General features: G+C 69.1%; 100 protein-coding genes, 3 tRNA genes, 1 rRNA gene, 1 pseudogene and 1 riboswitch (1 of these 106 running past the window's edge). Of the genes and pseudogenes, 65 read left to right on the top strand and 40 right to left on the bottom strand.

Features of this window, described 5'->3' with window-relative positions; translation table 11 throughout:
- The 11 genes from AP234_RS34160 to AP234_RS34495 form a co-directional block, all read left to right on the top strand.
- Positions 1 to 7 carry the 3' end of a GntR family transcriptional regulator gene (locus tag AP234_RS34160; protein ID WP_063842719.1) on the top strand. It extends 461 nt beyond the left edge of the window, so the window shows 7 of its 468 coding nt (coding positions 462-468); the start codon falls outside the window, past its left edge; the stop codon is at positions 5 to 7.
- Positions 8 to 116: 109 nt separating this feature from the next.
- Positions 117 to 1,148: a hypothetical protein gene (locus AP234_RS00670; protein ID WP_055477537.1), complete on the top strand. Its 1,032-nt coding sequence runs from the start codon at positions 117 to 119 to the stop codon at positions 1,146 to 1,148.
- Positions 1,145 to 1,723 carry an isochorismatase family cysteine hydrolase gene (locus AP234_RS00665; protein WP_055477536.1) on the top strand — a complete coding sequence of 193 codons (579 nt, stop codon included), beginning with the start codon at positions 1,145 to 1,147 and terminating at the stop codon, positions 1,721 to 1,723. Before AP234_RS00670 ends, AP234_RS00665 begins: the two co-directional genes overlap by 4 nt.
- Before the next feature lie 117 nt (positions 1,724 to 1,840).
- Positions 1,841 to 2,551, top strand: coding sequence for an HNH endonuclease (locus AP234_RS34500; protein ID WP_160330348.1), 711 nt, complete (start codon positions 1,841 to 1,843; stop codon positions 2,549 to 2,551).
- Positions 2,551 to 3,537 (top strand): helix-turn-helix domain-containing protein, encoded by a 987-nt coding sequence (locus AP234_RS00655; protein ID WP_055477534.1) that lies wholly within the window; start codon positions 2,551 to 2,553, stop codon positions 3,535 to 3,537. The genes AP234_RS34500 and AP234_RS00655 overlap by 1 nt, the downstream gene beginning before the upstream one ends.
- Complete coding sequence (locus AP234_RS00650; RefSeq protein ID WP_055477533.1) at positions 3,534 to 4,889, top strand: DnaB-like helicase C-terminal domain-containing protein; 1,356 nt, start codon at positions 3,534 to 3,536, stop codon at positions 4,887 to 4,889. Before AP234_RS00655 ends, AP234_RS00650 begins: the two co-directional genes overlap by 4 nt.
- A gap of 43 nt (positions 4,890 to 4,932) precedes the next feature.
- Positions 4,933 to 5,571 (top strand): GIY-YIG nuclease family protein, encoded by a 639-nt coding sequence (locus tag AP234_RS00645; RefSeq protein WP_055477532.1) that lies wholly within the window; start codon positions 4,933 to 4,935, stop codon positions 5,569 to 5,571.
- Positions 5,568 to 5,963 (top strand): hypothetical protein, encoded by a 396-nt coding sequence (locus AP234_RS00640; protein ID WP_055477531.1) that lies wholly within the window; start codon positions 5,568 to 5,570, stop codon positions 5,961 to 5,963. The genes AP234_RS00645 and AP234_RS00640 overlap by 4 nt, the downstream gene beginning before the upstream one ends.
- A 148-nt stretch (positions 5,964 to 6,111) precedes the next feature.
- The gene (locus AP234_RS00635; protein WP_152990153.1) at positions 6,112 to 6,846 is read left to right on the top strand and encodes a hypothetical protein; all 735 of its coding nucleotides are present in this window, start codon (positions 6,112 to 6,114) and stop codon (positions 6,844 to 6,846) included.
- Between the two features lie 191 nt (positions 6,847 to 7,037).
- Positions 7,038 to 8,156, top strand: coding sequence for a helix-turn-helix domain-containing protein (locus AP234_RS00630; RefSeq protein ID WP_083501657.1), 1,119 nt, complete (start codon positions 7,038 to 7,040; stop codon positions 8,154 to 8,156).
- Positions 8,153 to 8,683 carry a hypothetical protein gene (locus tag AP234_RS34495; protein WP_083501656.1) on the top strand — a complete coding sequence of 177 codons (531 nt, stop codon included), beginning with the start codon at positions 8,153 to 8,155 and terminating at the stop codon, positions 8,681 to 8,683. The genes AP234_RS00630 and AP234_RS34495 overlap by 4 nt, the downstream gene beginning before the upstream one ends.
- Positions 8,684 to 8,712: 29 nt before the next feature.
- Here the strand turns inward: AP234_RS34495 and AP234_RS00625 are convergent, their stop codons facing one another.
- A complete protein-coding gene (locus AP234_RS00625; RefSeq protein ID WP_083501655.1) occupies positions 8,713 to 10,041 on the bottom strand; it encodes a helix-turn-helix domain-containing protein in 1,329 nt (442 codons plus the stop codon).
- A gap of 152 nt (positions 10,042 to 10,193) precedes the next feature.
- On the opposite strand from AP234_RS00625, the gene AP234_RS00620 reads away from it, so the two are divergent.
- Both AP234_RS00620 and AP234_RS00615 read left to right on the top strand, forming a co-directional pair.
- Complete coding sequence (locus AP234_RS00620) at positions 10,194 to 10,673, top strand: glycine-rich domain-containing protein (protein WP_152990152.1); 480 nt, start codon at positions 10,194 to 10,196, stop codon at positions 10,671 to 10,673.
- 17 nt (positions 10,674 to 10,690) lie between these two features.
- Positions 10,691 to 11,575 carry a phosphotransferase family protein gene (locus AP234_RS00615; RefSeq protein WP_055477528.1) on the top strand — a complete coding sequence of 295 codons (885 nt, stop codon included), beginning with the start codon at positions 10,691 to 10,693 and terminating at the stop codon, positions 11,573 to 11,575.
- A 97-nt stretch (positions 11,576 to 11,672) separates the two neighbouring features.
- Here the strand turns inward: AP234_RS00615 and AP234_RS00610 are convergent, their stop codons facing one another.
- From AP234_RS00610 to AP234_RS00600, 3 genes are all read right to left on the bottom strand, one after another.
- Positions 11,673 to 11,873 carry a hypothetical protein gene (locus tag AP234_RS00610; protein ID WP_055477527.1) on the bottom strand — a complete coding sequence of 67 codons (201 nt, stop codon included), beginning with the start codon at positions 11,871 to 11,873 and terminating at the stop codon, positions 11,673 to 11,675.
- 72 nt (positions 11,874 to 11,945) lie between these two features.
- Positions 11,946 to 12,233, bottom strand: coding sequence for a hypothetical protein (locus AP234_RS00605; protein ID WP_055477526.1), 288 nt, complete (start codon positions 12,231 to 12,233; stop codon positions 11,946 to 11,948).
- Positions 12,230 to 12,448, bottom strand: coding sequence for a hypothetical protein (locus AP234_RS00600; protein WP_055477525.1), 219 nt, complete (start codon positions 12,446 to 12,448; stop codon positions 12,230 to 12,232). The genes AP234_RS00605 and AP234_RS00600 overlap by 4 nt, the downstream gene beginning before the upstream one ends.
- A gap of 132 nt (positions 12,449 to 12,580) precedes the next feature.
- Between AP234_RS00600 and AP234_RS37740 the strand changes: the two genes are divergently transcribed.
- On the top strand, positions 12,581 to 13,057 hold the full coding sequence (locus AP234_RS37740) for a GntR family transcriptional regulator (protein WP_063842716.1): 477 nt from the start codon (positions 12,581 to 12,583) through the stop codon (positions 13,055 to 13,057).
- 250 nt (positions 13,058 to 13,307) lie between these two features.
- Here the strand turns inward: AP234_RS37740 and AP234_RS00590 are convergent, their stop codons facing one another.
- A complete protein-coding gene (locus tag AP234_RS00590; protein ID WP_152990151.1) occupies positions 13,308 to 13,949 on the bottom strand; it encodes a hypothetical protein in 642 nt (213 codons plus the stop codon).
- Positions 13,950 to 14,089: 140 nt separating this feature from the next.
- A complete protein-coding gene (locus AP234_RS00580) occupies positions 14,090 to 14,347 on the bottom strand; it encodes a hypothetical protein (RefSeq protein WP_235557892.1) in 258 nt (85 codons plus the stop codon).
- Between the two features lie 178 nt (positions 14,348 to 14,525).
- Between AP234_RS00580 and AP234_RS00575 the strand changes: the two genes are divergently transcribed.
- Together AP234_RS00575 and AP234_RS00570 are read left to right on the top strand one after the other, a co-directional pair.
- Entirely contained in the window at positions 14,526 to 15,257 is a 732-nt protein-coding gene (locus AP234_RS00575; protein ID WP_152990150.1) for a helix-turn-helix domain-containing protein, read from the top strand.
- A complete protein-coding gene (locus tag AP234_RS00570; protein ID WP_055477521.1) occupies positions 15,254 to 16,876 on the top strand; it encodes a tyrosine-type recombinase/integrase in 1,623 nt (540 codons plus the stop codon). Before AP234_RS00575 ends, AP234_RS00570 begins: the two co-directional genes overlap by 4 nt.
- 17 nt (positions 16,877 to 16,893) lie before the next feature.
- On the opposite strand, the gene AP234_RS00565 is transcribed toward AP234_RS00570, so the two are convergent.
- A tRNA-Arg gene (locus AP234_RS00565) sits at positions 16,894 to 16,967 on the bottom strand.
- 1,471 nt (positions 16,968 to 18,438) lie between these two features.
- Positions 18,439 to 19,116: a TetR/AcrR family transcriptional regulator gene (locus AP234_RS00560; protein ID WP_055477520.1), complete on the bottom strand. Its 678-nt coding sequence runs from the start codon at positions 19,114 to 19,116 to the stop codon at positions 18,439 to 18,441.
- A gap of 125 nt (positions 19,117 to 19,241) precedes the next feature.
- Between AP234_RS00560 and AP234_RS00555 the strand changes: the two genes are divergently transcribed.
- The 4 genes from AP234_RS00555 (at position 19,242) to AP234_RS00540 (ending at position 23,177) form a co-directional block, all read left to right on the top strand.
- The gene (locus AP234_RS00555) at positions 19,242 to 20,732 is read left to right on the top strand and encodes an MFS transporter (protein WP_055477519.1); all 1,491 of its coding nucleotides are present in this window, start codon (positions 19,242 to 19,244) and stop codon (positions 20,730 to 20,732) included.
- 125 nt (positions 20,733 to 20,857) lie between these two features.
- Positions 20,858 to 21,688 (top strand): phosphotransferase, encoded by an 831-nt coding sequence (locus tag AP234_RS00550; RefSeq protein ID WP_055477518.1) that lies wholly within the window; start codon positions 20,858 to 20,860, stop codon positions 21,686 to 21,688.
- Between the two features lie 44 nt (positions 21,689 to 21,732).
- Positions 21,733 to 22,731 carry a cobalamin biosynthesis protein gene (locus AP234_RS00545; RefSeq protein ID WP_431997932.1) on the top strand — a complete coding sequence of 333 codons (999 nt, stop codon included), beginning with the start codon at positions 21,733 to 21,735 and terminating at the stop codon, positions 22,729 to 22,731.
- Positions 22,732 to 22,802: 71 nt separating this feature from the next.
- Positions 22,803 to 23,177, top strand: coding sequence for a DCC1-like thiol-disulfide oxidoreductase family protein (locus AP234_RS00540; RefSeq protein ID WP_055477517.1), 375 nt, complete (start codon positions 22,803 to 22,805; stop codon positions 23,175 to 23,177).
- A 67-nt stretch (positions 23,178 to 23,244) separates the two neighbouring features.
- Here AP234_RS00540 and AP234_RS00535 read toward each other — a convergent pair whose 3' ends face one another.
- Together AP234_RS00535 and AP234_RS00530 are read right to left on the bottom strand one after the other, a co-directional pair.
- A complete protein-coding gene (locus tag AP234_RS00535) occupies positions 23,245 to 24,204 on the bottom strand; it encodes a quinone oxidoreductase family protein (protein ID WP_055477516.1) in 960 nt (319 codons plus the stop codon).
- A 64-nt stretch (positions 24,205 to 24,268) separates the two neighbouring features.
- The gene (locus tag AP234_RS00530) at positions 24,269 to 25,816 is read right to left on the bottom strand and encodes a flavin-containing monooxygenase (RefSeq protein WP_200926178.1); all 1,548 of its coding nucleotides are present in this window, start codon (positions 25,814 to 25,816) and stop codon (positions 24,269 to 24,271) included.
- Positions 25,817 to 26,098: 282 nt separating this feature from the next.
- Here AP234_RS00530 and AP234_RS00525 point away from each other — a divergent pair, with 282 nt between their 5' ends.
- A complete protein-coding gene (locus tag AP234_RS00525; RefSeq protein ID WP_152990149.1) occupies positions 26,099 to 26,548 on the top strand; it encodes an ATP-binding protein in 450 nt (149 codons plus the stop codon).
- Between the two features lie 11 nt (positions 26,549 to 26,559).
- Here AP234_RS00525 and AP234_RS00520 read toward each other — a convergent pair whose 3' ends face one another.
- The 4 genes from AP234_RS00520 to AP234_RS00505 form a co-directional block, all read right to left on the bottom strand.
- The gene (locus tag AP234_RS00520; RefSeq protein ID WP_055477514.1) at positions 26,560 to 27,540 is read right to left on the bottom strand and encodes an AraC family transcriptional regulator; all 981 of its coding nucleotides are present in this window, start codon (positions 27,538 to 27,540) and stop codon (positions 26,560 to 26,562) included.
- Between the two features lie 297 nt (positions 27,541 to 27,837).
- Positions 27,838 to 28,818 (bottom strand): AraC family transcriptional regulator, encoded by a 981-nt coding sequence (locus AP234_RS00515; RefSeq protein ID WP_055478162.1) that lies wholly within the window; start codon positions 28,816 to 28,818, stop codon positions 27,838 to 27,840.
- 64 nt (positions 28,819 to 28,882) lie between these two features.
- Positions 28,883 to 29,335, bottom strand: coding sequence for a putative zinc-binding protein (locus tag AP234_RS00510; protein ID WP_063842715.1), 453 nt, complete (start codon positions 29,333 to 29,335; stop codon positions 28,883 to 28,885).
- Positions 29,336 to 29,680: 345 nt separating this feature from the next.
- Positions 29,681 to 31,783, bottom strand: a complete 2,103-nt coding sequence (locus AP234_RS00505; protein WP_055477513.1) for a DUF222 domain-containing protein — start codon at positions 31,781 to 31,783, stop codon at positions 29,681 to 29,683.
- Positions 31,784 to 32,967: 1,184 nt separating this feature from the next.
- On the opposite strand from AP234_RS00505, the gene AP234_RS00500 reads away from it, so the two are divergent.
- The 3 genes from AP234_RS00500 to AP234_RS00490 all read left to right on the top strand — a co-directional run bounded on the left by AP234_RS00500 (position 32,968) and on the right by AP234_RS00490 (position 37,483).
- Positions 32,968 to 33,627 (top strand): hypothetical protein, encoded by a 660-nt coding sequence (locus tag AP234_RS00500; RefSeq protein ID WP_055477512.1) that lies wholly within the window; start codon positions 32,968 to 32,970, stop codon positions 33,625 to 33,627.
- A gap of 155 nt (positions 33,628 to 33,782) precedes the next feature.
- A complete protein-coding gene (locus AP234_RS00495; protein WP_235557890.1) occupies positions 33,783 to 35,819 on the top strand; it encodes a cellulose binding domain-containing protein in 2,037 nt (678 codons plus the stop codon).
- Positions 35,820 to 36,139: 320 nt separating this feature from the next.
- Positions 36,140 to 37,483 (top strand): KamA family radical SAM protein, encoded by a 1,344-nt coding sequence (locus AP234_RS00490; RefSeq protein ID WP_055477510.1) that lies wholly within the window; start codon positions 36,140 to 36,142, stop codon positions 37,481 to 37,483.
- On the opposite strand, the pseudogene AP234_RS39345 reads toward AP234_RS00490, so the two are convergent.
- Positions 37,419 to 37,874 (bottom strand): annotated as a pseudogene (locus tag AP234_RS39345) (RloB domain-containing protein); the annotation flags it as partial. The gene AP234_RS00490 and the pseudogene AP234_RS39345 overlap by 65 nt on opposite strands.
- Positions 37,875 to 38,156: 282 nt before the next feature.
- Here AP234_RS39345 and AP234_RS00485 point away from each other — a divergent pair.
- The 3 genes from AP234_RS00485 (at position 38,157) to AP234_RS00475 (ending at position 44,043) form a co-directional block, all read left to right on the top strand.
- Positions 38,157 to 38,423: a DUF6504 family protein gene (locus AP234_RS00485; protein WP_055477509.1), complete on the top strand. Its 267-nt coding sequence runs from the start codon at positions 38,157 to 38,159 to the stop codon at positions 38,421 to 38,423.
- Positions 38,424 to 38,463: 40 nt separating this feature from the next.
- Entirely contained in the window at positions 38,464 to 42,003 is a 3,540-nt protein-coding gene (locus tag AP234_RS00480) for a DNA polymerase III subunit alpha (protein WP_055477508.1), read from the top strand.
- A 1,053-nt stretch (positions 42,004 to 43,056) separates the two neighbouring features.
- Positions 43,057 to 44,043 (top strand): DMT family transporter, encoded by a 987-nt coding sequence (locus AP234_RS00475; protein WP_063842713.1) that lies wholly within the window; start codon positions 43,057 to 43,059, stop codon positions 44,041 to 44,043.
- A gap of 29 nt (positions 44,044 to 44,072) precedes the next feature.
- Here the strand turns inward: AP234_RS00475 and AP234_RS00470 are convergent, their stop codons facing one another.
- A complete protein-coding gene (locus tag AP234_RS00470; protein WP_055477507.1) occupies positions 44,073 to 45,143 on the bottom strand; it encodes a Vms1/Ankzf1 family peptidyl-tRNA hydrolase in 1,071 nt (356 codons plus the stop codon).
- A gap of 11 nt (positions 45,144 to 45,154) precedes the next feature.
- Entirely contained in the window at positions 45,155 to 45,574 is a 420-nt protein-coding gene (locus AP234_RS00465; RefSeq protein WP_055477506.1) for a DUF2795 domain-containing protein, read from the bottom strand.
- A 397-nt stretch (positions 45,575 to 45,971) separates the two neighbouring features.
- Between AP234_RS00465 and AP234_RS00460 the strand changes: the two genes are divergently transcribed.
- The 9 genes from AP234_RS00460 to AP234_RS00420 all read left to right on the top strand — a co-directional run bounded on the left by AP234_RS00460 (position 45,972) and on the right by AP234_RS00420 (position 58,383).
- Positions 45,972 to 46,973, top strand: a complete 1,002-nt coding sequence (locus tag AP234_RS00460; protein WP_200926175.1) for a sirohydrochlorin chelatase — start codon at positions 45,972 to 45,974, stop codon at positions 46,971 to 46,973.
- Positions 46,974 to 47,087: 114 nt separating this feature from the next.
- Entirely contained in the window at positions 47,088 to 48,176 is a 1,089-nt protein-coding gene (cobT, locus tag AP234_RS00455) for a nicotinate-nucleotide--dimethylbenzimidazole phosphoribosyltransferase (protein ID WP_055477505.1), read from the top strand.
- 154 nt (positions 48,177 to 48,330) lie between these two features.
- Complete coding sequence (gene cobA, locus AP234_RS00450; protein ID WP_055477504.1) at positions 48,331 to 49,563, top strand: uroporphyrinogen-III C-methyltransferase; 1,233 nt, start codon at positions 48,331 to 48,333, stop codon at positions 49,561 to 49,563.
- Positions 49,560 to 51,704, top strand: a complete 2,145-nt coding sequence (locus tag AP234_RS00445; protein WP_235557889.1) for a GTPase — start codon at positions 49,560 to 49,562, stop codon at positions 51,702 to 51,704. Before cobA ends, AP234_RS00445 begins: the two co-directional genes overlap by 4 nt.
- 142 nt (positions 51,705 to 51,846) lie before the next feature.
- Complete coding sequence (locus tag AP234_RS00440) at positions 51,847 to 53,478, top strand: GTPase family protein (protein ID WP_055477503.1); 1,632 nt, start codon at positions 51,847 to 51,849, stop codon at positions 53,476 to 53,478.
- Positions 53,479 to 53,602: 124 nt separating this feature from the next.
- Complete coding sequence (locus AP234_RS00435) at positions 53,603 to 54,268, top strand: single-stranded DNA-binding protein (RefSeq protein ID WP_055477502.1); 666 nt, start codon at positions 53,603 to 53,605, stop codon at positions 54,266 to 54,268.
- A gap of 361 nt (positions 54,269 to 54,629) precedes the next feature.
- Complete coding sequence (locus AP234_RS00430; protein ID WP_055477501.1) at positions 54,630 to 56,036, top strand: GGDEF domain-containing protein; 1,407 nt, start codon at positions 54,630 to 54,632, stop codon at positions 56,034 to 56,036.
- Between the two features lie 141 nt (positions 56,037 to 56,177).
- Entirely contained in the window at positions 56,178 to 57,842 is a 1,665-nt protein-coding gene (gene ettA / locus AP234_RS00425; RefSeq protein WP_055477500.1) for an energy-dependent translational throttle protein EttA, read from the top strand.
- A 79-nt stretch (positions 57,843 to 57,921) separates the two neighbouring features.
- The gene (locus AP234_RS00420; protein ID WP_063842711.1) at positions 57,922 to 58,383 is read left to right on the top strand and encodes an acyl-CoA thioesterase; all 462 of its coding nucleotides are present in this window, start codon (positions 57,922 to 57,924) and stop codon (positions 58,381 to 58,383) included.
- 3 nt (positions 58,384 to 58,386) lie between these two features.
- Here AP234_RS00420 and AP234_RS00415 read toward each other — a convergent pair whose 3' ends face one another.
- From AP234_RS00415 to AP234_RS00400, 4 genes are all read right to left on the bottom strand, one after another.
- Entirely contained in the window at positions 58,387 to 59,940 is a 1,554-nt protein-coding gene (locus AP234_RS00415) for a glycoside hydrolase family 13 protein (protein WP_055477499.1), read from the bottom strand.
- Positions 59,941 to 59,970: 30 nt separating this feature from the next.
- Positions 59,971 to 60,354 carry a globin gene (locus AP234_RS00410; protein ID WP_055477498.1) on the bottom strand — a complete coding sequence of 128 codons (384 nt, stop codon included), beginning with the start codon at positions 60,352 to 60,354 and terminating at the stop codon, positions 59,971 to 59,973.
- Between the two features lie 45 nt (positions 60,355 to 60,399).
- A complete protein-coding gene (locus AP234_RS00405; RefSeq protein ID WP_235557888.1) occupies positions 60,400 to 61,413 on the bottom strand; it encodes a mechanosensitive ion channel family protein in 1,014 nt (337 codons plus the stop codon).
- 482 nt (positions 61,414 to 61,895) lie between these two features.
- Entirely contained in the window at positions 61,896 to 62,156 is a 261-nt protein-coding gene (locus tag AP234_RS00400; protein WP_055477497.1) for a hypothetical protein, read from the bottom strand.
- Between the two features lie 327 nt (positions 62,157 to 62,483).
- Here AP234_RS00400 and AP234_RS00395 point away from each other — a divergent pair, with 327 nt between their 5' ends.
- The 4 genes from AP234_RS00395 to purU all read left to right on the top strand — a co-directional run bounded on the left by AP234_RS00395 (position 62,484) and on the right by purU (position 67,794).
- Positions 62,484 to 64,106: a helix-turn-helix transcriptional regulator gene (locus AP234_RS00395; protein ID WP_055477496.1), complete on the top strand. Its 1,623-nt coding sequence runs from the start codon at positions 62,484 to 62,486 to the stop codon at positions 64,104 to 64,106.
- Positions 64,103 to 64,609, top strand: a complete 507-nt coding sequence (locus AP234_RS00390; protein WP_055477495.1) for a GNAT family N-acetyltransferase — start codon at positions 64,103 to 64,105, stop codon at positions 64,607 to 64,609. The genes AP234_RS00395 and AP234_RS00390 overlap by 4 nt, the downstream gene beginning before the upstream one ends.
- 298 nt (positions 64,610 to 64,907) lie before the next feature.
- Positions 64,908 to 66,899, top strand: coding sequence for a tetratricopeptide repeat protein (locus AP234_RS00385; protein WP_235557887.1), 1,992 nt, complete (start codon positions 64,908 to 64,910; stop codon positions 66,897 to 66,899).
- A gap of 46 nt (positions 66,900 to 66,945) precedes the next feature.
- Entirely contained in the window at positions 66,946 to 67,794 is an 849-nt protein-coding gene (purU, locus tag AP234_RS00380; protein ID WP_055477494.1) for a formyltetrahydrofolate deformylase, read from the top strand.
- A 24-nt stretch (positions 67,795 to 67,818) separates the two neighbouring features.
- Here purU and AP234_RS00375 read toward each other — a convergent pair whose 3' ends face one another.
- Positions 67,819 to 69,894 carry a prolyl oligopeptidase family serine peptidase gene (locus AP234_RS00375; RefSeq protein ID WP_055477493.1) on the bottom strand — a complete coding sequence of 692 codons (2,076 nt, stop codon included), beginning with the start codon at positions 69,892 to 69,894 and terminating at the stop codon, positions 67,819 to 67,821.
- A 314-nt stretch (positions 69,895 to 70,208) separates the two neighbouring features.
- Here AP234_RS00375 and AP234_RS00370 point away from each other — a divergent pair, with 314 nt between their 5' ends.
- The 3 genes from AP234_RS00370 to AP234_RS00360 all read left to right on the top strand — a co-directional run bounded on the left by AP234_RS00370 (position 70,209) and on the right by AP234_RS00360 (position 72,006).
- Complete coding sequence (locus AP234_RS00370) at positions 70,209 to 70,718, top strand: HNH endonuclease (RefSeq protein WP_055477492.1); 510 nt, start codon at positions 70,209 to 70,211, stop codon at positions 70,716 to 70,718.
- 13 nt (positions 70,719 to 70,731) lie between these two features.
- On the top strand, positions 70,732 to 71,550 hold the full coding sequence (locus AP234_RS00365; RefSeq protein WP_055477491.1) for a GNAT family N-acetyltransferase: 819 nt from the start codon (positions 70,732 to 70,734) through the stop codon (positions 71,548 to 71,550).
- A 237-nt stretch (positions 71,551 to 71,787) separates the two neighbouring features.
- Complete coding sequence (locus AP234_RS00360) at positions 71,788 to 72,006, top strand: FmdB family zinc ribbon protein (protein ID WP_055478158.1); 219 nt, start codon at positions 71,788 to 71,790, stop codon at positions 72,004 to 72,006.
- Between the two features lie 47 nt (positions 72,007 to 72,053).
- Here AP234_RS00360 and AP234_RS00355 read toward each other — a convergent pair whose 3' ends face one another.
- The 5 genes from AP234_RS00355 to pepN form a co-directional block, all read right to left on the bottom strand.
- Positions 72,054 to 72,545 (bottom strand): helix-turn-helix transcriptional regulator, encoded by a 492-nt coding sequence (locus tag AP234_RS00355; RefSeq protein ID WP_055477490.1) that lies wholly within the window; start codon positions 72,543 to 72,545, stop codon positions 72,054 to 72,056.
- A gap of 308 nt (positions 72,546 to 72,853) precedes the next feature.
- Positions 72,854 to 74,692, bottom strand: coding sequence for a dihydroxy-acid dehydratase (gene ilvD, locus AP234_RS00350; protein WP_055477489.1), 1,839 nt, complete (start codon positions 74,690 to 74,692; stop codon positions 72,854 to 72,856).
- A 114-nt stretch (positions 74,693 to 74,806) separates the two neighbouring features.
- Positions 74,807 to 75,481 (bottom strand): nuclease-related domain-containing protein, encoded by a 675-nt coding sequence (locus AP234_RS00345; RefSeq protein WP_200926174.1) that lies wholly within the window; start codon positions 75,479 to 75,481, stop codon positions 74,807 to 74,809.
- A 479-nt stretch (positions 75,482 to 75,960) separates the two neighbouring features.
- On the bottom strand, positions 75,961 to 76,506 hold the full coding sequence (locus AP234_RS00340; protein WP_055477488.1) for a hypothetical protein: 546 nt from the start codon (positions 76,504 to 76,506) through the stop codon (positions 75,961 to 75,963).
- 198 nt (positions 76,507 to 76,704) lie between these two features.
- On the bottom strand, positions 76,705 to 79,269 hold the full coding sequence (gene pepN / locus AP234_RS00335) for an aminopeptidase N (protein ID WP_055477487.1): 2,565 nt from the start codon (positions 79,267 to 79,269) through the stop codon (positions 76,705 to 76,707).
- Positions 79,270 to 79,586: 317 nt separating this feature from the next.
- Between pepN and AP234_RS00330 the strand changes: the two genes are divergently transcribed.
- Positions 79,587 to 80,993 (top strand): aldehyde dehydrogenase family protein, encoded by a 1,407-nt coding sequence (locus AP234_RS00330; protein WP_055478156.1) that lies wholly within the window; start codon positions 79,587 to 79,589, stop codon positions 80,991 to 80,993.
- A 4-nt stretch (positions 80,994 to 80,997) separates the two neighbouring features.
- On the opposite strand, the gene def is transcribed toward AP234_RS00330, so the two are convergent.
- Positions 80,998 to 81,486 (bottom strand): peptide deformylase, encoded by a 489-nt coding sequence (gene def / locus AP234_RS00325; protein WP_055477486.1) that lies wholly within the window; start codon positions 81,484 to 81,486, stop codon positions 80,998 to 81,000.
- Positions 81,487 to 81,634: 148 nt separating this feature from the next.
- Between def and AP234_RS00320 the strand changes: the two genes are divergently transcribed.
- The gene (locus AP234_RS00320; RefSeq protein WP_055477485.1) at positions 81,635 to 82,102 is read left to right on the top strand and encodes a ribose-5-phosphate isomerase; all 468 of its coding nucleotides are present in this window, start codon (positions 81,635 to 81,637) and stop codon (positions 82,100 to 82,102) included.
- On the opposite strand, the gene AP234_RS00315 is transcribed toward AP234_RS00320, so the two are convergent.
- Both AP234_RS00315 and AP234_RS00310 read right to left on the bottom strand, forming a co-directional pair.
- Positions 82,066 to 82,257 (bottom strand): hypothetical protein, encoded by a 192-nt coding sequence (locus tag AP234_RS00315; RefSeq protein ID WP_152990148.1) that lies wholly within the window; start codon positions 82,255 to 82,257, stop codon positions 82,066 to 82,068. The genes AP234_RS00320 and AP234_RS00315 overlap by 37 nt on opposite strands.
- A gap of 180 nt (positions 82,258 to 82,437) precedes the next feature.
- Entirely contained in the window at positions 82,438 to 83,667 is a 1,230-nt protein-coding gene (locus AP234_RS00310; RefSeq protein ID WP_055477483.1) for a GNAT family N-acetyltransferase, read from the bottom strand.
- A 117-nt stretch (positions 83,668 to 83,784) separates the two neighbouring features.
- Between AP234_RS00310 and AP234_RS00305 the strand changes: the two genes are divergently transcribed.
- Complete coding sequence (locus AP234_RS00305; protein WP_055477482.1) at positions 83,785 to 84,897, top strand: PP2C family protein-serine/threonine phosphatase; 1,113 nt, start codon at positions 83,785 to 83,787, stop codon at positions 84,895 to 84,897.
- A 283-nt stretch (positions 84,898 to 85,180) separates the two neighbouring features.
- Complete coding sequence (locus AP234_RS00300) at positions 85,181 to 87,175, top strand: protein kinase/lanthionine synthetase C family protein (protein ID WP_055477481.1); 1,995 nt, start codon at positions 85,181 to 85,183, stop codon at positions 87,173 to 87,175.
- A 40-nt stretch (positions 87,176 to 87,215) separates the two neighbouring features.
- Here AP234_RS00300 and AP234_RS00295 read toward each other — a convergent pair whose 3' ends face one another.
- Complete coding sequence (locus AP234_RS00295) at positions 87,216 to 87,821, bottom strand: LuxR C-terminal-related transcriptional regulator (protein ID WP_055477480.1); 606 nt, start codon at positions 87,819 to 87,821, stop codon at positions 87,216 to 87,218.
- A gap of 202 nt (positions 87,822 to 88,023) precedes the next feature.
- Between AP234_RS00295 and AP234_RS00290 the strand changes: the two genes are divergently transcribed.
- Together AP234_RS00290 and AP234_RS00285 are read left to right on the top strand one after the other, a co-directional pair.
- Entirely contained in the window at positions 88,024 to 89,328 is a 1,305-nt protein-coding gene (locus AP234_RS00290; protein ID WP_055477479.1) for a M50 family metallopeptidase, read from the top strand.
- A gap of 72 nt (positions 89,329 to 89,400) precedes the next feature.
- On the top strand, positions 89,401 to 89,763 hold the full coding sequence (locus AP234_RS00285) for an MmcQ/YjbR family DNA-binding protein (protein WP_055477478.1): 363 nt from the start codon (positions 89,401 to 89,403) through the stop codon (positions 89,761 to 89,763).
- A gap of 38 nt (positions 89,764 to 89,801) precedes the next feature.
- On the opposite strand, the gene AP234_RS00280 is transcribed toward AP234_RS00285, so the two are convergent.
- The 3 genes from AP234_RS00280 to AP234_RS00270 form a co-directional block, all read right to left on the bottom strand.
- A complete protein-coding gene (locus AP234_RS00280; protein WP_063842709.1) occupies positions 89,802 to 90,734 on the bottom strand; it encodes a coiled-coil domain-containing protein in 933 nt (310 codons plus the stop codon).
- 13 nt (positions 90,735 to 90,747) lie between these two features.
- Positions 90,748 to 90,898: riboswitch (cyclic di-AMP (ydaO/yuaA leader) on the bottom strand.
- Between the two features lie 71 nt (positions 90,899 to 90,969).
- Complete coding sequence (gene galT / locus AP234_RS00275; RefSeq protein WP_055477476.1) at positions 90,970 to 92,064, bottom strand: galactose-1-phosphate uridylyltransferase; 1,095 nt, start codon at positions 92,062 to 92,064, stop codon at positions 90,970 to 90,972.
- 121 nt (positions 92,065 to 92,185) lie between these two features.
- On the bottom strand, positions 92,186 to 92,992 hold the full coding sequence (locus tag AP234_RS00270; protein ID WP_055477475.1) for a DeoR/GlpR family DNA-binding transcription regulator: 807 nt from the start codon (positions 92,990 to 92,992) through the stop codon (positions 92,186 to 92,188).
- 161 nt (positions 92,993 to 93,153) lie between these two features.
- Between AP234_RS00270 and AP234_RS39340 the strand changes: the two genes are divergently transcribed.
- A complete protein-coding gene (locus AP234_RS39340; protein WP_370027834.1) occupies positions 93,154 to 93,231 on the top strand; it encodes a 50S ribosomal protein bL37 in 78 nt (25 codons plus the stop codon).
- A 92-nt stretch (positions 93,232 to 93,323) separates the two neighbouring features.
- Here AP234_RS39340 and AP234_RS00265 read toward each other — a convergent pair whose 3' ends face one another.
- Together AP234_RS00265 and AP234_RS00260 are read right to left on the bottom strand one after the other, a co-directional pair.
- A complete protein-coding gene (locus AP234_RS00265; RefSeq protein ID WP_055477474.1) occupies positions 93,324 to 95,057 on the bottom strand; it encodes a SpoIIE family protein phosphatase in 1,734 nt (577 codons plus the stop codon).
- A 95-nt stretch (positions 95,058 to 95,152) separates the two neighbouring features.
- Entirely contained in the window at positions 95,153 to 96,523 is a 1,371-nt protein-coding gene (locus AP234_RS00260; protein WP_152990146.1) for a TrpB-like pyridoxal phosphate-dependent enzyme, read from the bottom strand.
- Positions 96,524 to 96,803: 280 nt separating this feature from the next.
- Here AP234_RS00260 and AP234_RS00255 point away from each other — a divergent pair, with 280 nt between their 5' ends.
- Positions 96,804 to 97,196 (top strand): VOC family protein, encoded by a 393-nt coding sequence (locus AP234_RS00255; RefSeq protein WP_055477473.1) that lies wholly within the window; start codon positions 96,804 to 96,806, stop codon positions 97,194 to 97,196.
- Between the two features lie 97 nt (positions 97,197 to 97,293).
- On the opposite strand, the gene AP234_RS00250 is transcribed toward AP234_RS00255, so the two are convergent.
- The gene (locus AP234_RS00250) at positions 97,294 to 98,016 is read right to left on the bottom strand and encodes a TetR/AcrR family transcriptional regulator (protein ID WP_160330347.1); all 723 of its coding nucleotides are present in this window, start codon (positions 98,014 to 98,016) and stop codon (positions 97,294 to 97,296) included.
- A 158-nt stretch (positions 98,017 to 98,174) separates the two neighbouring features.
- Here AP234_RS00250 and AP234_RS00245 point away from each other — a divergent pair, with 158 nt between their 5' ends.
- From AP234_RS00245 to AP234_RS00220, 6 genes are read left to right on the top strand one after another with little or no spacing between them, the layout of a single operon-like run.
- Positions 98,175 to 99,398, top strand: coding sequence for an ABC transporter substrate-binding protein (locus AP234_RS00245; protein ID WP_235557886.1), 1,224 nt, complete (start codon positions 98,175 to 98,177; stop codon positions 99,396 to 99,398).
- Positions 99,399 to 99,442: 44 nt separating this feature from the next.
- Positions 99,443 to 100,174 (top strand): ABC transporter ATP-binding protein, encoded by a 732-nt coding sequence (locus tag AP234_RS00240; RefSeq protein ID WP_055478154.1) that lies wholly within the window; start codon positions 99,443 to 99,445, stop codon positions 100,172 to 100,174.
- A 4-nt stretch (positions 100,175 to 100,178) separates the two neighbouring features.
- Positions 100,179 to 100,925, top strand: coding sequence for an ABC transporter ATP-binding protein (locus AP234_RS00235; protein WP_055477470.1), 747 nt, complete (start codon positions 100,179 to 100,181; stop codon positions 100,923 to 100,925).
- Positions 100,925 to 101,818, top strand: coding sequence for a branched-chain amino acid ABC transporter permease (locus AP234_RS00230; protein WP_055477469.1), 894 nt, complete (start codon positions 100,925 to 100,927; stop codon positions 101,816 to 101,818). The genes AP234_RS00235 and AP234_RS00230 overlap by 1 nt, the downstream gene beginning before the upstream one ends.
- Positions 101,819 to 101,820: 2 nt before the next feature.
- On the top strand, positions 101,821 to 102,888 hold the full coding sequence (locus AP234_RS00225; RefSeq protein WP_055477468.1) for a branched-chain amino acid ABC transporter permease: 1,068 nt from the start codon (positions 101,821 to 101,823) through the stop codon (positions 102,886 to 102,888).
- A complete protein-coding gene (locus AP234_RS00220; protein WP_235557885.1) occupies positions 102,885 to 103,919 on the top strand; it encodes an acetamidase/formamidase family protein in 1,035 nt (344 codons plus the stop codon). Before AP234_RS00225 ends, AP234_RS00220 begins: the two co-directional genes overlap by 4 nt.
- 127 nt (positions 103,920 to 104,046) lie before the next feature.
- Here the strand turns inward: AP234_RS00220 and AP234_RS00215 are convergent.
- Positions 104,047 to 104,120: transfer RNA gene (locus tag AP234_RS00215), tRNA-Pro, on the bottom strand.
- A gap of 90 nt (positions 104,121 to 104,210) precedes the next feature.
- Between AP234_RS00215 and AP234_RS00210 the strand changes: the two genes are divergently transcribed.
- Positions 104,211 to 104,281: transfer RNA gene (locus AP234_RS00210), tRNA-Gly, on the top strand.
- Between the two features lie 118 nt (positions 104,282 to 104,399).
- Here AP234_RS00210 and AP234_RS00205 read toward each other — a convergent pair.
- Entirely contained in the window at positions 104,400 to 104,903 is a 504-nt protein-coding gene (locus AP234_RS00205) for a hypothetical protein (RefSeq protein ID WP_063842708.1), read from the bottom strand.
- Positions 104,904 to 104,921: 18 nt separating this feature from the next.
- Positions 104,922 to 105,407 (bottom strand): ATP-binding protein, encoded by a 486-nt coding sequence (locus tag AP234_RS00200; RefSeq protein WP_055477466.1) that lies wholly within the window; start codon positions 105,405 to 105,407, stop codon positions 104,922 to 104,924.
- Between the two features lie 293 nt (positions 105,408 to 105,700).
- Here AP234_RS00200 and AP234_RS00195 point away from each other — a divergent pair, with 293 nt between their 5' ends.
- From AP234_RS00195 to AP234_RS37730, 7 genes are all read left to right on the top strand, one after another.
- Complete coding sequence (locus AP234_RS00195) at positions 105,701 to 106,567, top strand: helix-turn-helix domain-containing protein (RefSeq protein WP_235557884.1); 867 nt, start codon at positions 105,701 to 105,703, stop codon at positions 106,565 to 106,567.
- Positions 106,568 to 106,779: 212 nt separating this feature from the next.
- Positions 106,780 to 108,168 carry a trigger factor gene (tig, locus tag AP234_RS00190; RefSeq protein WP_055477464.1) on the top strand — a complete coding sequence of 463 codons (1,389 nt, stop codon included), beginning with the start codon at positions 106,780 to 106,782 and terminating at the stop codon, positions 108,166 to 108,168.
- A 369-nt stretch (positions 108,169 to 108,537) separates the two neighbouring features.
- Positions 108,538 to 109,182 carry a ClpP family protease gene (locus AP234_RS00185; protein WP_055477463.1) on the top strand — a complete coding sequence of 215 codons (645 nt, stop codon included), beginning with the start codon at positions 108,538 to 108,540 and terminating at the stop codon, positions 109,180 to 109,182.
- A gap of 14 nt (positions 109,183 to 109,196) precedes the next feature.
- Positions 109,197 to 109,844 carry an ATP-dependent Clp protease proteolytic subunit gene (locus tag AP234_RS00180; RefSeq protein ID WP_055477462.1) on the top strand — a complete coding sequence of 216 codons (648 nt, stop codon included), beginning with the start codon at positions 109,197 to 109,199 and terminating at the stop codon, positions 109,842 to 109,844.
- Between the two features lie 192 nt (positions 109,845 to 110,036).
- Complete coding sequence (gene clpX, locus AP234_RS00175; protein ID WP_055477461.1) at positions 110,037 to 111,320, top strand: ATP-dependent Clp protease ATP-binding subunit ClpX; 1,284 nt, start codon at positions 110,037 to 110,039, stop codon at positions 111,318 to 111,320.
- A 104-nt stretch (positions 111,321 to 111,424) separates the two neighbouring features.
- On the top strand, positions 111,425 to 114,007 hold the full coding sequence (locus tag AP234_RS00170; RefSeq protein WP_055478152.1) for a valine--tRNA ligase: 2,583 nt from the start codon (positions 111,425 to 111,427) through the stop codon (positions 114,005 to 114,007).
- 1,053 nt (positions 114,008 to 115,060) lie between these two features.
- A 16S ribosomal RNA gene (locus AP234_RS37730) occupies positions 115,061 to 115,343 on the top strand; the annotation flags it as partial.

Genomic DNA, 115,343 nt, shown 5'->3' with positions numbered 1-115,343 from the left:
AACATGACCCCACGAAAGCGAGGATGACGGTGCTTGAGCGAAGCCAAGTCGTTGACCTGCGCACCCGCTCCACGTACCAACCGGACTGCGCCAGCCTTGCCCGAAACCGGCTGGTCATGACCCGTAACAGCCTGGGCTACACCCACGGCGAGTTCGCCGCGCTCCTGACCCAGATCGTCGGCTGGCCAGTCTCTCCCGAAGCTGTCGAAGCATGGGAGACGACCGTGGTCCCCCCTGGCGACGTGCTCATCGCCGCGACCACGGTGACACCGGCACCGGCCGACCGACTCGGCGTGCGATCCCACAAGTTCATCGCCGCCTACATCGGAACCGATGCCGTGAAGCGACTTGCGGGCAACGCGGTAGGCGGCGCCTCACCGGGGCTCGATAGCCGCTCGCTACCAGTCGAGCACCCGACGGGGGCGTGCCAGCTCCACCTGTGGCCCTTCGGTGTCGCGGTCTTCCATCTCGTCGAAGACCTCGACCTGCCCGACATCGCGAACCTCGCGCTGTGGAGGTACCGCTCCTACGAGGCGAACCTGTCCTGGGCCACCGACTACCTGAGGTCGGCGACCGGCCTCGGCGATGTCGCTGCGTCCTACGTGCTCAGCCTCTACTGGCTGCACTCCCCGCCATGGTCAGGCCGCGTGCTCGACACCGCCGTACGACTCATGTGCGCCCCACGGATCCTTGTCGACCGCGACACCGACAGCGACGACTGCCTGCCACTCGCCCAGCAGGCCGAACGGTCCCTGCTCGCCGAAGGGTTCGACCACCAGGAACTCCGCGGGTTCGGTCTCAACGGCGTGTCCATCGGCTACGCCTCCTGGTCGGGTGTGGCCTACCACCCGATCGACCCGGCCCGGTCCCTCACCGAATACGAGCTGGTCACGTGCGAGCTCGCCGTCCAGTCGATGTGGGCCTACTGCGAGCACATCAACGGCCGAGTCGAACAAGGCGAGGACCCGTCGGTGGCCGACGGCTTCGGCTGGAACTTCCTGCGCGCGGCCCGTTCCCGACTAGCGAACCCCCGCCCGCAGGAGACAGGCCAGCACCGCTCGATGCGGGACACGATCCTCGAGACCAGCGGACTCATGGGCCATCTACAACAGGCAACCGAAACCCTTCGAGAGACAGGAACGAAATGAGCGAAGTCCCATCCCGGGACGGATCGGTACTCGTGGTCGTCGACGTCCAGAACGGATTCGTCCGCGAGGAGTCAGCCCACGTCGTGCCCGTGATCGCAGGACTCGTCTCCCGCTGGCAGACCGCCGGAGGGAACGTGCTGTTCACCCGGTACATCAACTATCCGGGATCGCCGTTCGAGCGGCTGGTTCGATGGTCGGAGTGCATGGAGTCCCCGCAGATCGACATCGTGGACGAACTCCAGCCGTACACCGAAAAGGCCATCGTGATCGACAAACGCGGCTACGGCCTGTTCGCAGACTCCGCCGGTGCGGCCCTCGTCGCTAAGCGCGGCTGGCGGGACATCTACGTGTGCGGCATCGCCACCGAAAGCTGCGTCCTAGCCACCGCCCTCGGCGCGTTCGAAGCCGATCTGACCCCATGGCTGATCGAGGACGCCTCAGCCAGCCACGCAGGCGAGCACGTCCACGACGCCGGCGTGCTGGTCACACGTCGGTTCATCGGCGAGAGGCAGATCATCAGGGTCGCCGATATCCCCGGCGGGCTGCTGACCGCTCCAGCGGAGTGCGCCATGTAGACACCCCGTTAACCGACGAACGGCGGCCCTCAGGACCGCCGTTGCCGCCGGAAAGGTGTGCGACCACCTGACCGGATGGCGTCTCACTTCACCCTCTGCACGAGACGAGGAGACCAGGTGAGCGTACCCAACGCTGCCCACGGTGACGAAACACCCCCCGCACTGGACCTACGACTTCCCGAGCAGCCTCGCCTCGACGGCTGGAACCTGATCATTCCGCTGAGCGAATTTAGGCGCACTGACACCTTGCGCCGCGCGATCGAGGCCATAACACCGTTCATCCCACCGCCGGTGTCGGAAGTCCCATATGAGTACGTGGACACGGGGAGGTATCGGATGTACGTCCGGGACCAAGCTCGTGAACAGACAATGATCACCGTCGCCACCATCGTCGCAGCTCTGCTCGTGGACGCGATGAAAGAGGTCCCGTTCGGTTGCGGGGTCCCCACACTGGACGCCGACGGATGGGTAGAACGCGCCGCGAGGAGGTACGGCGCCCCCAGCGACTTCCCCACGTGGAACCAACCCCAGGCACCCAAGAACCTCAACCCCGAGAAGATCCCCGCAGGGCACTTGAAGCTGCACCGCATCGCCGAACGCGACGGCGGATGGCGCTGCGCACACTGCGGCATCGGCCTGATCGACGTCTGCACCGACGACGACATCGAGTACGACCAGAAGGGCCACCGGTACGTCAAGCCCGGTAGCCACCGTGTCATGGCGACAGTAGACCACCAGGTTCCGCAGTCCCTTAACGGTTCGCACCAGGTGCGCAACCTCGTGTTGTCGTGCCAGCCCTGCAACTCCAGTCGAGGGGCGCGCGTCTGATGGCCATCGAGTCGAACCACAGCGCCATCCGCCGCATGCGAATGCGCGGCGACCACTTCACGCAGGTGTCCAACGACCTCGCCCGCGACCGGAGGCTTAGCCGCCGCGCCCGGGGTCTGTTCGTGGAACTCGCCTCTCATAAGGAGGGGTGGAAGACCAGCATCGCCAAGCTCGCCGAGAACGGCCCCGAGGGCATCCACGCCATCCGTGTCGCTATCTCCGAGTTGGAGAAGTACGGCTACCTCGTACGCGTCCAGGTCCGCGATCCGAAGACTAGGCAAGTCGTCGGCACCGAGTACTGGATCACTGACTGCCCGGAAGAGCATATCCCCAGCTCAGATCCACTGTCAGAAAAGTGTACGACGGCCCCCGAAAACGATCCTCCCAGCTCAGAGCCACTGTCAGAAAAGCTGTCATCAGCTCAGCCGACGACGGATGAGCTGATATCAGCTGAGCTGATGTCGGAGGATCGCACGCCCTATAAGAAGACCATTCCTCAGAACACCAAAGAGAAGAAGACCACCCCTTCCCCCCTGCCCCCCGTCGATACAACGCCTCCCGAGCCGCAGCTGCCACACCGCAACGGGGAGGCGGAGGACCTTCAAAACGACCATCAAGCAAAAGCCGACCGGCTCGTGCAGTCGCTGCCGTGGCCGCGCCAACCCGCCGTGACTCAGCGGAACCGCCTAACCAAGCTCGTCGCCGCATGCCTGGCACGCGGCTGGACCGTGGAGACCTTGCAGCCCGAACTCGTCACGAACCTGAGCGGAGCGCAGAGCGTCTACGCCGTCTGGACGGCACGCCTACGGGACCTGCCCGATCCACCCACGGAAGCGGCGACAGGTCCGCAGACGCTCCCGCCTCGCTGTGACGACCCCCGCCACGACCCGGCCATGCCCGCCGACCGGCACCTGTACGACGAGGAACGCCGGCCGTCGATCTGCCCTCGCTGCCACCCCCGAGCGCTGAGAGGAGTTCCTGCATGACGGTCGAGACAAGCGCGGCACCGTCCGAGGTTGAGATCGAGACCGAGGCTGCTGTCCTCGGCGCGGTCCTCGCAACCCCCTCGCAGGCGTACACGCTCATGGAGCGCCTGGCGGTGGAGGACTTCGCCCGGCCGATCCACCAGGTCGTCTACCGGCTGATCCTCGATGTGGCCGCCGAGGGGCACGAGCCGGGGTTCCTCGCGCTTTCGCAGGCCGCCCAGCGGCAGCACAACGTCATGGTGCTGCGGTACCTGCCCGAGCTCGTCACCCGCGGCCAGCTCGTCACTCGGGGCCAGTTCGACACCCAGGTCGCCGAGGTGTCGGGCTACGCCTACATCCGCCGCATGTCCCGCCTCGGCCTCCGCCTGGCGCACCTGTCCGCGGGGGCGGGCCTCGACGAGATTGAGGCGATGCGGGACCAAGCGCGGGCCCTGCTCGACCAGGCCGGAAGCCCGGACGTGGAGGACCCGGATGCGGTCACCTGGGACGAGCTGTACCGCCGCAGCATGGAAGCCGCGGAGAACCCCACAGCGGTGGCGGTGGTGCCGGTGCCATGGGTTGACCTCGCCGAGCTGCTACACGGCGGTCTACGCCCGGGAAACGTCATCGTGGTGGGTGCCCGCCCGGCCGTCGGGAAGAGCTTGGTCGGCACGGAGATGGCCCGCTATGCCGCGATCAAAGGCGTCAGAACGATGCTCGTCACGCTGGAGATGGACCACCACGAGGTGTCCGCCCGGCTGATCGCCGCCACAGCCAAGGTCGAGCTCCGCAAAACCCTCACCATGACCGAGCGGCGGGACGTCCTAACGGACGCCGACTGGGACCGTCTCGCCAAGGGCTACGCGCTCGCCGCCGAGGCCGGGCCGCTGCTGACGGTCGTCGACCCCAGCACAGCGTTCACCGTCGCGAGCCTGGAACGGCGCCTAGTCGCGATGCAGCGCAAGGGCACCCCGTACGGCTTCGTTGTGCTCGACTACCTCCAGCTGCTGAAGAGCCTGGGAGAGAAGGCGGAGAATCGGCAGGCCGAGGTCCAGAAGATGTCCCGCGACATCAAGCTGCTGGCGAAGCGGTTCGGCATCCCGATCGTCGTGCTGGCCCAGCTCAACCGCGGCCCCGAGCAGCGCGCCGACCACGTGCCGATGATGGCCGACCTCCGCGAATCCGGCGGCCTGGAGAACGACGCGAACGTGGTGATCCTGCTCCACCGCCCGGACGTCTATGACAAGGAGTCCCCGCGAGCAGGCGAGATCGACTTCATCGTTGCGAAGAACCGCAACGGCCCCACGGGGACCGTGACAGCCGTTTTCCAAGGCCACTACGCCATGATCAGCAACTTTGCCCCCGAAAGCTGACCACCCGCACAGGCCCGACAGTCCCCCAACCCAGGAGATCCTCGTGACCGAAACTGATCCCTACGGCGCGACCTTCCAGCACATCGAACTCATCGCCCGGAAGATCGACAAACTCATGCAGGCCCAGCTTGACGCCGAACGGCAGGTGCTCCACCGGATCAAATGCGACTACGCCGCCGGCAAGCTCAACTTCGAGGAGTTCCTCGACATCTACACCCGCTACCGCAGCTTGATGGTCACGCCAGGGTTGGACGGCAAAGAGGCCCACAGGCACCAGCGGCCAACGATCACCGCGCTCTGGAACGAGGCCATGCCAGTCCGCTACAACTCGATGTACCAGCAGAGCGCAGGACGCTTCAGCAAACGGTACGAGCAAAACGAGGACGGCTTCTGGTCCGGGCTTGCCGATCTCGAACCCCACGACCCGCGGCCACGAGACGGGCAAGCAGTCGTCTACGTCCTCTTCGACCGTCTGAACGAGCCCTGTTATGTCGGCAGCACGTCGAGATTCAAGACCCGCCTCGATGCGCACTACCACGGCAAGGGGCAGGCAGGGCAGGCGAGGAAGGACTTCGCTCGCTGGGTGGCCTACCCCTGCACTGACCGGGAGGCCGCCTACCAGCTCGAGGATCGCCTTCTGAAGCAGTACAAGCCATACCTCAACAAGAAGGCCAGCAGATGATCATTCCGGAACGTACGGACCAGTGCATCCCCACCGGACACGACCTCAAGGCGTGGTGCGACACCGAAGCCCGGCCTCCCCGGCCGATCGGCCTGACCTGCACCCGCTGCCAGTCCTGGTGGCCGATCGCAGTCAGCCACTACGTGGTGTTCAACCACGGAGGTAGCCCCCGCGACGACGTCGGCCACACCATCGACGGTCGGCATCTCGACCGGACACGCTGCGGCAAACGGCTGACTCCCGGAACGTGGACGGCCAAGCGCTGGCCGAACCTCGGCTGCACGGCCTGCATGCCCCGACCCGTCCAGCCCGCCGGCGCCGTGACGCTCGACGACGTGGCCGCCGCAACCGAGTCCGACGAGCAGATCGGGCTATGGCAGGACGTCCAGTAACAGCAGCTGTTCGTCGCTTTGTCGACCCCCGAATTTCATCTCTTCGAGGCGACGGGAACATGCCCCTTGTGACGACTATCCGGACTTGTCCATGCTTCGTACCGTGGCGTTCAGCGGCACCTTCCCGGACTCTTGGCGAGGGGACTCCATGGGGCTCAAGGCGCTGGTCACACGGTGGGTCGAGGAATGGGCAAGCGACGAGTTCGACGCCCGCGTAGACGCGCGGCTTCAGGCCTGGGCTGGCGCAGAGCTGAAGGAGCAGATCGGCGCGTACTTCGACGCCGCGTTCCGGGAACAGTTCGACGCCCTACCCAAGGCCGACCTGAAAGAACTCCTCGACGCGTACTTCGACGCGAGAGCAGACGACTTCATCGGAGAGAAGTTCGACGCCAGGTTCTTCACCTGGGCCGACTGGTGGGCGGACAAGAATCTACGACAGCGGCTCGACGACCACTTCGACACCCGACTGACTGGGCGGTTAGACACGCTGGTACAGGCGCGGGTCGCTAACCGAATCGATGATCGGATCGACCGGCGGATCGGACAGTGGATCGCCAACAGCCGAGTGCAGGCTCATGATGATGTGGAGCCAGCAACGGCCGAGCCAGCAGAGGACGATCCAGCGCAGGGGGCCGACAAGCCTGGCGGCTCGCATCCTTCGGCTTCGTCGGAGGATGCGGGGATGTTGGTCACAGCGGCAGACCTGGCCCGGATGCTGCGCAACGGGAAAGTCAGCGCGCGCCGAGTGCGGGAGTTGCTGCGTGGGCACGAGGTCGTGCCGGGGCATCCTTACCGCTACCACTTGGGAGATGCTGCGGCGCGGGTGTTGCTCCGTAGAACCCGGGGAGCGAGCCGCAAGCGTCGGAGGCGCCCAGAAGTGTGACGGGGACGGCTCAACTCGGTGGCGCGGTCGGGTATGCCCGCGGCGCTCCGAAGTCCACGGCTATCAGGATCAGGGTACGAGGGCGATGTCATTCGAACATGTCAGCGAGTGCCGGAGTGGCTGCGCTGAGTGCAACCTTCCATGATCCGATATCTATTGCGATTTTCGCAACCCCAACGTAGAATCTTCTCATGGCCGGGGAGAAGACCGCAGGGCGAGTGCGCCAACTGATCACAGACAGTGGCCTCACGCAAGCAGAGTTCGCCGGCAGGGCGGGCCTGGACGCATCCAAGATGTCAAAATCTCTGTCCGGTGTCCGGCGATTCACATCACTGGACCTCGCACGCATAGCTGATCTTTGCGGGGTCACCGTCGACTGGTTGCTGGGCGCGGACCCCATAACACCATCAATGGCTGCACGCACAGCCACGTCTCCACTGTCCTCCGCTGATGCCGCCATCAGGGAAGCAGAGCGTCTCGCCCAGATGCGTGCTGACCTCGCATTTCTCGGTTACCGACAGGAAATACCGAGCTTTGAGCTGACTGGCGGGACAGCGGTAGAGCAAGGCACGAACTTGGCGGTCAGCGCTACCGAGTACGCCCTCAGCAGGCAGATCGCACTCTGGAAGAGCCGAGACTTGGCCAAGGCCGTCGAAGACGCGTTCGGAGTGGACGTCCGAGTGCACAAACAGCCGGACGGCTTTGACGGAATGTCTTGGACCGATGACTGCTCGGCATTGATCGTAGTGGGAACATCCGAGATCCCAGCACGTCAGAGATTCACCATCGCGCACGAGCTAGGTCACCTCCTCGCCCGAGACGATCAGAAGCTCAACGTGGACGTGAACATCAATGACGTCGAGCACAAGAAGCAGGCATCAGAGAAGCGGGCGAATGCGTTCGCCGCAGAGCTGCTTCTACCCGCGCGGGTGCTGCAAGAGCAAACAAGGGGTGCAAGTTGGAACCGGGAGGCGTTCGCCAAGCTGGCTTGCCGGCTCTGGGTTTCCCCAAGCACCCTCGCCTGGAGGCTGTTCAACCTCAGGATCATAGATCGCAACCTTTGCGAGTCATTCCGTACAATGACGGCGTGGGATGCCGCGTTCCTGGCCGGAGAGGTGGAGTCGCTTGGCGAGTGGCTCCAACAGGCATCGCGGTCCCGGATTCCCACGCCGCTAGTCCGAACCACCTTCCAGGCGTACGCTGAGGGGAAATCCACACTCCGCCCGTTCGCGGACCTGATTGGCGTTGATACGGCCACGCTTCGGCAGGCGATCAACGACATGAGAGAGGACTCTCCCCTCGCGTCATGACCTGGTACTGGTTCCCCGACAACACGGTTCTGTGTAACTTCGCCGCAGTAGATGAGCTTCAGCTTTTACGCAGAATCTTGCGGGAGCGCGGCCGTTGGACTGAGGCAATCGCTTACGAGGTCAGCAGGTCTGCGCAGTTCTATCCAGACCTGCGAAGTGTCGCCTCAGACGGCTGGCTCGGGGAACCCATCGAGATTGACATCGATGACGCACAACAGGTCGAACGTGTGCGACGGGCGGTCTTCAACGGTAAACAGCAGGAGCCGCTGAAGCATCTTGGCGAAGCTCAAACTTGCCATGTGATCCGCAACTGGCCAGCGTATGCGGGCTCGTACTGGATCACAGATGATTACGATGCTCAGGAGTATGCCCGGAACATCGGGATCACGACGCGGGACACAGCGGAGCTGATCAGTGAAGGCGTGAACGATGGATGCTGTTCGCGGAGCGAGGGCTATAAGCTTCTCCAGCTCATGCAGCAGCGCGGCCGGAGTGTGCGAGTTCCCCGAAGCCAGGCGAACCTCTGACCTCCTTGGCCAGTTTCGCCTGCTTCTTCTTAGCCAGCGCTCCGCCCATGGACGTCGATCGCTGGCGGCAGGGCACGCACGTGCTCTGCCAGCTCCCGCACCGCGGCAGTATCCACGCCCGTCAACGCTGCAGCGAGTCGGTCCAGCCTGGCACGCGCCGTGGAACGGAGCCGCTCGGCAGGGACCCGGGCCAGCACGTCAAGCCCACGGCTGGCGGCGTCTCCTGCCTCGCGGGCGGCTTCTGCCTGGGCGAGCACCAGCGTGGCGGCAGCCCACCCCGGCGTCTCAGGGATGCTGTTGGCGGCGGACGCTTCCGCCCGCGTCGCGGCCTGGTCGTGCTGGCCGAGCGTCAGGTGCGCGTCTGCTTCGTGTAGCGCCAGCTCGGCGGCGTCGAAACCGAACCGGCCTGGTTCCCCTCCTGCCGCCGTGTTTAGGGCGTTCGTCGCGTCTCTCAGGACCTGGTCGGCTGCCGCGGCCTGGCCGAGTCGGGCCAGCGCGGGGAGCATCGCCCAGCCGAGCACTTGGGCGCGGGCGAGTGGTGTAGGGGCGTGGGCGAGGCCTGTTTCGGCGAGCTGCTGCGCGAGTACGGGCGCGCCCCGGTGGAGGGCAACCATGCTCTGCGCCCCGTATGCCCACGCGGTGAGCCGTGCGTCGCCGACGTGCTGCCCGAGCGTGGCTGCCACCGCGAGGTGAGCGCGGGCGCCGGTGTGGTCGGCCAGGTGATAGGCGAGGTTGCCCAGCAGCCCTGACAGCCAGCCCGCGGCGCGGCGGAGCTCCAGCGCAACGTCAGGCGGTGCTGGCGCTGCTAGTGCGCCGGCCAGTAGGCCCCGGGTGGCGTGGACCTCATCGAACAGGACGGTCGGCGGGTGCTTGGAGTAGTTCAGGGCGTAGTGCTCGACGGCGGCTTGGGCCAGCTCCGCTATGACAGGGTCTCCGTGCGGGGTGTCGAGCAGGGCCAGGCGCAGGGATTCCCGGACGGCGGGCAGACCGCTGGCTGTCGTCATGAGTTCTCCCTGCAGGGGCGCGGGCGGCCATATGAAACTGTGATCTTTCTGACGGTATCCGAGGAGTCCGTGACCGCAGGTGCAACGCTGGGAGAAATCTCGGCTGGCGGGGCTGAGCGGCTTACGGTCGAGGGCATGGCGGAGCGCTAGCAGAAGCCCGTCCGCTCTCAGTGCAGTGTCCAGTGCTTTGACCTGCTCGGCGGGGATGAGGATCTCGCCCTGCTCGGCCCGGCTGATCCTGGTGTGGTCGTAGAGAGCGCGTCTGCTCAGCTCCCGCTGGGACAGCCCGGCCCGTTGACGTAGGTGGCGGAGTGCCTGGCCGAACATGTGCGCGGCCTCGGTGTGCTCGTGCATCGGTACCAGCTCTCTCGGGGTGTTGCTGGTGTGTTGCGGCAACACCCGCCCTCTGGGCAGTGGTCCACGAAGAGGCGACCGTGGGTGAAGAGGCGGCTGCTCGCAGCGTAGACCCGCTGGCGGGTGCCGCCCAGTCCTCGAAAGGAGACGGCATGACGATCATGCCTGGCGTTGTCGTGGACGCCGCCCGCCCGGCCACGATCCCCGACCCGAGAACACTCGTCAGTGAGTCGCTGTTCGAGCGGCTCGTGCTGCGGATCGTCGGTGACCACGGCACCAGCGTGGAGGAGGCCGATCGCATCATGAGCCAGGCGTTGGCGTTCCTGTATGCCTGCGCGAAGAACTCGGGCCGGGGACTTGCGCCCTCGGCGGCCGTGGACATCGGCTGGCACACCTTCGTCCTCTACACGCGCGACTACGCCGCCTTCTGCGAAACTGTCGCCGGGCGGTTCATCCATCACCAGCCGGACGACGACCCGGCCCGTGCCGCGGGCGGCTGTACGGTCGCGGAGACCGTGAACGTGATGCGTGAGCTGGGGATGGCCGTCGATGACGAGCTGTGGCACACCGCAGCCGCGTGCGACACGACGAATTGCCACCAGTGCCACCAGGGCTGCGTGGACAGCAACTGACATCGAGGGGAGCACCGGTGCGGCGATGGCAGTGGGACGACCTCCCGCCTACGGCCCGGGCCGCGGTCGAGGACCGCTTCGGCACGGTCACGAGCGCGTGGTCGGCCGAGGCGGGGCTGACCGTCGGGGTCGCTGCACGCCTGCACGCTCAGGCTGGGAGCTTGTTCCTCAAGGCCGTCCCCGTGCGTTCCCCTGCCCTGCACCACTACGACCGCGAGCAGCAGGCAAACCTCCTGCTACCCGAGAAGGTGCCCGCTCCACGCATGCTGTGGAGCGGGCACGCCGCGGGCTGGCTGATGCTGCTCTTTGAGTACGTCGCCGGGCGCGAGGCCGATCTCACGCCCGGCTCGCCGGACATCCCCGCTGTGCTCGACGCTGTTGCCGGCCTCGGTGAGGCGCTCACCCCGTGCCCGTGGCAGGAGGCTCCCAGCATCGAGGGGAAGATCCTGGGGATGCGTGGGTACGCAGACAAGCTCCTGGCCGACCCCAGGGACGCCGGGATAGGCCTGTGCGCTTCCGCTCTCGACCTCCTGGACGTCGAGGCCCTGACCGGTGACACGCTGCTACACGCGGACCTGCACGCCGAGAACGTACTGATCACCCCCACCCGGGCGCGGATCATCGACTGGTCGCTGGCCTGCCGCGGTGCCGCCTGGGTAGACGCTGTGTGGCTGGTGCCACGCCTGATCGCGGCCGGTCACACCCCAAGGGAGGCCGAGCATCAGGTCGCCGCCCGGGTCCCGGCCTGGCACGCGGCACCCGCGACGACGGTGACGGGACTCGCCGGCCTGCGCACGCTGTTCTCCACGTACATGGCCATCAACGGGCCGGAGCATCTCCGGGCTCGGCGTACCACCGCGGCTGCGGCGGCGCGGGCGTGGGTGGAGTACCGCTGCCGGTGACGGGTGGTGGGCGGCCCCGCCCCTGCTTCCGCTGTGCTTTCGTCAGTCAGCCGGGACGGGACCGCCGTCTAACACCCGCCTGCGCAGGGGAACCGCATCAGGCGGGTAGCTCTATCGGGCGGTGCCGCAGGAACGGCAGGTCCACAACAATGCACGAGACCGGCCACCCTGCCCGGTGGCCGGTCCATGCCACGGCCTCGTGCCCCTCGAGCGGGGCGTGCGAGTGTGGGCCGTGCTCGGAAGTGCCGGCCGCGTCGAGTGCGACCAGCGGCTGGAGGAGCTCAACGCGGCCTGGCATACGAGGACGGTACAAGCACGGCGGCCCGCTGGTCTATCAGTTGTCTCAAAACAAGCACGTCTTGTTCTGTTTCTAGGCGGCGTCGCCGCGGAGCAGCGCCGACCAGAGTTCCTCCCCGTCGGGGTACAGCATCGGGGGCGAGAGGAACGCCTCCCGGCCGTCGACCTTCTTGATGATGAGCCGCCCACCAGCGGAGAGCAGGTAGTACACCACCCGGCGGGACTGGCAGGTCCACTGCAACTGGCGGGCCCGCTGGTAGGCGTTGGTTGCGGGTGTCCATTCGATCGCCTGGTGGTCCTTGTTCGGCGTGTCGGGGACGTGGATGCCGCACCCTTCATGACCGGCGGTGGGGCGGATCACGGCTGCTCCCGGAGTTGCTCTTGCTCTGCGAGGACCTCGGCCAGATCGGTGAGGGTGTCGGCGTCTACGGTGACCGAGCACCCGTTGTCCATCTGCGCCTGGGTGATGGTGCCCTTACGGGTGGCCCACCAGCGGCCTCGGTCGGACTGCCAGCACGTCCACGCTGGGAATGCGGCGTGGACGGTATCGAGTGAGGTGGTGGCGACGTCGTTCATATGAGGCACGGTATAGCTACATGGCGTAATCGCTCTAGACCTTGTTCTATAGCAACCAAAAGATGTGCTAGATCACGCAAGCACCTGTAGTGCAACATAGATGCAGGAGCTAGCCCACCTAGCGTCTCCGACGTGCTCAACCCGAGAGGACCCGTGCCCCTATACGTGCAGGTAGCCGAGCAGATCCAGCAGGACATCACCGCTGGGCAGCTGCAGCCTGGCCAGTTGGCGCCGAGTGAGGCGCAGATCGTCGCACGGTGGGGTGTCGCGCGGATCACCGCCCGCAAGGCCATCGCTGTGCTGCGGGAGCGTGGGCTCGTTCACACAGTCCGCGGCCGGGGTACGTTCGTCGGGCCGGAGGGCACCCCGCACAACCCGAAGAGCACCAAGGCGGCGTCGATCGCGGCGGAGCTCGCCGAGGAGATTCGCGCCGGCCGGTACGAGCGGGACGTGCCCCTCCCGAGCGAGACGATGCTCGCCCAGCGGTTCGACGTGGCGAAGGGCACTATCCGCGCCGCGGTCGCGATCCTGCGGGAGCAGGGGTGGGCGTACACCGTGCCGATGCGGGGCACGTACGCGACCGACCCGGCCAGGTGGCCGAAGGGCTAACACGCGGCTGTGCAGGTCTCAAGAACACGATAGGGCCGCCCCGGGAAGTCGGGGCGGCCCTTACGCTCAAACGGTTCTGATCGCCTGGCACCGGCGGGTTAACGGAAGCGGGCCAGGTAGGCACCTACCTGGCCCAGGCCCGCTGAGGCAACACAGGGCTCCGGCTTTCTTCGTCACGGGACCGGGGCCCTTCGCTTGTTGGGCAGTCTAATGTGGTCGGCCCTTCGCGTTCACTGGTAGCGCCGAAGGGTCAGCTGCGGATCCAGTATCCGCAGCCCTGGCTCGTGAAGCCCTCGCCCGCTCGGACGGTGACGGTCACCCCGCGAGGGGCGTTGTTGATGAAGTTGTTGGCGATGATGTCCCCGCCGCCAGTGCTGCGCTCCCAGTAGCAGTCGCTGATCCGGCCCGGTGTGGTCTTGTAGGTGCCGGGCTTCATGTCCTCGCCGACGGTGTACTCGCCGTCGCTGATCGCGTCCTTCGCCTTGCGTAGGAGCGGCAGGTACTTCGGACACAGGTGCTTGATCGCCGGGCCGTACGGGACGTCCGAGGTGTCGTCGGCGATCTCATCGATAGTCGGCTTTCCCTCGTTGCACAGCTCGTGGCCGGCGTTCACGGCCTCGATGTCGTCGTCGTAGGGGTTGTAGTCGAACTCGTCGTTCAGCGCGCGTAGGTAGGCGAGTTCCTCAGTGGTGAACACCGTGGGCGCCGCCGTGTCCTCGAGGGTCGGGGTTGGTATCGGCTCGGTGTACGCCCAAGTCGATGGCGGCGGGGTCGCGGGGCCGCTGTTCTTGGCTGCGAGGGCGGGCACGATGATTGCGGACACTGCGGCCATGCCGGCGAGGGCGATGATGGATCCGCGTTTGGTGGGGCGGGCGGGCTTCTGCTCGGTCATGGCGGGCTCCGCGTTCGAGGCTAGGACAGTGGGTTGACGGCCGAACCGAGCGCGTAGATTACCAACAGTGATCATCTGAAATCAGATGGTTACACAAGAAGGGCCGCCCCGTTGCGGGCGGCCCTTCGGTTTGGCGAGCGTCAGGAGGCAGCCGCAACGGGTGCCTGGAGCGTGGCGGGCTGGACGTCATAGCCCAAGGCGCGGAGCAGGTAGACCTTCGGCACCCTGTAGGCGTTGCCTACCGGGAGGACCTTGCAGGGGAACTTGCCGCTTTTGGCGAGTTCGTAGGACTTGGTGCGGCCCATGCCAAATGCCCTGCCGGCGTCAACGAGGGGCACGCTCACAGGGAGGGCGAACAACTCTTCCTCGCTCATGTGGAAGTCTTCGTGGCGCTTCACAGACCTGCCTCCTACATGCTGCGGCCAGAGGATTCCGCTTGCAGGGTGAATCCATTCGTGATTCTGTGTGCAAACAGAATGCCGGGATGTGTCGGGATTTTCAACCTGGGTGCGGAACGTGCCGGGATGTGCCGGGATTTTCTGGACTGGTGTTGATCGCGCGGCTACCCTCGGCCGGGTGGGCAACACAGAGAATGCACCCCTCCAGCACACGCACGTGTCTGGGGAGGGGTCCGAATACGCCGACGTTCCAGGTCGGCACATCACGCCGAACATGGTCGTGGCGTACAACATGGCCCGCTGGCGGCGGGCTGCGGGGCTGACCCAGGAGGAGCTGGCCGATCGGCTGAACCGCGGTCTTGGTGAGCAGGTGTGGTCGAACGCGTCCGTGAGCGCGGCTGAGCGGTCCTGGGACGGCCGGAGGGTCAGGCAGTTCGACGCTGACACGATCGCCAGCCTGGCGACCGCTCTGGGCCTTCCCGTGAGCGCTCTGTTCCTGCCGCCCGCCGATGATGGGGTCGAGCAGCGGTACCTCATGGACCTGCCGGACGTGACAGGGCAAACCCGCTGTGTGGGCATGCGGGACCTCCTCGAGCTTGCCACTCACGCGGGCGGGTTCGACTGGGAAGGCGACGACGCGGCCCTGCAGCAGGCCCGGACGGTGACCGACCGCTACCGGCAGGCGCTAGACGCGGCGCTGTCCGCCTATCGCATCGAAGGGGAGGTGACCTACGCGGAGGATGCGTGGGGAGCCCGAGGGGAGACCGACCCCCATGTCCTCGAGGAGAAACTGGCCCGCACCCGCGCGCATTACGAGGCGTTGCGGCAGTTGCTGGGGGACATCGCACGCGTGCAAGACGCCCTCTACGCCCAGCTCGGCGACACCGGCGAGGCGGAGGCCGGCCGGTGAACGCCAACGGGTACAAGCGGTGCAAGTGCCGCGACGAGCCGGGCCGGGAGCTCGGCGCGAAGTGCCCCAAGCTCCGCCGGTCGAACGGCTCATGGAACCCCAACCACGGCACCTGGTACGGCAAGGCCGAACTCCCCCCAGGCCCGGACGGTAAACGCCACTACCTGCGCTTGGGTGGCTTCCGCAGCGAAGCCGACCTCGAGGAGTTCTACGAGAAGGCCGGCCGTCTCCTCGACATTCCCGACGCCGGGCCGGACGGGCATGAGGCGCGCCTGCAGATCCTGGAAATGATCCGCGCCGCCCACCGCAAGAAGGCGCCACTCCCCGAGGCCGAGGAACTCCAGAGGAAGTTCAAGGCCGGCCAGCCGCTCCAGTCGATGACCTTCGGTGAGTACTGGGCAGAGTGGGTGGAGCGGCGCCGACGGCGGGGTGACATCCGCGAGTCGACGCTGGTGAACTACATCAGCCACCATGACGCGCATTTCGGTGAGGTGCTGGACGGGGAGCGGCTGGACCGGCTGTACGTGCCCACCGTCGAACGAGTGTTCACGCGGATCGATGAGAAGAACGCGGTGATCCTGCGTGACCGTGAGTCCCCAGATCCGCAGGTGCAGAAAGCAGCGCGGATGAAACGCCTGACGGGGCCGACGACGAAGCAACGCATCAGGGCGACGATCCGGACGGTGCTGTCGGACGCGCAGCGGGAGCACCTGGTGACGTTCAACGCTGCTGCTTTGGTGAAGCTGGACTCGCCGGGCAGAGCGAAGGGTGTGGTGTGGACGCGGGCGCGGGTGGAGGCATTCAACAAGGCGTTTAAACAGCGGATCGAGGAACTACGGGCCGAGAAGTCGACCATGTCGACGGTGAACGTGTGGATGTTGGCGGATCTGCGTCCGTCTCCGGTGATGGTGTGGACCCCGGCCCAGCTGGGAGTGTTCCTGGACCACGCCGTGGGTGACCGGCTGTACGCCCTCTACCACCTGATCGCGTTTGTGGGGCTGCGCCGTGGCGAGGCATGCGGGTTGCGTTGGGTCGATGCCGACCTTGACGAGGGCACGTTGACGGTTGCTAAGCAGTTGGTGGTCGTCGCCCGGAAGACGAAAGAAGGGGCGCCGAAGACCGACTCGGCTGATCCGACGGTTGTGCTCGATAAGGGCACGGTGGCGGTGCTGAAAGCCCATCGGACTCGTCAGCTTGAGGAGCGGCTGGAGTGGGGCCAGGCATGGCAGGACACGGGCCGGGTGTTCACCCGTGAGGACGGCTCGGAGCTGGACCCGACGTGGGTGAGCGGCCAGTTCGAGCGACTCGCCTACGCGGCGGGAGTGCCGCCGATCCGCTTGCATGACCTTCGGCACGGGGCCGCGACATTGGCGCTTGCTGCTGGGAACGAGATGAAGCTGGTGTCGGCGATGCTGCGGCACTCGTCCATTGGGATCACCGCTGACACGTATGCGTCGGTGCTGCCGGAGGTGGCGCGGGCGGCGGCGGAGGCGAGTGCGGCGCTGGTCCCCCGTGCGGTCGCGGTGGGGGAGGCGTCCGAAACTGGCGGTCTCCCTCCGGTCTCCCCGCTTCCTTCTCAGCCTCCGAAGAGGTCCCGGAAAGTGAGAAAGCCCCAGTAAGACCGGGGCTTTGTGAGCGCGCCCTGCAGGATTCGAACCTGCGACCGTCGGATTAGAAGTCCGGTGCTCTATCCAGCTGAGCTAAGGGCGCTCGTGCCTAATTCTGCATGATCCGGGGAGTGCGTACACAACCGGTTTCCCGGATACATGGCGGGCGGTCCCGGTCATCCGGCCCGCCCGCGCGTCCTGCAGCAGCAAGAGTACGTGGTTTCCTCCCGGGGGACCGCATCTCGGCGGTGCAGCCGGAGGAACCTCGGGCTGCGATTCGTCACCGGCCAACGGATGACATTGGCCGCGTTTTCGCAGGTCGTGACCTCTGGATCAAGCGCTACGCCAGCGGGCGCGATCTCCGCCCCTTGAGGTGCAGCGCATCAACGTGCCCGAGCTGGTACGGCCCAGAGCCCCCTGCGGCGAGCAGAAAGCCCCGGGACGGACGCCAGACTGCACAGACGTCCGGGGTGGACGCTTGGTGCTGTGCGTGGGCTTGTTCCGGTGTAGAGGCTTGGGCTGCACCTTCGCCCGAGCCTTCCCCGTCTTCGGTGGCGCGAGCGTGGGCGAAGGTGCAGCCGTGGGCGTGGGCGTGGCGGGCAGGCCGAGTGGTGTTGGTGAAGTCCACCAGTTCGGCGTGGAGTGCGCAGGCCGCTCTTCGGGTGAAGGTGAAAAGGTAGCCGACGGAGCTGTCTGAGCGGTCCCAGCTGCGCTGCAGCCAGACAGGAGCGCAGCGGCGAGCAGCATTGTCAGGACGGTTCGTGGAGTCATTCGAGGTGCTTTCTGTTCGGGGTGGCCGGGCCATATCCCAGCACCTTCAATCACAGTCCGCTATCACATTGCCACAATGTGCAACTATTGCTACTCGTGCATCGGTCGTGGCGCTTTGTGTAGGAATCACGCGTCATCGACACCTACGGCTTCGCGATCGCCATGCCAGGCAAAGCGCATGCCACCGTGCAGCGCCGCCTGCAATCGCGAGATGTCCTCAAGGCCCTTGCCGCGGCGCGGCATCCAGGAACCCAGTCCTGTGCCACTGGCCGCGGAACATACGCGGAATGCTCACAGGCTCGTTGTCCCAGGTGGGCGGTGATTACGGTCTCGCGAACAGCGAAAGGACCCCGAGGTGTCTCGGGGTCCTACTGTGAGGTGTAGGTCACGCCGCGAGCGCATCCAAGGGTTGGTGTGGGTGCTGGGCACGCTGGTGCTTGGACGGCTGGGCTTCGCGTACGGCTTCTCCCTCAAGGGAGCCGAACCGGCGAATGAGAACCTGGGCATGGTGTTGACCATGGCGCGCTCGGGCTCGAGGCGGAGCACCCGTCGTGAGTCTGCTCGCCGCCCTGGCGCTGAGCAACAAGGGCGCCACCTGTCGTGCTCGGCATGGTGCTCTTGGCCATCTTCGTGATGCGTCAGTATCAGAACGGCAGCAACCATGGGTGACAGGAAGACCCGCCGGTCTGCACGGCACCCCCAGAAAGGGCGCACGGCGTGCCCGGATGCTAGGAGACGGGGTAGGCGCGGACGGCGACTGGGCCCGATGGCCGGCGGACCGCCGTCAACGGGGGACCGGTTCGTCAGTCGGAGTGGCCGGGGCTGCCGCCACCGAGGCGGCCGATCACCTGGGCGAGTTGCTCGGCGTAGTGCTCGACCAGCTCAGGTGAGTTGCCGTCGGCGTCGAACAGGCCGCGGGCCAGCTGTGGGTAGACCACCAGGGCGTTCGCCGCGCTCATTCCGATGAGCAGCAACGCGGCCGGGTCGAACCGGTCGTCGAGCTCGCCCGCACGCTGGCGTTCGCGGATCAGCTCCACCTCGTGCCGGAGCCGGGCGTTGCGCTCCCGCGCCTCCTCGTCGTCCTCCCCGGCGTCGGCGAGACCTTCCCAGGCGAGGAGTCGCCCGCCGAGCCGGGGGTCGACGCTCACCCGTACGTAGTGCTTGATCATCTCGGCGAAGTCCATGTCATCGGGGACCGTTTGCGCCTCGTAGCGCCGCCACCGCCGGCCGAGCTCCCGGTACAGGCCCTCCTTGCCGTCGAAGTAGTACGCGATGAGCTGCTGGTTCACGCCGGCGCGCGCGGCGATCTCGGACACCCGGGCCCCGGCGAAGCCCTTCGCGGAGAACTCCTCGATGGCGGCGTCCAGGATGCGCGCCTTGGTGCGCTCGGGGTCGCGCTGCCGCTCGTGCGGGGCCGGTGCCCGCCGCGCCGACCGCCGTCCCTTCGTGGCCCCGTTCTCTGCCTGGCGATCTGTGGTCATAGTCAACATTCTGCCATCCGTCCGCCGGACTTAATCATATGTTTGGTTGACAACGTCATGCAGGCGAATGACACTGCTTATCAAGCATGTAGTTCGGTACCCCGATCGCTGAGGGAGACGACGAGATGACAGACGAGAAGACACGAGAACCGATGCGACCGGCCGGGCAGTACCGGGGGCGCTGGGCGGCGTTGGCCCTGCTGCTGACCGCGGTGTTCATGGACATGGTGGACAACCAGATCGTGAACATCGCGCTGCCGACCATCCAGCACGACCTGGGCGCCCAGCCCTCGGCGCTGCAGTGGACCGCCACCGGCTACACGCTGGCCTTCGCCCTCACTCTGATCACCGGCGGCCGGCTCGGCGACCGCTTCGGCCACCGCGCGCTGTTCGTGCTGGGTACGGCCGGCTTCGGCGTCGCCTCGCTCGCGGCCGGCACCGCGCCGGGCGTCGCGGTGCTGCTGGCCTCCCGCATCGGGCAGGGCGTGTTCGCCGGTCTGATGGTGCCGCAGGTGCTGGCGTTCATCCACACCGAGTTCTCCGAGGCCGAGCAGGGCAAAGCGATGGGGTTCTACGGCGTGACCTTCCCGCTCGGCGGCCTCGCCGGACCGCTGCTGGGCGGCCTGCTCACCGAGGCCGACCTGTTCGGCTGGCACTGGCGCACGATCTTCTTCATCAACGTGCCCATCGCCCTGGCCGCCGCCGTCGGCGCCGCGTTCGTCATGCCCGCGCCGCGCCGCGGGTTCGGTACCGGCCGCGGCGGCACGGACGTGTTGAGCGCGATGGTGCTGGCCGCTGCGCTGCTCGCCGTGCTCTACCCGCTGGTCCAGGGGCGTGAGCTGGGCTGGCCGGCCTGGACGTTCCTGCTGATGATCGCCGCGCTGCCCCTCATCGCGCTGTTCGCCGCGCGGCAGCGGGCGCGGGAACGGCGTGGCCGCGAGCCGCTGATCCGGCTCGGACTGTTCCGCAGCCGGGCCATGTCGGTCGGCAACCTCATCATGCTGATCTTCTACTGCGGGATGGGCGCGTTCTTCGTGCTGACGCTGCACCTGCAGAACGGGCTGGACTACTCGCCGATGAAGGCGGCCCTGACCATGCTGCCGGCGACCGTGGGGATCGTGGCGGGCAACGGCATCGGCATGCCGATGGCCCCGAGACTGGGCCGCAGGCTGCCCATGATCGGCCTGACGCTGCTGCTGGTCGGCACCGCCTCGATGATCGCCGTGGTGACGTGGTACGGAACCGGCCTCACCCCCTGGCAGCTGGCCGTTCCCGTCATCCTCTACGGCGCGGGCCTGGGCCTCGGCGCGTCATCACTGATGCTGATCACACTCACCGGGGCGGGCGCGGCCGACAGCGGTGCGGCCTCCGGCGTGGTCAACACCGTCGTGCAACTCGGCGTGGCGGCGGGACCGGCCACCATCGGCACCGCCTTCTTCAGCAGTCTCACCACCGATGGTGACTTCGCCGCAGCCATGCGGACGAGCCTGCTCATCGGCCTCGCCCTCTTCGCCGTGGCACTGCTGGCCTGCTTCCTGCTCCCTCGCCCGGCACCGCCGGCCCCGGCCGCCGCCGCCCGTGCGGGCATCCCGGAAGTCGGCACCGACAGCCGATGACCGGTCGATCTAATCGACTGTTCTGGCAAAACGGCACGAACACCCATCAAAAGCAGCGTGAGGACTTGCCAAAACCAGCGGGAGCCGCCATCTGGACGTGATTCGGCTCACTAAGCTGCGTGGCCATGTCCACGCGTACGGATCCTCAGGAGATTCCCCTGCACGGCGGCGACGTCACCGAGGGAGTCGTACGGGTGGGGGACACCGTCCGGCGGCCGATGCGGGCGTCGTCGCCGTCGGTGCACGCGCTGCTGAGGCACCTGGAGGCGGCCGGATTCGACGGCGCCCCGCGGGTGCTGGGCATCGACGACCTCGGCAGGGAGGTCCTCACGTTCGTCGAGGGCAAGGTGCCGATGCGCCCGCTGCCCGACTATGCCGCCACCGACGAGACCCTCGTCGAGCTCGCCCGGCTGCTGCGGCGCTTCCACGACGCGGCCGCGTCGTTCACCCCGCCGCCGGGCGCGCTCTGGGAGATCGGCTCGGCCCCCGACGACGCGCCGGAGCTGATCGGCCACTGCGACGTCACCCCGGACAACGTCGTGTTCCGCGAGCCGCGCGCCGCGCCGGGAACGTCCGTACGGCCCGTGCCGTACGCGCTGATCGACTTCGACCTGGCCCGGCCCACGACGCGGCTGTTCGACGTGCTCACCACGTTGCGGCACTGGGCGCCCATCGACGACCCGATCGACCGTGATCCGCTGCTGCGGACGGCGGACGTGGGGGCGCGGCTGCGACTGTTCAGCGACACGTACGGCCTGACCCGGCGCGACCGGCTGCGCCTGCTGGAGCTGGCCCGCGTCCGGTTCGACCGGTCGTACGGCCACATGCGGCAGAAGGCGCGGACGGTGGGCGGCGGCTGGGCCCGGATGTGGTCGAACGGCGCGGGCGAACGGATCAGGCGGGCGGCCGACTGGCTCGACGCCAACGAGGAGGCGCTGCGCGCCCACCTCGTCTGAAGCCCCCGGCCGGGCGTCGGCCGACGTAGGGGACAATTGCGGCCGTGATCAGAGAAGTCGTGATCAGAAGCAGGGCGACGGCGGCGGGCATCGCACTCGGCGCCATGATCGACCTGGTGGTGGGAGACCCCCGCCGCGGCCATCCCGTCGCCGTCTTCGGCGGCCGCGTCGCCGCCCTCGAAAAGCGGATATATCGCGACTCTCGTGCCTCCGGGGTCGCCTTCGCCACCGTATGCGTGGGCGCCGCCGCGGGCATCGGACTGGCCGCCGAGCGGCTGACCCGGTCGCGCCCCGCCGCCCGTACGGCCGTGACGGCAGCGGCGACCTGGGCCGTGCTCGGCGGCACGACCCTCGCCAGAGAGGGCGTCCACCTGTCCACCGCTCTGGAGGCGGGCGATCTGCGTGCCGCCCGCGAGCGGCTGCCGCACCTGTGCGGCCGCGACCCGTCGAGGCTGGACGCCGCGGAGATCGCCCGCGCGACGATCGAGTCGATCGCGGAGAACACCTCCGACGCGGTCGTCGCCCCGCTGCTGTGGGGCGCGGCCTTCGGCGTGCCCGGCCTGCTGACCTACCGGGCGATCAACACGCTCGATGCCATGGTCGGCCACCGGTCGCCGCGCTATGAGAGGTTCGGGTGGGCGTCGGCCCGGCTCGACGACGCGGCCAACTTCCTGCCGGCCCGGCTGACCGGCCTGCTGACCGTGGCGCTGGCCGGCGTCGCGGCCAGGGGCGGCACGGTGTCCGGCTCCCGGCGCCGGGCCGCCGCCGTGCTCCGCCGCGACGGCCACCGCCATCCGAGCCCCAACTCCGGCCGGTGCGAGGCCGCCTTCGCCGGCGCACTCGGCGTACGGCTCGGCGGCGTGAACGACTACGGCGGCAGGGTGGAGCACCGCCCAGAGCTCGGCGACGGCCCGCCGCCGGGTGTGGCGGACATCCGCCGCTCCGTGCGGCTCGCCCGCGCCGTGTCGGTCACGGCCGTCGCCCTGGCGGCGGGCACCCTGGGGGTGGCGAGCCTGCTCGCCCGTGGCCGCAGGCGACGATGAGCGCCGAGGGCGGGCTCGGGCGGGGTGAGAGAGACGCGGCCGGGCTCCGGCGGATTGATAGATTCGACATCGTGGGCAGTTCCAATCGGGTCCTGCTGCTGTTCGACGGGGAGTGCGGTTTCTGCCAGTTGTGCGTGAACACCGGGCGGAGGCTGCTGCCGTACATGCCCGCGGTGCGCGCCTGGCAGTTCGTCGACCTCGCGGCGTTCGGGCTCACCCGTGAGCAGGCCGCCGCGTCCGTACAGCTCATCGGCCCGGACGGGCTGCGCGCCCACGGCGCGCGTGCGGTCGCGCTGATCCTGGCCCTGCAGCCGCTGACGAGGTGGCGTGCGGCCGGCCGGCTCGTGCTCGCCCCGCCGCTGAGCTGGGCGGCCGAGGCGGGCTACCGGATGGTGTCCCGCTACCGCCGCCACCTCCCCGGTCGTCACACCCTCTCGCCGCACTGACGTCCCCGAAGATCGAGGCGTCCCCGAAGATCGAAGCGTCCCCGAAGATCAGGGCGTCCCTCGAAGATCAGGGGATGAGCAGCAGCTTGCCGGTGGTGCGCCTGGCCTCCAGGTCGTCGTGCGCACGGCGCGCCTCGGCGAGCGGGTAGCGCTGCGAGACGTGCACCTTGAGCGCTCCCGACGCCACCCAGCCCAGCACGTCGCCCGCCCGCCACAGCAACTCGTCACGGTCGGCGATGTAGTGGGTGAGCGAGGGCCGGGTCAGGAAGACCGAACCGGCGGTGTTCAGCCGCTGCGGGTCGAGCGGCGGCACCGCTCCGCTGGCCCCGCCGTACAACGCGAGCATGCCGCGCGGGCGCAGCGACGCGAGCGAGCCGTCGAAGGTGGCGGCGCCGACCCCGTCGTAGACCACGTCGACGCCCGCGCCGGTGATCTTCTTCACCTCGTCGGCGAAGTTCTCGTAGCCGATCACCTCGTCGGCGCCGGCCTGCCTGGCGAGCTTCTCCTTCTCGGAGGTGGAGACCGTACCGATCACCCGGGCGCCGCGCAGCTTGGCGATCTGCGTCAGCAGCAGCCCCATGCCGCCGGCCGCGGCGTGGACGAGCACGTGGTCGCCCTGCCGAATGGCATAGGTGGAGTGGGTCAGGTAGTGCGCGGTGAGGCCCTGGAGCAGTACGGCGGCCGCGAGGTCCGGCGACAGCCCTGCGGGCAGCACGATCGCCTTCTCGGCCGGGATCACGATCTTGGTGGCGTACGAGCCGAGCACCTGGGCCCAGCCGACGCGGTCGCCGACGACGACGTCGGTGACGCCCTCGCCCACCGCCGCGACCGTGCCGGCCCCCTCGGAGCCGGGGACGAACGGCACCGGCAGTGGATAGCGGCCCTCGCGATGGTAGACGTCGATGAAGTTCACCCCGCTCGCCGCCACGTCCACCAGCACCTCGCCCGGTCCGGGCACGGGGTCGGGGAGTTCGGCGGGCTCCAGCGCGGCGGATCCGCCGGGGGTGTTGACGACGATGGCACGCATGGTGCGACTCCTGTCTGCGGTATCTGCGGCGTTCTCTTCCTGCCAGTCCCCAAACCCACCGCCCTCACGCGTTGTTCCCCGCCTCCCCGGAGAGGCTCGCGGCAGGGGGACGTACGGCGTCACGCGGGGTGGGGCGGAGGCTGCGGCCCAGGTCGGTACGCATCGTGGTCGCGGCGTCGAGCACGTAGTTCTGCCGCACCCGCCAGGGCGCGCGCGGCCCCTGCCTGGGGAAGTCGCCGACGGAGCGCTTGATATAGCCCGAGGTCAGGTCCAGCAGCGGGCGCTCTTCGAGTTCGCGGTCGGGGTGCGGCACGACCGCGGCGTAATCGTGCCGGTCCATCCACCTGAGCACTTTGCAGACCAGACGCGAGGTCAGGTCGGCGCGCAGCGTCCAGGAGGCGTTGGTGTATCCGATGCAGATCGCGAGGTTCGGGATGCCCGTCAGCATCGCGCCACGCCACACGAACTGCTCGGGCAGCGCCACCTCGACCCCGTCGACGGTCGGCGCCACGCCGCCGAATGCCTGCAGGCGCAGTCCGGTCGCGGTCACGATGACATCGGCATCGAGCACGCGTCCGGATTTCAGGCGGATCCCCTCGGGGACGAAGCGATCGACGTGGTCGGTGACCACCTCGACGCGGCCCGACCGCACCGCCCGGAACAGATCCCCGTCGGGGACGGCGCACACACGCTGGTCCCAGACGTCGTACGGCGGCGTGAAGTGGTCGGCGACCAGACGCCGGTCGGCGAGGGCCCGCGCCGCCCGCCAGGTCAGGAGCCTGCGCGCCGCCCCGGGAAAGCGGCGGCACCACTGGTAGGAGATGGTGCTGAAGGCGATGTTCTTCGTACGGACGAGCCGATGGGCGAGCCGCTGAGGCAGCCTTCTGCGGCACCAGTCGGCGAACCCGTCCCGCCCGGGGAGCGAGGCGATCCAGGTGGGGGTGCGCTGCAGCATGGTGACGTGGGCGGCCCGCTCCGCCATGGCCGGGACGATCGTCACGGCGGTGGCGCCGGAGCCGATGACGATCACCCGCTTGCCGGTGTGATCGAGGTCGCGCGGCCAGAACTGCGGATGCGCGATGGTCCCGGCGAAGTCCTCGACGCCGGGGAATCCGGGGTCATATCCCCGGTCGTAGTCGTAGTAGCCGGTGCACGAGTAGAGGAAGCCGCAGGTGACCGTGTGCCGCGAGACCCCCTCGGCACCACGCCGCTCGACGGTCAGGGTCCACGTGGCGGTGGCGGTGTCGAAGTCGGCGCCGACCACTCTGCTGGAGAAACGGATCTTCCGCTCGATGTCGGACTCGGCCGCCGTCTCGCGGATGTAGGACAGGATCGTCTCACCGTCGGCCAGCGCCTTCGTCCCGTGCCACGGCTTGAACGGGTATCCGAGGGTGAACATGTCGGAGTCGGAACGGACACCCGGATATCGGAACAGGTCCCACGTGCCGCCGATCGACTCGCGGGCCTCGAGGATCGCGTACGTCTTCCCCGGGCACTCCGTCTGCAGACGGTACGCCGCACCGATCCCGGAGAGGCCCGCGCCCACGATGACCACGTCGAAGTGCCGGGCGTCGCCGTGCCGCGGCCTGGTTTCGTGACCCATGTCGTTCATGCCCCTGAGTTTCCGTCGCGAAGTCGTCCCATGCGACGCGAGCGTCTCACGGATGAGACCCGCCGACGCGGCGGGGTGAGCCGGGCCGGGGACGGGGGAGGGACCGTTTCCCGATGCGTTCGTTATCCGGATAGCGTCCCTCGTCTCGCGGATAGCGGGGTGTGACGCCGTCTCCTACGCTCCAATGCAGACAGGTCTTTCCGTACGCGTGAATCCCTGTACTCGGGAGGGTCACGGCAGGGAAACCGAGGGGGTCTCCCGCCGGTGACCGAGGAGCACAGCATGATGAACTGCCCGACCATTGACGGCTCGGCCGCCGTCATCACGGCACCGTCGTTCAAGAACATGTACACCTGTGAACTGCCGCACTTCCCCGAGGGAGTCGGCGCCGTACGCCGCCGCGCGCAGGGCGTGCTGACGGCCTGGGGGATGCCCGCCGCTGCCGCCCGGGAGGCGGTGCTGGTGATCTCCGACCTGGTCACCGACTCCGTCACGAACGGCCTGCCGCCGGCCGAGCTGCGGCTCTGCCTGCGCCGGGACGGCGTACGGACCGTGGTCCGCGTCGAGGTCGCCGAGACCGAGAGGGTGCCGGCGCCCGTGTGGCCGGGCGTCATCTCCCGGCGTGACGTGCTCGGCTGCGGCAGCGCCGTGATCAAGGCGCTGGCCGTTCGCTACGGCACCGACAGCCGTTCCGGAGTGATCACCCGCTGGGCGGAACTGCCGGCCTTCTGACCGCCGGAGGGTCAGTCGCGCAACGTCTGCGAGGGGGTCTCGCCGAAGCGCTGCCGGTAGGCGAGGGAGAACCGGCCGAGGTGGACGAATCCCCAGCGGAAGGCGATGTCGGTGACGGTCGTGGTGCCCGGGGCGCCCGCGGTCAGCTCGGCGCGCACGTGGTCCAGGCGCACGTCCCGCAGGTAGGCCATCGGCGTGGTCTCCAGGTGGCGGCGGAACCCCTCCTGCAGTGCCCGCACGCCCACGCCCACCGCCTCGGCGATGTCCTCCACCGTGAGCGGTTCGGCGGCGTGCCCTTCGATCAGCTCCATGGCCCGTTTCACGGCGGGCGGCGCGACCCGGGGCTGATCCCCGAGCAGGGCGGTGGTGTAGTTGTTGGGCTGGGCCAGCAGCAGCTGCGTCATCAGCAGCCCCTCCAGCTGGCTGACGGCCAGCGGCTGGCTCAGCATGGCGCCGTCCGACTCCGCCTCCTGCCGCAGCAGGCCGACGACCGACATCCAGGACCGGCAGGCGGCCCGGTTCAGGTCCATGCCCAGGGAGAAGTCGAGCGGCTCATGCACCTCACGGCCGATCATCCGGCTGAGGTGGGATTCGAGGGCGGCGCGGTCGAATCGCGTGATGAGCTGCGGAGTCCCGGCCGCCCACCGCAGGGTCAGCTGCTCGGTCGGTGACAGCACGGAGGCGACATCGGCGGTGGAGACGATCCGCTCCCGGCCGTGGGACACCTCCGCTGCCCCGGACAGCGGGATCATGACGAGAAAGCAGCTCTCCCACGGGCTCGGGGTGATCAACACCTCCGCTCCGTAATCGAGGGCGCACAGGCCGATCCGGTCGAGGTCCATCGCGTTCATGCGGGCGTCGAGCCTGGCCCCGCGCTCCGCCAAGCGCAGACCGAATGCGGGGAGGGTGCCCGTGACCAATGTGCGGGCGTCGTCGACCTCATACGTATGGAACCGCTCATAACCGGCGAGCGGGAGCGTTTGAGCGGCCACGTCCACCTCCTTAGGGATCGCGCGGCCCGGATGGCATTGCATCCCGGGGGCGGCGGCCGTTGGGTTCACTCCGGACGCGGTTTCAATTTCGCATGATAGGCGGAGCCGGTAAGCCGACGCCGACCCTGATGAACCTGCTGTTGTCCATGATGCCGCTGTGCCCCAGAGGTGTTCATCCGACTCCCAGCGCCGCACCGGATGAATTCCAAATCTTGGCCAAGAACGATCGCCCGTTCTTTTATGGGGCGGCATCGCGGTCTCCGGCGGAGATCCTTGCAGGAGCCTTCGGAGACGGGGTCAGCCGCGCAGCGTTTCCGAGGGGGTTTCGCCGAAGCGTTGGCGGTAGGCGAGGGAGAACCGGCCGAGGTGGACGAATCCCCAGCGGAAGGCGATGTCCGTGACCGTGGTGGCGCCCGGGGCGCCGATGGTCAGCTCGGCGCGCACGCGTTCCAGGCGTACGTCCCGCAGGTAGGCCAGCGGCGTGGTCTCCAGGTGGCGGCGGAATCCCTCCTGTAGTGCCCGCACGCCGATGCCCACGGCCTCGGCGATGTCCTCCACCGTGAGCGGTTCTGCGGCGTGTCCCTCGATCAGCTCCATGGCCCGTTTCACGGCGGACGGCGCGATCCTCGGCTGCTCTCCGAGCAGGGCGGAGGTGTAGTTGTTGGGCTGGGCCAGCAGCAGCTGCGTCATCAGCAGGCTCTCCAACTGCTTGAGGGCCAGCGGCCGGGTCAGTATGTCGCCACCGCTCTCCGCCTCCCGCCGCAGCAGGTCAACGATCGACAGCCAGGACTGGGACATGGGCTGGGCCAGATCCATGCCCAGTGAGAAGACGATGGGGCGGTGCGGATGCCGCCCCAGCATGTGACCCAGGTGGGTCTCCATGGCGGAACGATCTACCCGTGCGATGAGCTGCGGACTCCCGGCCGCGAACCGCATGGACAGATCCTCCGTCGGCGACAGCACGGAGGCGATCTCTGGCGTCGACACGATCTGCTCCCGGCTGAGGGACACCTCCACAACGCCGGCCAGCGAGACCGCGACGAGAAAACAGCTCCCCCACGCGCCAGGCGTTATCGACGCCTCCGTCCCGTAGTCGATGGAGAAAAGGCCGGTCCGGTCGAACGTCACCGCGTTCATCCGAGCGTCGAGACGAGCAGCGCGGTTCGTCAGGCGCAGGCAGTAGGGAGCGAACGCCTCCCCGATATGCGCGCGGGCCTCATCGAGGTCCTGCGTGTGGAACCGCTCATACGCGGCGAGCGGTAGCGATTGAGCGGTCATGTCCACCTCCATCAGGGGGCTCCGTCCGGGCGGCCCGCATCGAGCGGATGACCGAATTGCCTGTCTACCCAGACCTGGGCGCAACGCGCAGGGCAGCGGAATGTCCGCGTACGGCGTCGCGCTCGTCGTCGGCGTGGTCGGGCGCGGCCAGCCGGCGCGCCGCGTCGACGATCGATGCGAGCACGGTCTCGGCCTGCTCGGGGTCGTAGTCGAGGTGCTTGCGCTTGGCCACGCCGTACGTGTTCAGCAGGACGTGCTCGTCGGGAACCACGTCGTGGCGTTTCAACGTGGCGCGCACGCACATCAGGGGACAGCCGTCCAGGGCCAGGATCGGCCGCCCCGAGGTGGCCACCCGCACGAGGGAGGGCACGTCTCCGCCGACCCCGGCGATGCACGACATCTCCGCCAGTCCCATGCGGTCGAGGCGCAGCGCCAGATCGTTGGCCATCTGCGCGGCGCTGGAACAGCCTGAGCAGGAGTAGACGAGGGGGAGGCTCGCTCGGTTCGGCCGCGCCATGATGCGTCCTTTCCTCGGACGGCAGGTCGCCTCGATGCTGGCATTCCGCCGCCTCCCGGGCATCGGACCTTCGTCACCGATGACCAGGACGTACGACCTCTGCGGGAAAGCCTTCCACTGCGCCGACTGAAACCTCTGCCGTGGGCGAGATCGCCGAGTGAGCCGCCCGGTCGAGCATGCCCTGAAGATGCCGACCGCGGCACAGCGGCAGACCCCGACCCCGTGTCTCTCTGAAGTCCTCGCCCCTCAGGAGGCCCTGCCTCTTCAGGGGGTGCTTGCCCTTCTCTTTATCGGGGAGGGGGTCTTGGCGTTGGCGTTGGTGACGGTTCTCTCCGACTCAAGAGGTCATACGCCACGTGTGCCGGTGCGAGAGGGGCCGGTGTAGGTGAATTCCCAGCGGTCGGGGCCGATCTGGCGGAGTTCATATCGGTCGGGGTGCCGGTAGCGGTCGCGGTTGTGGTGCTGGCACATGGGGCCGAGTCTGGCCAGGTCGGTGTGGCCACCTTCGCTCCAGTTGTCGATGTGGTCGACTTGGCACATGCTCGCGGGGAGGGGGCAGCCTTTCACCATGCAGGTGTCGTAGCGGGCTTGGATGGCGCGGCGTTGGGCGGGGGTGGCCAGGCGGGTCTTGCGGCCCATGTCCAGGACCTGCCCCTCGGTGTTCATGACCAGGCGGACGAGGGTGGAGGTGCGGGCCAGGCGATGGATGTCGGTGATGGGCAGCAGTTGTCCGGTGGACAGCAGCAGCCCGGGCAGGGTGCGCAGCACCGACCGCCACCGCCGGTCCCCGATCCCGGAGTCGCCGTTCCCGGCGTCCGTACCCCCGAGGTCCACGCCCCCAAGGCCCTTGTCCTGGTGGTTCATGCCCCCGAGGTCCGTGCCTCCGAGGTCCGTGCCTCCGAGGTCCGTGCCTTCGAGGTCCGTGTCCCCGAGGTCCGTATCCCCGAAGTCCGTGCCTTCGAGGTCCGTGCCTCCGAGGTCCGTATCCCCGAAGTCCGTGCCTTCGAGGTCCGTGCCTCCGAAGTCCACGCGCCCACGGTTCCTGTCCCCGAGATCCCTACCCTCGTGGTCTGTGTGTCCGTGGTCGGTGGGCTGATCGGCTCGACCAGGGCGAGCGGTCCCGCCGGGATCGCCCTGACCTGGATCGTCCTGACCGGGATTGCTCCCGCTGGGATCACCTCTGCCGAGATTGCTTCTATCGGGGTCGCTCCTACGGGGTTCGTCCCCGCTGGGGCCGTCTCCACGGGCGGTGCTGGGAGTACTCGGGTCTGGCTCGATCTCCCGTGGTGGGCTCTGCCGGTTGTCTTCTCCCTGACCGGCGGCGGGGGCGGTGACGGGATCGGGGGTGCGGCTTTCGCTGGAGTTCTCGGGGCTCTGGCCGCGGGTGAGAACCTCGCCTGGATCGGCGCACCCTTGGCCGTCCCTGCGGCCAGACCGAGGAAAGGATCCCGGAGCGGATTCGGGAGTGGGGTCAGGACCGAGGTCCGCGTCGGCGTCCTCGCGGGGTCCCGGGCCGCTCCCCGTGCCGGTTTCACACTCCGGGCTGTCGTTCCGGACGGCGCCACCAGACGTGATGTCTTCGGGCACGGTGTCTTCGGGCGCGATCTTGTCGGGAGCGACATCGTCGGACGCGGTGTCTTCGGGCGTGGCATCGCCAGGTGCGGTGTTGTCGTCAGGGGCGGAGTCCCCCGGGGGAGCGGTGTGGTGGGTGGGGTCGTCGGGCAGGGACTCGGCGTTGACGATCACCAGTAGTTCGGCGGTGATCTGCTGTTCCAGCAGTGCGATTAGTGCGTCGGCGTTGCGGACCCGTAGCGGCCGGTCATCGCCCTGGGTCTTCGGTTTGGCGTAGGCGTCCAGCAGGGCCCGTAGCCGGGCGGCGGCCTCTCGCGGTAGGCGGAACTCTCCCTCCACACCACCCGTTTCGGTCTCTCGCAGCAGCAGGAACCGGGCGTCGTAGTCGACCTCGGCGTCCTTGATCTCTCCGTCGGGGTCCAGGACCGCCCGCAGATACCGTCCCGCTTTCGCGATCTCCTGCGGGCCGGCGGAATCGGCCAGCTCCAGCAGGATCGTCTCGGCCTTGGCCGCGTCCTCATCGCTGAGCCCGGTGGTGGCCGCGCAGATCGCCGCCACGATCCCCTCGGTCAGGTTCCCGGCGGCGTACCGTCGGCGGACTTCGGGCAGGCGCGCCAGCTCGATGCCCAGGGCCACGGTGCGGTTGGCGTTGCGGCGGCTCATCCCACACACCGACCGCAGCCAGGTCTTGGTCGAGGCATGCCCGTGTTCACGGGCGGCCCCGGCGGCATGTACCCGTGCGACGCGCTCCGCGATCGCCGCCTCCAGCCGATCCCGCGCGAACGCCAACTCCTCCACCTGCGCCAGACACACCTGCGGCGCATCTGGGACCGCCGTCACCGCCAACGCCAGCGCAGCCTCCCGGACCTGGCTCACCAGCGGCCACGACGCCCCCTCACCACCACCCCCGGCCTGGGCGCCCCCGTCCGCGGGGTGGGTGGCTCCATCACTCGCGTGATCACTCTCGCGGCCAGACGAAGCGTCACCCGCATCCGCATCGCCAGGTGTGTGATCACCGGCGTGCCCGGTCCCATGGTCAGCGGCGGGGCCGGACACATCATGACCGGCCGCAGGGGCGGCTGCGGGAACATTCACGCTGCCGCTGCCCACGTCGCCTTCACGACGGTCACCTGGGCGCACACCGCTCGAATCCACACCGCCCGGCAGCGCCGTGTTCGGGAGTGCGGCGTTCGCGGACGCACCGGGGACGGCGGCAAGCCAGTCGGGCCAGTCAGACCAGTCGGGCCAGTCAGCCCAGTCGGGCCGGTCAGCCCAGTCGGGCCGGTCAGACCAGTCGGGCCGGTCAGACCAGTCGGGCCGGTCAGACCAGTCGGGCCGGTCAGCCCAGTCGGGCCGGTCAGACCACGGCATGCGGCCCGCAGACCCGCCCCTGCCAGGGGCGGCAGCACGGACCTGCGCCTCGGCCTTCACGCCGGCCCACCACCGCGGACCCGGCAAGGGCTCGGAATGGGAAACCGGAAGAGCTGGATCGAGTCGATCCGCAGACTTCGTCTCCCGTGCTGCCGGACTCACCGATCCCCTCCCCTCCGACATCCACTTCCCCTTCGACATCCACCATTTCGAACGCCTGTCGCAATTCTTTCACCGGCAACTCGGCAAAGGCAATAGCCTCATCCAAGAAATTCAATGAAATTACGAGAAGTAAATACCTGGTCGTGCGCTATCTACTAAATGCCCCGCATGAGTTGCGTTCGCCCCAATTTTGGCAGCCCGTACCGGCGGGCACCGTCGCGCTAATTTAACTCAGTCACCAATGTCCAAATCGGGCAAACGGTGGAACCTCCCTGCCGTATGGGTGACCGATGTTCTCGGTAATCGACGTTGGAGGGTGCTCGGCTCGGCAGATGCGACCGCGATGGCGTCGCCACAGGTGGCGGTTGGCGAGCAGCACCGATGTTGGAACCCCGCGACATCGCATCTGGCAAGGACCGCCAGGCGCGCACAAATGTGAAGGTTCGGCGCAGATTGTTGATTAACAGGAAAGAGGGCCACTAACGTTCACCATCGTTGTCTGAAGGCCGACCGGAAGGGGAGCGACGATGAGGATGATCCGTGGTGGGCTGGCCCTGGTGGTGATAGGGGTCGCCCTGGTCGCGGGCGCCGTGCCGGCACAGGCCGCCGGAGCCGCTCCCCTGACCGAGGCGGAGGTCAAGAAGGCGCTCCTCACCAAGAAGGACCTGGGGAAGGGGTGGATTGTCCTCGAGGATGACTACAATGGCGCCCGTCTTTCGACCTATCGGGTGGACGTCGCCCGCTGCGCGGACGCGCTGGAGGCCCACGATGCGGTGTTCGGCGGCGCGCGGCCCGGTGTGTTGCTCTTCGGCGAGAAGGGCGGCGGGCTGCTCCAGGTCCTCACCGGGAACACGAAGGAGATCGGGCGGCTGAAGAACGCCGCCGCCAGGGTCGGCAAGGCGTGCGACGGAGTGGTCGGGTTCCGTGAGGGAAGCGCGTTCAAGAAGAAGAAGGTGACCACCCTCGGGGATTCGACATATGCCTTCGAGGTGACCTTCGACCATGCCTCGTATCCCGGGGCGGACACCTCGACCGTGGTCTCCGAGATCGTCGTCGTGCCCTACCGCAGCTCGGTCGTCGTCTTCCAGGGTCTCACCGGAAAGGGCCGCTCCACCTGGCCGAACACCATGAAGATCGCAAAGATGGCCGTTGCCAAGGTGAAGAAGCTCTACGCCAAGCGCAAGTAAGGATGATCATCGGGCCGAGCCGTACGGGATGAAAGTTTCATGGCCCGTTGACGGCCGGGGCACCCCGCCATCAAGATCTTGATGCCGCCTGGTCAGGAGGGGGCGCCGAACCAATGCCGCTATCCATGGCGAGGTGTGCCGTGCCCGAAAACCTATTGAGAGTCGCGTCAGCCGTCGTGCTGGTGGCGGCCACCCTGAGCGCTCCAACGGCGTACGCCGACGACGGCGACGGTGAGGTCACTCCCGTCGCGGTGACCGTCAACGCGCGCGCCGCGCTTTCCGCCGTCCCCGAGACCGGCATCGGCACCAACCACGCGATCTGGGACGGCCAGCTGGGCACCGACGACACCGCCGACCTGCTCAAGGACGCGGGAGTGAAGCTGCTGCGCTATCCCGGCGGCTCCTACTCCGACATCTACCACTGGGCCGACCACACCGCCCCCGGCGGCTACGTCGCGCCGAACACCGACTTCGACACCTTCATGGCGGGTGCGCGCCGCACCGGAGCGCAGGCCATGGTGACGGCCAACTACGGGACCGGCACGGCCGAGGAGGCCGCGGGCTGGGTCCGCTACGCGAACGTCACCAAGGGGTACGGGATCAAGTACTGGGAGATCGGCAACGAGAACTACGGCAACGGCCACTACGGCGCCGCCTGGGAGGCCGACGACCACGCCGACAAGAGCCCGGCCGAGTACGCACGCCACGTCGTCGCCTACGCGGACGCGATGAAGGCGGTCGACCCGACCATCAAGATCGGTGCGGTGCTGACCACGCCCGCCAACTGGCCCGACGGCCTGGTCGGCGGGGGAGACGAGGGCACCTGGAACAAGGTCGTCCTGTCGACCGCCGGGCCGAAGATCGACTTCGTGATCCTGCACTGGTATCCGGGCGCGCTGGACAAGACCGCCCACATCCCCGACATGATCCATCTCACCCGCCGGCAGATCGCCGAGTACGCCGGGGCCGGGTCGGACCGGATCGGCATCGCGATGACCGAGTTCAACACCGGCAGCAACAGCTCCGGCACGAACACCCAGCCGGGTGCGCTGGCCGCCGCCGACTCCTACGCGACCCTGATGGCCAACGGGGTGTTCACGGTCGACTGGTGGAACGTCCGCAACGGCATCGGTCCCGTCAAGGAGGTCGAGGGCCACACCGACTACGGCGACTTCGGCCTGCTGTCCAGCGGCTCGTGCACCTCTGACGGCAGCGTCTGCGAGCCGGCGCTGAACACGCCGTTCGCGCCCTACTACGCGCTGCAGATGGTGAGCAAGTTCGCCCGCCCCGGCGACCAGTTCATCCGGGCCGCCACCGACCAGGCCGAGGTCGCCGCGCACGCCGTACGCCGTCCCGACGGCTCCCTCGCCGTCATGCTGATCAACACGTCGTCCGGCACGTCCTACCCCGTCGAGATCGACTACTCCGGCTTCAGCCCAGCCGCCGGAGCGCCCACCGTGCTGAGCCACACCAACGGTGCCACCGCCATCACCAGCTCGACCACGGGGAGCGCGAGCAGCCAGACGCTGCCGCCGCTGTCGCTGACCACGATCGTCCTGCGTCCCGCCACCGCCCAGACGGGGCTGCCGGGAGCGCCGGGTCAGCCGACCGCCTCGAACGTGACGGACAAGGCCGCCACGATCTCCTGGCCGGCCGCCACCGCCGGCGCCCGTCCGATCGCCAAGTATGAGGTCCACCGCCAGAACGGCGCCATCAGCGAGCAGCTCGGTGAGACCTCCGGCAGGTCCCTGACCGTCGGCAACCTCAGGCCGGGCACGCGCTACACGGTCAACGTGATCGCGCGGGACGCCGGCGGCGCCGTCTCGTGGGCCTCCCCGCCGCTGACGTTCACGACCGGCACACCCGCCTCCAGCGCCTGCACGGTCCGGTTCACCGACCAGAACGACTGGGGCAACGGCTACGTCGGCGGCATCGACATCACCAACAACGGCGCGCCGATCGACGGCTGGACCCTCAACTTCAGCTGGCCCAGGCCGTGGCAGAGCCTGGGCAGCGGCTGGAGCGCCGTCTGGACGGAGAACGGCTCGGACGTCAAGGCCGTCAACGACTCCGGCAACGGAAAGCTCGACACCGGGGCGTCGACGACGATCGGCTTCGTCGGCAACTACAGCGGCCCGAACGTGCTTCCCACCGTCTTCACCCTCAACGGCACCGTCTGCAAGACGCTCTAGGTCTAGGTCTAGGTCTAGGTCTAGGTCTGGAGCTCTAGGTCCGGCCGTCGTCCGGCGGCCTACCTCCCCGGCCCGGGGCCCTCCCTTCGCGGAGCGGCTCCGGGCCGGTTCCATGCCGAGCCGAGGCGCCTCACCGGTGGGTCCGCCGTGTCGTGCTGATGCGGGTGTTCCGTCCGTACTGTCCTGACTGGAACGGTACAAAAACGCCCAAACATGACAAAACGCGTGACATCTGTTCAAATAGGAAGGGATTGCGAGGTGCCCTCCAGGTGCCGCGACCGTGAAAGTTCCCCACTTCTGATCGCTAGGAACGCCCTACGGTGACCTTGACCTACGAAGCCGCGCCCTCGGCTGTACCGTCCCTGTCCCCCAAATTCCGTGTATTCACCACGAGACACCTGGACGAGCTGCTGGCTCGTGCCGGCCTGACCCCCGATCAGCGGTTCGCCGCCCGGGCGGTCGCCACAGTGCTGCCCTTCCGTACGAACAACTACGTCGTCGACGAGTTGATCGACTGGCGGGCCGCCCCCGACGACCCGATCTACCGGCTGGTCTTCCCGCAGGAGGACATGCTCCCCGCCGAGGACGTCGCGCGCCTCGCGGACCTGCTGCGCCGCGAGGCGCCCGCCGGTGAGGTGACCGCCGCGGCCACGGCGGTGCGCAGGAAGCTCAATCCGCATCCGGCCGGACAGCTGCAGCTCAACGTGCCCGCCTTCGCAGGCGAGGAGCTGCTCGGTGTCCAGCACAAGTACGACGAGACCGCGCTGTTCTTCCCCAAGCAGGGGCAGACCTGCCACGCGTACTGCACCTACTGCTTCCGGTGGGCGCAGTTCGTCGGCGAGCCCGACCTGAAGATGGCAGCGGAAGAGGTCGGCCAGCTGAAGGAGTATCTGCTGTCGCACCCGCAGATCACCGGCGTCCTGTTCACCGGCGGCGACCCGATGATCATGAGAGCGCCGGTGCTGAGCAGGTACGTCGAGCCGCTGCTGGAGCTGGAGCAGCTCGAGGCCATCCGGATCGGCACCAAGTCCCTGGCCTACTGGCCGTACAAGTTCGTCACCGACCCCGACGCCGACGAGATGCTGCGCCTGTTCGAGAAGGTGGTGCGGTCGGGCAAGAACCTCGCCTTCATGGCGCACTTCACCCACCCCCGGGAGCTGGAGTCCCCGGTTGTGGCCGAGGCGGTGCGCCGGATTCACGACACCGGCGCGATCATCCGCACCCAGGCTCCGCTGATCCGCTCGATCAACGACGATCCGGTGCTGTGGGAGAGCATGTGGCGGCAGCAGACCCGCATGGGGATGGTCCCCTACTACATGTTCGTCGAGCGTGACACCGGCCCGCAGGACTACTTCGCGGTGCCGCTCGCCCGCGCCTACGAGATCTTCCGGGACGCCTACCGGAACGTCTCCGGCCTGGCCCGGACCGTACGCGGCCCCTCCATGTCGGCCACCCCGGGCAAGGTCTGCGTCGACGGCGTCGTGGAGCTGTTCGGCGAGAAGGCCTTCGCGCTGCACTTCATCCAGTGCCGGGACTCCGACCTGGTCAACCGGCCCTTCTATGCCAAGTACGACCCCGAGGCGATCTGGCTGGACGACCTCAGGCCCGCCTTCGCCGACCGGTTCCCCTTCGAGCATCTGCGGTCCGTGGAGGATCCGGCCTGACGAGCGGTCGGCCCGATCTCACGGCGGACGGCCGGGCCCGGCCGGAGAAACGACCGGCCGGGCCCGGCGCCGCCGTACGACGACCGGCTTCAGGCTCCTCTGCCACGTCCGGCCGCGCCGATCGCCTCGACGACGAGCCAGGCGTTGGCGGACGGATTACGCCCCTTGCGGTCCGGCCGATCATGATCCGGATCCGCCCGTCGCGCACGTTTCCCCGCCACCTTGTGCTCTCCGTACGGAAAATCCCCGGCAGATGCTTGTCATACCGAGGAAGGTGGCCGGTGATCTTACGCTGGACCTCGGCTCGATTCGTCGCCGACGCGTAGTCCTGGAAGTGGTAGAGCACCCATAGCTCGAAACAGGGTAACGAGACGATGACGTTCACCTTGTTACGACGGCTGTTGTGAGTGCCGTGTCCAGGGTCGTGTGCTCATCGACATCGACCAATCCGGCGCGACCAGCCTCTAATTCAATCACGCCCCCGTCTGCGAAGGAACTTTCCGTAACTCGCCCTGAGAGTGTCGGGAACCTGCCGAGGCGCCGATCCGGCCTCGAGGTGTGACGACTTGCGTTCGCGCTGCTGGGAACGTATGTTCGAGGTAGCGGCGAGTGAGTTCGCCGATCGATCCGCCCGCCTTCCCCCGGGTGGCCCGGAGCCACAGGGAGAAGGGTCTTGAGCAGGCTTTACGGCGATCCGATCGAGGTGTGGATCAGGGACGGGCAGCCCGTCCAGTTCGTCTGGCGTGATCGGCTCTACGCCATCCGCGAGGTGCAGGACCACTGGGTGGTCGCCCGCGAGTGGTGGAAGACCTCCGACAGCGACCCCGGCGAGCGGCGGTTCTGGCGGGTGGTGGCCGCCACCGGCCGGGAGAGCGGGACCTATGAGCTGCGTTTCGACACCGCCGGCGGTGATTGGCTCCTGTTGAGGGCATGGGACTGATGAGAACGTTCCGGTCTCGAGACGAGGTGGGAGGGCCCTGATGGCCCCCTTCATCCACCTGCACACGGCCTCTGCCTACTCTCTCAGGTACGGCACCGCGTTTCCGGACGCCCTCGCGGGGCGGGCGGCCGAGCATGGCATGGACATGCTCGCGCTGACCGACCGCGACGGCCTCTACGGCGCGATCAAGCACGTCCAGGCGTGTCACGACAGGGGCATCGCCCCGATCGTCGGTGTCGACCTCGTCCTCTGCGACGGCCATGCCGTACACGGCGTGGACAGCGGGGTGCACGGCGCGGAGCGGGGGAAACGCGCCGGATCGGCCGGGCACGGCGAGCCGCCCCGGGTCGTCGTGCTGGCCCGCTCCGATGGCTGGGCGGCGCTGTGCCGTCTGGTCACGGCCGCCCATCAGGTGGGGGAGCGCGGCGAGCCGTACGTCACGCCGGAGCTGGTGGCGGAGCACGCCGTGAGCACGGGCGGCGGGCCGCGGCTCACGGTGCTGCTCGGCCCCCGTTCCGACGTCGGCCGTGCGGTGGCGGAACGCCGCGACGACCGGGCACGCGCGCTGCTGGACGCCTGGCGCTCGGCCGTGCCCGACGTCGTGGTCGAGGTGACCGATCTGTACGGCTACCGCGACGCGAACACCGCGACCCGCATGCTCGGCCTGGCCCGCTCGATGGGCGTGCCCGCCGTGCTGACCAACGAGGTCCGCCACCTGCACGCGGCCGACCATCAGGTCGGCGACGTGCTCGACGCGGCACGCCGGCTCGTGCCGCTCCACCCGAGGCACGTCGAGCATCCCACCGCGCACGCCTACCTCAAGGACGGCCGCGAGATGGCACGGGTGGCCGTCCGGATCTGCGGCGGCGACCTCGACCTGGCCGAGCGGCTGCTGGCGCAGACGCGGCGGGTCGCCGAGCGGTGCGCGCTCGACCCCGTCGAGATCGTCCCGCTCCTCGACGCCGAGGACCCCCGGCTCCACCTGCCCGAGATCGGCGAGGACCCGGTGCCGCTGCTGCGCAGCCGCTGCGAGGACGGCCTGAACCGCCGGGGTCTGGACCGTACGGCGGACGCGCGGCACCGGCTCGCCGCCGAGTTGGCGATCATCGAGAAGAAGCGGCTGTCCGGATATTTCATCACTGTCGCCGACATCACGGAACTGATCCGTTCGATGGGCGTCCGCTGCGCCATCCGCGGCTCGGGGGCGGGCAGCCTGGTCAACTATCTGATCGGCATCGGCGACGTGAACCCGCTCGAACACGGCCTGCTGATGGAGCGTTTCCTGTCCGAGGGACGCCGCGGCCTGCCCGACATCGACATCGACGTGGAGTCCGCACGCCGTCTCGACTGCTATCGCGCGATCCTCGGCCGGTACGGCGAGGCCGGCGTGGCCTGCGTCTCGATGATGGAGACCTATCGGGCCCGCAGCGCCATCCGGGACGTCGGGGCCGCAATGGGCCTGCCCCCGCACGAGATCGACGTCATCGCCAAGGCGTTCCCGCACGTCCGGGCCAGGCAGATCCGCGCCGCGCTGTCCGATCTGCCCGAGCTGCGCGACAGCGGGCTGAACGACCGGTCGCTGCAGACCGTGTTCCGGCTGGCCGAGCGGCTCGACGGGCTGCCCAGGCACATCGCGCTGCACCCGTGCGGTGTGCTGATCGGCAACTCCTCGCTTCGCGATCACACCCCTGTGGAACGCAGCATGCTGGACTTCCCGATGTCGCAGTTCGACAAGGACGACGTCGAGGCGGCGGGTCTGCTCAAGCTCGACGTGCTCGGCGTGCGGATGCAGTCGGCGATGGCCTGCTCCCTCCGGGAGATCGAACGGGTCGACGGCCGGAAGATCGACCTGGACGCCGTCCCCCGCGACGACCGCGACACCTACGACCTGATCGGCGTCGGCCGCACGCTCGGCTGCTTCCAGATCGAGTCGCCCGGCCAGCGGGAGCTGGTCGCCAAGCTGGAGCCGCGCACGATGCACGACCTGATCGTCGACATCTCCCTCTTCCGGCCGGGGCCGGTCAACTCCGACATGGTCACGCCGTACCTGGAGGCCAGACACGGCTTCCGCGAGCCGGACTATCCGCACGAGAGGCTGCGGGAGCCGCTCAGGGAGACCCACGGCGTGGTCGTCTTCCACGAGCAGGTCCTGAGGGTCATCGACGTCATGACCGGATGCGGGCTGTCGGAGGCCGAGAAGGCCCGCCGCGCACTCGGGACGCCGGAGGGCCGGGAGGCCGTGCGTGCCTGGTTCGTCCCGCTCGCCCGGGAGAACGGCTTCGCCTCCGATGTGGTCGAGCGGGCGTGGCGGGTGCTCGACGCGTTCGGCGGGTTCGGTTTCTGCAAGGCGCACGCCGCGGCGTTCGCGCTGCCCACCTACCAGTCGGCCTGGCTGAAGCGGCATCACGCTGCCGCGTTCTTCGCCGGTGTGCTCACCCACGAGCCCGGCATGTACCCGGGCCGGGTGATCCTCGACGAGGCCCGCCAGTGCGGCGTCGACATCCTGCCCCTGGACGTCAACCACTCCGGCGGGACCTGGCAGGTCGAGCGGACCACCGGGACCGGGGCGCACGGGCACGCCGGGATCGGGCGGGGGTACGGCCTGCGGGTGCCGTTCTCCGCCGTGAAGGGGGTGAGCGACGCCGAGGTAGGGCGGATGGTCGCCGGGCGGCCGTACACCTCGCTGGCCGACTTCTGGGAGCGCGCCCGCCCGTCGCGGCCGGTCGCCGAGCGGATCGTGGCGGTCGGCGGCCTCGACGCGCTGCACGGCCTGCGGCCGGGCGAGCCGAGGTGGCGCCCGGGTGAGCTGACCCGGCGGGACCTGATCGCCCAGGTGGGCGCCCTCGACCGGGCCTCCGGCGCGGGAACGGCGGGGCAGCTGCCCATGGGGTTCGCCGAGCGGGTCGCGCCGGGGGAGCTGCCGGAGATGAGCGAGGCCGAGGCCGTCGAGGCGGAGCTCGAGATCCTCGGCATGGACGTGAGCCGCCACGTGATCACTTTCCACGACGAGCTGCTCGACGCGATCGGCGTGACCCGGTCCAGAGACCTGCTCCGGCTACGCAACGGCGCCGAGATCCTGGTCGCCGGGGCCAAGGTGGCCACCCAGACTCCCGCCGTACGGTCGGGCCAGCGGGTGATCTTCACTACGCTGGACGACTCCACCGGCCCGATCGACCTGACGTTCTTCGAGTCCGTGCAGGCGCACACGGCGGCGACCGTCTTCGGGTCGTGGCTGCTGGTCGCGCGGGGCGTGGTCAGGCGCACCGGGGGCAGGGCCGTCTCGCTGCGCGCCCTGCACTGCTGGAACCTGCTCGACCTCGACCGGCTCTGGCGCGATCACGGCATCGACGCGGTGCGCGCCGTGCTGAGCGAGACGCCCGCACCGCCGGATGCGGCGGGCGCGGGCGTCGGCGGGCGGCCCATCGAGTACGGCAACGGCTATCGGCTGTCGCCCTACTCCGACATCGGACCGGCCTCCGGCGTGCGGGAGGGGCGGTTCCTGCGCCATCCGGAGGAGCCCCAGCGGCGGCTCTGGCACGCCAGCTCGGGCAGCTCGGGCCCGGCCCCCTCCGCCCGGTGACCGTTCCGTACGGCCCGGCGATAGCTGGAGCGATGCGCCGGCGGGCGGGTCCGGCCGGGCCGGCCGGGATCGTCCAGGCCCTGCGCCGGATGGGCCTGGCGGGCCGTCCGGCTCTCCCCGGATCCGTCGATCTCGCCGTCCCGGCCCGTGCCGGTCTGACGCGTGCCCCCGCCGTCACGGCTCTCGTGGTCGTCGTGGTCCTCGTGCAGGGAAGTGATCTCGCGGACCGTGGCGGCGCACAGGACGGCGGCGACCACGACCGCGGCCAGCGCGGGCAGGCCGATGCCGGTCAGGTCTCTCCCCGGGTGCGTGGGCCGGGCGAACACCAGGCCGAGCGCTCCCAGCCAGCTCAGCCACCAGCAGCCGACCAGTAGCAGCCATCGCGGTCGCTGCGCGCCGCGTCCCCACGCGGCCCGGAGACCGTTGTTCCGTACGGCGTCGCGCCAGGCCAGGTCGGCGAGGATCGGCGGCATCACGAGGTTGACCCCGGGCAGCAGCCACACGGCGGCCAGCGCCGGCGCGGGAATGCCGGGCCGCACGCGCCGCAACCAGGACAGGTACGCGGATCCGGCCAGTGCCGTGGCCGCCGCGACGGCGATTATCAGGACTGCGAAGAAGCTCACGGCTCCGATCAGCCGACCCGCCTCCGGCGCGTCCGGATCACCGCCGAACGCCGCGAGCTGGGCGGCCAGCCGTCGCCCTCGCGTCTCCTCGAAGACGGCCAGCGCGGCCATGGAAACGGCCTGGGCCGCCAGGCCCGCGTACACACCGGCCGCCGCCCGGCTGAGGCGCGCCGACCTGTGGACCCCCGACGAAGTGGACCGCATGTGAATCTCCCCCCGGCATGCGCGTCACTTCCCTCACTCCTATCCCACGGGCGTTGTCCCTAATCAGTGTGGATCGCAGCCTCGGCGGCGCCGGACCTCCGCACCGAGGGGCGTGTTTCTCCGAGGTCACACCTTCGTGGACGTCCCGATCCAATCGAAAGAACGTTCTTCACAAATCGGGGTCTTTCCGTAATGTTGTCTCGCCGTCAATGATCGAGGAGGACACATGAGCCGCCGGGGCTGGCTGCTGTTCGTGATGATGTGCTTCATCTGGGGTGTCCCGTACCTCATGATCAAGGTGGCGGTCGAGAGCGTCTCGGTCCCCGTGCTGATCTTCGCCCGCACCGCGGTCGGCGCCGCCGTCCTGCTTCCGCTGGCGCTGCGCGGCGGGCAGCTGGCCGGGCTGGCCCGCTACTGGCGGCCGCTCGCCGCCTTCGCCGCCATCGAGATCATCCTCCCGTGGTGGCTGCTGTCGGACGCGGAGCGGCGGGTCTCCAGCTCGATGGCGGCCCTGGTCATCGCGGCGGCGCCGATCCTCGCCGTGGTGATCGCCAGAATCATCGGGGACACCGACCGGCTCACCCCCACCCGTTTGGCGGGCCTGGTGCTGGGTTTCGCCGGGGTCGCCGTGCTTGTCGGCCCCGACCTGCGCGGCGGCGATCCCTGGGCGATCGTCGAGCTGCTGCTGACGGCGTGCGGGTACGCCACCGCCCCCCTGCTGGCGGCCCGCAAGCTCAAGGACGTGCCGTCACTGCCGATGACCGCCGTCTGCCTGACCCTCGCGGCCCTGGTCTACGCCCCGGCGGCGGCGCTGACCTGGCCGCAGACCATGCCTCCGGGGCGGGTCCTGGCCGCGCTGGCCGGCCTGGCCCTGATCTGCACCGCGCTGGCGTTCATCGTGTTCTTCGCGCTCATCCGCGAGGTCGGGCCCACCCGCTCGGTGGTCTTCACCTACATCAACCCCGTCGTCGCGGTCCTGGCGGGGGTCCTCATCCTCAGCGAGCCCGTCACGCTCAACATGCTCATCGCCTCCGTGCTCATCGTCGGCGGCTCGGTGATGGCCGCCGGTCGCGCGCGGCCGGCCGAGGACGAGGCCGCGGACGATCCGCGGGGCGAGGTCGTGCCGGAGCCCCGTGACCGGGAGGCCGGTGACGGGGCTCACCCGTCAGGCCGCCAGGCGCTGGCGGACGCGGCCGGGCGGGCCGACGAGTGAGCCCCTCCCACTGACGGAGGCTGAGACGGTCAGAAACGCAGGACGGCCCCTATTCCGTCGGGCGACGGGAGATGGTCGACGAACCAGAAGTCGGCGTCCGTCCCGGCGACGGCCCGCGCCAGTGCGGAGTCGACCCGCTCCTCGAACGGCTCGGCCACGCCCCAGTCGAGCAGCTCGGCCCGGTCCGTGGACAGATGGGTCGGCTCCGGGCCCACCCACATCGTTGCCGTCGACGACGGATCGTCGTGCAGCAGCAGCGTCTGCACCCGTGCGTCGCGCAGCGCCCGGGCCGTCTCCTGCAGCCCGATCGCGTACGGCCCCGCCGCGTGGGCCTCGAGCAGCGCGGCCCGGCACCGTTCGACCCACGCCGCACACGCACGCTCCACGTCGGCCTCGAAGTTCCGCAGGTCGGCTCCGGCCGCGCGGCTGCCGTGCTCGGACGTCGTGACCTTCCTGGCGGTGTCCTTGCAGAGGCATTCCAGCACGAGCCCGCGCGCCCTCGGATCGCCGCCCAGCACCACGACCTCGGCGGCGGATCCCTGGGTCTCCTTGTCCACCACCTCGGCGACCGCGACCGCGTTGCGCCGCCAGACCTCCTCGACATCGCGCTCGTAGCGGGTCTGCGACCAGCCGCCCTGCCCGGTCTTCTGGATCGGCCACTCCTCCACGGCCTCCACGGTCTCCGTCCGCCGGGCTCCGTTCCTGAAGATGGTGAGTTCCGCGCCCATGCGATCGGCCAGCACCCGGATGTGCGGCACGGGCTCGCCACGCTGGGCCAGCAACGGGACCACGTGGGGGAGCGGCGACCAGCGCGCGGTCTGCCGGCGTGGCGGCGCGGGGAGGGGATGGTGGAGCACGATCTCGTCGCCCGCGGCGAAGACGACCCGGCCGGGCGCGACCATGCGGGGATCCAGCACCAGTTCACCGATCGGATCCAGCACCCGCGCCGGGGCCCCGGCCGCGGTGAGCCGCTCCCTGAGCATGGCCCACCGTCGCTGGACCACATTGGCCTGTCCCTCGTTCGACCGTTCCGTGTCGAGATAGACCGAGGCGTACGGCCCCGGCCGGTCGTACAGCGGCCGGATGAAGTCGAGTCTCAACGCCCCTCCCGTCACCAGCGCCGACGTTCGATCCCGAGCCCGAGGGCCTCGGCGACCTCGGCCACGTTGTGGAACCTGAAATGCTCGGGAAGCCGGCGGACCGCCTCGATCACGGCGTCCGGGGCGTTCCTGTCCTCGGCGTGCGCCAGCAGCTTTCCCTGATCGGCCGGGTAGCCGGCGTCGCTCAGCCACTTGGCGAGGTTGCTCCGGCGCTCCACGTCGACGGGGGTGATCCCATGGGGGGTTCCCGGTTCGTGCCGCGGTGAGTAACTCCGGGACTCGAGGTCCTCCTCGGGCAGATGAGACGGCTCGGGTTCCTTCCACTCCTGCGCATGACTCGAACCCGATCCGCGTACGAGGCCCTCCGTCTCGTGCTTCTGCTCATCGTCGAGGCGTGGACCGTGCTTGGCGCTCCCGCGTTGGATACTCATGACCTCACCTCCCGATTAGGGTCACTGTCGTGCCTCGTACCCGTGGCGACCGCGCCAAACATGGTGTGCGTCCGGGCCCGCGCGCCGCATCCGATCCCGGTGGGCGATGGGGGTCCACCGTTGGTCGTGACCGGGAACCGCGCCGTCCGGGTGGACACGAGGCGGACGGCATCCGCCGGGGAGGGTGTCCTGCGGCAGGCCGATCCGCTGCCGGTCGGGTGGGCGGATGCCGTACTGTTCGGGGTGCTAAAGGGGGAGATTTCATGACAATTGGTAAAGAATTGCTGCACGGTCTGTGCCGTACGGTCAAGCGGACCCCATGATTGGGCGCGGAAGGCTATCCTCGCGAGCCGGGACGACGGCTACCCGCAAGTCCAAGGCATGGGAGATCAGGTAGATGAAACCGCCGCTGCTGCTCATCGGTCATGGCACACACGATGAGACCGGCGTGGCCGAGTTCGGCCGGTTCGTTCATCGGCTCCGCTGCCGCCTCGACGGGCTTCCCGCCGAGGTGAGCGGCGGCTTCATCACGAAGGCGCGCCCGCCGCTCAGCGACTCCATCTCATCCCTGGTCACCCGGGGTCACCACCACATGATCGCGGTGCCGCTGAGCCTCACCGGCGACCGGCACGCCCTCGGCGACATTCCGGGCACGCTGGCGCTGGAGCAGGAGCGGCACCCCACCCTCGAATACGATCTCGGCCGCCCCCTCGGCCCCGATCCCCGGGTGCTCGAACTGCTCGCGGAACGGCTCGCCGACGCCCGCGCGGAGATGCCGAGGTTCGTGACCGAGGAAGCGCCCGAGGAGATCGGACCGGCCGAGACCGCCGTCGTGCTGGTCGGCCACGGCTCGACCGACCCCGCCGTGAACGCCGAGGTCCACCGGGTGTCCCGGCTCTTCTGGGAGACCCACGCCGGCGACCTGCTCACGGTGGAGACGGCCTATGTGTCGCACAGCCGTCCCGGCGTGCCCGGTGGTCTGGAGCGGTGCCGCAGGCTCGGCGCCAAGCGGGTCATCGTCTTGCCCTACGTCCTGTTCGCCGGTGCCGTGCTCGAGCGGATCTGGGCGCAGGCGCTGGCCTACGGCGCCAATCACGAGGGGCTCGACATCCGGTGCGCCGAGGTGATCGGCGACTGCGAGGGCCTGGCCGACGTCGTCATCGATCGGTACGAGGAGGCGCTCGCCGGGGTCGGCCTGCCGTCCGCGGACCGCCGGAACGCGTTCGACGAGATCGACACGGTGCCCGACACTGAGATCGACACCAAGCTCGACAGGGAGATCGACACGGAGATCGGCGCCGGGGCGGACTCGGAGCTCGACCGTGAGATCGAGACGGAGATCGAGACGGAGATCGGATCGGAGCCGATGCCCCGGCCCGGCGTCCCCAGCGCCGTTTGAACAGGTCCGGTAGGCCGTTTGAGCAGGCCCGGTAGACGGTCGCGCCGAGCCGGCTCCGAGACCGTGCCGAGCCTGTACGAGACCGTTCCGGGGCCGCGACGAGGAGCATGAGCGATGACGTCGATCGACGAGACGATCTCGGCCATCCGGCCGATCGACCCCGAGGCGATGGCGGAGGCACGGGCGCATCAGGACCGGCTCACCAAGCCGCGCGGCTCCCTCGGGGCGCTGGAGGACGTCGCGGTACGGCTGGCCGGCATCGCGGCCGCGTGCCCCCCTCCGCTGCCTACGCCGGTCGCGCTCGCCATCTTCGCCGCCGACCACGGTGTGCACACCCGGGGCGTCTCGCCCTGGCCGCAGGAGGTCACCGCCCAGATGGTGGCCAACTTCACGGCCGGCGGAGCGGTGGCCAACGCGTTCGCAGCGCAGGTGGGGGCCACGGTCACCGTCGTGGACGTGGGCGTGGCGGCCGACCTGCCGTCGGCGCCCGGCCTGATCTCCCGCAAGATCGCGTACGGCACGGCCGACCTGTCCCGCGGGCCCGCGATGACGGCCGAGCAGGTCGGGCAGGCCCTCGCGGCCGGGGCCGAGGTCGCACGCGACCTGGTGGCGGCCGGCCACCGCTGCCTGATCACCGGTGACATGGGGATCGCGAACACCACCGCGTCCGCCGCCCTGATCTGCGCGTTCGCCGGTCGGGATCCCGAGTCGGCGACGGGGCGGGGGACCGGTGTCGACGACGCCACCCATCGGCACAAGATCGAGGTCGTACGGCAGGCGCTGCTGGCCAACGGAATCCCCGTGACGGGAGCTCGGCCGGAGGACGGGCCCGAGGACGCGCTTCGGGTGCTCGCCGCGGTCGGCGGCCTGGAACACGCGGCGATCGCCGGGTTCCTCCTCGGCGCGGCGGCCGAGCGGGTGCCGGTCATCCTTGACGGAGTGATCGCGGGGTCGGCCGCGCTGGCGGCCGCAGCGCTCGTGCCGGACGTCGTCGGCTACTGCGTGGCGGGTCACCGGTCGGCCGAGCCGGGCCACGCCGCCGCCCTGGCGCACCTCGGCCTGCGCCCCCTGGTGGATCTGGAGCTGCGTCTCGGCGAGGGCACCGGCGGTCTGCTCGCCCACCCGCTGGTCGCCGCCGCTGCGCGGGTCATGCACGAGGTCGCCACCTTCGACGCGGCCGGTGTGGCAGAGAAGAACGCATGAGGCACCATGGATCGGGCCCGGAGGACGATGCCGCGGGCGGTGCCGTCGTCCGCCGCGCCGACACGCTCGGGGCCCAACCGGTGGATGCCGTCGCGACCCGACGGTAGGTTTGCTTCCTAACAAGGCATGCTTGACGGATTGGGAGACAGGGGTCATGGCGCCCTACCTGCTCGGCCTACGCCTCGACGGGCGGCGGGTGCTCGTCGTCGGCGGCGGACGTGTCGCCCAGCGGCGGATCCCCGCGATGCTCGCCGCCGGCGCTTCGGTGACCCTCGTCTCGCCCAGCGTCACCCCGGCCCTCGACGATCTCATCGCGGCCGGCCGGGTGACCTGGGAGCCCCGGCCCTACCAGGTCGGCGACTGCGACGGCGCCTGGCTGGTGCACACCTGCACAGATCAGCGAGACGTGAACACGGCGGTCGCCGCCGAGGCGGACGCGAAGCGGATCTGGTGCGTGCGCGCCGACGACAAGGACGCCTCGGCGGCCTGGACGCCGGCCGGCGGACGCGTCGGCGAGGTGAGCGTGGCCGTGACCGCCGGAGGCGATCCCCGGCGTGCCGCGGGGATCCGCGACGCCGTGGTCGGCGCGCTGCGCGACGGCACCGTCGACGCCCGCCGCCACCGCACCAAGCCCGTCGGCGTCGCACTGATCGGCGGAGGGCCAGGAGACCCCGGACTGATCACCGTCCGGGGCCGGCAGTTGCTCGCGCAGGCCGACGTGGTCGTCGCCGACCGTCTCGCGCCCCGGGCCCTGCTCGACGAGCTGTCGCCCGACGTCGAACTCATCGACGCGGCCAAGGTTCCGTACGGCCGCTCGCTCTCCCAAGACAAGATCAACGAGCTGCTCGTCGAGCGTGCCCGCGAGGGCAAGTTCGTGGTCAGGCTGAAGGGCGGCGACCCGTTCGTCTTCGGCCGCGGCGGCGAGGAGGCCATCGCCTGCGCGCGGGCGGGCATCCCGGTGGTCGTGGTGCCCGGTGTCAGCAGCGCGGTGGCGGTCCCCGCTTCGGCGGGCGTCCCCGTCACCCACCGCGGCGTCAGCCAGGACTTCCATGTGGTCTCCGTGCACGTCCCACCCGGTGACCCCCGGTCCACAGTCGACTGGCCGGCCCTGGCGAGATCGCGAGGGACGCTGATCCTCCTGATGGCGGTCGAGCGGATCACGGAGATAGCCGACACTCTGCTTAGAGAGGGACGTTCACCGGAAACTCCCGCAATGGTGGTACAGGACGGTACGCTTCCGACGCAGCGAGCCGTCTCCGCCACGCTGTCGACGGTGGCGGAACGGGTAGCCGCGGTCGGGGTACGGCCACCGGCGATCGCGATCATCGGCGAGGTCGTCAGAGTCGGCCAGGAGATCGAAATGGTGCGAGCGGAGCGGATCCCGTGAAATCCGCAGCCAGGCAGACGCCGGACGATTCCGCGAGCGGGGGCGGTGCCGCCGTGCCCGCGGATCCTGCCGTCGACGCGCACTCCATGACGCCGGATGAGCACGGCACGCGGGGGGAGACGGAGACGCCTGGCGAGCAGACCATCGCGTTCCGGGCGATCGATGCCGACGACCCCGGCCCGCGTCCCTCCGACACCGGAGCGGCCCGGCCCGCCTCCGCCGACGACGACACGGTGACCGACGCCGGCGGTTCCCCTGCCGGTGCGGCCGACCACGGCACCACCGACGGCGCCGAGGCGGACGAGCCCGAGGCGGACCCCGGAACCGGCCGCGAAGACGACACTCCCGAGACGGGTGGGTCCGAGCGCGACGGGTCCGTAGCCGCCGAGTCTCGGGAAAGCGCGGCTCGGGAGGACGACAGGCCGAGGGAGACTCCGGCCGGCGGCCGGCCCCGCCGGGAGCTGCCGTTGCCGGAGCCGGTGTCGGCGGCGCTGACCGAGGCGCTGAACCAGCTCCGCGTGGCGGTCAAGGGGCTGCACTTCGGGCTCGATGTGCCGGGATCGGACGAGGCGCGCAAGGCGCAGGCGGCCGTCTTGGCCCAGCTCGACGACTACGTCATCCCACGCGTCCACCTCAGCACGGCGCCCGCCCTGATCGTCGTGGCCGGCTCGACCGGCGCGGGCAAGTCGACCCTGGTCAACACGCTCGCCGCGCAGAAGGTCACGGCCACCGGAGTGCGCCGTCCGACGACCGCGACGCCCGTGCTCGCCTGCCATCCCGACGACTACGAGTGGTACGCCACGGGCGACCTGCTCGGCGGCTTGACCAGGCCCGGCGGTCCGGACGGCGATGCGGGACCGGGCGGGGTGACGCTGGTCCCGACGCCACGGCTGCCCCAGGACGTGGCACTCCTGGACACCCCGGACATCGACTCGGTCGTCGAGGAGCACCACGAGATCGCCCACCGGATGCTCGACGCGGCGGATCTGTGGATGTTCGTGACCACGGCGGCCCGGTACGCCGACGCCCCCTCCTGGGGACTGCTGCGCCGGGCCAAGGAACGCGGTGCGCGGCTGGTCATCGTGCTCTCCCGGGTGCCCGCGAAGTCCCGCGACGTCATCGTCAAGCACTTCGGGCGGATGCTCGACGAGTACGGCCTGGGCGAGGTCGAGCGTTTCGTGATCAACGAGACGGCGGTCAGGGACGGCCGGCTGCCCGAAGCGGAGATCGCCGAGCTGCGGATGTGGCTGGCCGAGCTGTCCGTCGACGACCAGCGGCGCGCCTCGGCCGTACGAGCGACGCTGAACGGCGTGTTCAACAGCTTCCGGATCCGGCTGCCCGCCCTCGCCCGCCACCTGGAGACCCAGGTGGCCCTCCGGGCCGACCTGCGTTCGGACGTCGACGCGGCCTACGCGGGCGTGCTCACCGAGATCGACGAGGCCACCCGCAACGGTTCGCTGCTGCGTGGTGAGGTGCTGGCCCGCTGGCAGGACTTCGCCGGATCCGGTGACCTCATGCGCACGCTCCAGTTGCGGCGTGGCGGCAAGAGCCGGCAACAGGGGCCGGAACGGGTCCTGGCGCTCAGATCGGCCCTGCGCACGGCACTGGAATCCATGATCGTTTCAGCCGCCCAGCGGGCGGCCGAAGACGTCGTCGTCCGCTGGGGGCACCGGGCCGGGGCGGGCGACCGGCTGGCCGCCACCCCGGGTCTGGGCCGCCACTCCGAGGAACTGGTGCGCAGGACGGCCGGCGCGATCACGTCCTGGCAGGACTACGTGACCGAGCTGATCCGGACCGAGGGCGTGACCAAGCGATCGGTGGCGAAGATCATCTCGTTCGACGTCGAATCGCTCGCGTTGATCTTCACCGTCGGCCTGCTCGGGTACGGCTCCACCGACATGACGGCGGTCGGCACCGGCACCAGTTCGCTGCCCCAGCGGCTGCTGCGCGGGCTGCTCGGCGCTGAGTCGCTGCGTAGCATCGGTGCCAAGGCCCGTAGCGATCTACGTGCGCGGATCGGCCTGCTCTTCGACGAGGAGATGCTTCGTTACGTGGACGTTCTGGACAGTGCCGGGATTCCGGACGAGGCCGCCGCCACCCGGTTGTACCAGGCGACCTACAACCTCGAGGCGGCGCGATGACCGAGCGTGTCCGCGGCCTGAGATTCCGTACACTCGCCCGCGATCCGAGGTTCCGTACGCGCGCCTCCGGTACGGAGTTCCGTACGCGCGCCTCCGGCACCGGGTCCAATACGCGCGCCTCCGGCACGACGGGGAGGAGTCGATGAGCGCTGTCAGTACGGCGGAGAGGCAGCACGGGCTGGGAACTCGGCTCGCGGCTCTCTCCCAGATCGTCGAACTCGGCCAGGGCAGGGTGGAACCGGCCCTGCTGACCGAGGCCGCGCAACTGCTGCTGCGGGCCGGTGACCGGATGAAGCTCTCGCCGGATCACACCGTGGTGGCCCTGGCCGGGGGCACCGGAAGCGGCAAGTCGTCCCTGTTCAACGCCGTCTCCGGGCTGGAGCTCTCGCCGATCGGGGTGAGGCGGCCGACCACGGCGCGCACCCACGCCTGCGTGTGGGGGCTCGACGGCGCCGGCCCGCTGCTCGACTGGCTGCAGATCCAGTGGCGGCACCGCTTCGCCCGTGCCAGCGCGCTCGACAAGGGTGAGAGCAGGCTCCACGGTCTCATCCTGCTCGACCTGCCCGATCACGACTCGATCAGGGCGCTCACCGACCCCGAGGCCCACCGGCTGATCCAGGCGGCCGACCTGATCGTCTGGGTGCTCGACCCGCAGAAGTACGCCGACGCGTCCGTTCACCGGCGCTACGTCACCGATCTGGCCGGGCACGACGCGGTGACCGTCTTCGTGCTGAACCAGTGCGACCGCCTCACGCCCGAGGAGCAGGCCGAGTGCGTCGCCGACCTGGAGGATCTGCTCGGGCGTGAGGGCGTCGCCCATCCCCGGGTGATCGCGACCTCGGCCACCACCGGCGGGGGAATCGACGACCTCAAGGCCGTCCTGGCCGAGTCCGTCGTCGCCCGCAGGGCCGCGCACCAGCGACTGGAGGCCGACCTCGACCGGCTGATGCTGCGCCTCGCCGCGGACCTGCCGGAGATCCGGTACGTCGAGCCGGCCATCGACGCCACCCGCAGGGCGGGGCTGACGGACGCGCTGTGCGACGCCGTCGGCGTCTCCGCGCTCGGTGAGGCCATCGAGAACGTGTACGGCGTACGCTCCCTCGACTGGGTCGGCTGGCCGTACGCCCGGTGGGCCGCGAGGCTGCGGCCCGATCCCGCGAGCAGCCTGCGGCTCGGCGGGGTGAAGGAGGAGATCCGCGGCCTCGTCGGCAGCACGGTCAGCGCCCAGCCCGCCGAGGTGGACAACGCCGTGCTGTCCCTGGCCAACGGGCTGTCCACCGGCATGCCCGAGGTGTGGCAGCGCGGGGTGCGCGAGGCCGCGCGGTCACGGCCCGGACGCATCACCGAGGCGCTGTCGCGCGAGCTCGCCCAGGTCGCTCCGCCGCTCGACCGGGTGCCCGCCTGGTGGTGGCTGCTCAAGATCTGGCAGTACCTGCTGGTCGTGACCTCCCTGGCCGGGCTCGCCTGGGGCGGCTCCATCCTCGCGTACGGGGTTTTCAAGCTCGGCAGCCCGCCCGCCGAACCGCTCGGCGACGTCACGATGCTGCCCTGGCTGGGATTGTTGGTGATCGGCGCGCTCGTGTTCGGCCTCCTGTCCGGGGTGGCCGGCAGGAATTTCGTACTGCTCGACGCGAGCAGGGAACGCGACCGCATGGAGCGCGACATGCGACGCCGGGTCGGCGCGCTCACCAACGACATGGTCATCGAACCGGTGGAGCGGGAGTTGCGCCGCTACAACGAGTACTTCGACGCCATGGCCACCGCCAACCGCTGAGCCCCGCGCGGCGGCCAGAACGCGAGTTGTCCACAGAACGGGGTTCGGCGCCGCGGCGCCCGGGTGGCGCGGGCCAAGGTGGGCTGCGGGTCCGGCGAGCGTCCGGACCCGTGGGAGGCACTCCATGAGCGACATCTACGTCACGCTGAGCGGGAACGTCACCAAAGACCCCGAGCAGTTCCGGTTCGCGGACGGCTCGCGTGTCACGACCATGCGGATGGCCGTCAACCGGCGGTTCCTCGACCCGCAGTCCAACACCTGGCAGAACAGGGACACCACCTTCTACACGATCCGCTGCTTCCGCAGGCTCGGCGACAACGTCCAGCAGTCGATCCGTAAGGGTCAACCGGTCGTGGTGTACGGCAGGCTCCGCGTCAAGCAGTACGAACGCAACGGGGAGCAGCGCTACTGGGTCGAGGTCGAGGCCATCTCGGTGGGCCATGACCTGAAGTACGGCATCACCGCGTTCGAAAGACCCTTCCGGAGCTACGCGCACCCCGTGCCGGTCGAGGAGGACCGACAGGAGATGGAGGAGGCCGTGAGCCGGTGGGAGCTCACCTCCGCCGAGGCGCCCGGGCCGCCGGACGAGGACCCGCCCGGGGCGTGGGAAAGCGGCACGCCGCACGGGCCGGTCGCCGGGGCAGGCGCACGGGTCCGTACGGCAGGCGACGGAACGCCGCCGCCCGAGGACGAGATCGAGGGCGACGACGGCCCCGACGGCCACACGGGGGATGACGGCGTGGGAGACGACGGCACCGGGAGCGGCGAGGTCCGGCCGCTGGCCGCCTGATCTCGTCTCCCGGAGGTCTGCCGTCGCGGGCACGTCGTGGGCCGGTGGGTTCCGGGGGCTCGGGAGCTGCGCCGCCTCGAGGTGTGCGCCGCCGCCCGGGGTCTGTGCCACCTCGAGGTCTGTGCCACCTCGAGGTCTGTGCTGGCTCCAGGTCTGATGCCGCCTCGGGTCTGTGCCGCCTGAGAATGTGTGCCATCTGAGGGCTGTGCCGTCTTGGGACCGGTGATGCGGTGGGTCCGGAACCGGACCCTTGTGACAGGTCACCGCATGCCAACGTAGTGGTTCCCGTCGCGTTCCGCACCCTCCGCAACTATTGTGTTACACATCGTGAGATGCTGTTTTGGGTGCGTTGGGGGGTGGCATGACGGCAACGGGTCAGACCTCTGTGAAGCCGCGAGACGCCATCTGCTCGCCGGGCCGGTGGCCCCTGCTGGCCCAGTCGCGTGCGCTCGTGGCCTACCTGTGCGCGATCGTCACGCTCGATCTGGTCGTGATCGGGGTCCTGGCGAAATCGACGGAATTCCGTCTCGCCGACCTCGCGACGTTCGCCGCGCTCACGGGTTGCGGGGCCGTGTGCATCGAGGCGACCCGCCGTCTCGGCATGCCGGCCGGGGTGCCCCGCGACCTGCTGTCGGCATGGTGGCTGCCGGTGGCTTTCCTGCTGCCGCCGGTTTACGCGCTGCTGGCGCCCGTTCCCCTGCAGATCCTGCTCCAGCTCCGGGTGCGGGCGACGGTTCTGTACCGGAGGGTCTTCACCTCGGCCGCCGTCGGGCTGGCGGCCGGCACGGCGTCGGTGCTGTTCCATTCATGGACCGGCGACCGCGTGGGGCTGTTCGGGACCGCCGGGCCGTTCGACGGCGCCGCGATGCCCTGGAGCGTGGGTCTGCCCGGACTCGACGGGGTGCTGGCGGATGCCGGATCGGTGGCCGGCGGCCTGTCCGCCGGCGCCGGGCAGGCCATCGCCGTCGCGGTGCTGTGCGCCATCGTCTTCACGGTGCTCAACACCGCCCTCATCGCCGTCGCCGCCCACGCGGCCGATCCGGAGGGCCGGTGGGGCGAGGTCCTGTGGGACCGTGAGCGCCTTCTGCTCGACGCGGTGGAGTTGTGCCTCGGTGTGATCGTCGCCGTGCTCTGCGGGCTCAATCTTGCGCTGCTGCTGCTCCTGCTGCCGCCCGTCGTGCTGCTCCAGCGCAGCCTGCTGCACGCCCAGTTGCAGGCGGCGGCGCGAACCGATCCCAAGACCGGGCTGCTCAACGCGGCGGCCTGGCAGCGTGAGGCCGACACGGAGATCGGCCGGGCACAGCGCATGGGCAACTCGCTCGCGCTGGTCCTGGTGGACATCGACCATTTCAAGAAGGTCAACGACACCTATGGCCACCTCGTCGGAGATCAGGTGCTGATCCAGGTGGCCGCGACACTGCGCAGTCAGCTCCGCGAATACGACGTGGTGGGCCGGTTCGGCGGCGAGGAGTTCGTCGTGCTGCTGCCGGGCGCTGACGTGCACGAGGCGCGACGGGTGGCCGAGCGGCTGCGCACCCGGGTGGGCCGGATGGCGGTCGCCGCCGAGCAGGCGATGGTCACGGTGACGGTCTCGGCCGGGGTCGCCGTCATGAACCTGCACGGCGCCGACCTCATCGAGTTGCTCGCCGCCGCCGATCTCGCCCTGTACCGGGCCAAGGAACTGGGCAGGGACCGCATCTGCCTGCCCGCCACCCCGGCCGCGCCGCCCCCGCGCAGGGCGGACGGCGCCACCGGCGGCATCCCCTAGCGTCCTGACCGGCCGCGGGCGGCGACTTTCCCTCCGCTCCGCGGAAAGCCCGAGCCGGCGAGGAGCCTTCCGCAGGTGAGGCGCGGCCCGGGGCGACGTGACCGGGCAAAGCTTGGGGGAAGGGGGACTAGGCTGGGGGGCATGCCGGAGTACATCTACACGATGCAGCGCGTGCGCAAGGCGCACGGAGACAAGGTGGTCCTCGACGACGTCACGCTGTCGTTCCTCCCCGGGGCCAAGATCGGAGTCCTGGGCCCGAACGGCACGGGCAAGTCGACGCTGCTCAAGATGATGGCCGGGCTGGAGCAGCCATCCAACGGCGAGGCCCGTCTGATGCCCGGCTTCACGGTCGGCATCCTCATGCAGGAGCCGAAGCTGAACGAGTCCAAGACCGTGCTCGGCAACGTCGAGGAGGGCGTCGCCGAGACCAAGGCCATGCTCGACCGGTTCAACGAGATCGCCGAGCAGATGGCGACCGACTACAGCGACGAGCTCCTGGCGGAGATGGGCAAGCTCCAGGACGCTCTGGACCACCGCAACGCCTGGGACCTGGACAGCCAGCTCGAGCAGGCGATGGACGCGCTGCGCTGTCCGCCGCCCGACGCCGACGTCACCAAGCTCTCCGGTGGCGAGCGCCGCCGGGTCGCCCTGTGCAAGCTGCTGCTGGAGCAGCCGGACCTGCTGCTGCTCGACGAGCCCACCAACCACCTCGACGCGGAAAGCGTCCAATGGCTGGAGCAGCACCTGGAGAAGTATCCCGGCACGATCCTGTCCGTCACCCACGACCGTTACTTCCTCGACAACGTCGCCGGGTGGATTCTGGAGCTCGACCGGGGCCGCTGCTACGTCTACGAGGGCAACTACTCCACCTACCTGGAGGCCAAGGCCGCCCGCCTCAAGGTGGAGGGGCAGAAGGACGTCAAGCGCAAGAAGCGCCTGGAGGAGGAGCTGGAGTGGGTGCGCTCCAACGCCCGTGCCCGCCAGACCAAGAGCCGGGCCCGCCTGCAGCGCTACGAGGAGATGGCGGCCGAGGCCGACAAGTACCGCAAGCTCGACTTCGAGGAGATCCAGATCCCGCCGGGCCCGCGCCTGGGCACCACGGTCATTCGGGCCGAGAACCTGACGAAGGGCTTCGGCGAGCGCCTGCTGATGGACGGGCTCTCCTTCGATCTGCCCCGTAACGGCATCGTCGGCATCATCGGTCCCAACGGTGTGGGCAAGACCACGCTGTTCCGCATGATCACCGGTGAGGAGAGCCCGAACGAGGGATCGATCAAGATCGGTGACACCGTCAAGATCTCCTACGTGGACCAGGGCCGTGGCGGGATCGACCCGAAGAAGAACGTCTGGGAGGTCGTCTCCGACGGGCTCGACCACATCAAGGTCGGCCACGTGGAGATGCCCTCGCGGGCGTACGTCGCGGCGTTCGGGTTCAAGGGACCGGACCAGCAGAAGCTCGCCGGCGTCCTGTCCGGCGGTGAGCGCAACCGGCTCAACCTGGCGCTGACCCTCAAGCAGGGCGGCAACGTGCTGCTGCTCGACGAGCCCACCAACGACCTCGACACCGAGACCCTGTCCAGTCTGGAGAACGCGCTGCTCGAGTTCCCGGGCTGCGCCGTGATCACCTCGCACGACCGGTGGTTCCTCGACCGCATCGCCACCCACATCCTGGCGTGGGAAGAGGGCTCGAGCTGGTTCTGGTTCGAGGGCAACTTCGCCGACTACGAGAAGAACAAGATCGAGCGGCTGGGCGCGGACGCGGCCCGCCCGCACCGGGTCACCTACCGCAAGCTCACCCGCGACTGACCCGCGTACGACCGACGGACAGCGGACCACCCGCACCCCCGGCGCCGTTCCGGGGCCGCGGGTGGTCTACGTTGCTGCCGTGACCGACTTCCATCGCCAGACGACGTGCCAGGCGCCCGGCGACACCGGAACCGCCGGCCGATTCGTCTTCGAGCGCCCGGTGCGTTTCGCCGACATCGACAACCTGGGCCACGTGAACAACGTCCGTTTCTTCGACTACCTCGAGGACGCGCGGGTGGCCATGTTCCACCCGATGCGGCGGCGGGAGAGCGGTGGCGCCCGACCGGGCATGGTGGTCGCCCGGCACGAGATCGACTATCGGCGAGCCCTCGATTTCAGGATCGAGCCGGTCCGGGTGGAGCTCTGGGTGACCGAGATCACCTCCGTACGGTTCAACCTGGCCTACGAGATCCGCGACGACGACGCCCTCTACGTCGAGGCGCGCAGCGTGATGGTCGCCTATGACGTCGACAACGCCCGTCCACGCCGGCTCGGCCAGGACGAGATCGCGCATCTGAAGCGGTTCCTCGTCACGTCCTGAGGATCACCGGTCGGTCAGCCAGACCGAGGTGTCAGCAGGCAGGTCCACGCCATCGAGGGGACCGCTGGAGAGCAGCACGCGCTCGTGCGGCGGCAGCCGTACCGGCCCCTCGCCGCAGTTGATCGCGCAGGTCAGCCGGCCGCGCCGGAAGAACAGCGCGTCGCCGGGGGCGGGGACCCACTCGATCGCGTCGGGCAGCGTGCCCCTCAGTTCGCGGCGCAGCGCCAGGGCCCGCCGGTAGAACGACAGTGTGGACGAGGTGTCGGCCGCCTGCCGTTCCACCGTCAGCTCCGCCCAGTCGTCCGGCTGCGGCAGCCAGGAGCCGCCGTCGCCGAAGCCGTACGGCGGCGCCGTCCCGGACCACGGCAACGGCACCCGGCAGCCGTCCCGGCCGGGCAGTTCACCGTTCGAGCGCTTGAACACCGGGTCCTGGCGGGCCTGCGGCGGCAGATCGGTCACCTCGGGCAGGCCGAGTTCCTCCCCCTGGTAGAGATAGGCGGACCCGGGGAGGGCGAGCATGCCCAGCAGCGCCGCCCTTGCCCGGGCGAGCCCCGCCGACGGGTCGAGCGATCCCTCGCCGTAGCGGGTGCGGTGCCGTACGACATCGTGGTTGGACAGCACCCAGGTCGGCGCCGCGACCGCGCGCAGGGTGTCGTCGATGACCTTGCGAAACGCCGTGGCCGACCACGGGGCCTCGAGCCAGGCGAAGTTGAAGCTCTGGTGCAGCTCGTCGGGGCGGACATAACGCGCGAGGTCCTCGGCCGAGTCGGTCCACACCTCGCCGATCGCGACCCGCGTCCCGGGGTAGGAGTCGAGCACGCGGCGCCACTCGCGGTAGATGTCGTGGACCTCGGGCCTGCTCCACATCGGCGATGCGGACCGGAAGCCGGGACCGGTGTCGGGCAGCCCCTCGGCCTTGATCAGCCCCATCGCGACGTCGATGCGGAAGCCGTCCACCCCACGGTCGAGCCAGAAGCGCAGGATGTCGAGGAACTCCTCGCGCACCTCGGGATTGCGCCAGTTGAAGTCGGGCTGCTCGGGCGCGAACAGGTGCAGGTACCACTGCCCGTCGGGCACCCGCGTCCAGGCCGGCCCGCCGAAGGTCGACAGCCAGTTGTTCGGCTCGCCCTCGGCCTCGCCGGGGCCGAGAGGGGCCCGTCCGTCCCGGAACATGTACCGATCGCGCTCCTGAGAGCCCCTGGGGGCCGCCAGGGCCTTCTGGAACCACGGGTGGGCCGAGGAGCTGTGGTTGGGCACGATGTCCACCATCAGCCGCAGGCCGTGCGCGTGGGCGTCGGCGACGAGGTCGTCGAAATCGGCGAGTGACCCGAACACGGGGTCCACGTCGCGGTAGTCGGCCACGTCGTATCCGCCGTCGGCCATGGGGGAGGGATAGAAGGGGGTCAGCCAGATCGCGTCGACGCCGAGATCCGCGAGGTACGGCAGGCGGCCGCGGATGCCCGCCAGGTCGCCCGTGCCGTCACCCGAGGCGTCGGCGAAGCTGCGTACGTAGATCTCGTAGACGACGGCATCGCGCCACCAGGGGGTCTCATCCATGTTTGAGTGGCTGCCCGCCACTCGTGTGGATTATGCGTTCACCAGGCTGTGGGCGGCGTAGACGAGATATTTCCAGAGCTGCTCCGCCCGCTCGGGCGGCAGCTCCAGTGAGTGGATGGCGTCCTGCATGTGCTTGAGCCAGGCGTCGCGCTCGCGCTCCCCGATGACGAACGGAACGTGCCGCATGCGCAGCCGCGGATGGCCGCGCCGCTGGCTGTAGGTGTTCGGGCCGCCCCAATACTGGATGAGGAACAGGCGAAGCCGCTCCTCCGCCCCATCGAGGTCCTCCTCGGGGTACATGGGGCGCAGCAGCGGGTCGGTCGCGACGCCCTCGTAAAAACGGTGGACGAGCCGTCGGAAGGTCTCCTCGCCCCCGACGGCGTCATAGAACGACTCGGTCTGCTCGCTCGTCACGGTCTCAGACTAGGCCAGCTACCGACTGGTAGGTTAAACGCGGCGTCAACCGGCGAAGGCCAGGCCCTTCTCGTCGAAGGCCCGCTTGATGCGCAGCCGCAGCTCGCGGGCGACCTCCAGGTGCTGGGCCGGGGCGGTCTTGGCGGTGACCCGGAAGATCACGGTTGAGGCGGAGACCTGCTCCAGCCCGAAGACCTCGGGCTCCTCGACGATCAGCGTCCGCTGGAAGTCGGGGTCCTCCCACAGCTCGGTCGCGGTGGTCTTCAGCAGGTCGCGCACCGCCCCCAGATCCGAGTCGTACGCCACCGGCACGTCGACCAGCGCCCTCGACCAGCCCTGGGACTCGTTGCCGACCCGGCTGATCGTGCCGTTGCGCACGTACCAGACCTTCCCGTCGGCGTCGCGGAGGCGGGTGATCCGCAGGGTGATGGCCTCGACCGTGCCGATGGCCGAGCCGGTGTCGATCACGTCGCCCACGCCGTACTGATCCTCCAGCAGCATGAACATGCCCGCGATGAAGTCCTTGACGAGCTCCTGCGCGCCGAAGCCGATGGCGACGCCGAGGATGCCGACGCTGGTCAGCAGCGGGGCGAGCTGAACGTTCAGCTTGGCGAGCATCATGAGCGCGGCCGTGCCGAGGATCAGCACCGAGGACACGCTCCGCAGCACCGATCCCATCGCCTCGGCCCGCGCCCTGCGGCGCTCGGTCACGATGGCCGCGGTCGCGTCCGAGACCAGCAGGGCCCGGTTGCGCAGCCGCTCGGGCAGCACACCGGCGCTGGCCCGGAGCGTCACCCGGGTGATCAGCCGGTGGACGATGTTCCGGATGATCAACGCGCCGGTGAGGATCAGGATCAGGACGACCAGGACGTCGGCGAACCCCGTGACGAGCGGCACCCAGGATGGCAACTCCCGGTCGGGGACCACGGCGTTGAGGATCGTGCAGAAGATCCCCTCGCCCTTCTCGCATGCCGCTGTCATGTTCGCCGCCGCCTGATCCGGATCGTAGATCTCGTCGGTCGGGCTCGGGCTGGGCTCAAGGAACAGCAGCGGGAACACGGAGCGGATCCCCCTCGGATCGTTTCGAACGGGCAACAGGAAGGTAAGCCTTTCCCATAGTGCCGATCGAACCGGCCCCCGTCACATCGCCGGGGAGACGGAAGCGTGCCCGCCGCCGTGGCGGGTGTGCTTCGGTGACGGGTGGCAGAGCGGGGGCGCGCACCCGGAAGCGCGCCCATCGCCGTTCTCCGAGAGGGGATCCCCCCGATGACCGTCCGCCCCGTGGCCCGGGTGACTCCCCGGATCGGCTCGGACGGCGGTCCGTCCGGTACGGCAGGGCCGTACCGGTGGTTCGTGGGTGTGCGGATGGCGGGCGGGTATGGGGGCCGGCGTGACGCCGCAACGTTCCGGCCAGGACGTGGTGAACGACCTGGGGAACGCTCCGCACCGGGCGTCTCGCCGGCCCCGGGGGACCGCGGTGGCGGTGTGTCCGTGGCTGCGTGGACCCTCCCCGCGACGGGGGGCCTCCTCGGACGAACTCCCTACTCGCTCACCGCGGCCAGCACTCGGGCGACCTTCGTGGCCGCTCCCGCGGGATCGTCCCCCCGGTGCATCCGCTCGCCCCAGGACCACCAGTAGTCGGTCGCCTGGCAGACGACGTTCTCGGTGAGGCTGGTCGCGTTCGGATTGATGACGCGGACATAGGCACGACCCGACGGGGTTCGTACGACACGGGCGATCAGTCCCCGGGCGTCCAGTTCGGAGACCAGATGTTCCAATCGCCGGAAATCATCCTCTCCCACCGAAGTCCTCCTTAATTTCGGCTGACGACCGGTCTGTGATCGCCGCTCAAGATGTTCGGCCTGCCCAAGATGACTCACCGAACGCAACCGGTCAACGTGCCGGGGAACCGCTGAGGTATAGGGAACCCCCTAGTCGGTTGAAAGAAACCCCCAATGGGGGGACGATCCTTAATCAGCTCGTCCAAAGTCGAGACTTGGCCGCGCCAACTTTGGTCCATCATTATGGTGTGGGCAGAGTGCGACGGAGTCGCTACTCTGCGTCACCGATTGGATCGGTCGGGAAACGTTGGGCTGCGAGCGCGGCCCGGCCGTGAGAGAGGGGCCGGAATGTCCGGCAGGCAACACAGGGAGACGGAGATAGCGCGTCGGATCCGGGCGCGCGGCCTTGCCGCCGGTCGCGGCCCGGCCGTGATCGCCCAGGAGATCCACGAGGTGTGCGAGCCGCAGTTCGGGACGACGAGGATCAAAGCTCATCGTCTCTCGAACGGCATCGCTCTCGCCGACGTCATCGAGCAGGTGCGCGCCCTCTTCGAAAGAGACAAAAAACCCGTCCCGGGGATCGGCGAGACGCTACTGTCCGCATACGAGTCGGGCATGAAGCGCCCCGGTCCGGAATACCTCCACTACCTGTGCTCGGTCTACCGGGTCGAACCGCTCGCCCTCGGATTCGAGGGTCCCTGCATCTGCGGCCATGGTCACATGATCACAACGGCCGGGGGTAGCGGGGGCCAGCAGGAAGAACGACTTGAGACTTCCCCCGGTGTGCGTGAGACACGGGTTCCGCCGGACGGCGGCGATCCCTCGGCGAACGGGGGTGAGGAGGACGAGAACGTGCTACGGAGGACGCTGCTGCAGCTCCTCGTCGGCGGTGTCGGTGCCGTCGGCGCCGGCGGGGCCATCGGGGGTGCTGAGGGCGACAAGGCCGCGCTCGCCCCGGACAGCCAGGTGCTCGGCGCCGTGGAGAACCTCCGGCGGCGGATGGACCAGACGATAGTGAGCTCCACCGTCTCGCCGGCGATGCTCGATCATTGGGAGCAGACCACGAACGGCTTCGGCCGGTTGTACATGAACACCCAGCCCAATCGGCTGCTCTGCGATGTGCTGCTGGAGTTCTCCGCCGTGCGCCGGGCGCTGGAGTGCCGGCAGCCCATCGAGATGCAGGAGCGGCTGTGCAAGATGGCCGCGCAGCTCGCCGGGCTCGCTGGGATGATCATGATAGATCTGGGTGATCACCGTGAGGCGCGGGCGTTCTTCCGCACCGGCCGGCTCGCCGCGGACGAGACCGGCGACCGCGCGCTGCGCGCGTGGGTCACCGCCCGGGAGTCCCTGGTCCCGCTCTACTACGGAGACCCGCGTGAGGCGTTGAGCCTGGCCAGGAAGAGCCGCGACCTGGCCGGTCAGACACCATGCGCCGCCCGGACCATGGCGCCGGTCGTCGAGGCCAGGGCGCTGGCCAAGATGACGACCCCCGGCGGTCCCCGCCACGAGGTCGTGGAGCAGGCCAAGCGGGCGCTGCATCGGGCCCGGGCCGCGTTCTCCCAGATGAACGCGAGCGATCAGGAGGACCCGGCCTTCGGTTACACCGAGCGGCAGCTCTACTTCTACCAGGGCGACGTCCTCGTGAAGCTGGGCCAGACCCTGGAGGCCGACGTCCTGCTGGAACAGGCGCTGGGCAAATACACCGGAGAAGATCTGCTCGACCAGACCCTCATCCGCTTCGACCGCGCGCTGTGCCGGCATCTGGAGGGCGACCTGGAGGCGGCGCTGACGATGGGCAGGGAGGCGCTCGACGCGATCTCCAACGAGTACTGCACCGACCTGATGCTCCGCCCGGCGCACGACCTGATCAAGGCCATGCGGGCCAAGTACGGCGACCTTCCCCAGATCACCGAGTTCAGTGATCAGGTCAACTCGCGCAAGGTCGTCAGCCGCAACGTGAGCGGGGCATGACACCCCGGCTCAGGATCCGCCGATACCGGTGGTCAGATCTCGACACGGTCTGGGCCCTGCACCAGATCGGCCTCGCCCAGGTCGGCGTCGTGCCGGGCGATGGCGTCTACTACGACGATGACTTTCCGCGGATCACCGAGATCTATCTCGCCAACCGGGGCGAGTTCCTGGTCGGAGAGGTGGCCGGTTCGGGGATCGTCGCCATGGGCGGTCTGCGCCGCATCGACGACGAGACCGCCGAGATGTGCCGTCTCCGCGTCCATCCCGACCACCAGCGGCGCGGCTACGGATCGCAGATGGCCGCGGCGCTCGAGAGCCGGGCCCGGGGGTTGGGCTATTCGGTGCTCAGGGGTGACACCACGCTGCGGCAGATGGCGGCCGTCGAGCTCTATCGGAAATCGGGGTGGCAGGAGCTGCGCCGCGAGATCCGCGGGGATGTCGTCGTGGTATATGGCGAAAAGCAGCTGAATGCCGTGGTTGCACCGATTTCGATAGATAGATAATGCTTCCCCTCCTTGGCGGATTGCGGATGTTTATCGATACTTGTGCCTTGTTCCGATTTTCTCGGGAGAGAGGCACGATGAAAAAGATCATCATCCGTAAGCCTGGCACGGTGCGGCTCACCGGTACGTCGAGCGTCATCCACAAGGGGTGAAGGGCGGCGGACGCCATGTCTGGGTCAGGGGAGACCTCTCCCGTGACCGTCTGCGGGTACTCCGGACTCTGGAATCGCCTCCCCTTCTGACGCCCGTCGTCAACGGGCACCGCCGGCTGTGTGGTCCGTACACGATCGGCGGTGCCGTGCTCCGTGCGCTCGTGCCGACCGCTCTGGAGCGTTCCCCCGGCCTCGTCGCGGCGTACGACATCGAGATCCGTGCGGCCGCCCCTGATCTGCGCCCGATGGTGCCCGCCCGCCGGGAGGGCATCGAGGCGCGCATCCCGGAAGCCGAGCGGATCCTGGTCCCCGCGCCACGGCGGACCCTGCGCATCGCCAACGGGATCGCGGAGTTCGTCGCCGGCTGCCTGCGCGAGTGCCTGCCCGGCCCACGGACGCTCGCCGCCGACAACGTGCACCAGGCCGACCCGACCGACCGTGAACTGCTGCGCGTGCTGACCCGGAGGGTGGGCGATCTCACGTTGGCGCTCGGCTCGACGCGGCCGCCTCCGCAGGTGGCGGGATGGGTCGAGGTGACGGCCGGCCCGGGGGAGGCCGATGAGCGCCTCGACCTCCACCCCGGTGATCGTGCCGACCGGTACATCGCATCGGACGGCGCCGACGACGATCCCGCGGCCTACGAGGCGTATCTCGCGCTGCCGGACGGGGAACGGGCGCGCCGCCATGACCGGCGCGCCGCCGAACTCACCGCCGATCCCGAGTGCGCGCGGGGGTTCGCGCTGGGCGCGCTGCCGTACCATCTCGAGCACGGCGGCGACCGGGACGCCGCGCTCGGCGCGCTGTGGGCGGCGGTGGACCACTGCGTCCTGGAGGGGTTCCTCGACGCCGTCGCCGAGCTGGGCGAGCGTGGGCTGGCACTCGCCGCCCCCGGCACCGACCTGTGGTGGCGTTTCACCCAGCGCACCGCCACCGCGCTGGCCGGACTGGGCCGCCGCGACCGTGCGCTGGAGCTGTGGGACCAGGCCAGGAGGGTGAGCGAGGATCCCGCCGTGCACGCGGCCGCGGCGTACGGCACGGCCATGCTGGACGCCCGCCACCCCGATCCGCGCCGGCGCGACCTGGGCCGGGCCACCGGCTGGATCAACGAGGCCATCGCGATCTCCACGCTGCTGCCCGACCGGCGGGAGCGGGCCTTCAAGCTCGGATTCGACCGGAACGGCCGGGCGCTCATCGAGCTGCGGCAGGGGAGGGTCGAGGCCGCGCTGAGTCTGGTGGAGTCGGCGCTCGATCTCGCGCGGCGTGAGCTTCCCCCGGATGCCCATCCCGTGCACCGGATGGTGCTGCTCGCCAACCGGGCCCAGCTGCTCGCGCGGATGGGGCGGACCACCGAGGCCCTGGGCGACTTCGACCGGGCCATCGCCATCGATCCCACGTTCCCCGACCACTACCTCGACCGGGGGAACCTGCTGTTCGAGCTGGGCCGCGCTGACGACGCGGTGGCCGATTACGAGACCGCGATGCGGATGAGCCCGCCGCTGCCGGAGGCGTACTACAACCGAGCCGAGGTCCGCCTGGCCGCCGGGGACCTGGAACGCGCCAGGACTGATCTCGATCACGTGCTGGAGCTGGACCCGGGCCATCTCGACGCGTACGTCAACCGTGCGGGGGTGCTGCAGATGCTCGGCGAGCACGAGGCGGCCAGGCGCGACGTCGCCGCCGGGCTGGCGCTCGATCCCGGCAGTGCCCACCTGCGCGGCGTGCTCGGTCAGCTGGAGGCCGCGGCGGGACGCTTCGCCGAGGCACGGGTCGCCTACGACGCGGCCCTGACGGCCGATCCGCTGCTCGCCTCGGCCTGGGCCAACCGGGCGGTCCTGCGCTACGAGACCGGCGACGCGGCGGGTGCGGTGGCGGACCTGACCCGGGCCATCGAGCTCGGGCGCCCCGGCGCCGACGACGCCGCGCTCTACTTCAACCGGGGCACGGCCCTGATGGATCTCGGGCGGCCGGACGAGGCCGGGCTGGACTTCCGCCGGGCGCACGCCCTCGCACCGGATGATCCGGACATCCGGCTCGCGCTGGAACGCCACGAAAGGCCGGACGAGCGCGGAGGGACGGAAGCGCCACGGGATGGGCGAGGCGCCGCCGACGGGCCCGTGGCTTTACCCTTGGACGGTTAACAGCCGCACCCCGCCGCTGAACATCGAAGTCGTTGAGGTTCTAAGCATGAGCGCTGAATACGTGCTGACCCTGTCCTGCCCGGATCGCCCCGGAGTGGTCGCGGCGGTCTCAGGGCTGCTGGCCCGCCACGATTGCAACATCATCGAGAGCCAGCAGTTCGGCGACCCGGTGGCCGAGCGGTTCTTCATGCGGGTGCAGTTCGCCGGTCGGCCGGGCATCGACGAGCTTCGTACGGCTTTCGCCGCGCTCGCCCCGGAATTCGGCATGGAATTCGAGCTCTTCGACCTCGCTGTGAAGCCCCGGGCACTGGTGCTCGTCAGCAAGCTCGGCCACTGTCTCAACGATCTGCTCTACCGGGTGCGGTCGGGGCTGCTGCCGATCGAGATCGTGGCCGTCGGGTCGAACCATCCCGACCTGCGGCCGCTCACCCAGTCGTACGGCATCGACTACCACCACCTGCCGGTCACCGCCGAGACCAAGCCCCGGCAGGAGGCCGAACTGCTCACCCTGGTCGACCACTACCGCGCCGACATGGTGGTCCTCGCCCGCTACATGCAGGTGCTGTCGGAGGACATGTGCGCCAAACTGGCCGGCCGGATGATCAACATCCATCACTCGTTCCTGCCGTCGTTCAAGGGCGCCAAGCCGTACCATCAGGCGTACTCGCGCGGCGTCAAGCTGATCGGGGCCACCGCGCACTACGTCACGCCCGACCTCGACGAGGGCCCGATCATCGAGCAGGAGGTGGCCCGGGTGAACCACACCCACTCGCCCGAGGACCTCGCCGCGATCGGCCGTGACCTCGAGTGCCAGGCGCTGGCCCGGGCCGTCCGCTGGCACGCGGAGCACCGCGTGCTGCTGGACGGCCACAAGACCATCATCTTTCCCCGCTGAGCGGGCCCTCGCCGACCGGGCCGGCTACACCTCCAGGCCCGTGTGGGCGGCGATGAAGGCGAGCTGGTCGGCCAGGAGATCGACGGAGCGGCTCACGGCCCGTGCGCCGTGGCCGACCTCCGCCTCGTTGCGCAGCAGAATCGGCCGGTCCCCGGCCTGTGCGTGCTGGAGGGCCGCCGTCATCTTCCAGGCGTGCAGCGGATGCACCCGGGTGTCGGAGGCGAAGACCGTGAACATCGTGGCGGGGTAGACCGTCCCCGCACGCACGTGGTGATAGGGCGAGTAGCCCCACAGCCAGCCGAACTCCTCCGCGACCTCGGCCGAGCCGTACTCGACGTTCCAGGTCGCCCCGAGACCGAAACGCTCGTATCGGATCATGTCGAGCAGCGGTGCCGAGCAGACCACGGCGGCGTACAGGTCGGGCCGCTGGGTGAGCGCCGCCCCGACCAGGAGGCCGCCGTTCGAGCCGCCGGAGATGGCGAGACGGTCCTTCGTCGTGACCCCGGTGGCGATCAGGTGCTCGGCCGCGGCGTGGAAGTCGTCGAAGACGTTCTGCTTGTTGGCGAGCATCCCGGCGCGGTGCCACTGCTCGCCCTCCTCACCGCCGCCGCGAAGCTGCGTGACGGCGTAGACGCCGCCCGCCTCCACCCAGGCCAGCGTCGAGGCCGAGAATCCGGGGTTCATCGAGATGCCGAAGCCGCCGTAGCCGTACAGGATCGTGGGCCGGGGCCCGGAGTCTCCCGCCCGGGAGACGACGAGCATCCGGACCTCGGTGCCGTCCTTGGACCGGTAGACGACCTGCTCGGTGTGGGCCTCGGGCACCTCGACGGCGCCCGGCGGGGCCTCCCACATGGTGGTCTCGCCGGTCCTCGCGTCGAAGCGGTAGACGGTCGTCGGCGTGATGTTGTCGGTGTAGCTGAACCAGGCCTCGTGGCCGCCCTCCGGGCGCTCGATCAGGGCGCCGACCGAGCCGAGGCCGGGCAGCGGCACCTCGCCGACCCGTTCGCCGCTCTCCAGGGCGTGGATCGTGACCTCGGAGATCGCGTGCCGCGTCCACCCGACGAGCAGGACCGGCTCGGCCGCGTCGTCCCCGTCGCCGTCCAGGATCGCGAAGCCGCTGAGCACGGCCTCGGCGTCCTCGGGGATGAGGTCACGCCAATGCTCCCGCGTCGGTGTGTGCGGCGAGGTCACGCAGACCCGCCCGCGTGGCGCGTCCAGGTCGGTGAAGACGTAGAGCCGCCCGTCGCGGCCGAAGTGCAGCCCGGTCTGGGCGTCCACGTCCTGCTGCACGGTGAGCAGCTCCGGCGACTCCACCGGTGAGGCCGACAGATCGGCCACCCACAGGTCGTTGCGCGGGGCCGTACCGCGCGAGGCGGAGATCGACAGCCAGCGGCCGTCGCGGGAGACCGACACTCCGTAGTAGTTGGTCTTCTCCAGGCCCTGCCCGAAGATCATCACGTCGTCGTCCGCCGGAGTCCCGACGCGGTGCAGGTAGACCCGGCGGTGGAACTGCTCCTCGCCCTGCGGGACCTCGGTGGGCGCCAGCCTGCGTACGTAGTAGAAGGCCTCGCCGCCGGGCAGCCAGGCGATGGGGGAGTAGCGGCACCGATCGATCGGCCCTTCGACGACCTCGCCGGTCGCCACGTCGAGCACGAACAGGCGTGACTCCTCGTCGCCGCCCACCGAGATCTGGTAGGCCAGCCGGTTCCCCTCCTTGTCCGGCTGATAGGAGTCGAGCGTGGTCAGCCCGGAGGGGTCGAGGGCCGTCGGGTCGAGCAGCACCCGCTCGGCGTCGCCTTCGGCCACGTAGAGGACGGGATGCTCCTGGTCGGGCGTGCGGCGGGTGAAGAACCGGCGCTCGCCACGCCACACAGGCGTGCCGACCGATCCCGAGCGCAGCAGCTCGGCGACCCGGTCGCGGAAGCGGTCGCGGCCCGGCAGGTCCGCCTCGCGCATCAGCGCATCCTGTGCGTCCAGCCACTCCTTCGTGGCCGGATCGTCCGGGTCCTCCAGCCAGCGGTACGGGTCCGGCACCGGTGTTCCGTGCAGGTCGTCGACGATGTCGTCGCGGCGGGCGGGCGGGTACGGCAGTCGCGTCATGCTGGCACTTTAGAACAGTCGACTGACATGAGTCGTGGTTGACGGCTCGCCGTTCGTACCCGGCCAAGTCGGGCGTAAGTGGATGATCGGCTGGGAATAAGAAGCCCAGGCGTCCCGATCGTCAGCCCGGTGGTCCGTATATGGGGTGGCGAAACGGTCGCCGTGCAGGCCACACTCTTGGGGAAAGGGCGGTGCCGTGGTGACGATCCGCTGGGCCGTCCGGCGGAGGTCCCTGTGACGGAAGCATCCGGGTCCCAGAAGAAGGGACCCCAACAACCAAGGCGCACAGCCGGGATCGTCGGGGAGGCCGGCTGATGCGCCAAGTCCTGCTGCTCAACGCGACATACGAACCGCTGACCACGCTTTCCCTGCATCGGGCAGTCGTCCTGCTGCTGCGAGAGAAGGCGGACGTCGTCCACCACGACGGGTGTGGCGCGGTGCTTCGCTCGGCGACCTGCACGTTCGACGTGCCCTCGGTGATCCGGCTACGTCGCTACGTGCGCATCCCCTACCGTTCGCGCATCCCGCTCACACGGGCCGCGCTGATGCGCCGGGACAACTTCCGCTGCGCCTACTGCGGGCAGCGGGCCGAGACCATCGACCATGTCGTGCCGAGATCCAAGGGCGGCCCCCACACCTGGGAGAACTGCGTCGCCTCGTGCATGCCGTGCAACCACTACAAGGCGGACAAGCTGCTGGAGGAGCTGGGATGGACCCTGCGTGCGACTCCGGTGGCGCCGCGTGGGATGCACTGGCGGCTCATCGGCGCGCAACTCGACGGCGATCCCCAGTGGGCGCCCTACCTCGCCAAACCGGCGGCGTGATAGGCCGGTCCTGATGAGGTGGTCGTTCACACGGGACGTCGAGGAGTTCGCGGCGGTGGCCGAGCCGTGGCTGCTGCGCGACCCGGTCGGCAACACGGTCTCGCTGACCGTGCTGCTCGGGCTGCGGGCCGGCCAGTTCGCCGAGGATCCGCTGATGGGCTGGCTGGAGGACGACGACGGGGAGGTGGCCGGCGTGATCAGCCACACGCCCCCCTACCCGCTCGGGATCGCGGACGTGCCCTTACGCACGCTGCCTTCGCTGGCCCGGGAACTGATCGAGATGGATCGGACGGTCCGGGCCGTCCGAGGCTCGGTGGAGGTGGCGGAGGCGTTCTGCCGGGAGTGGTGGCGGCCCGAGTCGGGCCGACGGGCCGAGCGGCTCTACCGGCTCGGCACGCTCGCGCCGTGCGCCGCCCCGGGCAAGGCGCGTACGGCCACGGTGGGCGAGGTGGCCGAGGCCGCGCGGTGGTTCCGCGAGTTCCAGGAGGAGGCTCATGTCGACCGCACCGCCGACCCCACGCCGGTCGTCTCGGCACGGGTCAACCGTGAGGAGCTGATCTGGTGGGAGGACGGTGATAGGCGGGTGGCGCTCGCCGCACTCTCCACTCCCGTCGCCGGCATGTCGAGGATCGGGCCCGTCTACACGCCTCCCGAGTTCCGCCGCCGCGGGTACGGCAGCGCCGCCACTCACGCGGCGAGCCGGAAGGCGATGGACGAGGGGGCCGCCGAGGTGCTGCTGTTCGCCGATCTCGCCAACCTCACGTCGAACTCCATCTACCAGAAGCTGGGCTTCCGCCAGGTCGCGGACCACGCCACGATCCACTTCTCCTAGAGCATCCGTCGAGTAACGGCACCTTGAGGAAGTCCTTGGTCGGTGCGGTCGCTGCGCCGGGAGGAAACTCCGGTCCGCCGTCTGGCCCCGCCGAGCGGGCCCGGCATGCGGTCCTCGCTCCCTCCCGCTCCGCTCCCTGCCGTCCCGCGCGCTCCGCTCCCTGCCTCCCCGGCTGACGACCACTTGACCGGACCCGCCAGGGAGTCTCCCCGGCGGCGCAGGCCGTACCCTATGGGCATGCCTCGCTATGACTACCGTTGCCGCGCGTGTGGATCCACCTTCGAGCTCAACCGGCCGATGGCCGAGGCGAACGCCCCGGCCGCGTGTCCGGCCGGCCATGACGACACGGTGAAGCTGCTGTCCATGGTCGCGGTGACCGGGCGGGCCGCCGCCGCGCCGCGCCCCTCCGGAGGTGGAGGTGGCGGTGGCTGCTGCGGTGGTGGCTGCTGCGGCTGACCGGTCTCCGACCGGTCGGGCCGCATCGCGCTGGACGTGATGACCGGTCAGGCCGCGGCGCGGCGCCTGGCCGTACGCCGTTGGAAGGGGAGAAAGCGCTCCGGTAGGTGCGGCCGGGCCGGGAGATCGGTCGGTTCGACCGCGACTATCCGGTCGAACCGGAACGCCCGGATGCCCCGGCGGAGCCGGCACCAGCCGACGAGATACCAGAACTCCCCGTGGACCAGGCACGTCACCGGCTCGACGTCGCGGATCGTGAGATGGCCGGCGGCGTCGAGGTACTGGAGGCGGATCACCAGCCGGGCGGTGATGGCGTTCGCGATCAGCCGGGCCCGTCCGGCGACGTCGGGCGCGAGCGGCGTGGTGAGCGTGGTCAGGGTGGTGGCGATGACGTCGTCGTCGAGGTCGAGGTGGTCGAATGCGTGACGCAGTCCACGGCGGGCGGTGACGGACTGCGGGCCGGCCCCGAGATGGGCGAGTGACAGGGCGAGGGCGGCGATCTCCGCCGCAGTCAGCGATTGCCTTGTGACGTTGGCCATACCTCGACGATAACGACGGGTACTGACATTTTTCCGAACACGCCATCGGCTTTTCTCGAACAAGCCATCGAACCCTAACCCCCTGGCCACACCCCGCGTGATCTTGCGAATTCTTGCACGTCGGCCCGCCGCCTGCGTCTCCCTATGTCGTGATCTTGCAGAAGCTTGCAATGACCCTATGTGACCTGCGGCTTCACCATTCGTGATCTTGCAGTGTCCCATTGCAAGATCACGAATGAGCTTTGTCCAGGTCAGCGGGCATGTCTGCGAGTAACTGCAAGATCACGGCCGAGGATGGCCGGGGTCGGCTATCGGGAGAGCTGGGACAGGTCGCGGGATGCTCCCGTGGAGGCGGACGTGGTCAGCGCCGCGTACGCCTGGAGCGCCGCGGAGACCGAGCGCTGCCGGTCACGGGGGCGGTAGCCGCCGAGGTCGGCGAGCAGCCGCTCCCGCCGGGTGGCGAGTTCCTCATCCGTGACCTTGAGCTCGATCGTCCGACGCGGAATGTCGATCTCGATGATGTCGCCGTCGGCCACCAGTGCCATGGTGCCGCCCTCCGCCGCCTCGGGGGAGGCGTGACCGATCGACAGACCCGACGTACCGCCGGAGAACCGGCCGTCGGTGATGAGCGCGCACGCCTTGCCGAGGCCCTTGCCCTTGAGGAAGCTCGTGGGGTAGAGCATCTCCTGCATGCCGGGGCCGCCCTTGGGGCCCTCGTAGCGGATGACGACCACGTCGCCGGCCTTGACCCGGTCGCCGAGGATGCCCTCGACCGCAGCCTCCTGGGATTCGAACACGACGGCCGGGCCGGAGAACCGCCAGATCGACTCGTCGACGCCTGCGGTCTTCACCACGCAGCCGTCCTGGGCCAGGTTGCCGTACAGCACGGCGAGGCCGCCGTCGCGGGTGTAGGCGTGCTCCAGGTCCCGGATGCAGCCCTCCGCCCGGTCGAGGTCGAGCGTCTCCCACCGGGCGCTCTGGGAGTAGGCCCGGACCGTGCGCACGTTGCCGGGGGCGGCGTGCCACAGCTCGAGCGCCTCGTCGGTGACCTCGGGCGACTTCGGGTCCCACGCGGCCAGGTAGTCGGCGAGGGAGGCCGAGTGGATGGTGGGCACGTCGCGGTGGAGCAGACCGGCCCGATCGAGCTCGCCGAGGATGCCGGGGATTCCGCCGGCGCGGTGCACGTCCTCGACGTGGTACTTGGAGGTCGCCGGGGCGACCTTGCACAGGCACGGCACCCGCAGCGAGAGCTCGTTGATCTCCTTGAGCCCGAACTCGACCCCGGCCTCCCGGGCCGCGGCCAGCAGGTGCAGGATCGTGTTGGTCGAACCGCCCATGGCCACGTCGAGCGCCATCGCGTTCTCGAACGCGTCGCGGGTGGCGATGCTCCGCGGCAGCACCGACTCGTCGTCGTGGTCGTAGTAGCGGCGGGCGATCTCCACGACCGCGCGACCGGCCTTCTCGAAAAGCCCCTTGCGCGCCGTGTGGGTGGCCAGCGTCGTGCCGTTGCCGGGCAGCGCCAGCCCGATGGCCTCCGCCAGGCAGTTCATCGAGTTGGCCGTGAACATGCCGCTGCAGGAGCCGCAGGTTGGGCAGGCGCTCTCCTCCATCGCGAGCAGCTCGTCGTCGGAGACGCTGTCGTCGGCGGCGGCGATCATCGGGTCGATCAGGTCGAGCTTGCGGCCGGGGGTCTTTCCTGCCTCCATCGGGCCGCCGGAGACGAAGACCGTCGGGATGTTGAGCCGGAAGGCCGCGAGCAGCATGCCCGGCGTGATCTTGTCGCAGTTGGAGACGCAGACCAGCGCGTCGGCGCAGTGGGCGTTCACCATGTACTCGACCGCGTCGGCGATGAGCTCCCGGGACGGCAGCGAGTAGAGCATGCCGCCGTGGCCCATCGCGATGCCGTCATCGACCGCGATCGTGTTGAACTCGCGGGGGATGGCGCCGGCCTCCCGGACGGCGGCGGCGACCACGTCGCCGACCTCGCGCAGGTGCACGTGGCCGGGGACGAACTGGGTGAAGCTGTTCGCCACCGCGACGATCGGTTTGCCGAAGTCGCTGCCCGCCACGCCCGTGGCCCTGAGCAGCGCCCGGGCACCGACCATGTTCCTGCCGTGTGTGACCGTACGAGACCTGAGCGCGGGCATGGGCGGACTCCCATCCGAAGACTACGAGTCTTCAAATGGTACGGCTAACGACCGGCTGCCGAGACCGCCCGTCCATGCCTTGGACGCCGTGTCGGCCGGTAGGCCCGGGCCGCGCTATTCGTAGCGGGGCGGCAGGACCTGCTCGGCGGCACGGTAGATCGCATCGATTTCCGCGGTGGTGAGTGACTTTTCCCGTTTTGTAATCCACTTACGGACGAGGCCGCCGGAGAAGACGTCGACCTCGCGGATGTTGAGGATCCGCCACGGGATCGGGGGACCGTAGATCGCCAGGGACGGCACGATGGTGATCTCGCGGCCGAGCGCCTCGGAGATCAGCTGGCTGGCCTGGGTGGCCTCCCAGCGGGCCTCGTCGAGCCGGGGTTTCCGGTTGAACGGTCCGTGGAACAGCTTGCGGTGCGACTGCACCCGTACGGGAAGGCGCTTGTCCCACTTCTCCGAGTCGACCGCGTACACCCCGGTCGGGCCGACGACCAGGTGATCGATCTGGGCCTCGCTGCCGGGGATGGCCCGGGCGTGCAGCGTCCGGAACCCGGTGCGCTCGAGTTTCTTGAGCTGGACCTCGGTCCGGCGTTCCGCGGCGGAGGCGCGCCGCCAGGCCGGTATCGACGAGACGGTCCTGGCCCGATAGACGGTGTCGGCGATGGCCGCGATGATCGCGGCGGTGAGGCCGATCCGCCAGTTCGCGAAGAGAATTCCGGCCACGATGCCGGCCGCCACCCCGATCAGTGCGCGCAGCCGCAGATGACGGTATCTCGGGTCATGAATCATGATCCTGAGCGACGCGCGTTCGGCGGGTCTGGCAGGGGCGCGGGCATGGATGCGCGCCTTCGGGGGAGCATCGGGCGGGGGTTGCGCGGCCGGTTGGGCCGTCGTCTGTGCGGCGGATGGTGCCGCAAGGGTCTCCGATGCGGTCGGCGTCGTCTGGGACGGCTCCGACGGGTGGTCACTCACCCAGATGGGTGACGTATCGTGACCGTCTTCGGGCGCTAGACCGGTATCCACATCACTCACGGTAGTTGAGCTGTCAGCGGGCTGCCTAGTGTTGGTTGGTTCATACTTTTGTGGCCTGCTTGAACCGGTTCACGGCGGACCCCTGTGGGTATCTTCTCTAGATATCTTCCGGCGAGAGGCCTGTCGTGCGGCGGCGTGGCAGACATCCGCGATCTTAGCGCGCAGGGACGGGCGGCCGCCGCGCGTTCCCGAGAACCGCCCCGGCGGTGGCGCCCGCCGGCGGCCGAGTAGAGGTGTCAGCCGGCGGCTTCGGGGGTGACCGCCGCCGATCCGGCCGGTGACATCTCGGCGAGGTGCGCGGCGGCGGCACGGGCGAGGTCGATGAGCGGATCGGACGGCGGCGGCCCGGAGGGCGCGGAGACGCTGATCGCGAAGGTGCCCCGGTCGGTCTGGACGGCGACCAGTCCCGGATAGAGCATCGCACCGCCGCCGATCCCCTGGATGGGCCGTCCCTGGACCCGGGTCATGATATGGCCGAGCACCATCAGATAGCGGGACAGCATGCCGGCCGCCGTGTGCACGTCGACCCGCACGCCGTCGCGGGACCGATAGCTGCAGGACCGCATGCTCAGCCAGGAGGGCGCCGGGAGCTCCCCATCGAAGGCCTCCGGGTCTCCCACGTCCACGCCGAGGACGCGTTTGAGATCCTCCGGGGTGACCAGCTCGGCAGGCCGCGGTCCGTCCTCTGCTATCCGGGACGGCGGGCTCGGGGCGGGCACGGGGAAGACCTTGACATCACCCGGCCGCGCCCGCGGGCCGCTCAGGTGCTGGAAGGGGATCATCGGTGGGGGCCTCCTGGGCGGGACGGTAGACCCGGGTGAACGGCGCGGCGGCTGCCCGGCGCCCGGTTTTCCCCCATACCACCGCCGGCCGCTTGCATCTGCCTTGCGGCCCGCTTTCTCGTCCGGGGCCCCTCCCGCACAGGGGACGGGCCCCGGCGGAGTGCGCCGGGGCCCGTCTCGTACCGCGCGAGCCTGCGATCAGGCGGAGGCGTCCCTGGCCCGGGCGCGCAGGGCCCGGCTGATGCCGTCGGCGCCCTCCAGCAGCAGCCGCCGCAGCGCGTGCGGCGGCTGCGCCGCGCTGATGTGGTCCTGTGTGACGGCCACGGTCTCGGGCCGGATCAGGAGGGCCGGATAGCAGCCGATCGCGAAGTTCTGCGCCATGTCGGACGTCCACTCGCTCCAGATGCGCCCGACCTCGTCGAAGTACCTCCCGGCGTACGGCTCCAGCAGGTCGACGTGGTGCGGGTCCATGAAGCCGAGGATCGTGGAGCGCAGCAGCGCTCCGCTCAGCTCACCGCCGACGATCGACGCCCAGGCCCGCTCCTTGGCCTCCGCCGTGGGGATCGCGGCCCGGCACATCGCGGCCGAACGCTCACCGGTCGCGGTGGCGTCGCGCGCGAGCTCCGCGTCGATGTCCCCGGCATCGAGCACGCCGCCGACGACCAGCGCGTGCGTGAGAGTCCAGCGCAGGTCGGCGTCGACGGCCAGCCCGTCCGGTACGGCGGTGCCCTCGAGGATGCCCTTGACGAACGCGAGGTCCTCGGTCGAGGTGGCGACCGCGGCGAACGCGTTGACGTACGCGAGCTGGTGGTCGGAACCGGGCTCCGCCGCCGCGATCATGCGGCGCAGCGCCCCGGCCAGCTCGGCGAGCCCGGTCGCCAGCCAGGCCGGGTCGGCGTACTGCTGCACGGCCTGGCGGGCCTGCCGCAGCACGGTCTGCACCACGCTGATGTCGCCCACGGAATCGATCCCCGAGACCACCAGCCTGACGTAGTCGCGGGTGGCCAGCTCGGCGTCGCGGGTCATGTCCCAGGCGGCCGACCAGCACAGGGCACGGGGCAGGGAGTCGCGGAAGGCGGTGATGCCGCCGCTCACCAGGGTCTCCAGCGACCGCTCGTCGAGCCGGATCTTGGCGTAGGTGAGGTCGTCGTCGTTGACGAGCACCAGGTCGGGCCGGAGCTCACCGACCAGCTCGGGGACGGCCGTGCGGGCGCCGACCACGTCGAGCTCCACCCGCCTGGTCCGGATGAGCACGCCGTCGGTCATCGAGTACAGCCCGATCGCGATCCGGTGCGAACGCAGCGTGGGGTGCTCGGACGGCGCCTCCTGAAGCACCTCGAAGGAGGCGAACCTGCCCTCGTCGTCCGTGGTGAACGACGGGCGCAGCGTGTTGACCCCCGAGGTCTCCAGCCACTCCTTCGACCATGCGGACAGGTCGCGGCCAGAGGTGTGCTCCAGCGCCGACAGCAGGTCCTGCAGGGTCGTGTTGCCCCAGGCGTGCTCGCCGAAGTAGTCGCGGACCCCGGCGAGGAAGTTGTCGAGACCGACATAGGCGACGAGCTGCTTGAGCACCGAGGCGCCCTTGGCGTACGTGATCCCGTCGAAGTTGACCTCCACCGCCTGCATGTCCGGGATGTCGGCCGCGATCGGGTGAGTGGAGGGGAGCTGGTCCTGCCGGTAGGCCCAGGCCTTCTCGACGTTGGCGAACGTGGTCCACGCGCCCTGGCCCCAGCGGGTGGCCTCGGCCTGGCACAGAACGGACATGAACGTCGCGAACGACTCGTTCAGCCACAGGTCGTCCCACCACCGCATGGTGACCAGGTCGCCGAACCACATGTGGGCCATCTCGTGCAGGATCGTCTCGGCGCGGCGCTCCACCATGGCGTCGGTCACCCGCGACCGGAAGACGTAGTCCTCGAGGAAGGTGACGGCGCCCGCGTTCTCCATCGCGCCGGCGTTGAACTCCGGCACGAACAGCTGGTCGTACTTCCCGAAGGGGTAACGCACGCCGAAGACGCGGTGGAAGAAGTCGAAGCCCTGCTTGGTGACCTCGAAGATGTTCTCCGGGTCGAGGTGCTCGGCGAGCGACCGCCGCACGTAGATGCCCAGCGGGATCCCGTCGTGCTCCTCCCGCACCACGGCGTACGGCCCGGCGATCAGCGCGGTGATGTACGTCGACATGCGCGGCGTGGGCGGGAAGTGCCAGCGCCGGGCCGCCTGGAGCTTGCCGTGCTTGCCGTGGTGCTCCTCCAGCTCCTCGACGGCGTCGGGGGCGGCGTTGGAGACCACCTCCCAGTGGGCGGGCGCGAGCACGGTCAGTTCGAAGGTCGCCTTGAGGTCCGGCTGGTCGAAGCAGGCGTACATCCGGTGCGCGTCCGCCGTCTCGAACTGGCTGTGCAGGTAGACCTGCTGGTCGACCGGGTCGACGAACCGGTGCAGGCCCTCGCCGGTGCGCATGTACGACGCGTCGGCGTCGATGCGCAGCTGGTTCTCCTCGGCCAGGTCCGGCAGCGGGAAGCGGCCCTTCTCGGCGTCGTAGGCCCGCGGGTCGAGCTCCCTCCCATTGAGCACGACCTTGCGCACGTGAGCCCCGTGCAGGTCGATGAACGTTGCCGCCCCCGGACGGCTGGAGGTGAAGTCGACCGTCGTGATGCTCTCGAACCGCTCCTCGCCCTCGGTCAGATCGAGCTCGACCCGATAGGACCGGACGTTCAGCAGCCGGGCCCTCTCCCGAGCCTCATCACGCGTGAGATTTCCTGCCACACCTGCTCCTCATCGCCTGTCAATGCCCCCTATCCCAGCCGCCCATCGCGAAAGGGATAACCAGAATCCTGCCACGCCACGCTGGCAAGGCAGCATTCTCGACCTCTCCTACCTGGTAATGGAGAAACCGGTCGAGCTGACAACCAGGCTGACAGCTCGACTGGTGATCGATGCAACCACATTCCCGCCAGGCCGGGGAATGGTGTGGAAAGTGACCGTGTCCGAATTGATGGTGTTCGGTCGGTGATATGAGATCGAAACCGCCGGGCGTGATCCCCATGCTCGCGTTCCGGCGGCCGCCGCGCGAGGATGAGATGGTGCGCCACCTTTACATGAACGGAGCCTGGGTGTCCTCCGCCTCCGGCGAGGGCGTCGACGTCGTGAATCCAGCGACCGAGGAGATCGTCGACAAGGTGCCCGCCGGCTCGCCCGGCGACGTCGATGCCGCGGTCGCCGCCGCCCGCGCCGCCTTCCCGCCGTGGTCGTCGACCGCCCCGGCCGAGCGCGCCCGGTTGCTGGCCGCGGCGGCGGGTCTGCTGCGTGAGCGCGCCGATCGGATCGCCGCGACGATCGCCGCCGACATGGGCGCGCCGCTCGCTCTCGCGCTGAAGGTGCAGACCCTGATGCCGATCGGCGTCCTGGAGTCGTACGCGGAACTGGCCGGGCGGTACGACTTCGACGCGGGCCGGGTGGGCAACTCGCTGATCGTCCGCGAGCCCGTTGGCGTGGTCGGCGCGATCACCCCGTGGAACTACCCGCTCCACCAGATCGTCTGCAAGGTGGCGCCGGCGCTGGCCGCGGGCTGCACGGTCGTGCTCAAGCCGAGTGAGGTGGCGCCGCTCGCGGCCTACGCGTTCGCGGACGTCCTGCACGAGGTCGGCCTGCCGCCCGGCGTGTTCAACATGGTCAGCGGGTACGGGCCGGTCGTCGGCGAGGCGATCGCCGGACACCCGGACGTTGACATGGTGTCGTTCACCGGGTCGACCCGGGCGGGTCGCCGCGTGGCCGGCCTGGCCGCCGAGACGGTCAAGCGGGTCGCGCTGGAACTCGGCGGGAAGTCGGCCAACGTGATCATGCCGGACGCCGACCTGGAGACCGCCGTGAAGGCGGGCGTCGCGGGAGCCTACGTCAACGCCGGGCAGACCTGCTCGGCGCTGAGCCGCATGCTCGTGCACTGGGACTCCTACGACGAGGCGGTGCGGCTGGCCGTGGGCTTCGCCAGGAAGTACGCCCCGGGCGATCCCTTCGCCGAGGGCACCCGCCTGGGACCGCTGGTCTCCGCCGCGCAGCGCGACCGGGTGATCCGCTACCTCAACCTCGGTCAGGAGGAGGGCGCCCGGCTGGTGCTGGGGAGTATGGACAACCCGATGGAGCGCGGCTTCTACGTCGAGCCGGCCGTGTTCGCCGGCGTCTCCCCGGGCATGCGCATCGAGCAGGAGGAGATCTTCGGCCCGGTTCTGTCGATCATCCCGTTCGGCACCGAGGACGAGGCCGTCGAGATCGCCAACGGCACGCCGTACGGGCTGTCGGGGGCGGTGTGGGCGGGAACTGAGGAGAAGGCGCTCGCCCTGGCGCGCAGGCTGCGCACCGGCCAGGTCGCGGTCAACGGCGGCAGGTTCAACCCGCTGGCGCCGTTCGGCGGCTACAAGCGCTCCGGGGTCGGCCGTGAGCTGGGCGAGCCCGGCCTGGAGGAGTACCTGGAGATCAAGGCAATCCAGACCTGAGCGATCAGGGCGCCTGGAGGAGGATCTTCCTGCGCTCCTCCTTGGCGAGCCTGTCGACGTACAGGGTGCCGTCCAGGTGGTCGTACTCGTGCTGGAAGCACCGGGCGAGCATGCCCCTCGCCCTGACGGTGACCGGGCGGCCGAGCCGGTCGAGGCCGCGGACCGTGACCCCGGCGGCACGGGCGGTCGGCGCGTACAACGGCTTGCCGGTCTCCCTGCTCGGCACCGACAGGCAGCCCTCGTCGTCGACGATCTGCTCGGGATCGTCGATCGTCAGCTCGGGGTTGATCAGGTGGCCCTTGCGGTTGGTGATGTCGTAGACGAACAACCGCCTGCCGACGCCGATCTGCGGGCCGGCCAGGCCGACTCCGTCGGCCGCGTACATCACCGAGAACATCTCGTCGATGAGGCGCCGAAGCTCCCGGTCGAAATCGGTCACCGGCTCGGCCGGGGTGCGCAGGACCGGATCACCGACGCTGCGGATCTCGCGCATGATGCTCCTGTTCCGCCGGGCCCGCTCGCCGGGCCCGTTCCCTGGGGAGGGGGCACGGCCGACCGTAAGGACCGGAAGCCGTGTTCGCCGCTTACTCTAGTCCGGGCCCGCCGTCCCGCGCGCGTGCGAAGGCTGCGAAACTTGGGCTGTGCGTGTCTACATCGGTGCCGACCATGCCGGCTACGAACTGAAGAACCATCTGGCCGACTGGCTGAAGCAGCAGGGCCATGAGGTGGTGGACTGCGGTCCGTCCGTCTACGACGCGGAGGACGACTACCCTCCGTTCGTGCTGCGCGCCGCGCGCGGCGTCGCCGACGATCACGGCAGCCTCGGCGTCGTGATCGGCGGATCGGGGAACGGCGAGCAGATCGCCGCGAACAAGGTGCGCGGCATCCGGGCGGCCCTCGCCTGGAACGAGGACACCGCCAAGCTCGCCAGAGAGCACAACGACGCCAACGTCATCAGCCTGGGCGCGCGTATGCACACCCCGGAGGAGGCGGTCCGCTTCGTGGAGGTCTTCCTGGCCACGCCGTTCTCGGGGGCGCAGCGGCACGCCCGCAGGATCGGCCAGCTCGCCGACTACGAGGCGACCGGCGAACTGCCGCCCCTGCCGTAGGAATTGCCCCTGCCGTCCCGGCGGTGGTCCCGCCGGGGCGTCTCGTCTCGCAGTGGGCGGTCGTCGGCCGCCTTCTGCTCCTCCGGCGTCGGCCGGGACACGTCCCGGGCCCGCATCGCGGTGATCGCCGTGATCTGCAAGCTCTGCAGTGCCATGTCCAGAACCCTACGCCGGAAGCGCCGGCGGGTCGTCAGATAGTCGTCAGTCAGGGTGGTAGGGAGCGAGGACCGCATGCCGGACCCCGCTCGGCGGGGCCTGGCGGCGGACCGGAGTTTCCTCCCGGCGCAGCGACCGGAGCCGCTCAGGGATTCCCTCAGCGGTGTCCGTCACACGACCTAGAAGATCAGGCCGCCCCAGGGTCTCGGCTCCCACGACATCGCTGTGGACAACTCGTGCAGCGCACCCTCACGGTGCTCCCGTACGAGCCCGGCGGCGGCGAGCGGGGTGAGCGGCCGGCCGCCCAGGTAGGCCGCGCCCAGCGCGGAGACCGGCAGCGTGAGGTCGGCCGGATCGCCCGTCGGCTCGCACGAGCCCTTCGCGGTGACCAGCCGCCGGCGGCCGGCGTTCCACGGGCACAGCTCGTCGACGACCTCGATCACGAGGTCGGCGGGGGCGGCGTAGACGCGGGAGGCCAGCGCCCGGTCCACGTCCACCAGGCGGATCCACAGATCGTCCAGCCACCCGGCGTTGAGGTGTCGCGGTTCGGCCAGGAGATGAACGATCGGATCGTCCGCCGGTCGATTCCAGGCGTGGACGTGCGAGCACAGGTCCCGGTCGAGCACGCTGCGCCAGACCAGCGCGTACGCCGCCGGGTCGACGGCGAACAGCTCGATCAGCCGCACCTCGCCGTCCGGCACATCGTGGTCGGTGAAGCCCGACCTGACACGGAAGAGGGCGTAGCCGCGTGGCCCGTCGTCGTCCTCCGCGATCATGCAGCGCAGCGGGCCGGCCCCGCCGCGGTTGTGCTCCTCGTCGGTGATGACGCTTTCCCGCCAGACGGCCTCGGAACGGGCGTAGAGCCCGGGGCGGCGGGGCCGTACGGCTTCGAAGACCCGCCGCAGGTCGTCGAGGGCGTCGGCGGGCCGGGCCACGCGCAGGCGCAGCGCGGGATCGGCCGGCGCGTCCGGGACGAACGCGGAGTGGCGGGTGGGGACGCGGAAGAAGAGGCCGTCGGCCGCCCTGCCGTACCCGAACCGGCCGTAGATGGCGGCCTCGCTCGCGTAGAGCGCCGCCACGGCCTCGCGCCCCCGCTCGTGGATGTCGTGGAGCTGCCGGGCCATCAGGGTCGACAGGATGCCGCGGCGACGGTGTGAGGGCAGCACGGAGACCGCGGTCACCCCGGCGACCGGGGCGGGCCCGCCGGGAACGGTCATCGTGAACGACAGTGTGGCGGTGCCGCCGACCAGCAGGTCGCCGTCGAAGGCCGCCAGCGACCGGTCGAACTCGATGAGCTCACCCCAGCGCTCGGTGGCCTCCGGCGGGTGCGAGGAGTTGAACGCCTCGTGGTGCAGGGCCGCGAACGTCGGCCATTCGGCCTCGGCGAGGGGACGAACCGTCACAGTCACCGGACAACAGTAGGAGCGGCCCGCGGGGGCGCGCCACACAATATCCGTGCTAGATGATCAAGCTGTTGGTCAAAGGGGTGCCCTCACCTGGGATGGGGGGATACAGTCGAGGCCATCATGAGTTCCCGACCGGCGCCGCTGATCCCTCCGCGGCTTCGCGCACTTCTCGTACGAGTGCCGCTTCTGGTGCCGTTGGTCCGTTTCATTAGGAAGAGTTCGTCCAAGGACCGGAACCTGCTCATCGCTCTGAGCGTGGTGACCCTCGTCATCGGCGTGCTCGACGCCGAGGTCTCCGCCTACTGGTTCTCTCCCTCGCTGCTCATCCTGATCACGCTCATCGGCGGTCTCCAGCTGCGGCTGCGCAGCCTGGCCATCCTGCTGTGCTCGGTCGTCGTCTCCCTGGCCTACGTGTGGTCGGTCCGGGGACCGGCGAACGTGGGCGCCGGGCTGCTGATCACGATGGGATTCACCGCCGTGCTGGCGTGGCTGATGGCCCGCACCCGCGGCAAGCTCGGCGTGCAGGGACTGCGCGGCGACGCGATGCTGCTGGAACTGCGCGACCGGCTCAAGCGGCAGAGCGAGCTGCCGTCGCTGCCCAAGGACTGGGACGGCAAGGTGGTGCTCAAGCAGGCCGGGGGGTCGTCCTTCGGCGGGGACTTCGTGGTCTCCATGCGTGACGGCGATCGTGTCGAGCTGGCGCTCGTCGACGTCTCGGGCAAGGGTGTGGACGCGGGCACCCGCGCGCTCATGCTCTCCGGCGCCTTCGGCGGCCTGCTCGGCTCGGTCGACGACTTCCTGGGCGCCTGCAACAGCTACCTGCACCGGCAGCTCGGGGACGAGGGGTTCGTCACCGCCGTCCATCTCAGTCTGGATCTGTCGACCGGGGCGTACACGATCACCTCGGCCGGTCATCCGCCGGTGGTGAGGTTCGACTCCGGCTCGGGCACCTGGCGGGTCTCGACCGCCAAGGGGGTCGTGCTCGGCGTGGTCCCCGACCTGCACTGCGAGCCCGACAGCGGGGTGCTGCGCAGGGGCGACGCCCTCATGCTGTTCACCGACGGCCTGATCGAGCAGCCCGGCCGGGACATCGACTCCGGGCTGGACCGGCTGCTGGGTGAGGCCGAGCGGCTGCTGCCCTCGGGTTTTCGCGACCGGGCCCGGCAGCTCGTGCAGTCGATGACCTCCGGCCACAACGACGACTGCGCCCTCGTGCTGATCTGGCGTCCCTAGTCCGGGTGACGACACCGCCGCCGCCAGACCCCGCCGAGTGGGGCCCGGCAGGCGGTCCTCACTCCCGGTCCGAGTGGTCTTCGGTGAATGGACCGTAATTCTTCCGGTGGTTCTCCCCGAATGCCGGAGCTCCTACCGGTCCGGAGGGGACCCATGACGAGTTCAATGGACACACACTGTCACTGTTCATGTGCGTTCCGTGTCTTGGGGTCACTGTTCGGCGCCGATCCCGCTTGACATGCTCACGGGGTACGGCTGGTGCAGGCGTCCGGGGGGCGAGAACGTGGAGAAGCGATATGAGCTCTACTGCCGAACCGATCCCGTCTTCTACGACTCCCCGGCGCTCTGCCCGCCCCGCGGGGCCGCTCGGCCGCCGTCTGAGGGCACGCCGCCCGAGGGCCTGCCGTACCGGATCGACGCCGTGCTGCGCGAAGGCGGCGTCTACCTGGCCGGTGACCCGGACACCGGGGAGCGGGTGGTGCTGAAGGAGATCGGGCGGGAGCGCGAGGCCGAGGCGCTCGTACGGCTCGCCGGGCTGGGCGTGGCTCCGGAGGCGAAGGGCCGTTTCCGCGCCGGTGGGCGACGGTTCCTCGTGCTGGAACACGTCCCGGGCGAGCCGTTGGACGCGGCCCTCGCCGTACGCAACCCGCTGACGGGCGCGGGAACGGACGACCTCGACGGCCAGGGCCGCCTGGAGGGGTACGTGAGATGGGCGAAGGACGTCTGCGCCAAGGTCGAGGACGCCGTCATGAAGGTTCACGCGCGTGGTCTGGTCCACGGCGGCCTGAACCCGGCGAACATCCTCATCCGGCCCGACGGCCGGGTCACGCTGGTCGGCTTCGGGGCGGCCAGACCGATCGCCGAGCCCGATGAGAACGCGGCGGCCGATCCCGCGATCACGCCGTCGGGGACCGTGCCGCCGGGGGTGGGGGGACTCGACGCCGACCGGTACGCGCTGGCCTGCCTGCGGCTCGCCCTGTTCCTCCCGCTCACCGAGCTGTTCGCGCTGGATCGCGGCAAGCCCGCCGAGCTCGCCGCAGTGATCAGTGGGCTGTTCCCCGTCCAGGAGAGCTTTCTGCGGCCGGCGGTGCGGATCGCCGGATGCGGTACGAGCCCCCGGACGCCGCACGTCACGGAAACCGGCTGGCGGCGGATGCGCGACTCGATGACGCGGGCCATCCTGGCGTCGGCCACGCCCGGTCGCGACGACCGGCTGTTCCCCGGGGACATCGCGCAGTTCGACGGCGACGGCCGCGGGCTCGGTCTCGCGCACGGCGCGGCCGGCGTGCTCTACGCCCTGCACGCCACCGGAGCGGGCCGGTTCCCCGAACACGAGCAGTGGCTGATCGACCGGGTGCGCCGGCACGGCACGCGGGTCGCGCCGGGGTTCTATGACGGGCTGCACGGCGTCGCCCACGCGCTGGGCCACCTCGGCCGGCACGAGGAGGCACTGGAGGTGCTCGACATCGCCGGGAGGACGTGCCCGCGGTCGCTCGGCACCGACCTGTACGGCGGGCTGTCCGGGATCGCGCTGAACCAGGCCTATCTCGGCGATCTCGACGCGGCGCTGCACACCGCCGCCCTGGTGGCCGACCGAGTCGCCGGCGAGGAGACCGATGCCCGCCCGGGGCTGATGTACGGATCGACCGGCCCGGCCCTGCTGTTCGTCCGGATGTTCGAGCGGACGGGGGACGTCGAGTGGCTGACCCGGGCGGAGCGGGCGCTGCGCCGGGATCTGCGCCGTCGCGTGCCACGGGCCGACGGGTCGCTCTGGATCGCCGACCGGGAAGACGATCGACGGGCCACCCCGCATCTCGACCGGGGCAGCGTCGGCCTCTCCTGGGTGCTGGGAGAGTTCCTGCACTACCGGCCGGATCCGGAGCTGGCGGCGGTGCGCGGGCGGCTCGACCGGGCCGCGCGGGCGCATCTCTACCGCGAGGCCGGGCTGTTCGCCGGCCGGGCCGGGATCATCGCCTATCTGTGCCGGGACCGTGCGGGCGGCTGGGGCCGCGAGGACGAGGAGACCGGCCGCCAGCTCGCCGCGCTGTCCTGGCACGCGATCGATTTCCGCGGGCACCTCGCGTTTCCGGGTGAGCGGCTGCTCCGGCTCTCGATGGACCTCGCCACCGGCACGGCGGGCGTCCTGCTGGCGGTCGGCGCGGCGCTGCACGACGAGCCGGTGGGGCTGCCGTTCCTTGGGGGAGCGCCGCCCGCCCGCCTGCGGGGTCGTCCGTCGGCGGGCCTGCCGGTCGTGGCCGTGTCCGAGGGCCCCCGGTAGGGCCGGTGGACCGGCGCGGATCGGGGGAGCCGGTGCGGGTTCAGAGCCAGCCGGCGTCGCCCGCGATGCGTACGGCGTCCACGCGGTTGCGTGCGCCCGTCTTGTAGAGGATGCGCGAGAGGTGGTTGCGTACCGTGCCGACCGACAGGCACAGCTGCTCGGCGATCTCCTTGGACCGCGCGCCGCCGGCGGCGAGCCGGAGCACGTCGAGCTCGCGGGGGGTCAGCGGGTTCTCCGCGGCCTCCAGCGCGGCGACGGCGAGATCGGTGTCGAGCACGCGGCGGCCGGAGATCATCCGGCGGATGCCCTCGGCGAGCTGCTCCGGGCCGATCTCGATGCTCATGTAACCGAGGACTCCGGCGGCGAACGCCCGCCTGACATGGCCGGGGTTGGGCTGAGCCGACAGGATCAGCACCCGGCAGTCGGGCACCTTCTCGCCGAGCCGAGCGGCGATGTCGATTCCGCCCACGCCGGGCAGGTCGACGTCGATGATCGCGGCGTCGGGCCGGACGCCGAGGGCCGCTGGAACGATGTCCTCCGCCGAGCCGACATCGGCGACCACCTCGAGGTCGCATTCGCCGTCGAGCGAGGCCACCAGGCCGCGCCGTACCAACGGAACGTGCTCGGCAACCAGGATGCGGATCAAGACGCTCCCCTCTGGACAGTTTATCAAAGGGTGATCGAACGGCTTCGCACTGTCAACGAAGTGACTCCATTTGGTCAATGAGAGGTCAACGGAACGGGTACCCGAAGCGCGTCGGCACACGCTTCCCCCACACCCCCGTCCGCTACCCTCGAAGGGTGCGACGCATGGCAAGGCGGCTTCTCCGACGCGGGGGTACTCACTGATGTACTGGCTCTCCCTGGTCGGATTCGCGATCATCTTCGTCGGGCTGCTGCTCTCCATCGGGCTGCACGAGATCGGCCATCTCGTCCCGGCCAAGCTGTTCAACGTCAGGGTCACCCAGTACATGGTCGGTTTCGGGCCCACGATGTGGTCCAGCAGACGGGGTGAGACCGAGTACGGCCTGAAGTGGATCCCGCTCGGGGGCTACATCCGCATGATCGGCATGCTGCCGCCTCGTCCGTCGGACGATCCCAACAAGCTGCGGAGTGTCTCGACCGGCCCGTGGCAGGGCCTGATCGAGAACGCGCGTGCCGTCGCCTCCGAGGAGATCAGGCCGGGCGACGAGGACCGCGTCTTCTATCGCAAGCCGTGGTGGCAGAAGACCATCATCATGTTCGGCGGCCCCGCGATGAACTTCGTGCTCGCCTTCGCGCTGTTCGCCATCGTGATGATGGGATTCGGCGTGACGGTGTCCAAGCCGACCGTCTCCTCCGTGTCCAAGTGCGTGATCCCGGCCGTCGAGGCGGCCAAGCGGGACTGCCGGGACACCGATCCGGCGACGCCGGCGGCCAAGGCCGGCCTGCTGCCCGGCGACCGGATCACCTCGATCGCGGGGACTCCGGTGACCACCTGGGAGGACGCCACCCACCTCATCCGGGCGCACGGCGCCGGCGTCGCGGCCATCGGGATCGACCGGGCGGGCCGGAGCATGACCCTCACGGTGAACCTGATCTCCCAGGACATGCCGTCACTCGACGACCCGGCGAAGGTCGAGAAGAACGTGGGGTTCCTCGGCGTGTCGCCCACGTTCGTGGTCGAGCGGCAGGGACCCGGATACGTGCTCGGTCAGATGTGGGACATGACCGAGCGCACCGCGGTCGCGATGGTCAACATCCCGAACAAGATGGTCGGCGTCTGGCAGGCGGCGTTCTCCGGCGAGAAGCGCGATCCGAACGGTCCCATCGGCATCGTCGGCGCTGGCCGCATCGGCGGTGAGATAGCCGCCTCGGACATTCCCGTCGAGAACAAGATCAATATCTTCATCACCGTGCTCGGCGGGCTCAACCTCGCGATCGGCATGTTCAACCTGATTCCGCTGCTGCCGCTGGACGGCGGCCACATCGCGGGCGGGCTGTGGGAAGGAATCAAACGCGCCGTCGCGCGGGTCCGGCGGCGGCCGATGCCCGCCCACGTCGACGTCGCGAAGGCGCTGCCGCTGACGTACGTGATGGCCGCGTTGCTCCTCGTCATGGGTGGTCTGCTGATCTACGCCGATCTGGTCAACCCAGTACGCATCTCCGGCTGAGCCCGTTGATCGGCGATCCACACTTTCTCAAACTGACGTACGAATAGCCGCGCGGTGTCGTATTCTTCGTCGATGGACGAGTTGGAGCGGCTGCGTGCGCTGTGCCTGGCGTTGCCCGAGACGACCGAGCGGCTGAGTCACGGCGAGCCGACCTGGTTCGTGCGGGGCAAGAAGACCTTCGTCATGTTCGCCGACCACCACCACGTCGACCGGCTCGCGTTCTGGTGCGCCGCCCCTCCCGGGGTGCAGGAGGAACTCGTCGAGACCGAGCCCGACCGGTTCTTCCGGCCGCCCTACGTGGGGCACCGCGGCTGGCTGGGCGTCTACCTGGACGTCCCGGTGGACTGGGACGAGATCCGGCGGATCGTCGCAGACGCCTTCCGCCATGTGGCGCCGAAGACGCTCGCCGCCCGGGTGCCCGCTCCGGAGGAGTGACCGAGGCACGGGGCGGACCGAGGGGCAGGGCGAACGCCTCAGTACATCGATATGTGAACGTGGTCGTAGTGGTTGGCGGTGACCCCGCCGCGGTCGGACATCACCCGCCAGCCGGGTCGGCCGAGGTTGTAGATCCGCTGCCGCCAGATCACGTACTTCACGCCCAGCTTGGCGCCGTTCTTGATGGCCCAGTCCGCGATGGCGTCGCCGAGGGCCTTCATCTCCTCGGTCGGCATCGCGCCGCCCGAACTCATCATGAAGTCGCAGGCGCGACCGAGGGGATGCTCGCCACTCGTGTCCGAGCGGTAGCAGCCGACCGGGAAGCGCAGGTCGAAGTGCTCGGCCACCTCGGAACGCATCAACCGGGTGCGCGGAGTGATGTTGTCGGCGCCGGTGGGCAACTCGGGAGCCCACGAGCCGCCCGGCCGTCTGCCGGGGGCGACGGGGATCAGCTTGTCGAGCTTGTCCTTGATCTCGTCGATCAGCTTCTCCGCCTCCTTGCGCCGATCGGCGACGGTCGCGGCCTGCGCCTTGAATCGGGCGGTCAGGTCTTTCGCCGCGTCAGCGGCGCGCTGCCGTTCCGCGCGCGCCTCCTCGAAGCGGCCGAGCCTGAGCACCTGCTCCTGCTGCATCTGGTACACGAGCGCCGAGGTCGTCAGGTCGGGAACCGGCACCGGGCCGCTCATCTGGTACGTCCGCTCGGCGAAGTCCTCGACCGACCGTCTCATGGCCTCGTAGTCGGCCTCGGCCCGGGCGAGCCGCTCACGCGCGGCCTGCTCCGCCGTACGGGCCTTGGCCAGCTCGACCCGTTTGGCGTTGTAGTCGACGATCAGCTGGTCGACCTTCTTCTCCAGGCCGGCGAGCTGTTTCTTGAGGACGCTCCTGCTGGGTTTCGGGTCGGCATGGCCCGCTGTGGCCGTACCGAACACGAGCACGGCGGCCGCCAGCACAACGGCGGCCAGAGGTGACACGCGGGGCAGTGCCCACTCCTCTCCATCTGCCTGCCGGGTTAGCTGACGGGTTCGGGCTGGAGGCGCCCGGGCACCAGGTCGAACACCTGGCGTGCCTTCACCCCATGTTCCTGTTGGGTCCCCGGCTCCCGGGCGCGGCGCCTGGGATTAGGCCTGTCGGCTGGGTCAGTCGATGCGAAGGATACTAGTGGTACGGAAAGACCGGTTGCCACCCCAAGTCGCAACCATTCGGAGATCAGCCCGTGATCCGGGCCTGCTGCAGCATCCGGGCCGCCTCCTCCGGCAGTACGTCGTTGACGAAGGCGCCCATCGCGGACTCCGAGCCGGCGAGGTACTTCAGCTTGTCCGGCGCCCGCCGGATGCTGAACAACTGCAGGTGCAGATAGGCGAGATCGCGCCGATGGGAGACCGGGGCCTGGTGCCAGGCCGCGACGTACGGCATGGCGACCCCGAACAGGCCGTCCAGACGGCGCAGCACCTCGGTGTAGATCGGCCCGAACGCGGCGCGCTCCTCGGCCGCCAGCGCGGGGATGTCGGGCACCCGGCGGTGCGGATAGACGTGCACCTCGAACGGATAGCGGGCGGCCGCCGGCACGAAGGCGGTCCAGTGTTCGTTGGCGGCGACCACCCGGGGGCCACGCCGCTCGGCCGCCAGCACATCGGCGAACAGGTTCCCTCCCGCGTATCGGGCGGCCGTGTCCAGCATCCGCCGGGTTCGCGGCGTCACGTACGGGTAGGCGTAGATCTGGCCGTGGGGATGCGGCAGCGTGATGCCGATCTCGGCGCCGCGGTTCTCGAAGCAGAAGACCTGCTCAACTCCCGGCAGAGCGGACAACTCAGCCGTACGGTCGGCCCATGCCTCCATGACGAGTTCGACCCGGTCGTCGCCGAGGGAGGCGAAGGAGGCGTCGTGGTCGGCGGTGAAGCACACGACCTCGCAGCGTCCGACGCCCGGCCGCGCCTCGCTGAGCCCGCCCACGTCGTCGTGCCCGCCGGTCCCGGCGCTCTGCCCCGTGTCGAAGCCGCCGGTGTTGAAGCTGAAGGACGGGAAGCGGTTCTCGAAGACCGCCACCTCGTAGGGGGAGGGGATCTCCGAGCCGGGGTGGGCGGGGCAGAGGGGACACTCCTCGGCCGAGGGGAGATGCGTGCGGGTCTGACGGTGCCGGGCGACCGCCACCCACTCGTCCAGCAGCGGGTCGTGGCGCAGTTCGGAGGCGAGGGGGCGCGGAGGCAGGTCACGGGTGTCGGAAGCCCCGTGGTCCGCGTCGTCCCGCCGGTCGTAGTAGATCAGCTCACGGCCGTCGGCGAGATGGGTGATCGTGCGCTTCACGGTGTCTTCACGCTGCCGTTCATGTCGGTCTTCACGTCGTCGTTCAGTCGTTCGTGCTGTCGCCTGTCGTGTCGCCTGAGCGACCGGTGCCGGCGTCGTCCGTGGCTCCTGCCGCCGCCGTTCACGGCGCCGCCGCGCGCGGCCCGGCCTCCCCGGCCGGATCGGCGATGATCAGGCGGCCGACGTGCTCGGACAGCTCGGCCCGTGCGTCATCCGGTAGTCCTCTGTCGCTGACGACGACATGGGCCTGATCGAGACGGGCGATGGTGCTGATGCCGACCGTGCCCCACTTGGTGTGGTCGGCCAGGACGACGAGCTGCCGCGCGGCGGCGACCAGCTCCCGGTCGGTCTCGGCTTCGAGGAGGTTCGGGGTCGTGAAGCCGGCTCGGGGGGACATCCCGTGGACGCCGAGCATGAGCGTGTCGACGTTCAGGGATCGGATGGCCGTGACGGCCACCGGTCCCACGAGCGCGTCGGACGGCGTGCGCACCCCGCCGACCAGCACGATGGTCTGGTCGGTCCGGCCCGCCCGATGGAAGACGTCCGCCACCTGCACCGAGTTCGTGATGACGGTCAGCTCGGGCACCTCGACCAGATGGTGGGCGAGGGCCCATGTCGTGGTGCCGGCCGACAGCGCGACGGCGCCGCCGGGCTGGACGAGCCGGGCGGCCCGCCGGGCGATCGCCTCCTTCTCCGCCCGCTGGCGCGCCGACTTGTCCGCGAAACCGGGCTCCTCCGTGGATCCGGTGCCCGCGGCGGTCGCGCCGCCGTGGACCTTCTCGATCAGACCGCGGTCCGCCAGGACCTCCAGGTCCCGCCGGATGGTCATGTCGGAGACGCCGAGGTCGCGTACGAGCTCGGCGACGCGTACGCCACCCGTCCTGCGGACCCGCTCCAGGATCGCCTGCCGCCGTTGCTGGGCCAGCATCCCTCGCTCCTATCAACAGATTTCAACAAATTATGCCAGATAGAAGTAGCGAGCATGTTGATTCATGATGGGTCATTCGGCACGGATCCGGCTTCTCCCTTGTACGGCATGCCGGGCCGGGAGACAGTGGGGAAAAGCCGGACGAGGAAGGCGGTCCCCGGATGGGAAAGCGCGCACGTAAGTCCAAGGCACGTAAGAAGAAGAAGGCCAACCACGGCAAGCGCCCGACCGGCCGCTAGCGACACGACCCGACACGGCGAGGTCGGGGAGCGAGGCGGGCCTCGTGCCGGTACGGCTTCATGCCGAGCCGCCGCGGATGTCCACGTGATCGTCAGGGCAGGTTCTGCTCCACCCAGACGATCTTTCCGTACGGCATCGGCCGGGTGCCCCAGCGGTAGGCGAACCGCTTGATGAGCTGGAGGCCCCGGCCGGTGTCCTCGTCGGGCGCGGCCATACGCGGGGCAGGGGTCGTCTCCGAGCCGTCGACGACCTCGCACACCAGCGTCCGGCCGCGCAGCAGCCGCAACTCGATCGGTGGCCAGCCGTGTTTGAGCGCGTTGGTGACCAGCTCGCTCACGATCAACTGAGTGCTGTCCACCATGCCGGCGAGCCCCCAGGCGGCCAGGGTGTCCCGGACGAAGCGGCGGGCGTGCGCCACGAACCTCGGGTCGGCCGGCAGCGGACACGAGGCGATCTCGTCGGGGTCGAGGTTCCGTACCCGGGCCACCAGCAGTGCGATGTCGTCACGTTCGTGACCGGGCCGCTGGCCGCTGATCGTCACGTCGCACATGTCCTCGAGGTCGTCGACGGGCCTGGCGAGCAGGCGGCGCAACGCCATGATCCCCGCGTCGAGGTCACGTTCGCGGCTCTCCACCAGGCCGTCGGTGTAGAGGGCCAGCACGCTGCCCGCCGGGAGCGTCAGCTCCCGCGTCTCCAGTGGGTCGGTGCCGATGCCGAGCGGCAGCCCCGGAGGCAGGTCGATGATCTCGGTGGAGCGGTCCGGGTGCAGCAGCACCGGAGGCACATGGCCCGCCCGCGACAGCGCACAACCGCGTGTCACCGGGTCGTAGACGGCGTAGATGCACGTGGCGATCTGCGTGGGATCGAGATCCTGGCTCATCAGGTTGAGCCGGAAGAGCACCTCGTCGGGCGGCAGGTCCAGGCTCGCCAGCGTGCGCGCCGCCGTACGGAGCTGTCCCATCGTGGCGGCGGCCCGGGTCCCGTGGCCCATGACGTCGCCCACCACCAGCGCGGACCGGCACCCCGGCAGGGGGATCACGTCGTACCAGTCGCCGCCGACGCCCATCAGGTCGCTGGCGGGCAGGTAGCGCGAGGCGATGTCCATGCCGAGCGGCTGCGGCAGCTCGGCGGGAAGCAGGCTGCTCTGCAGGGTCAGCGCGGTCCGGCGCTCCCGGTCGTAGAGCCGGGCGTTGTCGATGCACACGGCCGTACGCGCGGCGAGCTCCTCTGCCACCGCGACATCCGGCTCGTCGAACGGCCGGTTGTCCGGCCGCCTGCCGAAGACCGCGCAGCCGAGCACCCGCCCCCTCGCCCGCAGGGGCACGGTGAGGAAGGAGGAGTCGGTGAGGAGCTCCATCACCGCCTCCTCGCGGTCGATGCCGGCGCCGATGACCCGGGCGCTCTCCTTGTCGAGGACGGGGTACATCAGCGGCTTGCCGCTGGCCATGCTCTGCGAGTGCGGCAGGATCGCGGAGAGGACCGTCACCTCGCCGATCGGGAAGGCCCGGATCCAGGGTTGCGGGTCCTCGACCGCCATGGCCACCGCGACCCGGCGGACGAGCGTGGTGCCGTCGACGTGGCGGAAGGGGAGCTCCCCGTCGGTCAGCAGCCGGTCCTGGATCAGGACGGCCGCCGTGTCGGCGAAGCGCGGGACCGCCACGTCGGCGAGTTCCCTGCTCGTCTCCGCCAGGTCCAGGCTGGTGCCGATCCGGCGGCTCGCCTCGTTGAGGAAGCCGAGCCGCTCGTTCGCGGAAGCGGCACCGCTACGGTGCCATTTCGCCTGATCCTTCGGGGCGGGTTCCTTGATGACGCAGTTCCGGTCCAAATCGGCTACTCCGGAGAGGGACGGTGGGACGACTGAGAATCGTATGGACTGCCACCGCGCATTTCAGCTGTTTGCGGGGAATGATCCAATCGGGTTCAGCTCGGTATGGGGCCAGGCAGCTGTGCGAGCGCCAGGTCGATCCGTTCCTGGGGGAGCGGCACGTCCTCCAGGCGACCGGCCAGGTGGCTCTCGTAGGCGGGCAGGTCGAAGTGACCGTGTCCGCACACGGCCGTCAAGATCACCTTGGACTCGCCCGTCTCGGCGCAGCGAAGGGCCTGCGCGATCGTCTCGGCGAGGGCGTGTGTGGGCTCGGGAGCCGGCACGATCCCCTCGGTCCTGGCGAAACGCAGACCGGCCTTGAAGCACTCGGTCTGGTTCTTGGCCACCGCCTCCATGAGGCCGAGCTCGTAGATGTGCGACAGCAGCGGGGCCATGCCGTGATAACGCAGGCCGCCCGCGTGGATCGGATCAGGCACGAACGTGTGGCCGAGCGTGTGCATCTTCAGCAGCGGTGTGAACCCCGCGCTGTCCCCGTAGTCGTACGCGTAGACGCCCCTGGTGAGCGAGGGGCAGGCGGCCGGCTCGACGGCGCGCAGTATCGGATCCATCCGCCCGGCCAGCTTCTCCCGCAGGAACGGGAAGGCCAGGCCGGCGAAGTTGGAGCCGCCACCGGCGCATCCGATGATCAGATCGGGTGTCTCGCCCAGCAGGGCGAGCTGCTCCAGCGCCTCCTCGCCGATGACGGTCTGGTGCATCAGCACATGGTTGAGCACCGAACCGAGGGCGTAACGGGTGTCGTCGTGGCCGCCGGCGACCTCCACGGCCTCGCTGATCGCGATGCCGAGAGAGCCGGGGCAGTCGGGATCGTCGGCGAGGATCCTGCTGCCGGCGGTCGTCACGGCGGAGGGGCTCGGATGGACGGTGCCGCCGTATGCCCGCATCAGCGACCTGCGGTAGGGCTTCTGGTCATAGGAGGCACGGACCATCCAGATCTCGCAGGCCAGGCCGTACTGCGCGCAGGCGAACGCGAGCGCGGAGCCCCACTGTCCGGCGCCGGTCTCCGTGGTCAGCCTGCGCACGCCCTGCCGCGCGTTGTAGTACGCCTGCGGGACCGCGGTGTTGGGCTTGTGGGATCCGGAGGGGCTGCCGCCCTCGTACTTGTAGTAGATCCTGGCCGGGGTGCTCAGGCTCTTCTCGAGGCGATGGGCGCGGATCAGCGGGGTGGGGCGCCAGAGGCGGTAGACGTCGAGGACGTCCTCGGGAACGGGGACGCGACGGTCCAGGGTCACCTCCTGCGCGATCAGCTCCTCGGGGAACAGCGGCAGAAGGTCGTCGGGGCCGAGGGGCCGCAACGTCGCCGGATGGAGCGGCGGAGGGGGAGGTTCGGGGAGATCGGGGAGGATGTTGTACCAGCTTCTCGGGATCTGTGACTCGTCGAGCGTGATCCTCGTCGGCTCGTTCACCATCCGCTCCTCTCCGCGCGGCTGCCGGCCTGTGCGGGTCGCCGCGGTCGTTCCGGGCACCAGTCTGAGCGGTCGCGCGATGTCAGGGAAGGGCGCCGGCCGCATCGGTTCGCACAGGCGGCCGCACGATTCCTCCCGATCGCCAGTAAACATCGTCCCCGCGGCTGAGAAAGCCCTCCTGGAGAACGTCCTGTCAGGAGGCCGCGGGTGGCCGGGGCGGAGCGGCGGTTTGTAGCCTCGGAAGGGAGAAGGGCCACGCCGGATCCGACCACCTGGAGGTCCCGTGTCCGCACGACTCGACCACACGATCATGCACAGCACCGACCGGTTCGCCTCGGCCCGCTTCCTCACCTCCCTGCTGGGAGCGCCAGAGCCCAGGGAATTCGGACCGTTCGCCACCGTCCCGCTCGCGAACGGCGTGACCGTCGACTACGCGGACTCCATCGTCGATCCCGACCACATCGTCATGCAGCATCTGGCGTTCCTGGTCTCGGAGGAGGAGTTCGACCAGATCCACGGCCGGATCGTCGAGCGCGGCCTGCCGTACTGGGGCGGCCCGCACCACCAGGAGCCGCAGGAGATCAACCACCGGCATCGTGGACGCGGCGTCTATGTGGACGACCCCGACGGTCACGCCCTGGAGTTCCTCACCCACCCCTACGTCATGGACGAGTGACCGGCCCCCGCACAGGCCGGCAGGGCACAGTCAACGGGGGCACAGGTCAACGGGGCCCAGGTCAACCGGGGGGCACAGGTCAGCCGGGGGGCACAGGTCAGCCGGCCGCGTCGGTGCGACGGTCCTGCGGCGTTCCCTCGCGGGCCGCGCGCGCTTCGATCGCGTCCAGGAGGAGGTCGACGCTGAACAGGTACGCCTCCTCGGTCTCGGGATAGAGGGATTTCGCCGCGAGAGCGGCGCTGGGGAACTGACCGGGATCGAGGGCGGCGTAAATCCGCTTCTGCTCGTCCCGGATCTCGGGAGTGGTCAGCCACGGGGAGAAGGCGGCCACGAGACCGCTGCCCACCGTGTGGTTGTAGATCGCCTGGTGGAAGTGGCCGATCTCGTTCGCCGGCACGCCGGCGCGCAGTAGCTCGCGGACGGTCCACTCGGTCAGGTGGAACAGCCGGGGCTCGTCGTCCGGCTGACGTGCCATCACTTCGGAGAGCCCTTCGTGATCGCGGTAGATCCGCCACCAGGAGATCATGAGATTGCGTAGGTTCTCCCGCCAGGTGCCGTTCGGGTCGGGCTGGGGAACGGCCACGAAGAGCTCGTCGACGAGGGCGGAGAACAGTTCCGCCTTGTCACGAAAATGCCGGTACATCGCGGTGCTGTCCACACCGAGTTCGCGGCCCAGCCGGCGGAGGGTCAAGGCACGCAAGCCGTCGGTGTCGGCTATCTCGCGGGCGGTGTCGAGGATCGTCTGCCTGTCCAACCGCCCGGTTCGACGCTGTTCCGCCTCGTTGTGCGAGGGGGGCGAGGGCCTTGTCCGGGGATTCATGTGCTCAAGCATGTCACATCAGACGCATCTGGACCGCAAGTCAGCAACGATGATGTCAGCACCGTTGACATCGGCGATGATCCGATGCCAGTCTTCCCGGAATCCCATTTCGGACCAGCACGTCCAGGGTTTTCGGACGGCTGTCTTGGAGGAAGCCCATGCGTACGGGACTCAGAACTGTCGGCGTAATCGCCATGGTGCTGCTTGCTGCGGCCTGCGGCGCCGACCCGAATGCCGGCACCGCCGGTGCCACCGGCGGCACCCAGGGCGACGCAGGATCATCAGATGTGATCACGATCGGCGCCGCGCTGAGCCTTACGGGGATTCAGGCCCCGCTGGACGAGCCCGGACTGCGCGGCGCGCAGCTCGCGGTGAAGCATCTGAACGAGCAGGGCGGCGTCCTGGGCAAGGAAATCAAACTCGTCAACCTCGACGGCAAGAGCGACCCCGTCACCGTGGGCAACAACGCCGTTCAACTGATCTCCGAAGGAGCCAAGGCGATCATCGCGCCCTGCGACTTCGACTTCGGCAGCCCCGCCAGCCGCGAGGCTCAGTCGGCCGGCCTGGTCGGGATCTCGACATGCGCGTCGTCGCCCCTCTACAACTCCGACAACCTGGGCGACAAGCAGTTCACGCTCTCGATGTGGAACACCACGATGGGAGCGGCCGGTGCGGAGTGGGCGTATACGAAGCAGGGCTGGAAGACGGCCTACGTGGTCACCGACACGTTCATCGACTACACGAAGTCCCTCAGCAAGTACTTCATCGAGACCTACAAGCATCTCGGCGGCCAGGTCCTCGGAGAGGACACCTATACCCAGGGCGACCAGAACTTCTCGGCCCAGCTGCAGCGTCTCAAGACCCTCCCGCAGCAGCCCGAGGTCATCTTCGTCTCCTCGTACATGCCGGATCTGGCGTTGATCGTCCGTGAGATCAGGTCCGCCGGGATCACCGCGCCGATCATGGGCGGCGACTCCTACGACGACCCCGAGCTCCCCAAGGCACTCGGCGACCGGTTCGGCGACGACATCTACTACGCCACCCACAGCTACCTGAGCGACCAGGCGGGCAGCCAGGTCGCGGAGTTCCTCGGTGCGTACCAGAAGGAGCACGGCAAGGAGCCGGACACCGCGATGGTCACCACCGGGTACGACGTCGTGATGGTGCTGGCCGATGCCATGAAGCGCGCCGGCTCCACCGACGGTGCGGCCGTCGCCAAGGCCATGGAGAACAACGAGTTCTCGCTGCTGACCGGAAAGCTGACCTGGAGCGAAGCGGCCAAGGGCCACGAGCCCGACAAGGAAGCCGCGATGGTGAGCGTCAAGGACGGAAAGACCGCCTTCGAGGGGTGGTTCCGACCGGGTTGGGCTCCGCAGCCGTGACCGGTGGTGAGCGGAGGAGCACTCTGGCCGTCGAGTCGGTGACCATGCGATTCGGCGGCCTGCGTGCCCTGCACGAGGTCGACCTTCAGCTGCACGCCGGGGAGATCCTCGGCCTGATCGGGCCGAACGGATCCGGGAAGACGACGCTCGTGAACGTGATCACGGGCATCCTCGCCCCCACGGAAGGCCGTGTGATCGTCAACGGCACCGTGATCAGCGGCAGGCCGCCGCACAGAGTCGCCCGGGCGGGGGTGGCCCGCACCTTCCAGTCCGTACGGTTGTTCACCACGCTGTCGGTCCGGGAGAACATCGAACTCGCCGCCGTCAGCGCCGGCCTGGGGCGCAGGGCGGCCCGGAGTTCGGCCGCCGACCTCATGGAGCGTTTCGGGATACGTCACCTCGCCGAAGCCGCCTCCGGATCACTCGCGTACGGCCAGGAGCGCATCGTGGAGATCGCTCGTGCCCTGGCCACCGGCTGCTCGTTCCTCCTCCTCGACGAACCGGCCGCCGGGCTCAACGACCAGGAGAGCGAGGCTCTTCTGGAGCGGCTGAAGGGCATCCCGGACGAGTTCGACTGCGGAATGTTGATCATCGACCACGACATGGACCTGATCATGAGGCTGTGCCATCGGCTGCACGTCCTGAACCAGGGGCAGACGATCGCCTCGGGGACGGCCGACCAGATCCGGCGAAACCCCGTCGTCATCGAGGCATATCTCGGCAGCCAGGGGGCGGCCGAGGCCGCAGCGGCTCCGACGACCGATGAGGAGGTCTGAGCCGATGCTGGCCATCAACGGACTACAGGTGCGGTACGGGGCGATCGTCGCCGTACGGGACCTGTCCCTGAGCGTGGCGGAGGGAGAGCTCGTCGCCCTGGTCGGCGCCAACGGTGCGGGCAAGTCCACCACCATGGCCGCGATCGCCGGGGTGGTGAAGCCCTCGACCGGCACCATCACATTTCTCGGGCAGTCGCTGCGGGGCAGGAGCAGCGAGGCCATCGCCGGGCTCGGGGTCGCCCTGATTCCCGAAGACCGCGGGATCTTCCCGAGTCTGACCGTCGAACAGAACCTCCGGCTCGGGGCCTACCTGCGACGTGGGCAGAAGGACCTCGGCAAGGACTTCGCGAGTGTGTACCGGCGATTCCCCATCCTTGCCGAACGGGCCAAACAAGGGGCCGGGACGCTCTCCGGCGGTGAGCAGCAGCAGCTGGCCATCGGCCGCGCCCTCCTGTCGCGGCCGAAGCTGCTCATGCTGGACGAACCGTCGCTGGGCCTGTCTCCGACCATGGTCGACCGCATGTTCGAGCTCATCGACGAGCTTCACCGTGACGGGACCACGATCCTGCTGGTCGAGCAGAACGTCCGCCGCACCCTCGAGATCGTCGATCGTGCCTACCTCCTGACCAACGGCAGGCTCACCGCCAGCGGCACCCCCGAGCAACTCCGCCAAGAGGTGGACATCGCCGGCGCCTACATGGGGGGCCGGGCGGCAGCGGCGGGAGACATCTCGGAAGGGAGGACGGGCTGATGCAGACGTTTCTGCAGTTCATCCTCAACGCTCTCAGCCTCGGCAGCATCTATGCCCTGATGGCGCTCGGCCTTGTGATCGTCTTCGGCATCCTCCGGCTGGTGAACTTCGCATATGGCGAATTGATCATGGTCGCCGGTTATGCCTGGTTCGCGTTGCAGGGCCCGGGGTGGCCGTGGGTGCTGCTGGCCGTCGGTGCGGTGATCGCCGCGGGCGTCGTCAGCGTGCTGACGGAACGCGTCGCCTTCCGGCCGGTGCGCTCCGATTCCTTGAACGCCATGCTGGTGACCTCGTTCGCAGTGAGCACACTGCTCCAGAACTCGGCACTTCTGCTGGTGTCGCCGCGTGCCAGGGCCGTGGAGGTGCCCTCGGTGCTGAACAACAGCATCGAGTTCGGCGGTCTGCGCCTGGGCGTCAACGACCTCGTCACCATCGTCGTCTGCGGCGCCGTGCTGCTGGCGCTGGGCGCCTTGCTTCGCCGTACCACCCTGGGAATCGCGTTGCGCGCGGCGGCCGACGACTTCCGGATGCTGCGCCTGCTCGGCGTACGTGCCGACAAGGTCATCGCCACCGCGTTCGCGATCAGTGGCGTACTCGCGGGTGTGGTCGGCGTGCTGTGGATCACCCGGATCGGCGCCGTGACCCCGACCGTGGGCGCGGCGCCTCTGCTGATCGCTCTGATCGCCGTCGTCGTCGGCGGCATGAACGGCCTGGCAGGGTCGATCGTCGGCGGCTATCTGCTGGGGACCCTGACCGTCGGGCTCCAGTTGTTCCTCCCGCAGGAGGTGCTCGCGTTCCGGGACGCATTCATCTTCGCGGTTGTCATCATCGTCCTGGTGCTCCGCCCCCAGGGCCTCGTCAAAGGCCGCTATTCGGCGGAGAGGGTGGCCTGAACATGAACCACCTCCACGGCATCGTGCGCAGCAACCGGTCGATGCTGCTGTTCCTCGGGCTCTTCGCTCTGATCGCCGTGGCGACGCAGCTGTCGGGCGTTCCGCTCATGCAGCGCATCGTCACGGTCATGATGATCAACCTGATCCTGGTGTTGGGGCTTCAGGTCTTCATGGGCAACTCCGGGTTCCTGTCGTTCGTGCACATCGGGTTCATGGGGATCGGCGCCTACACGTCGGCGCTCCTCGCCATGCCCGTGCGGGCCAAGTCGGCGGCGCTGCCCACGCTGTATCCGTTCCTGGCCGACATCCAGTTGCCGTTCCTGCCGGCGGTCCTGCTCGCCGCCCTGGTCGCGGCGCTGGTGGCGGCGATCTTCGGGTATCCCCTGATGCGTCTGTCGGAGTCGGCCGCCGCGATCGCATCGTTCGCGATGCTGGTGATCATCCATGTCGTCCTGTCCCAGTGGAGCGCCGTCACCAACGGTCCCCGCACCTTGTTCGGGGTGCTGCGCTACACCGATCTGATGACCGCCGCCATGTGGGCGCTCGTGATCATCGCGGTCGCCTACCTCTTCAAGCGGTCGACGCTCGGACTCAAACTGCGGGCGTCCCGCGACAATATCCACGCGGCCTACAGCCTGGGCATCAACGTCGTCGTGGTGCGCTGGATCGCCTTTGTGATCAGCGCGGCGATCTGCGGACTCGCGGGCGCGCTGTGGGCCCACTTCATCACGTCGTTCGCGCCCGGAGCCTTCTATCTGGCCCAGACCTTCGTGGTGTTGACGATGCTCATCGTCGGCGGGCCCCGCACCGTCTCCGGCGCGGTCGTGGGCGTGCTCGCGGTGACCGCCGTGCACGAGGGGCTCCGGCACGTGGAGAACACTCTCAACACCGGCGGGAGCCTCCCGTTCCAGGTCGTGGGCCTGACGGAAGTGCTGCTCGCCGCGGCGCTCATCGTGATGCTCGCAGTCAGGCCCGGAGGTCTGATCCAGTCGGGCGAGGCCGGCTCGCCCAAGGCCCGAACCGTACCCCCGCAACAGTCCGCCCACGTCGCCGCTGAGGAGGCATCGTGACAGAGACCGCCATGGTGACGGTCGATTTCGAGATCGACGAGGAGTTGCCGCCCTCGCAACTGATCTATACGTTCGGCGGGCACGCGCCCGTCATGTCACTGCGACCGGGCACCCTGCTGACGACCTCGACCCGAGACTGCTTCGCCGGTCTCGTGCGCAGCACCTCGGATCTGCCGTCCATGGTGTGCGACCCGAGATTCCTCAACCCGCAGACCGGACCGTTCTACATCGAGGGAGCCGAGCCCGGCGACACGGTCGCGGTGCACTTCGTCAGCATCGAACCCCGCTACACGTGGGGGGTCAGCACGACCGTGCCGCTCTTCGGGGCGCTGACCGGCAGCCGTGACACAGCGCTGCTGCACCCCCCGCTCCCCGAACTGACGTGGATCTACGATCTCGATCGGGAGGACCGCCTGGTGCACTACCAGGCCCTCGACAGTGATCTGCGCGTTCCGCTGCCGTTGGATCCCATGCACGGCACGGTGGGCGTGGCACCGCCTCTCGGCGAGGTCCGTTCGTCCCTCACCCCCGGTTCATGGGGCGGGAACATGGACACCCCGGAGATGCGGGCGGGCGCCACCTGTTATCTGGGGGTGAACGTGGAAGGCGCGCTCCTGAGCTTCGGCGACGGCCACGCGCGGCAGGGCGAGGGCGAGACCTGTGGTGTCGCCGTCGAATGCGCGATGGACTCGGTGATCATTGTCGACCTCATCAAGGGGTCGGACACGCCGTGGCCGCGGATCGAGACCGACGACTATCTCATGACCACCGGCTCGGCGAAGCCGCTCGAGGACGCCTTCCGGATCGCCCACACGGAGATGGTCCGCTGGCTGATGGAACTGCTGGAGCTCTCCGAGATGGACGCCTATCAACTGCTCTCCCAGACGGCGCTCAGTCCTGTGGCCAACGTGTGCGACACGGTCTACACGATGGTCTGCAAGGTGCCGAAGCGGCATCTGAGGGAGCTCTCGACGGCGTACAGCGGCAAACACGGGGAGCTGCGGAGCCTGGCGAAGGCGTGGGCGAGCTGATCGTCAGGCGGTGATCCTGCCCTGGCCGGCGTGCCGGCCAGGGCTTCAGCCGTGCCCCGGCGGCTCCGGGTGGCCGCGCAGCGGCCGCTCCGCCGAGATCGGCCGGACCTTTCGCAGGTCAGAGCAGTCGGGGCGACAGGATTTGAACCTGCGACTTCTTGCTCCCAAAGCAAGCGCGCTACCAAGCTGCGCCACGCCCCGTCTCGTCGAGTGCGCGAACGCTCCGGGACTCCGGTACGCTTACGCCCTGACGACCGGATGAAGTCTAAACCAGATGGACGCCGGGCGCGCGCGGACGTAGCTCAATGGTAGAGCCCCAGTCTTCCAAACTGGCTACGCGGGTTCGATTCCCGTCGTCCGCTCTCAAGGCGAAAGGCCAGGTCATCCCGTACGGGAAGCCTGGCCTTTCCGATCTCCACCTGGTTTTGATGATCTTTTGTGTCACCTACGTGCCACATCATGTTCGATCTTCGTCGTCGCTCAATCCCAGTGGTTGAACAGCAGTTCGCCGAGGGTCTGGGGCTTCCAGTAAGCGATCTGGCGGCGTTCCGCCCTGTCGAGGCCGGACATATCGATCAAGCTGATAGGCATGTTCAGCTCGGTCGAGGTCAGAACCTGGAAAGCGTCCAGGGAGCGTAACGCTTCTTCAAGGCAGACACGGCCATCGCCGAAAATCACGCCGTAGCCGTCGCCGAAGATCACACGGTCAGCCGAAACCTGGGCGATCGCAAGGACCGGTAGGTGCATGTGACCGAGCACTGCGGCGATGGACTCGCCGCGCCGGATCACTGCTGTGCGGAAGTCGGGCGTGACCTCCGGCCGCCTGATCTCCAGAACCCTGCCGTGCACAAGCCGGGCAGCCTCGTAGCACACCGAGGCGAAAACCTGCGCATCTGTCAAGGGCAGCGGCTCGGATCTGAAATCTCGGAATCCCGTCGCACCTCGCGGCAAGCGACTCGGATCCAGACCTCGCTCGGTCGCCATCGACGCTCCCAGGGGGCGTCAGGTTCGGGCGGAGCCGCGCAGGAGAGCCCACACGGCCTTGCCGCCGTGGTCGAGGGGGTCCCATCCCCAGGCCTGGCTGTACGTCTCGACGATGTAGAGGCCTCGTCCGTGTTCGGAGACGAAGTCGGGTTCCTTCGGCGCAGGGACGCGGTCGCTGGGGTCGGAGACGGCCAGCAGGACGTGCGGTGCGACGTGGAGCAGCACCAGCGTGATCGGGTGATCGCTCCATTCGCCGACCGGATACCGAGCGTAGCGCACGGCGTTCGTCACGAGTTCGGAGACGACGAGCGACGCGTCCTCGCTCAGCTCGGGCAGGCCCCATTGTCGCAGGGTGGTCCGGGTGACCTCGCGTGCTCGACCGACGGAGTCGGCCTGGGGCCGCAGCGGACACGTCCTGGTATCGGACTCGCTGGCCGTACGAAGGAACCAGCCGAATCCCGTCTCATGGATCATGGAACCGGCGGACCCGGGCTTCTCCGACATGCCGCCCGTACCTCCCGCTGGCCCGTCTCCATGGCTTGGCGCATATGTGACCCAATATGCACCCAGCCATGATGGAACAGGCACCATCCCCCATGCAAGCCCCAAATGCACGTGCACCTGGCGTGTGCAAATGCACAGATTGAACTTTCGGGGCGTGTCGCAGGGTGACGGGGATGAGACCTTGTCAATTGGGCCGGAACTGGTGACACTGTGTGGGCTGGGGGTGGTGTCGTGCGAGCCTTCCCTTGGCGGCACGAGTGGTACGCAGAGGGCCGGGCTGAGAGGGAGGCGTCGTGATGCAGATCCAACCCGGATCGGGCCCGACGGCTCTCCGCATCCTCCTGGGGGCGCAGCTCCGCAGGCTCAGGGAGGACAAGGGCGTCTCCCGCGACGAGGCCGGGCAGTACATCCGCGGCTCGGAGTCCAAGATCAGTCGGATGGAGTTGGGCCGGGTCAGCTTCAAGGAGCGCGACGTCGCCGACCTCCTCACCCTCTACGGGGTGGAGGGCGAGGAGACGCGGGCGGCCGTGATGGGCCTGGTCGAGCAGGCCAACGAGCCCGGCTGGTGGCACCGGTTCAACGACGTGCTCCCGGGCTGGTTCCAGACCTATGTCGGGTTGGAGGAGGCCGCCTCCCGCATCCGCACCTACGAGGTTCAGTTCGTCCCCGGCCTGCTGCAGACCAAGGAGTACGCGCGTGCCGTCATCACGGCCGGCGCGGTCGGCGCGGCCCCCGAGGAGATCGCCAGGCGGGTCGACCTGCGCCTTGAGCGTCAGCGCATCCTGGACGGCGGCGACGGCCCGTTGTTCTGGGCGGTGATCGACGAGGCGGCGCTGCGGCGGCCGATCGGCGGCGTGGACGTGATGCGCGGCCAGATCCAGCACCTCATCGACCTGATGAATCAGCCGAACGTGACGATCCAGGTCATTCCGTTCAGTCACGGAGGGCACGCCGCGGAAGGCGGAGCCTTCAGCATTCTGCGGTTCGCCGACCCGGAGCTTCCCGACATCGTTTACGTTGAGCAACTCGCCAGCGCCCTCTACCTGGACAAACGCGAGGAGATCGATCGCTATACCGAGGTCATGGAGCGATTGTGCGCCGTGAGCACGACCCCGGCGGAGACCGTGGATCTGCTCCGGCGGATCGTCTCCGACCTATGACAGCCCCGTGGGTGTCGCTGCCAGGCACCGGTCTGTTCTAGACTGCCCTTGGCGCTGGACACCCGCCACAGTCGAGCATGCCTAAGCGGTTACGCCCTGGCGGGCGGTAGTCTCTGTGCCTCTCACGTGGGCGCGGCGCGCGTTTGCTGTGCCGCGGTTGTCGTGCACTAAGCGCCCGCGATCACCAGATGCTGGATCAAGGAGACCACCCCGTGAAGACCGCTGTCGAGGAGCTCAGCCCTACCCGGGTCAAGCTCACCGTCGAGGTGCCGTTCAAGGAGCTCGAGTCGAGCCTGCAGGCCGCGTACAAGAAGGTCGCGCAGCAGGTGCGTGTGCCCGGGTTCCGTCCCGGCAAGGTGCCGGCCCGGATCATCGAGCAGCGCTTCGGCCGCGCGGTGGTTCTCGAGGAGACCCTGAACGACGCCCTGCCCAAGCTGTACGGCCAGGCCGTGGACGAGACCGACGTCTTCCCGGTCAGCCAGCCGGAGATCGAGGTCACCAAGCTCGAGGACGGAGAGCAGGTCGAGTTCACCGCCGAGGTGGACATCCGCCCGGCCTTCGACGTGCCCGACTTCGCCGGCCTCGAGGTCGTCGTCGGCGCGGCCGAGGTGACCGACGAGGACATCGACGCCCAGCTCACCGGGCTGCGCCAGCGCTTCGCCACGCTGACCGGGGTCGAGCGTCCGGCCGCCACCGGCGACTACGTCGTGATGGACCTGCGGGCGGAGATCGACGGCAAGAACCTCGACGAGCAGCAGGCCGCCGACGTCTCCTACGAGGTCGGCGCCGGCTCGGTGCTCCAGGGGCTGGACGACGTGCTCCAGGGCATGTCCGCCGGCGACGAGAAGACCTTCCGCACCACGCTCGTCGGCGGCGAGAACGCCGGCGAGGAGGCCGATGTGATCATCACGGTCAAGTCGGTCAAGGAGAAGGTGCTGCCCGAGCTGGACGACGACTTCGCCCAGCTCGCCAGCGAGTTCGACACGCTCGACGAGCTGAAGGACGGCCTGCGTGGCCAGATCCGCCGCAACAAGCTGATCGAGCAGGTCATGGAGAGCCGCGAGAAGGCCCTCGACGCGCTGCTCGAGAAGATCGACATTCCGCTGCCGGAGAGCGCGCTCACCGCGGAGGTCGACGCTCGCAAGCACAACCTCGATCACGAGATCGCGGAGAGCGGCCTCAGCCGCGAGGCCTACTTCCGCCTCTACCAGACGACCGAGGAGGAGCGCTTCGCCGAGTACGAGCGGAACGCGGCCAAGGCGCTGAAGGCGGGCTTCGTCCTCGACAAGATCGTGAAGGCCGAGGACCTCGGGGTCAGCGAGCAGGAGCTCACCGACTTCGTGGTGCGCCGCGCCATGCAGCTCGGCGTCGCCCCGAACACGCTGGCCCAGCACCTCGCCGACAACAACCAGCTCCCGCTCGCGATGATGGAGATCGTCCGGGAGAAGGCCAAGACCATCGTGGGTGACGCCGCCAGCGTGAAGGACGAGGCGGGCAACGTCGTCGACCTCAAGGCCATCTACGCCGAGCTCAACCCCGAGCAGGAGCAGGTCGGGGCGGAGCAGGCCGGGGACGAGCCGGAGCAGCCCGCGGAAAGCTGAGTTTCCGGCTCTCGCCGAAATTTCGGTGGTCGTGCTCCGGTAAACGCCGGCCGACCAGGTTGATCGGGTTAACCCCCGACGCGCTTCGGTGCGTCGGGGGTTTTCTCGGCTATTTCAGGGTAAATTCCAGTAAATTTCTTGCCGTACGCCGCCCGGCCATCCGGTCAGACAGGCATGACCTGGGCATTCGTACGACATCCTGCGGGTGCGCGGCGACGGGAAAGACCGCCGCGAACACCCGCCCGTTCCGACGAGACGGGGAACCTGCGCCGACAGCGAACAGCACGGTGAGGAGGCATGACCTGTCGGCGGCGCGCGTTAAGGTCACAAGCAAAGCCAACCGATTACGACGCATTGGAAGGTGACGCTGTGACCAGCCCGCCGACCTTCTTCCCGTCTACAGGCTCCGGTTTCGAGGCCCGGGGCCGTGAGGAGGGCCCGACCCGCCTCGAAGACCAGCTCTACCAGCGGTTGCTGCGGGAGCGCATCGTGGTGCTCGGGACCCAGGTGAACGACGAGGTGGCCAACCGGCTCTGCGCCGAGCTCCTGCTCCTGGCCGCGGACGACCCGGACCGCGACATCTGGATGTACATCAACTCCCCGGGCGGCTCGGTGACGGCCGGCATGGCGATTTACGACATGATGGAGTATGTGCCGAACGACGTCTGCACGGTCGCGATGGGACTGGCCGCCTCGATGGGGCAGTTCCTGCTCTGCGCCGGCGCACGCGGGAAGCGGTACGCGCTGCCGCACGCGCGCATCATGATGCACCAGCCGTCGGGCGGCATCGGCGGTACCGCTGCGGACGTCGCGATCCAGGCCGAGCAGATGCTGTATGTGAAGAAGACGCTCGCCGAGCGCATCGCCTTCCACACCGGGCAGTCGCTCGACCAGATCGAGCGTGACTCCGACCGCGACCGCTGGTTCACGGCCGAGGAGGCCAGGGACTACGGCTTCATCGACCATGTCGTGCGCAGCGCACGCCAGGTGCCCTCCGAGGGCGCCGTCTCATGACTGGAGCTTTCCAAGTGAGCGAGCTGATCCGGCCGGGAGACATCAACGGCCGCTACGTACTTCCCTCCTTCGTCGAACGCACGTCGTACGGCGTGAAGGAGATGAACCCGTACAACAAGCTGTTCGAGGACCGCATCATCTTCCTCGGCGTCCAGATCGACGACGCCTCGGCGAACGACGTGATGGCGCAGCTGCTGACGCTGGAGTCGCTGGACCCGGACCGCGACATCAGCATGTACATCAACTCCCCGGGCGGGTCGTTCACGGCCATGACCGCGATCTACGACACGATGCAGTTCGTCCGCCCGGAGATCCAGACGGTCTGCCTGGGCCAGGCGGCGTCGGCCGCGGCCGTCCTGCTGGCCGGCGGCACCCCGGGCAAGCGCTTCGCGCTGCCGAACGCCCGTGTCCTGATCCACCAGCCCTATACCGAGGGCGGGGGCCAGGGGAGTGACATCGAGATCCAGGCCCGTGAGATCCTGAGGATGAGGTCGCTGCTCGAGGAGATCATCGCGCGGCACTCGGGCAAGGCGCCCGACGACGTCCGCAAGGACATCGAGCGCGACAAGATCCTCAGCGCGGAGGAGGCGAAGGCGTACGGGCTGGTGGACGACATCATCCCGTCCCGGAAGAAGCGCGCGGCGGCGATCGCTGCTTCCTGAGGAGTTGCCGCACCGGAACGGGTCCCAATTGGGCACGTTCCGGTGCGACTCGCCGCCAGGGGGCTCACTGAGGGCCCAGAAGACGGTAACGTCGAAACCTGAGCGGGATGACGTTTTCGCACCGGAGCCAGACCGGGTGCGGACGGAAGCGACCGCGGCGGCAGGGCGGTCCCACGCAAAGGAGTATCTGGGGTGGCACGCATCGGCGACGGGGGAGACCTGCTCAAATGCTCGTTCTGCGGCAAGAGCCAGAAGCAGGTCAAGAAGCTCATCGCCGGACCAGGCGTCTACATCTGCGATGAGTGCATCGATCTCTGCAACGAGATCATCGAGGAGGAGCTCTCCGAGTCCTCCGAGCTCAAGTGGGACAATCTTCCCAAGCCGCGCGAGATCTTCGAGTTCCTCGATGCGTACGTCATCGGCCAGGACAAGGCGAAGAAGGCCCTGTCCGTGGCGGTGTACAACCACTACAAGCGCGTCCAGTCCGGCGAGCGCTCTCGTGACGACGGCCTGGAACTGGCGAAGTCCAACATCCTGCTGCTCGGCCCGACCGGCTCCGGCAAGACCCTGCTGGCGCAGACCCTCGCCAGGATGCTCAACGTGCCGTTCGCCATCGCCGACGCCACCGCGCTGACCGAGGCGGGGTACGTCGGGGAGGACGTGGAGAACATCCTCCTCAAGCTGATCCAGGCCGCCGACTACGACGTCAAGAAGGCCGAGACCGGCATCATCTACATCGACGAGGTCGACAAGATCGCCCGCAAGAGCGAGAACCCGTCGATCACCCGGGACGTCTCCGGCGAGGGCGTCCAGCAGGCTCTGCTGAAGATCCTGGAGGGGACGACCGCGAGCGTGCCGCCGCAGGGCGGCCGCAAGCACCCGCACCAGGAGTTCATCCAGATCGACACCACGAACGTGCTGTTCATCTGCGGCGGGGCCTTCGCCGGTCTGGAAAAGATCATCGAATCGCGGATCGGCAAGAAGGGCATCGGCTTCAACGCGATCATCCGGTCCAAGGAGGAGATCGACGCCGCGGACATCTTCTCCGAGGTGATGCCGGAAGACCTGCTGAAGTTCGGCATGATCCCCGAGTTCGTCGGCCGGCTTCCGGTGATCACATCGGTGCACAACCTGGACAGGGAAGCGCTGATCCAGATCCTCACCGAGCCGCGCAACGCGCTGGTGAAGCAGTACCACCGCCTGTTCGAGCTGGACAACGTCGAGCTGGAGTTCACCGACGACGCCCTGGAGGCGATCGCGGACCAGGCCATCCTGCGCGGCACCGGGGCACGCGGACTGCGGGCGATCCTGGAGGAGGTCCTCCTCTCGGTGATGTACGAGGTGCCCTCCCGACAGGACGTGGCCCGGGTCGTCATCACCCGCGAGGCCGTACTGGAGCATGTGAACCCGACCCTCGTGCCGCGTGACCAGCTCCAGGCCAAGCAGCAGCGCACCCCGAGAGAGAAGTCCGCATAGCGATCAGGCCGGCCGGAAGCGGCCGGCTCTCAGAGACGTGTACGGCGACGCGCTGCCGACGAGACGGTACAGAGGGCGGCCGGACATCCCTAGAATTGGGCATCATGACAACGCCTGAGCTGCCTACCCAGTACGCGCCCGCCGATGTCGAGACCCGTAGTTACGAGCGCTGGGTATCCGAGGGGTATTTCACCGCTCACGCGGGCAGCGGGCGTGAGCCGTACAGCATCGTGCTTCCTCCGCCCAACGTGACAGGCTCGCTGCACGTCGGGCACGCGCTCGACCACTCCATCCAGGACGCGCTCACCCGTCGCGCCCGCATGCGGGGCTTCGAGACCCTGTGGCTCCCCGGCATGGACCACGCCGGCATCGCGACCCAGAACGTCGTCGAGCGCGAGATGGCCAAGGACGGCCTCTCCCGCCACGACCTCGGCCGCGAGGCCTTCGTCGAGCGCGTCTGGCAGTGGAAGGAGGAGTCCGGCGGCCGGATCCTCGGCCAGATGAAGAAGCTCGGCGACGGCGTGGACTGGTCACGCGAGCGGTTCACCATGGACGAGGGCCTGTCCCGGGCGGTGCAGACGATCTTCAAGCGGCTGTTCGACGACGGGCTGATCTACCGCGCCGAGCGGATCATCAACTGGTGCCCGCGCTGCCTCACCGCGCTGTCCGACATCGAGGTGGAGCACACCGAGGACGACGGCGAGCTCGTCTCGATCCGGTACGGCTCGGGCGACGCGGAGATCGTGGTCGCCACCACGCGGGCGGAGACCATGCTGGGCGACACCGCCGTGGCCGTCCACCCCGCCGACGAGCGCTACGCCCACCTGGTGGGCAAGCAGGTGGAGCTGCCGCTGACCGGGCGGCTCATCCCGATCGTGGCCGACGAGCACGTGGACCCGGCGTTCGGCACCGGCGCCGTCAAGGTCACCCCCGCCCACGACCCCAACGACTTCGAGATCGGGCGGCGTCACTCGCTGGAATCCATCGTGATCATGGATGAGCGGGGTGTCATCACGGCGCACGGTCCGTTCGAGGGGCTCGACCGGTTCGAGGCACGGCCCGCGGTGGTCGACGCGCTGCGCGAAGAGGGCAGGATCGTCGCCGAGAAGCGGCCGTACGTGCACTCGGTCGGCCACTGCTCCCGCTGCAAGACGGTGGTCGAGCCGAGGCTGTCGCTGCAGTGGTTCGTCAACGTCTCGCCGCTCGCCAAGGCGGCGGGCGACGCCGTCCGCGACGGGCGCACCAGCATCCACCCGCCGGAGATGGCCAAGCGCTACTTCGACTGGGTCGACGACATGCACGACTGGTGCATCTCCCGGCAGCTGTGGTGGGGCCACCGCATCCCGGTCTGGTACGGCCCCAACGGCGAAATGGTCTGCGTGGGCCCGGACGAGGAGCCGCCGGCCGGATTTGAGCAGGACCAGGACGTGCTCGACACGTGGTTCTCCTCGGGCCTGTGGCCGTTCTCCACGCTCGGCTGGCCCGACGCCACGCCCGAACTGGCCCGCTTCTACCCGACCACGGTGCTCGTCACCGGCTACGACATCCTGTTCTTCTGGGTCGCCCGCATGATGATGTTCGGGCTGTACGCGATGGACGGGCAGCCGCCGTTCCGTACGGTGGCGCTGCACGGCATGGTCCGTGACCAGTTCGGCAAGAAGATGTCGAAGTCGTTCGGCAACGTCGTCGACCCGCTCGACTGGATCAGCCGCTACGGCGCCGACGCCACCCGGTTCACGCTGCTGCGCGGGGCCAACCCCGGATCGGACGTGGCGATCAGCGAAGACTGGGCGGCCGGATCGCGTAACTTCTGCAACAAGATCTGGAACGCGACGCGGTTCGCCCTGATGAACGGCGCCGTTTCGGACGGCCTGCCGGAGCGGCTCACCGCCGCCGACCGGTGGATCCTCTCCCGCCTCCAGGCGGTCGTCACGTCGGTCGACACGGCCTTCGAGAACTTCGAATTCGCCAAGATCTCCGACGTGCTCTATCACTTCGCCTGGGACGAGGTCTGCGACTGGTACGTCGAACTGGCGAAGGTCCAGATCTCCGCCGGCGGCGAGGTCGCCGAGAACACCAAGCGTGTCCTGGGCCATGTCTTCGACGCCCTGCTGCGGCTGCTGCACCCCCTGATCCCGTTTGTGACCGAGGAACTGTGGCGGGCTCTCACCGGCGGCGAGTCCATCATGATCGCTCCCTGGCCGACCGTCTCGGCCGAGCTGGCCGGAGACGCCGCCGCCGAGCGGGAGATCGCATCGGTCCAGGAACTGGTCACAGAGGTGCGCAGATTCCGTTCCGACCAGGGCCTCAAGCCCGGACAGCGCGTGGCCGCGCGGCTGTCCCTGGCCGGTACGGCTCTCGCCCCGCACGAGACGGCCATCCGATCGCTGCTGCGGCTCGAAGCTCCCTCCGAGACCTTCGCCGCGACGGCTCGGCTCGCCGTCGGGGCGGTCCTGGTGGAGATCGACACCGCCGGCGCCATTGACGTGGCGGCCGAGCGGAGAAGGCTGGAGAAGGATCTGGCCGCGGCCCGCAAGGAACACGCCCAGGTCACCGGCAAGCTGGCCAACGAGCAGTTCATGGCCAAAGCACCGGAGAACGTCGTCGCCAAGGTGCGCCAGCGGGCCGCTCAGGCCGTAGAGGACATCTCCCGCATCGAGTCCCAGCTCGCCGCACTGCCGTCCTAGCCAAGACACGCGAGCACCCGAGCACCCGAGCACCCGAGCTTTCCAGTCACCTGAGCCCTCCGGCCACCCGAGCCGAGCCACCGGGGTCTACCGGTGTGAGGGTTCCGGTCTCGGTGATCTCGGAGCTCGGGTGTTTGTGGTTTGGGGCTTGTGATTTGGGGCTCGCGGTGGGTTGGGGCTTGCGCTTTTGAGGTGCGGTCTGTGCGTGGCTGAAGCCGGTGGGTGCTGAGGCTGGTGGATGCTGAGCTGGGTGGGCGCGGTCGGAGGCTGGGCGGGCGCGGTCGGAGGCTGGGCGGGCACGGTCGGCGCGGGAACGGGCGGGTCCTCCGGCCGGCCGTGATAGTTGCGCTCTGGTGAAAGAGGCCTCCGGCCTCCCCGGGCGCGGTGGTCTCTGGCACGGTCTTAAGCCGGCCGGAGGACCCGCCCGCTCCCGCGCCTTGCGGCCGTGAGCATTGCCAGGCCGGTGTCTCCGTCAAGTCCGTCGGCTGTCCTCCCCTCACCAGGTTTAGAGACCTGCTCCACAGGGAAGTAGAGCAAGTTAGCCACTGCACCCCTGAGGGGGTGCTACTCTTCTTGGGCGCGGTAAGCCCGGTGTGCCTCGATCCCCTTGGGGAGAACGGCTGCTAGGCTCTCCGCGACTCCTCTTCCTTAACCGAATTTCGGCATGCGTTCTGTCGCGATTCGACGGGACTGCGAAGTTCGGGTAAGTTGGAGGGGCTCCGGAGACGGAGCATAAAAATTCCGGCGAGTGACGGAATTCATGTCGAATAGTCTCGAGCGAGACGATTTGACAAGAAAACAGTAGCTCGCCAGAATAGAAATACAACGAAATGGTCTGAACGCCCCGGATCCTTGGATCGGCTTGCCGGCTGGTTCGGGTGGTGGTGTACGCGTCCGTTTCTTGAGAACTCAACAGTGTGCTAAAAGCCAGTGCATTTTGAATGCATGACCCCGTCCTCGCATGCCTCTGTGGGGTGTGTGGGACGGATTCCTTTGATCGACACCCTTTCGGTCGTGTGCCGGGGGTGTTGGCTGGGGTTTCTTTTCAGACATTGTTTGGAGAGTTTGATCCTGGCTCAGGACGAACGCTGGCGGCGTGCTTAACACATGCAAGTCGAGCGGAAAGGCCCTTCGGGGTACTCGAGCGGCGAACGGGTGAGTAACACGTGAGTAACCTGCCCCTGACTCTGGGATAAGCCTGGGAAACCGGGTCTAATACCGGATACGACCATCTTCCGCATGGGATGGTGGTGGAAAGTTTTTCGGTTGGGGATGGGCTCGCGGCCTATCAGCTTGTTGGTGGGGTGATGGCCTACCAAGGCGACGACGGGTAGCT

The sequence above is a fragment of the Sphaerimonospora mesophila genome (genome assembly GCF_001417795.1).
Lineage (GTDB): Bacteria > Actinomycetota > Actinomycetes > Streptosporangiales > Streptosporangiaceae > Sphaerimonospora > Sphaerimonospora mesophila.
This window is presented reverse-complemented; position numbering and strand designations above follow the sequence as displayed.

Bases quoted from the DNA above. Each gene is read 5' to 3' on its own strand.
- AP234_RS00250 (WP_160330347.1), bottom strand. From the start codon at position 98,016: ATGAATCCCCGGACAAGGCCCTCGCCCCCCTCGCACAACGAGGCGGAA.
- AP234_RS00610 (WP_055477527.1), bottom strand. From the start codon at position 11,873: ATGCCAGGCCGCGTTGAGCTCCTCCAGCCGCTGGTCGCACTCGACGCG.
- AP234_RS00530 (WP_200926178.1), bottom strand. From the start codon at position 25,816: ATGAACGACATGGGTCACGAAACCAGGCCGCGGCACGGCGACGCCCGG.
- AP234_RS00475 (WP_063842713.1), top strand. From the start codon at position 43,057: ATGAGCCGCCGGGGCTGGCTGCTGTTCGTGATGATGTGCTTCATCTGG.
- AP234_RS00590 (WP_152990151.1), bottom strand. From the start codon at position 13,949: ATGACCGAGCAGAAGCCCGCCCGCCCCACCAAACGCGGATCCATCATC.
- AP234_RS00550 (WP_055477518.1), top strand. From the start codon at position 20,858: ATGTCCACGCGTACGGATCCTCAGGAGATTCCCCTGCACGGCGGCGAC.
- AP234_RS00340 (WP_055477488.1), bottom strand. From the start codon at position 76,506: ATGATCCCCTTCCAGCACCTGAGCGGCCCGCGGGCGCGGCCGGGTGAT.
- AP234_RS00370 (WP_055477492.1), top strand. From the start codon at position 70,209: ATGCGCCAAGTCCTGCTGCTCAACGCGACATACGAACCGCTGACCACG.
- AP234_RS00205 (WP_063842708.1), bottom strand. From the start codon at position 104,903: ATGGCGACCGAGCGAGGTCTGGATCCGAGTCGCTTGCCGCGAGGTGCG.
- AP234_RS00365 (WP_055477491.1), top strand. From the start codon at position 70,732: ATGAGGTGGTCGTTCACACGGGACGTCGAGGAGTTCGCGGCGGTGGCC.
- AP234_RS00560 (WP_055477520.1), bottom strand. From the start codon at position 19,116: ATGACCACAGATCGCCAGGCAGAGAACGGGGCCACGAAGGGACGGCGG.
- AP234_RS00230 (WP_055477469.1), top strand. From the start codon at position 100,925: ATGCAGACGTTTCTGCAGTTCATCCTCAACGCTCTCAGCCTCGGCAGC.
- AP234_RS00345 (WP_200926174.1), bottom strand. From the start codon at position 75,481: ATGATTCATGACCCGAGATACCGTCATCTGCGGCTGCGCGCACTGATC.
- AP234_RS00170 (WP_055478152.1), top strand. From the start codon at position 111,425: ATGACAACGCCTGAGCTGCCTACCCAGTACGCGCCCGCCGATGTCGAG.
- AP234_RS00355 (WP_055477490.1), bottom strand. From the start codon at position 72,545: ATGGCCAACGTCACAAGGCAATCGCTGACTGCGGCGGAGATCGCCGCC.
- AP234_RS00555 (WP_055477519.1), top strand. From the start codon at position 19,242: ATGACAGACGAGAAGACACGAGAACCGATGCGACCGGCCGGGCAGTAC.
- AP234_RS00285 (WP_055477478.1), top strand. From the start codon at position 89,401: ATGGACGAGTTGGAGCGGCTGCGTGCGCTGTGCCTGGCGTTGCCCGAG.
- AP234_RS00600 (WP_055477525.1), bottom strand. From the start codon at position 12,448: ATGAACGACGTCGCCACCACCTCACTCGATACCGTCCACGCCGCATTC.
- AP234_RS00415 (WP_055477499.1), bottom strand. From the start codon at position 59,940: ATGGATGAGACCCCCTGGTGGCGCGATGCCGTCGTCTACGAGATCTAC.
- AP234_RS00515 (WP_055478162.1), bottom strand. From the start codon at position 28,818: ATGACCGCTCAATCGCTACCGCTCGCCGCGTATGAGCGGTTCCACACG.
- AP234_RS00235 (WP_055477470.1), top strand. From the start codon at position 100,179: ATGCTGGCCATCAACGGACTACAGGTGCGGTACGGGGCGATCGTCGCC.
- AP234_RS00395 (WP_055477496.1), top strand. From the start codon at position 62,484: ATGTCCGGCAGGCAACACAGGGAGACGGAGATAGCGCGTCGGATCCGG.
- AP234_RS00620 (WP_152990152.1), top strand. From the start codon at position 10,194: ATGACGATCATGCCTGGCGTTGTCGTGGACGCCGCCCGCCCGGCCACG.
- AP234_RS00630 (WP_083501657.1), top strand. From the start codon at position 7,038: ATGGCCGGGGAGAAGACCGCAGGGCGAGTGCGCCAACTGATCACAGAC.
- AP234_RS00500 (WP_055477512.1), top strand. From the start codon at position 32,968: ATGAGGATGATCCGTGGTGGGCTGGCCCTGGTGGTGATAGGGGTCGCC.
- AP234_RS00270 (WP_055477475.1), bottom strand. From the start codon at position 92,992: ATGCTGGCCCAGCAACGGCGGCAGGCGATCCTGGAGCGGGTCCGCAGG.
- AP234_RS00360 (WP_055478158.1), top strand. From the start codon at position 71,788: ATGCCTCGCTATGACTACCGTTGCCGCGCGTGTGGATCCACCTTCGAG.
- AP234_RS00315 (WP_152990148.1), bottom strand. From the start codon at position 82,257: ATGGCACTGCAGAGCTTGCAGATCACGGCGATCACCGCGATGCGGGCC.
- AP234_RS00440 (WP_055477503.1), top strand. From the start codon at position 51,847: ATGAGCGCTGTCAGTACGGCGGAGAGGCAGCACGGGCTGGGAACTCGG.
- AP234_RS00655 (WP_055477534.1), top strand. From the start codon at position 2,551: ATGGCCATCGAGTCGAACCACAGCGCCATCCGCCGCATGCGAATGCGC.
- AP234_RS00225 (WP_055477468.1), top strand. From the start codon at position 101,821: ATGAACCACCTCCACGGCATCGTGCGCAGCAACCGGTCGATGCTGCTG.
- AP234_RS00305 (WP_055477482.1), top strand. From the start codon at position 83,785: ATGAGTTCCCGACCGGCGCCGCTGATCCCTCCGCGGCTTCGCGCACTT.
- AP234_RS00245 (WP_235557886.1), top strand. From the start codon at position 98,175: ATGCGTACGGGACTCAGAACTGTCGGCGTAATCGCCATGGTGCTGCTT.
- ettA (WP_055477500.1), top strand. From the start codon at position 56,178: ATGCCGGAGTACATCTACACGATGCAGCGCGTGCGCAAGGCGCACGGA.
- AP234_RS00670 (WP_055477537.1), top strand. From the start codon at position 117: ATGACCCGTAACAGCCTGGGCTACACCCACGGCGAGTTCGCCGCGCTC.
- AP234_RS00375 (WP_055477493.1), bottom strand. From the start codon at position 69,894: ATGACGCGACTGCCGTACCCGCCCGCCCGCCGCGACGACATCGTCGAC.
- AP234_RS00465 (WP_055477506.1), bottom strand. From the start codon at position 45,574: ATGAGTATCCAACGCGGGAGCGCCAAGCACGGTCCACGCCTCGACGAT.
- AP234_RS00510 (WP_063842715.1), bottom strand. From the start codon at position 29,335: ATGGCGCGGCCGAACCGAGCGAGCCTCCCCCTCGTCTACTCCTGCTCA.
- cobA (WP_055477504.1), top strand. From the start codon at position 48,331: ATGGCGCCCTACCTGCTCGGCCTACGCCTCGACGGGCGGCGGGTGCTC.
- AP234_RS00665 (WP_055477536.1), top strand. From the start codon at position 1,145: ATGAGCGAAGTCCCATCCCGGGACGGATCGGTACTCGTGGTCGTCGAC.
- AP234_RS00430 (WP_055477501.1), top strand. From the start codon at position 54,630: ATGACGGCAACGGGTCAGACCTCTGTGAAGCCGCGAGACGCCATCTGC.
- AP234_RS00480 (WP_055477508.1), top strand. From the start codon at position 38,464: ATGGCCCCCTTCATCCACCTGCACACGGCCTCTGCCTACTCTCTCAGG.
- AP234_RS00635 (WP_152990153.1), top strand. From the start codon at position 6,112: ATGGGGCTCAAGGCGCTGGTCACACGGTGGGTCGAGGAATGGGCAAGC.
- AP234_RS00625 (WP_083501655.1), bottom strand. From the start codon at position 10,041: ATGCACGAGCACACCGAGGCCGCGCACATGTTCGGCCAGGCACTCCGC.
- AP234_RS00435 (WP_055477502.1), top strand. From the start codon at position 53,603: ATGAGCGACATCTACGTCACGCTGAGCGGGAACGTCACCAAAGACCCC.
- AP234_RS00390 (WP_055477495.1), top strand. From the start codon at position 64,103: ATGACACCCCGGCTCAGGATCCGCCGATACCGGTGGTCAGATCTCGAC.
- def (WP_055477486.1), bottom strand. From the start codon at position 81,486: ATGCGCGAGATCCGCAGCGTCGGTGATCCGGTCCTGCGCACCCCGGCC.
- AP234_RS00650 (WP_055477533.1), top strand. From the start codon at position 3,534: ATGACGGTCGAGACAAGCGCGGCACCGTCCGAGGTTGAGATCGAGACC.
- cobT (WP_055477505.1), top strand. From the start codon at position 47,088: ATGACGTCGATCGACGAGACGATCTCGGCCATCCGGCCGATCGACCCC.
- AP234_RS00240 (WP_055478154.1), top strand. From the start codon at position 99,443: ATGCGATTCGGCGGCCTGCGTGCCCTGCACGAGGTCGACCTTCAGCTG.
- AP234_RS00260 (WP_152990146.1), bottom strand. From the start codon at position 96,523: ATGGTGAACGAGCCGACGAGGATCACGCTCGACGAGTCACAGATCCCG.
- AP234_RS00200 (WP_055477466.1), bottom strand. From the start codon at position 105,407: ATGTCGGAGAAGCCCGGGTCCGCCGGTTCCATGATCCATGAGACGGGA.
- AP234_RS34495 (WP_083501656.1), top strand. From the start codon at position 8,153: ATGACCTGGTACTGGTTCCCCGACAACACGGTTCTGTGTAACTTCGCC.
- AP234_RS00460 (WP_200926175.1), top strand. From the start codon at position 45,972: ATGAAACCGCCGCTGCTGCTCATCGGTCATGGCACACACGATGAGACC.
- purU (WP_055477494.1), top strand. From the start codon at position 66,946: ATGAGCGCTGAATACGTGCTGACCCTGTCCTGCCCGGATCGCCCCGGA.
- AP234_RS00640 (WP_055477531.1), top strand. From the start codon at position 5,568: ATGATCATTCCGGAACGTACGGACCAGTGCATCCCCACCGGACACGAC.
- ilvD (WP_055477489.1), bottom strand. From the start codon at position 74,692: ATGCCCGCGCTCAGGTCTCGTACGGTCACACACGGCAGGAACATGGTC.
- AP234_RS00525 (WP_152990149.1), top strand. From the start codon at position 26,099: ATGATGAACTGCCCGACCATTGACGGCTCGGCCGCCGTCATCACGGCA.
- AP234_RS39340 (WP_370027834.1), top strand. From the start codon at position 93,154: ATGGGAAAGCGCGCACGTAAGTCCAAGGCACGTAAGAAGAAGAAGGCC.
- AP234_RS00290 (WP_055477479.1), top strand. From the start codon at position 88,024: ATGTACTGGCTCTCCCTGGTCGGATTCGCGATCATCTTCGTCGGGCTG.
- AP234_RS00535 (WP_055477516.1), bottom strand. From the start codon at position 24,204: ATGCGTGCCATCGTCGTCAACACCCCCGGCGGATCCGCCGCGCTGGAG.